This window comes from Stenotrophomonas genospecies 3 (assembly GCF_054473855.1).
In genome coordinates, this window is sequence record NZ_JBTMUR010000003.1 from 1 (window position 1) to 113038 (window position 113038).

A 113038-nucleotide genomic window follows, 5' to 3' on the forward strand; every position below is an offset into this window, starting at 1 on the left:
GGTCTGAGCCCGGTAAAGTACCGGGAGCAGGCCCAATCGGCCGCCTGACCCCGTCCAAGTCTCGGGGGTCACTTCAAGGACGGGTTTACGGCGTCCCCGCAACCCGACACCGCCTCGCCCAACAAACAGAAAAGCCAGAGCCGGCTGTTGCTCCGGCTCTGGCTCTGGCTTTTGCTTCGACGGTTGCCTCTGCGGGTGCCGGGCCGCAGGCCCGGCCGATCAACTCACACCACCGGTTCGCGCAGGGCGGGGTTGTCCCAGCCCGGGCGCGGTGCGAAACGGTCACCATGGCGCTGCTGCAGCGCCTTCAGCCGCTCGACGATCGCATCGGCACCCACCGCGCGGATGTGCTGGATCGGACCACCGCGGAACGGTGCGAAGCCGGTGCCGAAGATCACGCCCGCATCCAGCAGGTCCGCATCGGCCACCACGCCTTCGTGCAGGCAGGCCACCGCCTCGTTCAACAGCGGCAGGATCAGGCGGTCCTCCAGATCGGCCGGGGCCTGGTAATCGCTGGCCACGTCCGGCTTCTTTGGCTTGCCGTTTTCCCAGGTGTAGATGCCCTGGCCATCCTTCTTGCCACGCTTGTCCGGTTCCACCGTCTGCAGCGCGGCCGGAATCTGCAGGCCCAGGAACGGTGCCAGTTCGCGGCCGACACCGGCGGCTACGTCCAGGCCCACGGTATCGATCAGTTCGATCGGGCCCATCGGCATGCCGAACTTCACCGCCGCCCTGTCGATCACCGGGCCCGGGATGCCTTCGGCGTAGGCAGTGGCGGCTTCCAGCATGTACGGGAACAGCACGCGGTTGACCAGGAAGCCCGGGCTGCCGGCCACCGGCACCGGGAACTTGCCCAGTGCCTTGCAGAACGCGGCCAGGCGACGCTCGGTCTCAGGCGCCATGCCGTCGTGGTGGATGATTTCCACCAGCGGCATCTGCGCGACCGGGTTGAAGTAGTGCAGGCCAGCGAACTGTGCCGGGCGCTGGATGTGGTCGCGCAGCTCCACCAGCGGAATCGACGAGGTGTTGGTGGTCAGCAGCGCATCCAGCTTCATCTTCGGTTCCAGCGTCTGGTACAGCGCACGCTTGGCTTCCGGGTTCTCGATGATCGCCTCGATCACCAGGTCGGCCTCGGCCACGCCGCTGCCTTCCAGGTCGGCACGCAGGCGCGCGGCCACCGCGGGACGCTTGCTCTCGTCGCGTACCTTCTTGGCGAACAGCGCCTGCGCGCGCTCCATGGCCGGGTCGATGAAGCGCTGCTCGCGGTCCTGCAGGGTGACCTCGAAGCCCTTGTAGGCGGCCCACGCGGCGATGTCGCCGCCCATCACGCCGGCGCCGACCACGTGCACGTGGCGGATGCCGGAGTCACCGCCGCCGAGGCCCTTCAGGCGCTCGGTCAGGAAGAAAATGCGGATCAGGTTGCGCGCGGTCGGCGTGCTGGCCAGCTTCACCACGGCACGCCGCTCGGCATCCAGGCGCGCCTGGATCGGCTTGCCGCCGCTGTGCTGCCAGGTGCTGATCAGCGCGTAGGGCGCCGGGTACTGGTCCTTCTTGGCCTTGTGCGCGACCTGCTTGACCATCTGCGGTGCCAGCAGGGTGCGGGCCAGCCAGGTGTTGGTGGCCCAGGCCGTCGCGCGCTGCTTGAACGGACGGGTGGTGCCGGACAGCGCCAGCGCGACGGCGGTGTCGAGCACCACTGCCGGTGCCACCACCTTGTCGACCAGGCCGATGCCGCGCGCGGCCGAGGCCGACAGGGTGCGGCCGGTCAGCATCATGTCCATCGCCGCCGGTGCGCCGACCAGCTGAGGCAGGCGCGCGCTGCCACCCCAGCCCGGGAAGATGCCCAGCTGGGTCTCCGGCAGGCCGATGCGGGTGCTGCTGTCATTGGAGGCCACGCGGTAGCGGCAGGCCAGCGCCAGCTCGGTACCGCCACCCAGGCAGTGGCCGTGGATGGCTGCCACGGTCGGGCAGGGCAGTTCAGCCAGCTTCTGGTAGGTGGCCTGGCCGCGACGGATGGCGTCGTTGACGGTGCCGCGGCGGTCGAACTCCTGGAACTCCTTCAGGTCGGCACCGGCAATGAAGCCGGCCTTCTTCAGCGACTGGATCACCACGCCCTTGGGCGGGTCCAGTGCAATGCGCTCGAGCAGGTCGCCCAGTTCCAGCAGCACGTCCTGCGACATGGCGTTGACGCTGCTGTCCTGACGATCCAGGGAGAGAACCACCACGCCGTCGTCGCGGATCTCGGGGTGCCAGTGGCTGAAGCGGAGACCATCGAAGCCTGAGAGCATGGACGTTCCATCCGGTTGTGTATGGAGAAGCGGCTATGATCCAGAGGTTGTTTCCCCCGCGTCAAATCCCAATAGCAGGGGAGTGGCGACCCCGGATCCATGGCCGTGGACCGGGACGCTAACGGAACGGTGGTTAAAAGCTGGTGCGGCGCCAGGTGATCGGCGACTGAACTTTTCCCGGGATTGGCAGTCTCATTGCCCGACGTCGGTTGGGCTGACAGGAGTGCGGCCCCTCATGGCCGATGTTGATACACCTCAGGAGCTGGATCTGGAACTGGTCCGGCGCGTGCAGCACGGCGAGAGCGCCGCGTTCGATGTCCTGGTGCGCAAGTACCAGCATCGCGTGGTGGCCCTGGTCGGTCGCTACATCGCCGACTGGAGCGAATGTCAGGACGTCGCCCAAGACACTTTCATCCGTGCGTACCGCGCGATCGGAAGTTTCCGCGGCGATGCCCAGTTCTCAACCTGGTTGCATCGAATCGCCGTGAATACCGCCAAAAACTACCTGGCTTCACACAATCGCCGGCCGCCGACCGATGACATCGACATCGGTGACGCCGAACAGTTCGACAGCGGGACGCGCCTGCGCGACACCGATACGCCCGAACGCGAGTTGATGCGCCAGGAACTGGAACAGACGGTGATGAAGGCCGTCAATGCGCTGCCGGAAGAACTCCGGTTGGCGATCACCCTGCGCGAGGTGGAAGGCCTGAGTTACGAAGATATCGCGCAGAAAATGGGGTGCCCGATCGGCACCGTGCGTTCACGGATCTTCCGGGCGCGCGAGGCGATCGACACCGAACTCCGGCCGCTGTTGGACATCGGCAGCGCCACCCGTGAGAAGAGCCGCGTATGACCAGTAATCCGTTCAACGAATCGCAGAACCACCAATCGCCCGCCGGGCAGCGCCTGGACCAGCGCCATCGCGAACAGCTGTCGGCCCTGGTCGATGGCGAGCTGGGCGCCGACGAAGCGCGCTTCCTGCTGCGCCGGATGGAGCACGACCCCGAGCTGGCCGGCTGCCAGGAACGCTGGCAGCTGCTGGGTGACGTGATGCGCGGGCAGGCCTCGGCGCTGGCGCCGGCCGGCTTCAGCGCGGCCGTGGCCGCCGCCATCGCTGCCGAACCGGCGCCGCAGGCCGAGCCGCGCCGCGAGGTGCGCCGCAGCGGTTGGCGGGCCTGGGGCGGTGGCGCCGCACTGGCCGCTTCGGTGGCGGCGGTGGCGCTGTTCATGGGCGGCGAGAAGCTGAAGGAAGCCACCCCGGGCGAGCCGCTGGCACCGCAGGTGATCGCCAGCCAGGCCGAACTTGCGCCCGCTCCGGCGCCGACGACGCCGGCTCCGGTAACCGAAGCCTCGGTGGATACCGCCGCAATGGCCGTGGCCGGTGTACCGGCAGTGGCCATGGCCGCGGCCAGCCGACGCCAGGACACCCGTCGCGCCAGCGCTACCCGCAGCCAGCAGGCCGCGCGTGCCGCCCAGCGCGAGGACATGCCGCAACGCGCTGTGGCCGCTGCACAGGCGCCGCTGACCCCGACCGTGCCGGCCAACAATGCCAGCCGCAACATGCCGTTCGGTGAGGTTGGTGGCCTGCAGGCGCGACCGTGGCCGCGCTCCAGCCTGGCGCCCGCTGCCGGTGGCGCGCTCAATGCGAGCTTCCCGGCCCACGCCGGGGGCGCCGCGTTCTACCCGTTCGAGCCGCGCCTGCAGGACGACCTGCCGGTGCCGCCGCGCCCGCGCGACTGAGCCGGGCGCTTTCACGCCCCGCCGTCGGCGGGGCCCGTATTCCTCTTTCCATCCGATCCGGAGGTTGCCGTCCGATGACTCCCCGACTCCGCACGCAGGCCATGGGCCTGCTGGCCCTGACCCTGCCGTTGGTGGCCTGCGCGCAGGCCCCGGCTCCGGCCGCCCAGACCCAGGCCGCGCCGGCCGCCGCGCCGCGGGCCCCGGCCCAGCCGCTGGTCACGGGCCTGCCTGACTTCACCAATCTGGTCGAACAGGTCGGGCCTGGCGTGGTCAACGTCGACACCACCATCGTCCGCAACAACCGCCAGGCCTCGCGGGGCCCGATGGGGGGCGACGATGACATGCCGGAGTTCTTCCGCCGCTTCTTCGGCCCGGATTTCCCGATGCCGGGGCAGGGCCCGGGCGGTCCGGACGGTGGCCCCAGCATCAAGGGCCGCGGCATGGGCTCGGGCTTCATCATCTCGCCCGATGGCTATGTGCTGACCAACTACCACGTGGTGGCCGATGCCAGCGAGGTGAAGGTCAAGCTGGGTGACCGCCGTGAGTTCACCGCGAAAGTGGTGGGCAGCGACCAGCAGTACGACGTGGCACTGCTGAAAATCGACGGCAAGAACCTGCCGACCGTGCGCGTTGGCGACTCCAACTCCCTCAAGCCGGGTCAGTGGGTGGTCGCGATCGGTTCGCCGTTCGGCCTCGACCACTCGGTCACTGCCGGCGTGGTCAGCGCCCTCGGCCGCAGCACAGGTGGTCCGGACCAGCGCTACGTGCCCTTCATCCAGACCGACGTGGCGATCAACCAGGGCAACTCCGGTGGCCCGCTGCTGAACACCCGTGGCGAAGTGGTCGGCATCAACTCGCAGATCTTCTCCGCCTCGGGCGGCTACATGGGCATCAGCTTCGCGATCCCCATCGACCTGGCGATGAGCGCGGTCGAGCAGATCAAGAAGACCGGCAAGGTCACCCGTGGCCAGCTCGGCGCGGTGGTGCAGGAAATCGACGGACTGAAGGCGCAGGCGATGGGCCTGCCGGACAGCCGCGGCGCCCTGGTCAACCAGATCGTGCCGGACTCGGCTGCAGCCCGGGCCGGGGTGAAGATCGGTGATGTGATCCGTTCGGTGAACGGCGCGCCGGTCAACAGCTGGTCCGACCTGCCGCCGCTGATCGGCGCGATGGCACCGGGCAGCCGGGTCACCCTGGGCGTGATCCGTGATGGCAAGCCGCGCGACCTCAGTGCCACCCTGACCGCACTGACCGAAGACGGGCAGGCCGGTTCGCGTGGCCCGGCCACCGGCGACAGCGATGCGGCTCCGCAGGCCGGCGCCAATGCCCTGCTGGGGTTGGACGTCAGTGACCTGACCGCACCGCAGCGCAAGCAGCTGGGCCTGGAATCGGGCGAAGGCGTGCGCATCACCGGGGTCAAGGGCCAGGGCGCGCGTGATGCGGGCCTGTCTCCGGGCATGGTGATCCTGCAGGTGGCCAGCACCCAGGTCGGCAGCGTGGACGCGCTGAACCGTGCGCTTTCCAGCTACAAGAAGGGCGACGTGGTGATGCTGCTGGTGCGCACCGGCAGCGGCAACAGCGCGTTCGTCGCGGTCAAGGCTGGCCAGTAAGGCCTGCCGGGGCCGCTTCGGCGGCCCCTGCTTTTCCCCGAAGCCCCGCCCTGGCGGGGCTTCGGCCATTCCGGTCCCGGTCCGATGAGGCCGTTTTCGCGGGCGGGCGCCGGGCATGCGATAATCGACCGTTACCCTGACGACGCCGCGCGCCGCCGCCACCTATGTCTTCTGATTCGATGCGGAACATCCGCAACTTCTCCATCATCGCCCATGTCGACCACGGCAAGTCCACGCTGGCCGACCGCATCATCCAGCTCTGTGGTGGCCTGCAGGCCCGCGAGATGGAAGCGCAGGTGCTCGACTCCAACCCGATCGAGCGCGAGCGTGGCATCACGATCAAGGCGCAGTCGGTGTCGCTGCCGTACCTGGCCAAGGACGGGCAGACCTACCATCTGAACTTCATCGACACCCCCGGCCACGTCGACTTCTCCTATGAAGTCAGCCGCTCGCTGGCCGCCTGCGAAGGCGCGCTGCTGGTGGTCGATGCGGCCCAGGGCGTGGAAGCGCAGTCGGTGGCCAACTGCTACACCGCCGTGGAGCAGGGCCTGGAAGTGGTGCCGGTGATCAACAAGATCGACCTGCCCACCGCCGACATCGAGCGTGCCAAGGCCGAGATCGAGGCCGTGATCGGCATCGACGCCTCCGACGCCGTGCCGGTCAGTGCCAAGACCGGCCTGAACGTGCAGGACGTGCTGGAAGCGATCGTGCATCGCATCCCGCCGCCGAAGCCGCGCGACACCGACAAGCTGCAGGCGCTGATCATCGACTCCTGGTTCGACAACTACCTGGGTGTGGTCTCGCTGGTGCGCGTGATGCAGGGCGAGATCAAGGCAGGTGACAAGCTGCAGGTGATGTCCACCGGCCGCAACCACCAGGTCGACAACGTCGGCGTGTTCACCCCGAAGCGCAAGGTGCTGCCGGCGCTGCGTGCAGGTGAAGTGGGTTGGGTCACCGCCAGCATCAAGGACGTGCACGGTGCGCCGGTTGGCGACACCCTGACCCTGGCCGGCGACCCGGCACCGAAGCCGCTGCCGGGCTTCCAGGAAATGCAGCCGCGCGTGTTCGCCGGCCTGTTCCCGGTCGATGCCGAGGACTACCCGGACCTGCGCGAAGCGCTGGACAAGCTGCGCCTGAACGATGCCGCGCTGCGTTTCGAGCCGGAAAGCTCCGAGGCGATGGGCTTCGGCTTCCGCTGCGGCTTCCTCGGCATGCTGCACATGGAAATCGTGCAGGAGCGCCTGGAGCGCGAATACAACCTGGACCTGATCAGCACCGCGCCGACGGTGGTGTATGAAGTCCTGAAGACCGATGGCTCGATCATCAACATGGACAACCCGGCCAAGCTGCCGCCGGTGAACCAGGTCGAGGAGATCCGCGAGCCGATCATCCGTGCCAACGTGCTCACCCCCGAGGAGTACATCGGCAACATCATCAAGCTGTGCGAAGAGAAGCGCGGCAGCCAGATCGGCATCAACTACCTGGGCAGCCAGGTGCAGATCAGCTACGAGCTGCCGATGGCCGAGGTGGTGCTGGACTTCTTCGACAAGCTGAAGTCGGTCAGCCGTGGCTATGCCTCGCTGGACTACCACTTCGTGCGCTTCGACGCAGGCCCGTTCGTGCGCGTGGACGTACTGATCAACGGTGACAAGGTCGATGCACTGTCGCTGATCGTGCACCGCAGCCATGCCGACCGTCGCGGCCGCGAGCTGTGCGAAAAGATGAAGGACCTGATCCCGCGCCAGATGTTCGACGTGGCCATCCAGGCCGCCGTCGGCTCGCAGATCATCGCCCGTACCACGGTCAAGGCCATGCGCAAGAACGTGCTGGCCAAGTGCTATGGTGGCGACGTTTCGCGCAAGAAGAAGCTTCTGGAAAAGCAGAAGGAAGGCAAGAAGCGCATGAAGCAGGTCGGCCGCGTGGAGATCCCGCAGGAAGCGTTCCTGGCCGTGCTGCAGATGGACAACAAGTAAGCCCGCACCGGCCCTGCGGGGCCGGTCGTCTGGTGACGTTGCAAAGGACCCTGAATGAAACTGTTTGAGATCCTCCTGGTCGTGCTGACCCTGGCCTCGGGCCTGATCCTGCTCGCGGACAAGCTGTACCTCGCCAAGCGTCGCGCCCAGCGCGCGGGCCTGCTCGATTCCGAGCCGGTGCTGGTGGACTACTCGCGTGCGTTCTTCCCGGTGCTGGCGATCGTGCTGATCGTGCGCAGCTTCATTGCCGAGCCGTACAAGATCCCGTCCAGCTCGATGATGCCGAACCTGCTGATCGGCGATTTCATCCTGGTCAACAAGTTCTCCTACGGCCTGCGCCTGCCGATCAGCAACACCAAGTTCGTGCCGGTGGGCGAGCCCTCGCGTGGTGACGTGGTGGTGTTCCACTTCCCCGGCCATGGCGAGAACGATCCGGCCAAGGGCGAGAACTTCATCAAGCGCGTGATCGGCGTGCCGGGCGACACCGTGGTCTTCGAAGGCGACGGCGTGATCCTCAACGGTGAGCCGCTGAAGTACGACAACAAGGGCATCTACGCCGGCCACAAGGGCCAGGGCGAGGGCGCCAACCTGCTGGTCGAGCACCTGCTGGGCCGCACCCACACGGTGCTGGAGACCGACTATCCGCGTGGCCAGGGCCAGTGGACCGTGCCGGCCGGCAAGTACCTGGTGATGGGCGACAACCGCGACAACAGCGACGATGGCCGTTTCTGGGGCCTGCTGCCGGAAGAGAACCTGCGTGGCAAGGCATTCCTGATCTGGCTGAACTGCCAAGGCTGGTTCTGCAAGGATGGCTTCGAGCCGTCGCGGATCGGCTCGAGCATCAACTGAGCGGGCACCAACTGAGTATTTTCACATCCAACGCGTATCTGGGGAGAACGCAATGAAGACGATGAACACGCAGCGTGGCATGACCCTGACCTCGTTCCTGACGGTCCTGATCGTGGTTGGCTTCTTCCTCTACATCGGCATGAAGCTGTTCCCGATGTACCAGGAGTACTACGCGGTGCGCTCGGCGATGAAGAGCCTGGCCAACGAGCCGGGCGTGGGCAGCATGGAGCCGGCGCGCATCCAGGACCTGTTCTTCAAGCGCCTGTACATCAACTATTCGGACAACGTGAAGCCGGCCAACGTGAAGTTCGACCGTCGCGACAATGGCTGGACCCTCAAGGTCAACTACGAAGTGCGCCGTCAGCTGATCGGCAACCTCGATGTGGTTGGCAAATTCGATTCTTCCCAGGACCTGACACGAAGCGGTGCCCAGTAAATTCATCCAACGTGGCGACCTGATCGGTCATGCCTTCAGCGACCCGGCCCTGCTCAAGCAGGCGCTGACGCATCGCAGTGCCGGTGCGCCGCACAACGAGCGCCTGGAGTTCCTCGGCGACAGCATCGTCAACATGATGGCGGCCGAGGCGTTGTACCGACGCTGGCCCAAGGCTGACGAAGGCGCGATGACCCGTGCCCGTGCCGAGCTGGTGCGTGAAGGCGCGCTGGCGGTGATCGGGCGCACCCTGGAACTGGGCGAACGGCTGACCCTGGGCCCGGGCGAAATGAAGTCCGGCGGTCATCGTCGCGACTCGATTCTGGCCGACGCCGTGGAAGCCGTGGTGGCCGCGATCTACCTGGATGCCGGCTTCGAGGCCTGCCGGGCGGTGGTACTGCCCTGGTTCAGCGCTTCGATCGAGGCACTGCCGGCTTCCGGTCGGCCCGAGAAGGACCCCAAGACCCGCCTGCAGGAATGGCTGCAGGCCCGACAGAAGGCGTTGCCGCAGTATGAACTGGTGTCAGAATCCGGTGACGACCACGCCAAGCACTTCCGGGTACGCTGCAACGTAGCCGACCCGGCCGCCAGCACCGAGGGCGAAGGCGCCTCGCGGCGGCTTGCCGAACAACAGGCGGCTGCAGCCGTCCTAGAACAACTGGATTCCAAGTGAGCGAACAAACTTCCCATCATTGCGGCAGCGTGGCCGTCATCGGCCGCCCGAACGTGGGCAAATCGACCCTGACCAATGCCCTGGTCGGCGCCAAGGTCAGCATCGTTTCCAACCGCCCGCAGACCACGCGCCATCGCCTGCTGGGCATCGCCACCTATCCGGAAGGCCAGCTGGTGCTGGTCGACACCCCCGGCCTGCACAAGGTGCAGAAGCGGGCGATGAACCGGGTGATGAACCGCGCCGCGCGCGGTTCGCTGGAAGGCGTCGATGCCGGCCTGCTGGTGATCGAAGCTGGTCGCTGGGACGAGGAAGACAGCCTGGCCTTCAATGTTCTGCGCGACGCCGGTATCCCGGTGGTGCTGGTGGTCAACAAGATCGACCGGCTAAAGGACAAGGGCGCGCTGTTGCCGTTCCTGCAGGAAGTCACGGCCGGCCGCGATTTCTCGTCGGTGCATCCGATCTCGGCGCAGAAGCGCAACGGCCTGGAAGCACTGGTACGCGACGTACTGGCGTTGCTGCCGGAAGCGCCGCCGATGTTCGGCGAGGACGAGATCACCGACCGCAGCCAGCGCTTCCTGGCCGGCGAACTGGTGCGTGAACAGCTGATGCGCCAGCTCGGCGAAGAGCTGCCGTATGCCACCACCGTGGAAATCGAGCGCTTCACCGAAGATGGCAACCTGCTGCGCATCGGCGCGGTGATCTGGGTCGAGCGCGAGGGCCAGAAGGCGATCGTGATCGGCAAGGGGGGTACCCGCCTGAAGGAGATCGGGGCCAAGTCCCGCCTGCAGATGGAGCGCCTGTTCGGCGCCAAGGTGTTCCTGGAGACCTGGGTGCGCGTGCGTGAAGGCTGGTCCGACGACGAGGCCGCACTGAAGGCCTTCGGTTACGAGTAAGCCGTTGCAGTCGCTTCGATGATGATCGAGGACGACACCGGCTTCGTGCTGCATGCACGGGCCTATCGCGAGACCAGCCTGCTGGTCGAAGTGCTGAGCGCGCAGCATGGCCGGATCGGCCTGCTCGCGCGTGGCGTATCCACCGCCAAGGGACAGGTGCTGCGCGCGGCCCTGCAGCCGCTGCAGTGGATCCGCTTCAGTGCCCAGCAGCGGGGCGAATTGGCCCAGCTGCGGGGTGCCGAGGCACTGGATGCGGCGCCACGCCTGGTCGGCCAGGCGATGCTGGCCGGCTTCTATCTGAGTGAATTGACCCTGCGCCTGGCCCCGCGCCAGGACCCGCTGCCGGAGTTGTACCTGGCCTACGGCGAGGCACGCGCGCGGCTGGCCGTGGGCGCCGGCCTGGCCTGGACCCTGCGCCGGTTTGAGCGCGAGCTGCTGTCTGCGCTAGGCCTGGGTTTCGATCTGGACAGCGCCAGCGACGGCCAGCCGATCGACCCGGCCGCGCGCTACGAACTGGACCCACAGGAAGGCGCGCAGCGCCTGCTCAGCGAGCGCGGTGGGGAACGCCGGGCGGCCGCGACCGGCTCGGCGCTGCTGGCGCTGGCCGCCGACGAAGAGCCCGATGCCGCCGACCTGGCCAGCCTGCGCCTGCCGATGCGGCGGGTGCTGGCCCATCACCTGGGGCCACGAGGACTGAAGTCCTGGGAAATGCTCGAGCAGCTCGCTCCCAGGCGTTGAGGGGTGTTCGGCAGGGCTTGCAGCCCTGCACCTGCCGAGGCCAAGGCACGAGCAACAGCAACAGCAACAGCAACAGCGTGCATTCCGTGGGATGGCAGGGTGGGTCCGGTTGCGGGAGACGCCGTAAACCCGTCCATGGGGGCTTGGCCGCGGCATCCATGCCGCGGACACTCCCGCAACCGGACCCACCCCGCCTTGGACAGTTTCTCGCGAGCTGTCGGAATGGCACTCTGCTCTGGTGGGTGTCGACCTTGGTCGACACAGTAGAGCCACGCCATGCGTGGATGCGTTTCGATTTCAATTCGAAATATTTGATTCCGATTGAGATTCATCCACGCATGGCGTGGATCTACTGGCCACCGGCCAACTGTCGAAGGCGGGGCACTGTGGGTTTGCGGGGTGTGAGCCGCATGGGCCCGAGGCATGCCTCGGGCGGGTTGGGCAGGACGCCCAACCCCGGTCTTGCCGTGTGCGCAGGAACGCGCACACGAGCAAGCGGCGACCAAGGCTACATGGACGTACTTGCGCCGTCCCCGCAAAGCCACAGTGCCCCGCCATCCCACGGAATGCTGCTTTGGCCTTTGACGTTGCCCTGGCTTGAAGGCTTCGGCAGGTGCAGGGCGCAGCCCTGCCGAACAACCCTTAATGCAGCAGGGCAGCCACCGCGTCGCGGAATCCCGCCTGGGCCTGCCCGGACTCCGGCGCATGATGCAACTGGCGCACCGCCCGGCCCAACCGCGCCGCGCCCACGAAGCCACAGCTCGCCTGCAGCCGATGCAACTGGCTGCGCAGCTGGCGCTCGTCATGCTGGTCCACCGCCTGCTCGACCGCATCGCGTACGCCCGGCAGCTCGGCCAGGAACAGCTCGCGCAGCGCGATCAGGTGGTTGCGCTGGCCATTGAGCGCGGCCAGTGCCGCAGTCTCGTCCCAGTCCTGTACCTGCAGCTCGACCGCGGCCGGCGCCTGGGCCATGACGATCCCGGCCGGGCTGTTGACCAGGGCGCGGCGCACCGCCTTCAGCAGCTGGTCGCGGCCCAGCGGCTTGACCAGCGTGTCGCTGAAACCGGCCTCGCGCAGGCGCGCATGGATCGAGGTATCGCCGTCGGCGGTATGCGCCAACGCCGGGGTGTCGGGATGTGAACGGCGCAGTTCGCGCAGCAGCTGCGCGCCATTGCCGTCAGGCAGGTTGACGTCGATCAGCCACAGGTCATGCGCGCCGGGCTCGGCGCTGGCCAGGGCACTGGCCAATGAGTCTGCGGTGTCCACGTCCGCCGGTAACGTTTCCAACGCCGCCTTGAAAAAACCGCGGCTGATGATGTCGTCCTCGACAAGCAGGAAGCGGGGCCGGCTGGCCCGCGGGGTCATCTGCATCAGGGCTGCCTCCATGTCAGCTGTTGCAATCATCAAGCACAGCGGCGGCGGGCGCAAGCGGGTCCGGACCCTGCCGGTCAGGATCTGCGACAATACGCCCCCATTTTTGCCCGCAGCCTGTTGCCACGTGGCCCGATCCCGCTCCCGCATCGACCGTACCCCGTTCCAGACCGAGATCCTCGACCTCAGCCATGATGGTCGCGGTGTCGCCCGCCGTGAAGGCGAGGGCGGCAAGGTCACCTTCGTCAGCGGCGCCCTGCCGGGCGAGGTGGTCATGGCCGAACAGACCGCCCGCAGCCGCCATTTCGACGAAGCGCGTACGGTGGAAGTGCTGCAGGCCTCGCCGCAGCGCGTCACCCCGAAATGCCCGCACTTCGGCACCTGCGCCGGCTGCGTGCTGCAGCACCTGGACGAAGACCAGCAGATTGTCGCCAAGCAGCGCGTGCTGATGGACAACCTGGAGCGCATCGGCCACGTGAAGCCGGGCACCGTGCTGGCGCCGCTGGTCGGCGAGAGCTGGGGCTACCGGCGCAAGGGCCGCTTCTCGGTGCGCCGGGTCGAAAAGAAGGACAAGACCCTGGTCGGCTTCCGTGAACAGGATCCGCGCTTCGTCGCCGACCTCAGCCAGTGCCTGACCGTGATCCCGGAAATCGGCACCAAGGTCGAGGCGCTTTCCAGCTTCATCGAATCGCTCGATGGCAAGCGCGATATCCCGCAGATCGAGTTCATTGCCGGCGACCAGGCCGTGGTCCTGACCGTGCGTCACCTGCAGCCGCTCAGCGACGCCGATCGTGCGGCCTGGGCCGCCTTCGGCCAGCAGCATGGCTTCGTGATCTACCTGCAGTCCGGTGGCGTGGATACCGTGCAGCCGCTGGACGGGCAGGGCGTGCCGCTGTCGTTCCGGCTGGCGCCGTGGGACGTGGAGCTGGCGTTCCGTCCGTTGGACTTCATCCAGGTCAACGCCAAGCTCAATGAGAAGATGATCGCCCACGCCCTGGACCTGCTGGAGCCGGGTGAGGACGAGCGTGTGCTGGACCTGTTCTGCGGCCTGGGCAACTTCACCCTGCCGCTGGCGCGCCGCGTGCGCGAAGTGGTCGGTGTGGAAGGTGATGCTGGCCTCGTCGCGCGGGCCCGTGAGAATGCCGAGCGCAACGGCCTGACCAACGCCCAGTTCTTCAGCGCCGACCTCACCCAGGACCAGCGCAGCACGCCGTGGATGCGCCAGGGCTTCGACAAGCTGCTCTTGGATCCGCCGCGCTCGGGCGCGATCGAAGTGCTGCAGCAGCTGCCGCTGAAGCAGTTCAAGCGCATCGTCTACGTCAGCTGCCACCCGGGTTCGCTGGCACGCGATGCCGGCTATCTGGTCAACGAACAGGGCTTCACCCTGGTCAGTGCCGGTGCCATGGACATGTTCCCGCACACCGCGCACGTGGAAAGCATCGCGGTATTCGAGAAGCGCTGATCGGCTGTCATGCCCATCGCGCATAATGGCGCGATGGGCATCGAAATCGAACGCAAATTCCTCGTCAGCAGTGATGGCTGGCGCACCGCCGCGCACCGGGTGATCCCGATGGCGCAGGGCTACATCAACGACATGGGCGCGCTCGATCGCGGCACCCAGAACGCTTCGGTGCGCGTGCGCATCGAAGGCGACCACGCCGCGCTGAACCTGAAGTCGCGAACCATCGGCCACACCCGCCAGGAGTTCGACTACCCGATCCCGGTGGACGATGCGCGCGCACTGCTGGCGCTGTGCGTGGGCGGCCTGATCGACAAGCGCCGCCATCTGGTCGAACACGCCGGCCTGACCTGGGAGGTGGACGAGTTCCTCGGCGACAACGCCGGCCTGGTCGTGGCTGAGGTTGAGCTGGACAGCGCTGACCAGACCATCGACCTGCCGGACTGGGTGGGTGCCGAAGTCACCGATGATGCCCGCTACTACAACGTTGCCCTGGCCAGTCACCCGTATTCAGAGTGGTGAAACCACCAAAAAGGGGACGGAGGGGATTAAGTCGTCTTTACCCCATCTGTGCGGAAAACGACTTAATCCCCTCCGTCCCCTTTTATCGAGGGTGTCGGCCCCCATGTGGAAAGGATGAGAATCGACATCTACTCCGACGTGGTCTGCCCCTGGTGCTGGATCGGCAAGCATCGTTTCCAGCAGGGCGTGCAGTTGCTGGGCGCCAACGCGCCTGAACTCGATATCCACTGGCAGCCGTTCCAGCTCGACCCGGATGCTGACGCCACCCCGGTGCCGCTGCGCGAGGCCTATGTGCGCAAGTTCGGCGGCGTTGAGCGTACCGAACAGATCCTCGGCCAGACCCAGACCACCGCGCGGGCCGAGGGCCTGCCGATGGACTTCAGCCAGGGCCAGGTGCGGGTGACCACGCTGCCGGCGCACCGGGTGTTGTGGCTGGCGGGCGAGCACGGCGTGCAGGATGCGGTGGGCGAAGCACTGTTCCGCGCCCACTTCGAGCACGGTCAGAACCTGGCGGACCCCTCGGTGCTGATCAAGGCGGGCGCGGCAGGCGGCCTCGACGCGGGTGAAATCACGCAGATGCTGGCCTCCGACCGCGGCTTGGCCGAGGTCGAAGCCAAGCTGGCGCAGGCTCATGCATTGGGCGTTTCTTCGGTGCCGACCTTCGTCATCGATGGGAAGTGGGCCATTTCCGGGGCGCAGCCCCCCGAGGCCTTCGCCAACGCCCTGCGCCAGATCGCCGCCGAGCAGGGCGCGCCTGCGGCCCCGGCTGACGGCGACGAGGCCTGCGGTCCGGACGGCTGCAAGGTCTGACCGGATCCGAAAAGGGGACGGAGGGAATTAAGACGTATCCAGCCCGTAGGGGCCGATTGCGGCTTAATCCCCTCCGTCCCCTTTTTCTGACCACTGCGCCTGTCGGCCGGTTCTGCGACAATGCGGCACTGCGCCATGCGGGCGCGCGTTGTGGAGATCGACCATGCTGCTGATCGGCGTTGCCGGCACCGAACTGACCGCCCAGGAACGCGACTGGCTGCAGCACGATGCCGTGGCCGGGGTGGTGCTGTTCAAGCGCAACTTCGCCTCGCGCCAGCAGGTGACCGATCTGAGCGCGGCGATCCGCGCTGCCGCGCCACGCCCGCAGCTGATCTGCGTGGACCAGGAAGGCGGTCGCGTACAGCGATTCCGCGAGGGTTACAGCGATCTGCCGCCACTGCAGGACATTGGTGCCCTGTATGCCACCGACCCGCAGCAGGCCTTGGCATTGGCCGAACGGCACGCCTGGCTGATGGCCAGCGAGGTACGCGCCAGCGGCCTGGACCTGAGCTTCGCGCCGGTGGTCGATCTTGGCCGTGGCAACCGTGCCATCGGCAACCGCGCCTTCAGTGAAGACCCGCAGGTGGTGGCCGCGTTCACCGCCGCCTACGTGCGTGGCATGCACTCGGTCGGCATGGCCGCCACGCTCAAGCATTTCCCCGGCCACGGCACCGTGCTGGAAGACACCCACGTCGATACCGCGATCGATCCGCGCGCGCTGGACGAGCTGCGCGCGCAGGACCTGGTGCCGTTCCAGGCCGGCATCGCCGCCGGTGCCGATGCGGTGATGATGGCGCACGTGATCTACCCGCAAATTGCGCCTGAACCGGCAGGTTACTCGCCGCGCTGGATCCAGGACATCCTGCGCGGCGAGCTCGGCTTCCGTGGCGTGGTGTTCTCCGACGACATCGGCATGGCCGCCTCGCACAGCGCCGGCGGCGTGCCGGCGCGCGTGCACGCGCATCTGGACGCCGGCTGCGACGTGGTGCTGGTCTGCCACCCGGAGCTGGTCGATGAAGCCCTGCACGCGGTGCAGGGGCGCTCCCTCAATACCGCTGCGCTGCTGGGCCTGATCGGCCGCGGCGCGCTTGGCTGGGATGGCCTGCTGGCCGATGCCCGCCATGGCGACACCCAAACCCGTCTGCTTGAAACCCTTGGAAGAACCGTCTGATGCCCAACCTCACCATTTCCCAGGCCCTGGCCCAGGCTGACCTGCTGGTCGACCGCCCCACCATCGACAAGGCCATCGCTGGTATCGCCGACGCCATCGCGCGCGATTACAAGGGCGAGGTGCCGCTGTTCCTGTCCATCATGCACGGTGCGCTGCCGTTCGCCGGCCAGCTGGCGCTGGAACTGGGCGCGCGCGGCCAGGACGTGCAGTTCGATTACCTGCACGCCACCCGTTACCGCGGTGAAACCACCGGCGGCGACCTGGTCTGGAAGCACAAACCGGCCACCTCGCTGTTCGGTCGCCGCGTGCTGCTGGTCGACGATATCCTCGACGAGGGCTACACCCTGCAGGGCGTGCGCACCTGGTGCCTGGAACAGGGCGCGACCGACGTGCGCATCGCCGCGATGACGGTGAAGAAGCACGACCGCGCGCTGCCGGACGTGACTGCCGACTACGCCGGCATCGAACTGCCGGACCGTTACGTGTTCGGCTTCGGCATGGACGTCAACGAAACCCTGCGCTGCGTGCCGGCCATCTACGCGATGAAGGAATAACGGCGCAGCCGCCCGCGGCGCGTCTTCTTCTGCCGCCGGCATCCTCGGGTGCCGGCGTTCGTCTTTTCATGGAGTGCTTCGAATGCAACAGATCGCCCTGGCCGTGATCGGCGGTACCGGTGTCTATAACCTGGCCAAGCTTGACGACGTGCAGACCCACGAGGTCGACACCCGCTTCGGCCGTCCGTCGGGCCCGGTGCGCGTTGGTACGCTGCTCGGCCATCGCGTGGCGTTCCTGGCGCGGCATGGCGAAGGCCATTCGCTGCCGCCGCACAAGATCAACTACCGCGCCAACCTGGCCGCGCTGCAGCAGCTGGGCGCGCAGCGCGTGCTGGCGTTGAACACGGTGGGAGGCATCACCGAACACTTTGGTCCGCGCGTGCTGGCCTGCCCGGACCAGATCATCGACTACACCTGGGGCCGCATCAGCACGATCTGTGAGGAAGAAGGCACCGACGTGGTCCACGTTGATTTCGGCCACCCGTACACACCAATGCTGCGCAGCAAGATCCTGGCTGCGGCCAAAGTGACCGGCGTCACGGTCCATGACGGTGGCTGCTACGGCGCAACACAGGGCCCGCGCCTGGAAACCATCGCTGAAATCGCCCGTATGCGCCGCGACGGCTGCGATCTGGTGGGCATGACCGGCATGCCGGAAGCCGCGCTGGCACGCGAGCTGGGGCTGGATTACGCCTGCCTGGCGATCATCGCCAACTGGGCTGCCGGCTGTGGTGATGGCGAGGAGATCACGATGGCCGAAGTGCTGGCCAACGTGCAGGCAGCCGGCAACGGACTTCCGGAACTGGTGGGCGAATTGGCACGGGGGTGATTGTCTTCCCCGAGCAAGCTTTGCATACTCAGCTTGTGCGCGGGTTCAGCGTACACCACCCATTCATTGCATAAGGTCTCGCATCACCATGCCGAACGGTACCGTCAAGTGGTTCAACGACGCCAAGGGATTTGGCTTCATCTCGCCGGAGGATGGCAGCGCCGACGTGTTCGCGCACTTCTCCGCCATCAACTCCAAGGGCTTCCGCAGCCTGCAGGAAGGCCAGCGTGTCACCTATGACGTGACCCAGGGCCCGAAGGGTGCCCAGGCTTCGAACATCACGCCGGCCGAGTGATCCACTCGACAGTGCGTTGAAAACCCCGCTTCGGCGGGGTTTTTTTTGCGCGGATTGCCCGCGACCCGCTCGCGATCCAGCCGCCTCGGGCACAATGCAGCCATGACGGAACGACTGCGCATCGCCGTGATCGGCTACGGCACCGCTGGACAGGCAGTGTCCATCCTGCACACCCGTGACGGCCACGAGGTGGAGATCTTCGAACGCGTGCCCACGCCGGGGCCGGTGGGTGCCGGTTTCCTGCTGCAGCCCAGCGGCCTGCAGGTACTGTGGCAGATGGGCCTGCTTGATTCCGTGCGCGCACATGCCGCGCCGGTGCACCGCCTGTATGGCGACACGCCGTGCGAGCGCGCGGTGATGGACATGCGCTACGAGGGACTGGATGCGCGCCTGCACGGCCTGGGCATGCAGCGCGGGGCCTTGTTCTCGCTGTTGGACGAGGCGCGCGCAGGCGAGGGCCAGCTGCATGCCGGTACCACCATTACCGAGGTGGATGCCGAACACGGCCGTCTGCGCGACAGCGACGGGCGCACGCATGGCCCGTTCGACCTGGTAGTGGTCGCCGATGGCGCCGCGTCGACGCTGCGCGGCACGATCGCCGGCGGTGCCGGGCTGGACCGCGTGTATCCGTGGGGGGCGCTGTGGTGCCTGCTGCCGGCCGAGGACTGGCCGCACGTGCAGGAGCTGCGGCAGCGTTACGTGGCCGCGCGCAAGATGATAGGACTGCTGCCGGTCGGCACGCGCCCCGGTGATGACACGCCGCGCCTGAGTTTCTTCTGGAGCCTGCCACGCGCCGACTTCGAACGCTGGCAGGCCGATGGCATGACGCCCTGGCTGGATGAACTGCATGCACTGTGGCCGCAGGCCAGTGCGCGCTTCGCCCATCTGCGTGATGCCGGCCAGTTGGCGCGCGCGGTCTACCGTGATGCGGTGATGACGCGCTGGCACCACGGCCGCATGGTGCTGGCCGGTGATGCCGCGCATGCGATGAGCCCGCAGCTGGGGCAGGGCGTGAACATGGCGCTGTTGGACGCGCTGGCGCTGCGCGATGCGGTGCGCACCTATGGCGGCAGCACGGTCGCGCTGCAGGCCTACCAGGCGCAACGCAGGGCACACGTTGCGGTGTACCAGCGCTGGAGTCGTTGGCTGACGCCGCTGTTCCAGTCCGACCGCGACGCCTGGGCGAAGGCGCGTGACGTGCTGCTGGGCCCGATGGGGCGCCTGCCCGGTGGCCGTGGCCACATGCTGCGCGTGCTCAGTGGCACCCAGCACGGCTGGTTCGGTGCACTTGCACTGGATCCGGCGTTCGTCGACGCACTGGCCACTGCAGCGGAAATGCCTCGTATCAACGCGATTTCGGCCAATGCGTGAAGCGCGTCGTCACCTGAATTAACGGTTGCCTCACCGCCGATATGCGAGAAGTAGGTTGCACGCGATTGCGCGTCGCCCGTTTTCCTTTCCGTGATCAACATCGCGCGTGGCCCGGGCGGCGCTGCCGTTGCGGCCTGTTGCGGCCCGGACGTGCCGCCTGTTGTTGAAGAGGAGGACGCCATGTTGTTCGCGGTCGAGGAGCTGGAATCGGAAATCTGCAAGCTGCGCGGATTGCTGCAGATGCTGCACGAGGACCAGCCCGACGTACTGGAGGACGTGTTCGAGTTCCATGTCGGCAGCCTGATCAGTCATGCATCAGCGGAGCACCACGCGCGCATCCGCACCTGCGCGCAGGAAATGCTGGCGGCGATCCAGGCGTTGCCGCGACGACGTGAGGGCGACACGCCTGATTTCCAGTTGATGCCGCAGCTGGGCATTCGTCCGGCCTGATTCAAGCCACCGGCAGTTGCACCAGGCCGTTTTCCACGCAGGCGACCCTTTGCTCGCCGCGGGCGGGCACGGGCACGATGCCGGCAGTGAACGCGGAGAAGGCCGGCAGCACCGTCATCCGCTCACGCAGCCAGAACGCGGGGAAGCGCCGTCGCAATGGCGGCAAGGCGACCTGCGGATGCAGATGCCCGGCGATCACATGCAGCTCTGCATCGGGCATCGGCTCATGGCGTAGCAGGAACGGCTGCAGCCGTACTTCATCGTGGATCTGTACCTGCAATTGAGCATGCGGCAGCTGGCGGTCGTGATTGCCACGCAGGACATGCACGTCCAGCGAAGCATTGCGTTCGCGCCATGCAAGCCATTGCTGGTACCACGCAGCGCGATGCGCCGGTCCATGCAGGATGTCACCCAGGATCCACAGCTCGCGACAGGCATGCCTGTCCAGCAGCCCCTGCAGGCGTTGCAGGTCTTCGCCGGTGCCGCCGCTGGGCAATGCGATGCCGGCGCGGCGGAATACATCTGCCTTGCCCAGGTGCAGGTCGGCGATCAACAGCGCCTGCCGCGCGGGCCAGTACAGCGCACGCGCGCCAAGCAGAATCAGCGATTCTCCGGCGCGCAGCAGCGGCAGTTCATCGGCCATGGCGGCGCTCCAGCTGCTGGGCCGCGCGTTGCACGCGGGTGCGCCAGTCCTCGTTGCTGAACTGCCCGCGCAGGCGTTCGGCCCACAACGGGAAGCCCAGTGGCGTGAGTGATGTCGGGTGCTGCACGGAGAGGACCTGCATGCCGATCCTTGCCAGGACCTGCTGTAGTCCCGGCAGATCCAGGCTGTCGTGCAGCACTTCGCGTTCGGCCAATGCCAATAGCAGGTGGCCGGGGTCATGCTCGCGCAGTACGTCGTAGAGCAGGCCTGCCGAGGCCTGCAGCTGGCGCAGCGATCGCGGCATGCCGCCGGGCAGGCTGGGGACCAGCAGGCCTGCTACGCGTGCGATGCCACGGAACTGGCGGCGCGCCAGCTCGCCCAGGTTCACCGCGGCACGCAGATCGTCCAGCAGCTGATCGGCGGTGAACAATGCCCGCCATTGCGCCGCATCCAGTTCGATCGCCTGCGCCGGTGCCAGCACCAGGCCATGATCGTTCACCGCGTAGCCGATGCTGTTGCGCTGCCGGCGGGTACAGCGCAGTGCCAGCAAGGCGGCCAGCGCCTCGTGCACGTGACGGCCGGCAAAAGGGTAGACGAACAGGAACTGGCCGTCGCGGCGCCGCACCTCTTCCACCAGCAGATGCTCTGGGCCGGGAAGCGCCGACAACTGCTGCTGCAGTGCCAGCAAGGGGGACAACCAGCGTGATTCGGCACTGTCGTCGGCGCCGGACAGCACCCACTCCAGCTCGCGGCCGAGCGGCATCGACAGCGGCAACTGGCCTCCCTGCCAGCGCGGCACCACACCATCACCGCGCCCTCGTGCCAGCCGCACGAAGGCGGTCATGTCGCGCAGCTGCACCAGTTCCAGCAGGCGCCCGGCGAACTGGAAACGGTCGCCGCGACGCAGGCGGCTGGCGAACTGTTCCTCTACGGCGCCCAGGCTGCCGCCGCGCAGGAACTGCACGCGCACGCTGCCATCGCTGCTGATGGTGCCGATCGACAGCCGATGGCGCAGTACCTGACGGCGATCGTGCATGCGGTAGTGGCCGTCGGCATCACGCACGACCTTGTGGAAATCGGGGTACTGGGCCAGGGCCTGGCCACCCTGCACGATGAACGTCAGAACGGCCTGCCACTGGTCTTCGCCGAGCGACGCAAAGGCATGGGTACGCCGTACCTGCGCCAGCAGCGCATCGCTGTCGAAGCCACCGGCCAGGGCGCGGCTGACCGCATGCTGGGCCAGCACATCCAGCGACAGCGTCGGCGGCCTGCGCGCTTCGACCACGCCTTCGGCCAATGCACGGCGCACCGCGGCGTATTCGGCCAGCTCCAGTGCATGGCTGGGCACGCACAGGATGGAACCGCTGGCGCCCGGGCGGTGACGCGCACGTCCCGCGCGTTGGCGCAGGCGGGCCACGCCCTTCGGGCTGCCCAGCTGCAGTACCTGCTCAACCTCGGGGAAGTCCACGCCGAGGTCGAGGCTGGAGGTGGCAACCACGCAGCGCAGCGCGCCCGCGCGCAGGCCATCCTCGACCTGCTGGCGCAGCGCTGGATCAAGCGAGCCGTGGTGCAGCGCAAGCGTGTCCGGGGCTTCCGGCCAGACCGCGGCCAGCGCCTGATGCCACAGTTCTGCCTGCGCACGGGTGTTGGTGAACAACAGGCTGCTGCGTGCCCGCATCAACGCGTCCAGCACCCGCGGCAGCTGCGCCAGGCCCAGATGCCCGGCCCACGGAAAACGTTCGCCGGGTTCCGGCAGCAGGCTGCGCACGCTGATCGCGCGCGTGCGCACGCCCTGCACGATCGGCGCGTCGGGCTGTCCGGGCAGCAGCACGTCGCGCGCCTCATCCAGGTTGCCCAGCGTGGCCGAAAGCCCCCACAGCTGCACTGCAGGCGCAGCTTCGCGCAACACCGCCAGGTTCAACTGCAGCAGCACACCGCGCTTGTTGCCCAGCAGCTCATGCCATTCGTCCACCACCACGCAGCGCAGCTGGCGCATGCGCGGCAACGTATCCGGATAGCTCAGCAGCAGCGCCAGTGATTCGGGCGTGGTTACCAGTACGTCGATGCGGCCTTCGCGGGCCTGGCGCCGCTCGCGGTTGCTGGCGTCACCGCTGCGCAGGCCGACACGCCATCCCAGTCCCAAGCCGTCGACGACGGCCTGGAGCGCGCGTGCGGTATCACTGGCCAACGCGCGCAAGGGCGTTACCCACAGCACCTGCAATGGGCGCACCGCACTGGCGCGGCGGGGCGAGGGCGGTGGATCGATCAGCGCCTGCAGCAACGGCCCGCCGAACATCGCCAGCGTCTTGCCGCTGCCCGTGGGCGTATGCAGCAGCCCGGATTCGCCGGCCAGGTAGTGGCGCCACATCGCGCGCTGGAAGGGCAGTGAGCGCCAGCCGCGTGCCGCGAACCAGTCTTCCAGCCGGCGCAGTGCCTGGCTGCGGGTCATCGCGCCAGCGCCTGCAGGCTGGCCAGCTGATCGGCCTCGCTGGCAGGCTTGTCGTGGCGCCAGCGCAGGATGCGCGGAAAGCGCACGGCGATCCCCGACTTGTGCCGGCTGCTGCGGTTGACCGCTTCGAAACCCAGCTCGAACACCTGTTCGGCGCGTACGCTGCGCACCGGCCCGAAACGCTCGCGGGTGTTGGCGCGGATCCAGCGGTCAAGCGCGAGGATCTCCTTGTCGTCCAAGCCCGAATACGCCTTGGCCACCGGCACCAGCGTGTCGCCGTCCCAGACGCCGAAGGTGTAGTCGGTGTACAGCGTGCTGCGCCGCCCATGGCCCGCCTGTGCGTACAAGAGCACCGCATCGATGGTGAGCGGATCGACCTTCCATTTCCACCAGTCACCGCGGCGTCGCCCAGCCAGGTAGGGCGAGCCGCGTCGTTTCAGCATCAGCCCTTCCACGCCACGTTCGCGTGCCACATCGCGCATCGCCGCCGCCTGCGCCCAGTCGACGGCGGCAACGTCGGGCGACAGCTGGATCCGCACATCGTCCAGTGCACCGATGACCGCGGCAAGCCGCGTACGCCGTTCCTGCAACGGCAGCTCACGCAGATCCGCGCCATCGTGCTCCAGCAGGTCATAGGCGAGCACGCGTACCGGCGTGTTGCGCAGAGTCGCTGCTCCTGGCTTGCGACGCTGGATGCGGGTCTGCAGGGCGGTGAATGCGCGCGGCAGGTTGGCGGTCTCGTCCCAGGCCAGCAGCTCTCCGTCCAGCACGCAGCCCTCCGGCAACGCCATCGCGGCGTGCTCGATCTCGGGGAAGCGGCCATCCAGTCGTTCCTCGCCACGGGACCACAGCGCGACTTCTCCACGCCGGCGCAGCAGCTGCAGGCGTATGCCATCCCATTTCCATTCCAGCAGCCAGTCGTCGATCGCGCCGAGGCGTTCGGCAGGATCGCCTTCCAGAGGGGAGGCGAGGAAGAAGGGGTAGGGCTGCTGGCGGTCGGACGGCAGCTCGTCCGGTGACAGCAGTTGAGCCAGCAGCCCGGGCGAGGGGACCCACTCGCCGAGCATGCGCTGGGCGATGCGTGCGATGTCCAGGCCGGACCATTCCGCCAGTGCCTGCTGTACCAGTCGCTGCGAAACGCCAACGCGCAGGGCACCGGTCAGCAGCTTGTTGAACACCAGGCGTTCGCTGCTGCACAGCTGCCGCCACCCGGCGACGACCGCAGCGCGGCGTACTGCCTCGGGTTGGTTGGCCACGGCCAGCAGATGCTGTTCGATCCAATCAGCCAACGGGCGGTCGGCGGCTGGCTGCGATGGATCATCCAGCAGCAGGGTCAGCGTTTCGGCCAGGTCACCCACCTGCGCATAGCTGTCTTCCACCAACCACGGGGGCAAGCCGGATTCTTCGGCAATCCAGGCGCGCAGTTCGCCGCTGGCAGCGATCCTGCGGCGTGCGCCGCCCACCTTGCCACCGCTGAGCAGGTACAGCGCCCATGCCGCATCGTGCGCGCGCGCCTGGCGGAAGTAGTCGACCAGTGCGGCACGCTTGTCCAGCGTGGCGGTGCTGCGGTCCAGGCGCTGGTAGAGCGCTGCGAAGGCCTTCATTCCTCGCTCCCGAAATCGGTACGGAAGGCTTCGGCCGCCACGCCGCGCTCACGCAGGAAGGGAATCAACGCATCGGTATTGCCATGGGTGGCGATCACCCGCTGCGCACCGGTCTGTTCAATGGTCTGCAGCAGCGCAGGCCAATCGGCGTGATCGGAAATGACGAAGCCACGATCGACGTTGCGGCGACGCCGGTTGCCGCGCAGCTGCATCCAGCCCGAGGCAAAGCCCAGCTGGTGGCGGCCGAAGCGGCGCATCCACGGTGTGCCGGCGGCCGAGGGTGGTGCGAGGATCAGCTGGCCGGCGGCATCAGGCTGGCGGCCCTGCTCGGCCACGGTGAGCGTCTCCAGCATCGGCACCCCGGCCTGCCGGTACACCGCCACGCCATTGGCGATGGCGCCGTGCAGCCAGGCTGGTCGATCGTCCAGCGGCAGCAGCTCGGCCAGCACCCGCTGTGCCTTGCCCAATGCGTAGCACAGCAGGATCGCGGCTTCGCCACGTTGTTCGCATTCGCGGCGCCACGCCACGATCTCTGCAGCCACCGCCGGCGTGTCCGGCCAGCGGTAGATCGGCAGTGCGAACGTAGCTTCAGTGATGAAGGTATCGCAGGGCACCACTTCGAACGGTGTGCAGGTCGGATCAGGCTGTCGCTTGTAGTCGCCGGAGGCTACCCATACCTGCTGCCCGTCGTCGATGCGTACCTGTGACGAACCGAGCACGTGGCCGGCCGGATGCAGCGATACCTGCACCTGCCCGAGGCGGAACGGCACACCCTCGGCATGCCCCTGCACCGGCACGTCACCCAGACGCCAGCGCAGGATCGGCAGGCTGCCTTCGCTGCAGTGGTACTCCCCCATGCCCGGGCGGGCATGGTCGCCGTGGCCATGGGTGATGACCGCGCGCGCTACCGGTCGCCACGGGTCGATATGGAAATCGCCGGCGGCGCAGTACAGCCCCTCCGGGCGCAGCACCACCAGATCGTCGTTGCCTGCCATGCGGTCACTGTGGCCTGCGTCTCGTGCAGAGGGTGAGAACCGGCCTGAACACGGGCTTGGCAGGCGATGCGGCACAATCGGGCCGCAGACCTCTTGCCGCCAGGATGGACCGGATGAGTGGACCCAGCTTCAGCAGCAACGCACCGTATGAAACCCATGTGGTGTTGAACCAGCCGCCGCCGTTCGCAGGGCGACAGTTGTGGACCGACGACGTGGCGCTGATGGAGGCCGTGCAGCGCGAAGGCGCCGCCAGCTTCGCGCCGCGACTGGGTGTCTATGGTGCACTCGCCGGTGATGAACTGTACCGGCTCGGCTTCGATGCCAACCGTGATCGTCCGCGGCTGCGCACGCATGATGCACAGGGCCATCGCATCGACATCGTGGAGTTCCATCCGGCCTATCACCAGTTGATGGACACGGCAAAATCGCACGGTGTCGCTGGATTGTCCTGGCATGAGCCGCAGCCCGGCGCGCACGTGGCACGTGCGGTGTTGAGCTACCTGCATCACCAGGCCGAGGCGGGCACCAGCTGCCCGTTGACCATGACCCATGCGGCAGTGGCGGTACTGCATTCGCAGCCGCATCTGGCCGAGTGGGCGCGCAAGGCCGCTGCGCCGGTCTATGACCCGCGCGACGTGCCGGTGGCGGACAAGGCCGGCATCACCCTGGGCATGGGCATGACCGAGAAGCAGGGCGGCTCGGATGTCCGTGCCAACAGTACGCGCGCCGAACCGATCGATGGCGAGCGTTACCGTCTGGTCGGCCACAAGTGGTTCTTTTCCGCACCGATGTGCGATGGCTTCCTGGTGCTGGCGCAGGCGCCGGGAGGCCTGACCTGCCTGCTGATGCCGCGCCGGCTGGCCGATGGTGACCGCAATGCGTTCCGGTTGATGCGGCTGAAGGACAAGCTCGGCGATTGGGCCAACGCTTCCAGTGAGGTCGAGTTCTGCGGCGCACAGGCATGGCGCGTGGGCGAAGAGGGGCGCGGCGTAGCCACCATCATCGGCATGGTGATGATGACCCGCCTGGACTGCATGCTGGGTGCAGCGGCGGAGATGCGCATGGCGCTGGCGCAGGCGCTGCACCACGCACGTCATCGACGTACCTTCGGCAAGCTGCTGGTCGAGCACCCGCTGATGACCAACGTGCTGGCTGATCTGGCGCTGGAGTCGGAAGCGGCCACGGTGTTGGCGATGCGGATCGCGCGCGCGGTGGATCGCGCTGGTGTGGATGCCAATGAAGCCGCGATGGCGCGGTTGGGGACGGCGCTGGGCAAGTACTGGCTGTGCAAGCGCGCGCCGGCCTTCGTCAATGAAGCGCAGGAATGCCTGGGCGGTGCGGGCTACGTGGAGGAGTCGATGCTGCCGCGCCTGTACCGGCAGGCACCGTTGAATTCGATCTGGGAGGGCAGCGGCAACATCCAGTGCCTGGATGTGCTGCGTGCGCTGGCGCGTGAACCGGAGGCGATGGCGGCGCTGCGCGGTGAGCTGGCATCGGTGGCTGACCGTGATGGGCGCTATGCAGCGGCATTGCAGCGTTGGGCAGCGGCACCGCCACCGGAGGAAGCGCAGGCGCGGCTGTTCTGCGAGCGCACTGCGCTGCTGCTGCAGGCGGCGCTGTTGCTGCGTGCGCGCAGCCCGATGGCGGAGGCGTTCGTGCGTAGCAGGCTGGAAGGGGAGCACGGGCTGGCGTTCGGGACGCTGCCGGCGGGGGTGGAGCTGACGGCGATGCTGGCGCGCGCGCTGCCGTAGGAGGCGGCCAACGGCGGAGCCCCTCGTGGTGGGCGCTGATACTGATGGGTGGGCCGCGCGGGTAGGTCGCGCAGGGGGCGCTGCAAGTACGTCCATGTAAGCTCGGGCGCGCCATCCATGGCGCTTACGCCCCTGCGCAACCTACCCGCGCGTCCGTGGACACTTTCCGTACGCGTCCACCACGGAATCAACAGAAAGAGCAGAGAGCGAAAAGCAGAAAAGCCGCGGCAGTGCCGCGGCTTTTCCTGTAGCGCCGAGGCCATGCTCGGCTGCCGGTAGGGCTTAGTGCTTGGCTTCTTCCTTGGCGGCGTTGGCCTTGGCGTCATTGGCGACATCGCGAGCCTTGTCGGCGACCTTCTGTGCGGCGTTCGCAGTGGCGTCGCTGGCATGTGCGGCGGCATCGGTTGCGGCGTCCTTGGCCTTGTCGGCGGCGTTGGCGGTGGCGTCTGCAGCCTTGTCCAGCGCCTGCTGGGTATCGGCGGCGGCCTGCTCGGACGCGGCAGCGGTCTTGTCGGCGGCGTCGCGGGTGGCTTCGGCGGCCTTGTCCACGGCGTCACGGGCGGCAGCGCCTGCGCTGTCGGCAGCCTGCTGTGCGTCCTGCTTGGCCTGTTCGGCTTCCGGGCCCTTGCAGGCGGCCAGGGCCAGCAGCAGGGAGGCGGCCAGCAGGGTGGTGGTGATCGGACGAATCTTCATGGCGGTCTCCGGTACTGCAATGGATGGGGACGCCAGCCTATTCATGCCGTTGTGAAGACGGGGTCGCGATGCAGCGGCTCAGTCGCGCGCATTCGAAAAAAGAAAAAGCCGCTGGCGAACCAGCGGCTTTTCCAGAACAGCGTGAAGAAAGAAGTTATTACTTCTTGGCTTCTTCAGCAGCGTCCTTGGCCTTCTCAGCGGTGCCTTCAGCAGCCTTGGCAGCGTCAGCAGCGGCGCCGGCAGCGGCGTCGGTGGCAGCAGCGCCAGCCTGGGCAGCAGCGTCAACCGAAGCGTCAGCAGCGGTGGCGGCGGTGTCAGCGGCCTGCTGGGCAGCGTCGGCGGTCTGGGCGCCAGCAGCGGCGGCCTGGTCGGCAGCAGCCTGGGCTTCGGTGGCGGCTTCGTTGGCCGAAGCAGCGGCGTCCTGGGCAGCTTCCTGCTTCGAGCAGGCGGCCAGGGCCAGAGCCAGGGACATCGCGACCAGCAGCTTGTTGATGCTCATTGTGTGAATCCTCGTCGTTAGAATTAGGCAACGCGCATGCTGCGCGCCGACAACATGATGACAAGCCAAGATTGGGTGTCAAGCGATCCCGCATTCATTTTTGCGAAATCATCGTTAAATCTTTTTAAATCAATTCGATGGCGATAGCCGTTGCTTCGCCACCGCCGATGCACAGGGTGGCAATGCCGCGCTTGCCACCGCACGTGCGCAGGGCGTTGACCAAGGTCACCACCAGGCGTGCACCGGAGGCACCGATCGGATGGCCCAGCGCGCAGGCGCCGCCATTCACGTTGAGCTTGTCGTGCGGAATGCCCAGTTCGCGCATCGGCGCCATCGCCACCACGGCGAAGGCTTCATTGATCTCGAACAGATCGACCTGGTCCAGCGACCAGCCGGTCTTGTCCAGCAGTTTGTGCAGCGCGCCGATCGGGGCGGTGGTGAACCACTCCGGTTCCTGCGAATGGGTCGCGTGGCCGACGATGCGGGCCAGCGGGGTGATGCCGCGAGCGGCTGCATCTTCCTCGGTCAGCAGGACCACTGCAGCAGCGCCGTCGGAGATGCTGGAGGAACTGGCGGCGGTGACGCTGCCGTCCTTCTTGAAGGCCGGGCGCAGGGTCGGGATCTTGGCGATGTCCGAGCGGCCCGGCTGCTCGTCGGTGGCGACCTCGACCTCGCCCTTGCGGGTGGCGACCTTCACCGCGACGATTTCATCGGCGAACGCACCGTTGGCCTGCGCCGCCTGCGCGCGCTTGACCGATTCGATGGCGTAGGCGTCCTGCTCTTCGCGGCTGAACTGGTATTTGTCCACGGCGCATTCGGCGAATTCACCCATCGCCTTGCCGTCGTAAGCGTTGACCAGGCCATCGTGGGCCATGTGATCGACCGCCTGGAAGTTGCCGAAGCGGTTGCCGGTGCGCGAGTTCGGCAGCATGTGCGGCGCGTTGGACATCGATTCCATGCCGCCGGCGACAACGATGCTGGCCGAACCGGCCTTGATCAGGTCATGACCGAGCATGATGGTCTTCATGCCCGAGCCGCACACCTTGTTCAGCGTGGTGGCACCGGTCGACAGCGGGATGCCGGCAGCGATCGCCGCCTGGCGGGCGGGCGCCTGGCCGAGGTTGGCCGGCAGCACGCAGCCCATGAGGACTTCGGAAACGTCGCTGGCCGGGATGCCCGACTGTTCCAGGGCGGCAGCGATGGCGGCCGCGCCGAGGGTCGGGGTCGGCACGCCGTTGAACTGGCCGAGGAAGGAGCCGATGGCGGTGCGCTTGGCGGCGGCGATGACGATGTTGGACATGGCAATCTCGTTGATGCGTAAGCAATGTTCGGAAAGGAGACCGGGGGCCGTTGGATGTGCCCCGGTTTCCCGGCAGACTGCGTGGGGGTCGACCCAAGTATAGAGGGTCGGGGAGGGCCGCCGCTGGGCGCGGCCGCACGCCTGCCGGGATGAAGGCAGGACAACGTTCATGGGAAGGAATCGATGGAACGCACGATGATGGTGAGGTCTGCCCTGGGAACCGCGCTGCTGGTAGCGCTGACGGCCTGTGGTGGAGGTGGCGGGGGCGGCAACGTGCGCATCGATACCCCGCCACCACCGCCGCCACCGACTACCCCGCCACCGACGACGCCGCCCCCGGTCAAACCGCAGGAGCCGGCCTTCGACGCGCATCTGTCAGTCACCAATGCGCGCGCCGCACAGGCTGCCGGCCTGACCGGCCAGAACGTGCGCATCGGCATCGTCGACTCCGGCGTGCAGCGCAATGCGGTGGCGTTGAATGGCCGGGTGCTGGCCAACCTCAACTACATCGATCCGGCCAGGAACAATCTGGGTGTCGATGATGTGGTCGGCCACGGCACCGCCGTGGCCAGCCTCGCCGCCGGCGCGGCAACGGGCTCCTGGCCGGGTGGCGTCGCGCCAAAGGCGCAGATCGTGTCGGCACGGATCATTGCCGACAAGCCGCCGGTCGATGACGGCAGCGGCAAGGGCAATTCCTTCAGCGGCCCGCTGGGCGTGGCCCAGGTCCACCAGGACCTGATCAGCTACAACGTGAAGGTGATGAACAATTCGTGGGGCGGCCTGTACTGGACCGACCTGCCGACCACCGCGCAGGTGGCCGCCGAATATCGCCCCTTCGTGATCAACCATGGCGGGCTGGTGGTGTTCGCCGCGGGCAATGATGGCCGCAGCGAGCCGAGCAGCCTGGCCGCACTGCCCAGCCAGCAGGGCGTGGCCGGCACGCTGCCGGCTGCCGACCTGGAGCGCGGCTGGCTGGTGGCCACCGCCGTGGATCCGTATGCGCCCGGTACGCTGGCCAGCTATGCCAATGCCTGTGGCCAGGCGGCCCGCTACTGCCTGGCGGCGCCCGGCAGCGCGGTCTACCCCGATGCCAACGGTGGCAGCTACTACTGGAACTACGGCACGTCATTCGCGGCGCCCTTGATTTCCGGTGCGGCGGCGCTGGTCTGGGAGCGCTTCCCGTACTTCAGCAACGATCTGGTGCGGCAGACCCTGCTGGGTACCGCCAAGGACATCGGTGCGCCGGGCGTGGATCCGGTGTTCGGCTACGGCCTGCTCGACATCGGTCGTGCGATCAACGGTCCGGGTCGTTTCGACTGGGGTGATGTGGTCGCCAACGTGGATCTGGCATCGACCGGCTCGGCGTGGCGCAACGATATCGTCGGCAGCGGCGGGCTGGTCAAGCAGGGCGGGGGCACCCTGGTGCTGGCCGGCAACAACAGCTACACCGGTGCCACCCGCATCGAACGCGGCGTCCTGTCGCTGCAGAACGGTGGCGTGATCCGTTCCAACGTGACCATCCTCGGCCAGTCCGATCCGGATTCGACCGGCCTGCAGTTCAATGGCGGCACGCCCCGCGTGATCGGCAATGTGGTCAACGGCAGCAGCGTATTCCTCACCACCGGCAACACCACCGGCACCATCGAGGGCAACTACACGCAGCAGGCAGGTGGCCAGCTGATGATCGCGCTCGGTGCCAATGCGCTGCAGGTGACCGGCAATGCCGCCATCGACGGTGGCGTGCGCGTGCATGGCTTCGTTTCCGGCTACGTGCCACAGAACGGCAGCCGGCAGGACCTGATCCATGCGGCAGGCGGACTCAGCGGCACCTTCAGTACGCCGGCTACCTCCAGTGGCCTGCAGGGCCTGTCGTTGCTGCAGAGCAGCTACGGCTATGACAGCAACAACGCGTGGTTGAACCTGACCCAGGTCAGCGTCACCGCAGCGGCCAGCGGGCTGGGGGCGTCCGCCCAGGTGGCAGCACAGCGCCTGGAAGGTGCATTCGCAGCGCTGGACAAAAACACAGGCCTGCAGGGATCGGCCTTTGGTGCAGCGGCCGGTGCCCTGCAGTGGACCGGCGGTGGCCCGCAGGGCCTGGCCGCCAGCCTGCAGAGCCTGTCCGGTCAAGCGCATGCGCGAGCCGAAGCAGCGACCTTCGACAGCATCGACATGTCGCGGCGTGCGATCGCCGAGCGCTTTGATCGTGTACAGGCCGCACCGCGCCTGCGCGGGAGCTGGCAGAGCGCGCTGGGTGAGGCGGGGCAGGGCAGCTTCGCCGGCAACGCTGCCGACAGCCGGGGCTGGATGGCCGGCCAGGATTTGCCACTGGGCAGCAACGGCCTGATGGGCGTGGCGTTTGGCGAGACCCGCAGCACTGGTGGCAGCAGTTTCGGCGGTGATCGTGGGCGTGATCGCCAGGCGCAGGCACAGTTGTATGCCGGCTGGAATCTGGGACGTGGCTACGCGCTGGCCCAGGTGGGGAGCGGACAGTTCACCCGCGCGCTGGATCGTCAGCTGCTGCTCGGTGCGGGTGCCTATGGCGTCTCCGCGCGGTACGGCGGCCGTTTCAGCAGTGCCAGCGTGGAGGGCGGGTACCGGCTGGGGCGTGCGGGCGCATCGATGACGCCCTACGTCGGTGCCAGCACCACGCGTGTGGAGACCGACGCCTTCAATGAACTCGGCGGCTTTGGTTTCGGCCTGCGGGGCGATGCCAACCGCGTGCAGCGCAGCCAGATGCTGGCCGGTATCCGCGGCGAGCGCGGTTGGGGGCGTTGGACGCTGCGTGGGCATGCCGAATGGCAGCAACGGCTTGATGGTGCGGATGCGGACTGGCAGGCCAGCTTCGTCGGCGTCGATGCCTGGGCGCCGTTGGCGGGCTGGAACGCGCCGCGCGGCAGTGCGCTGATCGGCGTGGCGCTGGAATCGTGGTGGGGCCGCAATGGGCGCCTGAGCCTGGGCTTCGACCAGCGCGTTGGTGGCGAAGGTGCGCGGCAGGCCGCCTTGCGCTACAGCACCGGCTTCTGAAGGACGGCTCGCGCCGGGTCATGCCCGGCGCGACATCGGCAGGTTCAACCGCCGCGCAGGTTGCCCAGGCGCGGGGTGCTGCGGCCCAGCGGCATCTTCAGCTTGCCGATCGACAGGATGCGGCTTTCGGCGATGCGGTCGGCGGCACGCTGCGGCGCGATGTTCTCGCGCTGCGACAGTTCGAAGATGCGGGTGAGGTTGTGGTAGATGCTGCGGATCAGGCGCATTGCGCGTTCGCGGTTGTAACCGTCGATCTCCAGCGACACGTTCATCACGCCACCGGCGTTGACTGCATAGTCCGGCGCATACAGGATGCCGCGCGCATGCAGCTCGTCGCCGATTTCCAGGCTCGACAGCTGGTTGTTGGCGGTGCCGCAGATGATCTTCGCCTTGATCCGCGGCAGCGTGTCGGCGTTGATCGCACCTTCCAGCGCGCACGGTGCGAACACGTCGGCGTTCACCTCGTGGATCTCATCCGGCTTGACTGCTTCGGCGCCGAAATCGCTGACCGCGCGATCAACCAGCGCGCTGTCCAGGTCGGTGACGTACAGCTTGGCACCGCGGTCGCGCAGCAGTTTCACCAGTTCCATGCCGATGTGGCCCAGGCCCTGCACGGCGATGCTGGTCTTGCCCACTTCCTCATGGCCGAACTTGAAGCGCATCGACGCCATCAGTGCCTGCAGCGCACCGTAGGCGGTGAACGGGGCGGGATCGCCGGAGCCACCATGGACCTGGTGCACGCCGGTCACGAACTGGCTTTCCAGGTAGATGTTCTCCATGTCGTTGACGTCGGTTCCGACGTCCTCGGCGGTGATGTAGCGCCCGCCCAGCGAATCGACATAGCGGCCGAAGGCACGGAACAGCACCTCGGTCTTGTCCACTTTGGGGTCGCCGATGATCACCGCCTTGCCGCCACCCACGTTGAGGCCGGCCAGTGCATTCTTGTAGGTCATCGTCCGGCTTAGCCGCAGCGCATCGGCCAGCGCCTCGTCGGTGCTGGCGTAGGGGCGCATGCGCACGCCGCCCAGGGCCGGGCCGAGGGTGGTGTTGTGGATGGCGATGATCGCCTTCAGGCCGGCGTCGTGGTTGTGGCAGAACACCACCTGTTCGTGGCCGGTGGTGGCGAGGGTTTCGAATAGCATGGCGTCTCCGATGGCGCGATCAGCGGCGAACTGCAGCGAACGGCCAGTGAACGGTAGGGTCCCAAAACAAAAAAAGCGACGTCGTCGGTGCAGGGGGACGGGTCGCGCGGCGCCATTCTAGTCCATTCCCCCGGCCGGTGCCGTCGACATCGGTGGCCTTCCGGTTAAAGAAGATGAAAGTTCGGCCGATGCTGCGACGACGGCGGGTGGCCGGATTCGCGTGAAGAGGCAGGGCGGTCAGTGACGGCAAGGGCACCACAACGACAGGGCGGGCGGCGATGACGCCGGCCTGGTGGCGATCATTGCGTGGCTGGCTGGCGCGCTCGACCGGGACGGCACCGTCCCGGTTGGCGGCGGCGTCGCGGCAGGTGGTGGCGGCGGCGGCGGCCAGCCTGCAGGGCGAGGCTCTGCCCTCGGCCGAGATCGCTGCACATCTGCAGCGTGGCCTGCATGCACTGGCCCTGTACCCGCGCCTGGCCGGTGAATCCACGGCGGTGCAGGCCGCGGGGTTGGGCGAGGCGGTGGCGCGCGCGCTGCAGGACCGGGACTGGGCGGCCCGTCAGCTGCCGCGCCGCCCGCAACTGCTGCCGCAGCTGATCCAGACGGTCAACGACGATGCTGCGTCGGCGCGGGTGATGGCGGCGATCATCGGCCAGGACCCGGTGCTGACCGGCAACCTGCTGCGCATCGCCAACAGCCCGGCCTACAAGGTGCACGAGCGCCCGGTGGAAAGCCTGCAGCGGGCGGTGACGCTGGTCGGTACCGAAGGCGTGCGACAGATCATCAGCGCAGTTCTGGTGCAGCCGGTGATGCAGGTGCAGTGCGAGGTGTTTCCGCAGTTCAGCACGATCATCTGGGAGCACGCACTGCTGGCTTCGCGCGCAGCCGCTGACCACGCGCGCACGGTCACTTTCGGCGATGCCTTCGCCGCCCAGTGGCTGGGCCTGGTACAGGGGCTGGGGGCCGCGCTGGTGATGCGCCAGCTGCTGCAGGAAGCGCAGGCACGCGATGAAACGGTGGAGCCGGCGCTGGCGCTGCAGCTGCTCCAGCAGTGGTCACTGCCGTTGGCGCAACGCGTGGCTGCGGCCTGGGAGCTGCCAGAGCCGGTGCACCAGGCGCTGGCGCCCGAGGCGGATGGCCCGCTGGCCGACAGCCTGCGCCTGGCCAGCGCGGCCGCAGCGGCCAGCCTGCTGTGCCGGCACGGACATGCCAGCCAGAGCCGCATGCTGGCCCTGCTTGAACAGTTGCCTTCGGCGCCGCCGCATGCGCTGCGCTGGATCTGGCGGCGCCTGCATGGGCGCAGCGTGGAAACACGGGATGACGCCGGACAGGAAGAGGCGGGTCCTGCGCCCTGAGCGCTACAGCTGCGATTCCACCGGCAGCCAGCTGATCACCCGCGCGGTCCAGCGCTTGCCCAGGCTGGCACCGGGTTCGGCCTCCACCCAGTGCGGCGGTGGCTGCCGCTCCAGCCAGCGCAGGTCATCATCGCGCCCCAGCGCCAGCCACCAGCTGTGCTCCGGGCCGGCCAGGCGCAGGTACTCGTCGCGCAGCTGTGCACCGAGCGCCGGGTCATCGAACAGCACGCCCATTTCGGTATTGAGGTAGGCCGAACGCGGGTCGAGGTTGAACGAACCGACGAAACCGCGGCGGTCATCGACCACGAATGCCTTGGTGTGCAGGCTGGCGCCGCTGCTGCCGAACAGGCTGGCATCCAGCTGGCCGTGTGCCTTCAGTTCGTAAAGGTGGACGCCGGCTTCAAGCAACGGCACGCGGTAGCCCATGTAGCCACCATGTACGGCGGCGACGTCATTGGCGGCCAGTGAGTTGGTGACCACGCCGACCTGCACGCCCCGCCCGGACATGGCCGAAAAGCCATCCAGGCCCTCGTTGCCGGGAACGAAGTAGGGCGAGATCAACAGGGCCTTGTGCCTGGCGGCCTGCAGCTCGCTGATCAGGGTCGACACCAGCCAGGCAGCGCGATCGTCCTTGCGGTGCTTCATGGGCGGGTCGGACACGATGCGCACTGCACCGCTCCAGCGCAGCGGCTCGGGGCTCGGGCGCTGGCGCTTGCGCGATTCGGCCACGCGCGCCAGGTACGGCAGGGCCACGTCCCGCTGCGCCTCATGGTCCGATTCGCGCACCAGCAGGCGCAGTTGTGCGTCGGTATGGAAGGCAAGCGCGGATACCGGAATGGCGGTTTCGCTGTTCCAGTAGTCGTCGAAGATGCGGTTGGCCTGCTCCACGGCGGGGCCGGCGACCAGCAGGTCCAGATCCTGGAAGTTCACATCGGTGCGCGCGCTGAAATACTCCTCGCCGATGTTGCGGCCACCGACGATCGCGACGCGGCCATCGGCGATCCAGCTCTTGTTGTGCATGCGGTGGTTCACGCTGAAGAAGCGCTGCACCATCTCCACCATGCGCAGGATGCCGGTCCGGTTGCGGAACGGGTTGTACAGGCGGATCTCGATGTTCGGATGCGCATCGAGTGCCATCATCAACGCGTCCTTGTCCTTGGCGTTCATGTCGTCAAGCAGGATGCGCACGCGCACGCCGCGCTCGGCGGCGTCGTACAGCGCCTTGGCCATCAGATGGCCGATCAGGTCGTCGTGCCAGATGTAGTACTGCAGGTCCAGGCTGCGGCCTGCGTGCGCGGTGATCATCGCGCGCGCGGCGAAGGCATCCATGCCATCACTGAGGAACGCCACGCCGGACTGCCCGGGGTGTGCGTCCTGCAGCGGCACGATCTGCTGGTCGATGCGGGTCTGCGCCGGCTGCAGTGGCAGCACATGCGAGGGTGCGCCCTGTGCCTGCGGGGTGAGGTGGTCGGCCAGCAGCAGCCCGGACAGGACCAGCAGCAACAGCGCGGCGAGGATGATCGCAGCGACGCGCGGCAGGCGTCGCCACAGCGGCTTGGGCAGGCTCATGCCCCGATGGTAGATCCACGCCGCGTGTGGATGAAAGCCAACAGACCTATCGCTGTAGATCCACGCCATGCGTGGATGGCAGGGACTTCGCGTTCAGAACCGCTCGTCGCTGCCCAGGTAACGCCACTGCCCCGCAGGCAGTGGTCCCAGTGCCACGCGGCCAATCCGCAGCCGACGCACGGCCGCGACCTGCAGGCCGGCAGCGGTGACCGCCACGCGCAGGCCCTTGGCCGTCAGGCCCTTGCCGGCGAAGCGCAGGCGCTGCTCGCTCTGCCAGCTGACCTTGGCGCCGCCCGATTCCTGCTGCAGCCGCGCCATCAGCCACGGGCCGCGCTCGGGACCGCCTTCGGCCACTTCGATCAGGTATTCCTGTTCGGTGCGGCCCAGATTGCGCTGCAGATGGGCCAGCGTGGCCGGGTCCTGGCTGACCACCACCAGGCCGCCGTCGCTGGCCGGAAGCGAGGCGGCCAGCTGCAGGCCGTGGAAGTGACGCTGAAGCGGACGGATGTCGCTGGCATCAAGTTCGCTGCGGCTGTCACTGCTGACCAGCGCACACAGGGTTTCAGCGGCAACACCTGCCGGCTTGTGCAGCAGCATGCTGACCCGCTCGGCCTTTTCATCGCTGGCCTGCTCGGCCACGACGATCACCGCGCTGTCATCGACCGGGCGCTGCGGCTGCTCGACCACCTCGCCATTGACGCTGACCCAGCCGCCTTCGATGTAGCGCCGCGCTTCACCGCGCGGGATGCCGAGCAGGGCGGACAGGCGTTTGTCGAGGCGGATCGGTTCCATGGCGGAAAGGTCAGGCAGGGGGCGCGCAGTGTAGCCGCTGCGGCCGGTCAGCGCTGGCCGCGGTTGGCCAGCTCGGTCAGGTACAGGCGGGTATCGAACTCCAGCTGCAGGTACTCCGGCTCCATGTGCTGGCACAGCTGGTAGAAGGCCTTGTTGTGATCGGCTTCCTTCAGGTGGGCCAGTTCATGCACCACGATCATGCGCAGGAACGCCGCTGGTGCCTGGCGGAACACGGTGGCGATGCGGATCTCGCGGCTGGCCTTGAGGCGGCCGCCGTGCACGCGGGAGATGGCGGTATGGGTGCCCAGCGCGTGCTTGATCACTTCCAGCGTGTTGTCGTAGCAGACCTTGTTGAGCGGCACCGACTTGCGCAGGTAGCGGTCCTTCAGCTCCTGCGTGTAGTCGTACAGCTGGCGGTCGCTGCGCACCTCGTGCGGATCGGGATAGCGCTGCTGCAGCCAGGGGCCGAGCTTGCCCTGCGCCAGTAGTTCACTGACCTGGGCGACCAGGGGTTCGGGATAGCCGGTGAGGTACTTCAGGACTGCCATGCAGGGGCGGCGGGGCGTCGGTAGAATGGGGCATCCAAGATTACACGCGGTACGCATCGACCATGGCAAAGCCCAACGCGCTGCAGGAACAATTGCTCAAGGCCGGCCTGGCCAAGAAGTCGCAGGCCAGCGCTGCCGCGAGCGCGCAGGCCAAGGCCCGGCAGGGCAAGGCCGAATCGACCTCGGCCGATGTCCAGCGCGAGGCTGAACGGGCCCGCGCCGAGAAGGTCGAGCGCGACCGCGCACTGGCCGCCGAGCGCAATGCCCAGGCCAGGCAGGCTGAACAGAAGGCCCAGGCCCGGCAGATCATCACGGTCCATGCCGTGCCTCACAAGGGCGACGACGAGTACCGCTTCAGCGATGGCGCGGCGATCCGCACCCTGCTGATCGACCCCAAGCTGCGCAAGGCGCTGTCGGTGGGCGTGCTGGTCATCGTTGCCCTCGGCGACGGTTACGCCCTGCTGCCGCGTGCCGCTGCCGAAAAAGTGCGTGAACGCGCCCCGGAGGCGATCATCGTCGACCACGGCCAGCCGGGCTCGACCGCCGAGATCTCCACCGGCAATGCCGAGGACGACGCCTACTACGCGCAGTTCCAGGTGCCGGACGACCTGGTCTGGTAAGCCAAAAAGGGGACGGAGGGGATTAAGCCGCAAATGGCTTGCTCCGGCCCTTCTGCCTTCTGCTCAGCTTGCTGAAGGCCCGCCGGTCATGGTTCGGCGCTACCGTTTACTGCGCGGTGTATCGTCCCCATATCAGGCGACACACCTGCGGAGGATGCCCATGGCCACCGGTTGGGCGGGAGACGGCGCGGTCCAGGACCAGATCGACGCCACCGTCGACGATGCGATCGCCCGCGCGAGGCGCCAGCTGCGCGAGGGTCCTGGTCTGGAACATTGTGAGGAATGCGACGCGCCGATCCCGTTGGCGCGGCGCCAGGCTGTGCCCGGGGTACGGCTGTGCGTGGCGTGCCAGCAGGCGCATGACGACGAAGCGCAGGCGCATGCCGGCTACAACCGGCGTGGCAGCAAGGACAGCCAGTTGAGGTAAATGTTGTTCGGCAGGGCTTGCAGCCCTGCACCTGCCGAAGCCTTCAAGCCAAGGCAACTTCAACGTCAAAAGCGGGCATTCCGCAGGTAGGCGGGACGGTGTGGGTAGGCAGGACACGCCGTAAACCCTTCCATGGGGGCTCGATGGCGCCATCCATGGCGCCAACGGTCCTGCCTACCCACACCGTCCCGCCTCTGACAGATTTCCGCGGCTGTTGGTAGGTGTCGGCCTGGGTCGACACATCCGTCAGATATCGAATGATTCATCCACGCATGGCGTGGATCTACCGTGTCGACCCACCCCGCCATCCCGCAGGAAGCCAGCTTTTGCTGTTGCTTCGGCTGTTGCTGGTGCTGTTGCTCCCGCTCGTAGCGGGTGCAGGGCGCAGCCCTGCCGAAACCCCCATTCTCAGCCGTCGCCCTGGATGCCGCCGGGGGCCTGCGTCGGGTCGCGCCAGCGGCGCACCGTGCGCTGGAAGAACAGGTTGTTCGGCAGCTGCAGCACCGTGCCCTCGTGGCCGTCGCCGGTCTCCTGCAGCGTGGTGTAGATCAGGTTCACGTCGATCACCCGGCCCTTCAGGCCCGGCTTCTCGCCGTTTTCCAGCACCTCGATGTAGTCGTGCAGGCGGAACGGGCGGGTGGTGAAGATCAGCAGCGTGCAGAAGATGTTGGACAGCACGCTCCACGCCGCGAAGAAGGCCACGGCGCCTACGGCTGCGAAGCCGGTGAACGCGGTCCACAGCACCGACGGCTTCGCGCCGAGCAGGCTGAGGATGTACAGCAGGGCACTGAAATAGACCACGAAACTGGTGATCCGGCGCGCGCCCATCACCATTTCCGGCGGCAGCGTGTAGTGCTCGGCGAAGCGGCGGATCAGGCGACGGGCGAGCACGCGCAGGAGCCATGCGACCAGCAGCACCAGTACGATCTGCAGCGCCACGCCGGCGTAGTTCAACCACGGGTGGGTCCAGGCGGGCAGGTGATCCTTCAGCGACAACATCATGGGGCGAAAACAGGCGGCGGGAACGGCCCCTGATGTTACCCGGCGCGTGCGGGGGATTCGACCGCCGGGTTCCAGGCCACGCACAACAGCTCCTGGCGGTGCTGCTGCAGGCAAGCGCGGCCATTGTCGGGACGCAGCTGCAGTGACAGGCCCAGCGCCTGCAGCAGGACACAGGCGGTGATCACCAGCAGGGCGGCGCAGGATGGGCTGGACATGGCAGGACTCCTGGACGGCAATTTCGCGAAGGACCTTTCATGGATGCAGCAGCCACCCAGAAGGTTGCATGCCATCGATCATCGATCGGCTCTAAACCTTTTCCCGGGTCGCCGCATCCAAGCGATATGCTCGACACCACCATGCCCGCGCCGCCTGCCGCCAACGACGCCGTCGATGAACCCGCCCTGGTGCGGGCGGCGGCCGCCGGTGATACCGCTGCCTATGAACTGCTGTACCGGCGCCACGCGCCCCGTGTATTCGCTGTGCTGTGGCGGCTGTGTGGCGGCCAGCAGGCACGCGCCGAGGACGCGCTGCAGGAAGCGTTCCTGCAGGCTTGGAAGGCGCTGCCGGGCTTCCGTTTCGAAAGCAGCCTGTCGACCTGGCTGCACCGGCTGGGCGTCAACGCGGCACTGATGGAGCTGCGCGGACGTGCGGGCGGGCAGGATCACGACAGCCTCGACGAAGTGGACGGAGGGTTGCAGGAGCTGGCAGTGCACGATCGTTGCGCCGGCACCGAACGCGACCTCGAACGGGCACTGTCGACACTGCCGCCACGGGCACGTGCGGTACTGGTACTGCACGACATCGAAGGCTGGAAACACCAGGAAATCGCCGAACAGCTGCAGATGGCCGTCGGCAGTTCCAAGGCACAGTTGCATCGTGCGCGCGGCCTGTTGCGCGCACGGCTGGGAGACATGACATGAGTACACACGACCACGATTCCGACCACGATCTGCTGGCCCGGCTGCGCGCGCTGCCGACCGAACGCGGCGTACCCACCGATGGCTGGGCACGCCTGTCGGCGCAGCTGCCGCCGCGTGAACCGCAGGCGGCACCTGCGCCGGGCGACAACGTGGTGGCCCTGCCAGCGCGCTCGCGGCGTCGCTGGTGGCTGCCGGTCGGTGCGGCATTGGCGGCCAGCCTGGCGCTCTACGCGGTGGCACCGTGGCGGCATGCGCAGCCGGAGGTGCCGGTACCTTCAGCGCTGCAGCTGCAGGCGGCGGCGATGACCGAGCAGTACCAGCAGGCCGTCGCTTCGCTGCCCGATGGACGGGCGCCGGAATGGCAGCCGGCGCTGCACGAACTGGATGAAAGCGCAGCGCAGATCCGTGCCGCCTTGGCGCAGGACCCGCGTGCGCCGCACCTGCTTGGCCAGCTCAAGCGCACCTACGCGCTGCGGCTGGAACTGACCCGGCAGGCGGCCTATGCCGCCGAGTCCGGCTTGACGACCTGAGGAGACCCCCATGACCCGAACCCTGATTTCCTGCTGTGTCGCGCTGCTGCTGGCCCCTGCCGTGGCGCTGGCCGACACCCGCATCGACGTGCGCCACACCCTGGCCGCGGGCGGTCGCATCGAGCTGAGCAATGTGGCCGGCAAGGTGACCGTGCGTGGCTGGGACCGCAATGACGTGCAGCTCACCGGCACGCTCAGCGACGGCCTGCAGCTGCGTCAGGAGAAAAGTGCCAACCGTGTGCGCTGGGAGATCGAATACCCGCGCCGCAGCAGCAATGGTGGCGCGACGCTGGTACTGAACGTGCCGCGCTCGGTGGAGCTGCTGCTGAGCACGGTCAGCGCCAGCCAGGACATCAGTGGCATCGATGTGCGACGGCTGCAGGCCGACACGGTCAGCGGCAGCCTGAGCGCGGCTGGCCGCAGTGGCGACAGCAAGCTCAACACGGTCAGTGGCAGCGTCAGCGCACGCCTGCAGACGCCGAAGCTGGACGTGAACACGGTCAGTGGCCGGATCGAGGCCGGCGGCGGCGTGTCCGGTGATATCGGTGCGCAGACGGTGTCCGGCCGGGTCGAGGTGGACGCCGGGCGCGTGCAGCGGCTGGCGGTGGAGACCGTCTCGGGCAGCATCGATCTGGCAGCGGCCGGGTTGGCTCCCGGCGGCCGCATCAACGTCGAATCGGTCAGTGCCTCGGTCACGCTGAGCCTGCCGCGCACGGTGTCGGCACAGCTGTCGGTGAACAGCTTCAGTGGTTCGATCAACAGTGACGCCGGGCAGGTGGAGCGGCCGCGCTATGGGCCGGGCAGCCACCTCGATACGCGTCTGGGCGGCGGTGATGGTGACATCCGCATCCAGTCGCATTCGGGCAGTGTGCGGGTACGCCTGGACCGCTGAACGCGATCCGGCAGGCCGCGGCGGCAGCGCCGCCGCGGTCGGTACTGGGTCAGCTGGCTTTCTTCAGCGCCCAGGTGGTGCCGAGGACTTCGATCTTGCCACCGGCCTTGCGGAACGCTGCCAGGTCCGAAGCGATCGAATCGCTGCTGACCACAGTGCTGGCGGCCGCGCCCTTGCGTTCGCTGCGGATGCTGTTGCTGGCCTTCGCGGGGGTCTTTGCCTTGCGGGGCATGGTTGCTCCTGTCAGGTGGAAGGGGAGGAAAGCGCCCAGGCATCGGCCTGGCGCAGGTAGTCCTGCCGCTCGCGGCGGCAGTCATCGCCGCCCATCGAAAACTGGCGGCAGATCGCCGGGCGCTGCGAATAGATCGTGCAGCGCAGGTGATAGGGATCGATCGCCGCGCACCAGCCTTCCTCGTTGCGCGCCATCACGGCACGGCCGTGGGTGTCGCGTGACAGAAACTGGCCGGGCACGTGGTCGCCGGGCTGCAGCAGCACGGGCAGCCGGCAACAGACCGCGTCACAACGGCGGCAGTCGATGGGTGCAGGTGCTGCGTCAGGTTGTAAGGCCACAGGGGCCTGGCGGGTGCCCAAAGCGGGTCTCGATGGCGGCTCAGGTGCTGCGCGGACCATGAACGAGCCAGGAAGGCATGGCCGCTAGGCCCGCGGGGCGGGCCAGGCTGCACTGTGGACACACACCGGCGTGGCCGGCGGAAGGTGCAGCGTGGTTCTAGCCGACCAAGAGTAACTTAGACCGCGTAACGTTTTGTTAATCCTGGCTGGCTGCCGCCAGCGCAAGGCCCTGGACCACGCCCAGCGAGGGCTCGCCGTGGACCATGCGGGCCCCCGGGAAGGCCTCGGCCACGGCCTGGCGCAGGTAGCCGGCACGGGACATGCCACCGGTCAGGAACACCGCGTCCGGGTCGCCGCCGATGTCGCTGCGGACCTGGGCCAGCAGCTCGCGGATCTGCTCCAGGTAGCCATGGGCGGCGGCGGCCAGGCCGTCGGCGCTGCTGTCGGCATGCAGGTCGCGGGCGATGTAGTCCAGCGTGCTGCGGTGCTCGCTGGCGGCGCTGAGGGCAATCTTGGCGCGTTCGACATCGCGGTACAGGCGGGCGGTATTGCCGGTGTCCTGCAGGGCCTGCAGGCGCGCGCCCCACGGGTCGTCGACGTGATCGTATTTGTGCTGGCGGAAGTCGCGCTGGCGCGTCATGTCCTGCACGGTGGCGGCTTCCACGTAGTGGTGGGCGGGCACGCGGGTGATGCCGCGGCCGAACAGCGGCATGTAGCTGGACAGGCTCAGCGCCAGATCGATGTCGGTACCGCCACGGGCGATACCCCAGGCGCGGTGGATGCGCGGCGCAGCATCGCCACCAACCTCGGCGTGGGCGATATCGGTGGTACCGCCGCCGATGTCAACGATCACCGCCTGGTGCCGCTCGCGGCTTTCGGCGTGGTAATGCATGGCCGCCGCGGCCGGTTCCTCGAGGAAATCGATCTGGTCGAAACCGGCCTGGGTGGCGGCTTCGCGCAGGATGTCCAGTGCCTGATCGTTGCCGGCCGCGCCGATCGAGCTGCGGAACTGCACCGGGCGGCCGAGCAGGGCGGCACGCAGCGGCTGGCCAAGCTGGGCGCTGGCGGTCAGGCGGATGTGCTCGAGGATGTGCGCGGCGATGCCGGTGATGGTCTGCTTCGCGCGCGGGTGCAGGTTGTAGCCCAGCATCGACTTCGGGCTCTGCACCAGGTTGCCTTCGTGTTCCTCGAAATAGGCTTCCAGCGCGTCGTCGCCGTAGACCGCGTTCTGCAGCAGGTCGCTGGCGCTGCGCTCCTTGCCGGCGCGGGCTTCCATCCATTCCCGGCGCAGTGCGCGCAGGGCTTCGCGGCGCAGCGCCTGCGGCGTGCGTTCCTGGCCGGCGGCACGGGCCGCGCGCGCGGCGCTGTCGATCATCTGCTGCAGCTCGTGTTCCTGGCCGGCGTCGAGCTGGAAGTCGTCCGGGTCGGGCACCACGCCAGGGAAGTACACGCTGGTACGGAACTGCTCGGCGTCGCCGAAGCGGATCGGCAGCAGTTTCCCCTCATGCACGATGGCGGCGGCGGAGTTGCTGGTACCGAAGTCGATGCCGAGGCGCATGGGGAGTTCCGGGGGCGATCAGGGGCCGCGCACTCTGCTGCAGTTCGTCGCCGACTGCAAGTTCCCGTCGCTTGCCGGTGTGGAACGAGTCAAGGAGTTTCCCGGGCACCACCCCCGAAAAGAGGGGGGAAGGGCTGGGCGGTTACAATGGCGGCTGTTGATTCACTTTGAGGTACTTGCTGATGTCTTCTGCCCCCGCCTGCCCGCAGTGCACCCTGGAAAACACCTACGCCGATGGTGCGCTGTGGATCTGCGCCGACTGCGGTTTCGAATGGACCGCCGAGGAAAGCGCCGGTTCCACCCTGGTCGTGCGTGACAGCAACGGCAACACCCTGCAGGCCGGCGACACCGTCACCGTGATCAAGGACCTGAAGGTCAAGGGCTCCTCGATCCCGCTCAAGCAGGGCACCGTGATCCGCAACATCCGCCTGGTCGAGGATGACGCCGAGCACATCGAAGGCAACTCGGACAAGATCAAGGGCCTGGTCCTGAAGACCTGCTTCCTCAAGAAGGCCTGATCGCCTTCAGCGCTTGGCCTGCTGCTGCGCGCGCCAGCGGGCCAGGCTGTCCAGCTTGGCCTGGTAGCGCGCCTGCTCCGGCGCGCCCCCCAGTTCCTGTGCACGCAGCAGTTCGCGATCGGCGCGCTTGAGCTGGCCAGCCAGGAAATAGACGCGTGCCAGCCCGAAGTGGAACTGATGCGCGGTGTCATACAGGCGCACGGCCTGCCGGTAATAGCGGATCGCCTGGTCCAGCTGGCCGGCACGTTCGGCCTTGGCGCCGAACATGTACTGCGCGAACGGGTCTTCGCGCTGCACCGACTTCAACCGGCGCTCAAGTGACTGCGCCTGCGCGGTCAAGCCCAGGCTGCGGAACAGCGCGGAGGCATTGGTCAGTGCGGCATCCTGGCGGCCTTCCAGCTGCAGCGATCGGTCCAGCGCCTGCCGCGCCGCCTCGTTGTTGCCTTCGCGGTGGTCGAGCACGCCGAGGTTGTTCCACACCGGAGCGAACCCGCTGTCCTGAGCCAGGGACGCGTCGAAGAATGCACGCGCGCCGACGAAATCACCGTCGGCGAGGCGCTCCGCACCCCGGTTGTTGTAGAAATGCGCCAACGCCCGCGCACGGCTGACGGGAACCGGCCCGCGGCGGTCATAGAGCACATTGCGGTCCAGATCGACGGTACCGAAGCGCCCACCGACGTCGACGCCGGCGTTGACATGGCCGACGCTGTAGACCACGCCCGCATCCTGGTCCTGGTACCAGGACACCACCTGCCCGACTTCCTGCACGCGGGCCTGGATGCCAGCCTCCCGCGCAAGCGTCACGAACAGCAGGGTGAAGGCCAGGCAGTTGGCGCGGCGGTGTTGCCAGATATCGCTGACGGTGTAGGTCGCATTGGCGTCGTACTGCAGGTCCAGCCCGTGCTGGTCGAAGATCATCTCCACGAGCGCCTGCAGCCGCTGGTCGCGGGAGTAGCTGCGCTGGATCACCTGCTTCTGGAGCATCGCGCGCAGGTCCGCGGGAATGGCGAACACTTCTTCCGGGGTCGGCACACGTGCGGCCGACACGGTGATGGTCGGGGTCGTCACCACATAGGCGGGCGGTGCCTGGCCTGCGCCGAAGGCAGGAGCACAGAAGGCCAGCAGCGAAAGAGTGAGGCAATGGGCGGCAGAACGGTACATGACGGTTCCCGGCAGCGGCGGGCGCTCCCGCCTGTGGCGAGTGTATGCCCATGGATGTCCGGCTGCAGCGACCGTTGGTCGGCGCCGCGTTCATCCACAACCGGTGTGGACCAGCGCTCGACAAAGCTGTGGACAACTGGCTCCGGGCCCCGCCCGGCAAGCGTTGTGAGTGCGTGGTGAAAAAACCGCCAGCTTGCCCGGCGCCGGCACAGGCGGGATGATCAGGTCATGGACTTCTCACCGCTGACGCTTGCCCCGGCGCAGTGGCAGGCGCTGCAGGACAGCTATGCAACGCCGCCACGGGCCTACCACCACTTCGGCCATGTGCGCGCGGTGCTGCAGCACTGCCAGGAGGTCGCCGATGGCCCCGGCTGGAAGCAGCCGGCCGAGATCTATCTGGCCGTGCTCTATCACGATGCGATCTACCAGGCGGGGCGCAAGGACAACGAGGCGCGTTCGGCGCAGCTGGCTCTGCAGGCGATCGCACAGGCGCCAGAGCTTGCCACTGTCGACGCCGCTCGCGTGGAGCAATTGATCCTGCTGACCGCCCGCCACGGCGCGCTTGGTCCAGAGGATGTGGATGCCGAGGCGGCGCTGTTCCTGGACTGCGACATGGCCATCCTGGCCGCGCCGGAGCCGGTGTTCGCTGCCTATGACCGTGGCGTGGCCGAAGAATACAAAGGGGTGGTGCCGGGCTTCCTGTACCGTGCCGGCCGTCGCCGCTTCCTGCAGGGCCTGCTGCGCGCTCCGCGGATCTTCCTCAGCGGGTTCTTCCACCAGCGCCTGGACGCGGCCGCCCGTGACAACCTGCGACGTCAGTTGGGCGTTTGAGCCGGCCCGGTACACTGGTGACCTGTTTCCAATGATTGCCGTTTCCGACCGTGTCCGTCCCTGATCCCGATCCCCGCCCGCTGCCACCGGAAGAACCCGGCCCCAACGAATGCTGCGGCAGTGGTTGCCCGCTGTGTGTGCTGGACCTGTATTCCGATGAGCTGCAGCGCTACCGCAAGGCGCTGGCCGAGTGGAAGACGCGGCATCCAGAGGCCGCACCATGAGCCGTGCACGCCCGGCGGCGGTGCTGGCGCTGGTGGCACTGGTGCTGTTCGTGGCCACCGCGCTGTGGACCCAGGTTGCGCGCAGTGATCTGGACTGGGTGCGGGCGACCTTGAGCCTGTACCTGCACGGGCCGTGGGGGCTGGCATTGCGCGCTGCCTACTGCCTGCTGGCGCTGGCCATTGCGGCGCTTGGCATTGCGCTGTATCGCGGCAGCATCGGCCCGCGGCGCAGTGCGGCCGCACCATTGCTGTTCACGGTTTCCGCGCTGGGCCTGGCGACGGTCGCCATCGGCGACAGCTGGCTGCCTGAAGCAACACCGCTGCTGGCACCGTTCATCCATGGGCTGGCAGCCAACACGGCGTTCCTGTGTGCCAGCGTCGGCATGCTGCTGCAGGCCTGGTATCTGCGCCGCGAACCGGGTTGGCAGTCCGCTGCGGGCCTGCTCTGGGGCTGGGCATGGCTGGCCTTTGTGCTGCTGTGGCTGCATGTGCTGTGGCGTGGTGGTCCACCGCGTGGGCTGGGACAGAAAGTGGTGATCGCGGTGATCGTTGGCTGGCTGCTGTATCTGGCGATGGCGCTGTACCGTCGCAGCCGTCGGGCCGCGGCCCACTGAATCCCCAACGGCCTGCGCCGGTACGTGCCGTGCACGCGGCGGCGGCGTATCGTGTGCGCATTCCATCGGGGATGCGATATGAAGCGTGCAGGGCTGGGCAGGGCAATGGGTGTGGTACTGGCGCTGGCCGCGCTGCCGGCAACGGCGGCCGTGACCCCGCAGCAGTTCAGCCATGGGCGGTTCGAGCAGATTCCGGTGCACATGCCATCCGGCACGCCGCAACGGGTGGTGATCTGGTTCCACGAACCCACGGCCGGTGGTGACACCAGCCGCCTGCCGATCGAGGCCCTGCGTGCCGATGGCGCGCTGGTCGCGGCAGTGGACATTGCGCACCTGCGCGGTGTGCTCAAGCGCGAGGGGGACCCGACCTGTTCGTTCGGTTCCGGTGACGTCGAGAATTTCTCACGTTGGCTGCAGGCCTCGCTGCATCTGCCCGGCTACCACCTGCCGCTGGTCGGCGGTGATGGCGAAGGTGCCGAGATGGCCTATTCGCTGGCAGCGCAGGCCGATACCCAAGTGTTTGCCGGTGTACTGACTACCGGCTTCTGCCCGGACCACAACCACCAGCGCATGGTCTGCGGCGATGGTGTGAAGCACGACAGGCTGCAGCCGGCCGAACTGAATTTTCCGTGGTTGAGCGCGGCCGGTGACCGCGGCTGCAAGGTCGGCCAGGCCAGCGCGTTCGTGCAGCAGGTCGCGATGGCACGCGAGTTCAAGCGCACCGCGCGCGGTGATGCGTCACCGGGCCTGGTGGCTGCGGCACGGGTGATCGGCGCGCAGGCCGGCGTCAGCCTGGCACCGCCGCCTGCTGCACTGAAGGGCCTGCCCGTGGTGGAAATGCCGGCGACCGGCAGCGGCGATACGCTGGCGGTGTTCGTCTCCGGTGACGGTGGCTGGGCTGGCCTGGACAAGAACGTGGCGTCGTCACTCAACGAGCATGGCGTGGCGGTCGTCGGCATCGATTCGCTGCGCTACTTCTGGAGCGAGCGCACACCGAAGGGCTTTGCGGGCGACCTGCAGAAGATCATCGACCACTACCGCCAGCAATGGCGCCGCGACAAGGTGATGTTGATCGGTTTCTCGCAGGGCGCCGACGTGCTGCCGGCCACCATAAACCAGCTCGACGTCGGCACCCGTGAGGCGCTGGAGCGCATCGTGCTGCTGTCGGTGGGCAGGAAGGCCGACTTCGAATTCCATGTCAGCAACTGGCTGGGCGGTGGCGGCGACGGCCTGCCGATCGCACCGGAAGTGGCCAGGCTGCCGGCGGAAAAAACGCTGTGCGTGTACGGCGACAAGGATGAGGACGCGCTGTGCCCGGATCTGCCGGCCAATGACGGCGTGAGGAAGGTGAAGCTGCCGGGCGATCACCATTTCGGTGGCGATTACGACCGCCTCGCCGAAGTGATCCTGAAGGGCGGGGTGTAGCGTTTGGTAGACGCCGATCTTGGTCGGCGCTGGGGCTGAAGGCGCCGCGGGCTGAGCGTGTCGACCAGGGTCGACACCTACCAGGCGCATGTAGCGTCGAGCCACGCCCGACGGCTGTTGGTAGACGCCGACCTTGGTCGGCGCTGGGGCTGAAGGCGCTGCGGGATGAGCGTGTCGACCAAGGTCGACACCTACCAGGCGCATGTAGCGTCGAGCCACGCCCGACGGCTGTAGGTAGACGCCGACCTTGGTCGGCGCCGGGGCTGAAGGCACCGCGGGATGAGCGTGTCGACCAAGGTCGACACCTACCGGGCGCATGTAGCGTCGAGCCACGCTCGACGGCTGCTGGTAGACGCCGACCTTGGTCGGCGCTGGGGCTGAAGGTGCCGTGGAATGAGCGTGTCCACCAAGGTCGACACCTACCAGGCGCATGTAGCGTCGAGCCACGCTCGACGGCTGTTGGTAGACGCCGACCTTGGTCGGCGCCGGGGCTGAAGGCACCGCGGGATGAGCGTGTCGACCAAGGTCGACACCTACCAGGCGCATGTAGCGTCGAGCCAGGCTCGACGTCTGTTGGTAGACGCCGATCTTGGTCGGCGCTGGGGCTGAAGGCGCCGCGGGATGAGCGTGTCGACCAAGGTCGACACCTACCAGGCGCATGTAGCGTCGAGCCACGCCCGACGTCTGTTGGTAGACGCCGACCTTGGTCGGCGCTGGGGCTGAAGGCGCTGCGGAATGAGCGTGTCGACCAAGGTCGACACCTACCGGGTGCAGGTAGCGCCGGGTCATGCTCGGCGGATCGCGGCTTCAATTCCGCCGCGGATCCAGCGAGATCAGGCGCGTGGCATCCAGCAACGCGGCCGGCAGGTGCATGCCGCCGGGTGCGGCCAGATAGCGCGGTCGCCACTGCGGGTCGAACTTCGACTTGAAGCGGCGCAGGCCACTGAAGCCATAGAAGCGTTCGCCATGCCGCGCCAGCAGGCCGGCCAGTCGGTTCCAGCGCCCAGCAAGGCGATGCTGGGCCAGTCCGGACAGCGGCGCCATGCCCAGCGAGAAGCGCGCATAGCCCTGAGCGCGGCCCCACAGGAACAGCTCGATGAACAGGAAGTCCATCGTGCCCTTCGGTGCTTCGTTGACGTGGCGCATCAGGTCGACCGACAGCTCGGCGCCGGCCGGTGCCTGCCACAGGTTGGCGAACGCCACGATCTGGCCCTCGGCCTCAACCAGCGCCACCGGGAAGCGCACCAGGTAATCCGGGTCGTAGCTGCCCAGCGAGAAGCCCTTCTCATCGCCGGCCTTGTCTTCCAGCCATGCGTTGGAAATTGCGTGCAGGCGCGGCAGCAGGCTGGGAATTTCCTCCACCGGTGCCACGCGGAAGGTCAGGCCACCGCGCTTGCCCCGGTTCCAGGCTTGGCGCAGATCGGCGCGTTCGCGGCCTTCCAGGCCGAAGTCATGCAGCGGCACCATCGCTTCCTCGCCCAGCTTGACCAGGCCCAGGCCCAGGTCGAGGTAGGTCTGCCAGTAGGTCTCGCCCACCTGGTAGAACACCGGGCGCAGGCCCAGCCGGTCGGCTTCCTCGCGGAAGCGCCAGATCAACGCGCGCGCCACGTCAGGCGGGCCGACCGGATCGCCCATCGCGATCAGCGAACCGCCGTAGCGCTGCATCATCACGAAGCCCTGTTTCGCGTCATCGCGCAGCACCGCCTTGTCGGCGGTCAGTACCAGGCAGGCCTGGGTATCGGTGGCACCGGCCAATACCGGCGCCAGCGACTGCAGCGTGGCTTCGTCGGCGGGTTGCAGCGGGCTGCGCGTGCTGTGCAGCAGCCGCGCCAGGCCGAACATCACCAGCGCGATGGCGACCACCAGCAACGCACGCAGTGCGCGCGGTGCATTGCCCGACACCGCGAACTGCCACCACAGCTCGTTCTGGTATTCGACATGACTGTAGGTGAAGAACAGCAGCCAGGTGACCGCAACCAGCACCAGGCCGAGATTGCGCAGCCACGGCCACGACCAGGCTTCGTCCAGCAGGGTACCCTGGCGGTAGAACTCGCGGCGTGCGGCCCACAGTGCCATCGCCACCAGCACTGCCGAGACCGCGATCAACAGCTGGCCACCACGCAGCCACAGCGGCAGCGGGGTGATCACGCACACTGCCATCGCCAGCATCCACGCCGCATGGCTGCGCCGGGCCAGGCCCTGGCCGATCAGCAGCAGTGCAACGCCGCTGAGGCTGCCAATCAGATGGGATGTCTCCAGGATCGGCAGCGAGGCATTGACCAGGTGACGGCGAGGCGTCGGCAGCGTGCCGTCGATGACCAGCGCGGCGCCGATGCTGAACACCGCCAGCGCGATGATCTGCGGCAGCCACGGGCGCAGCGCGTTCCAGCCGGCGCGGGTTGCGCCGGCACTGGCCTGCAGCGGCTGACGCAGTGCCGGCGCGAGCGCGAGGAGCGTGGCCAGCACCAGCGGCAGTACGTAGTAGGTGACGCGGTAGATCAGTGCAGCCGCCAGCACCGCAGCCGGTGCCACCTGTGGCAACAGCTTCAACAGGCTCCATTCGAATACGCCCAGGCCCGCGGGAACCGTCGAGACCAAGCCGGCCAGCACTGCCACCAGGTACAGGCCGACGAAGCCCGGCAGGCCGGTCGGCGTGGAGTCCGGCAGCAGCACGTAGAACGCGGCACTGGCCAGCACCAGCTCGATCACGCTGAGCACGGTGACGCCGATCATGGTGCGGCGGTCGGGCAGCCACAACGCGTGGCCGAACACGCTGAACTGCCGTCCATCGCGGCCGACCAGCAGCACCGTGGCGAGGTAGGCGAGCAACGCGACGATGCCGACGATACGTACCGCATTGGGATCCAGCGGCAGCGCCAAGGCTGCGGCAGCCGGTTCCATGCACAGCGCCACACTGATCAGCAGCCATGCACCGAACACGAAGCCGAGCGTGCTCATCAGCACCACCTGGCCGATCTGCGCCAGGTCCAGGCCGGCGCTGCGGTAGCCACGCAGGCGCACCGCGCCGCCGGTCAACGCGGCAAAACCCACGGTCTGGCCCAGCGTGTGCGCAAGGAATGCAGTGATGCCGACGCGCGCGGGGTGCACGCGGATGCCGCTGCGACGCAGGCCGATGGCATCGAAACCGATCAGGCAGGCGTAACTGGCCAGGCCGAGTAGCACGGTGAGCGCGATCTGCGTGCCGCTGAGCTGCCGGAACGCCTGGCGGATGGCGCGATAGCCGTGCTCGTCGAACTCGTTGGCCAGGCCGTGCAGGGCCAGGGCGAGGATCAGCAGGGGGATGACGATGGTGGCAACCCGCTTCCAGGTTGGCGTGGAAGAGGCGGTGGTGGAGTCGACGGGGGCGGTCATCGGCGCAAGGGTGCGGCAGGAGGGGCGAGGGCGGTGTCAACGCGGGCGTGGCGCATCGTGCGCCTGTCATCGTCATTTGACCAGTGGGACCGTCCGAGTCCGGTAGTGACGTGTCGCGGAGGATGCCCGTGCACCCACCGTCGACCGGTTTGGAGGACAATGCAGGCCTGATCAACCGCAGGAGCCACGCCCATGATGGAGCGTTACGACGTCGGACCGCGCATGTCCGAAATGACCGTATACAACAAGGTCGCCTATCTCTCCGGCCAGATTCCGGAAGACACCAGCCAGGACATCACCGGCCAGACCCGGCAGGTGCTGGCGGAAATCGACAAGCTGCTGGCGTTGGTCGCCAGTGACCGCCAGCACGTGCTGCGCGCCGAGGTGTTCCTGGCCGACATGGCCGACTTCGACGGCATGAACAAGGCGTGGGATGAGTGGGTGGTCGAGGGTGCGACCCCGGCGCGTGCCACGGTCGAGGCCAAGCTGGCCCACGCTGACTGGAAGGTCGAGATCGTAGTGACGGCGGCGGTACCGTAACGGCAGGCAAGGTCAGGTCCCACCAGCGGAGGGTAGAGTCGACGGTTAGTCGACTATCGCGCGCAGCGCGGGGTTTTTCGCCGCCGGAACGAAGAGCAGTCGACCAACAGTCGACTCTACCCCGCCGCTCCACTGCCGGTTGGTCTGGTGGCTACGTTGGCACCAGCTCGATGCAGTCCACCGGGCACGGTGGAATGCACAGCTCGCAACCGGTGCACAGATCGGCAATGACCGTGTGCATGTACTTGGCGCCACCGACGATGGCATCCACCGGGCAGGCCTGGATGCACTTGGTGCAGCCGATGCAGTCGGCTTCCACGATCAATGCCACCTGCGGCGCCTTGTGCTCGCCGCGCGAACGATCAAACGGAATGGCGGGTACGTCCAGTACCTGCGCCAGTGCGCGCGCGCCAGCGTCGCCGCCCGGCGGGCAGCGGTCCACGCCTGCCTCGCCGCGCGCCATGGCCTGCGCGTACGGGCGGCAGCCGTCGTAGCCGCATTGCCCGCATTGGGTCTGCGGCAGCAGGCGGTCGAGGCGTTCGGTCAGGGGAGGAATCAGGCTCATGCGTGGCGAAGGCTGCGCGTTGGGGTTACTTCAAGGGTTTGCCACGGAACCAGCGCTCGTGGGCCAGCGCCAGCATCGGCTTGTCCTCGGAACTGTCACCGTAGGCATGGATGCGCACGTAGCGTGACAGATCGAACTGGCGGCGGATGTGCTCGACCTTGCGCGGGCCACAGTCGCCACCGGCATAGCGACCTGTGAGACGGCCGTCCTGGCTCTCCAGCCGGTTGCAGATCAACTGCAGGCCCAGCTGTTCGCACCACGGCCGCAGGTACAGGTCCAGCGAGCCGGACACGATCACCACGGTGTGCTGCTGTTCCTTGTGCCAGCGGATCTGCTCCAGCATTTCCGGGCGCACCACGTCGGGCAGGAACTCACGCGAGAAGCCGGCGGCCAGCGTGGCGATGTCATCGCTGTGGCGGTCGCTGAAGGTCAAACGGGTGACGTGCGCGCGGATGCGCTCGGCCGAGATCAGTTTCAGCTTGTATGCGGCCAGCCACGGGCCGACTTTCCACCACGCCTGCGCCAGCTGTTCGGCCGTGGCCACGCGGCGCAGGAATCGGCCATAGGTATCGCAGGTGGTCACGGTGTGGTCGAAGTCGAACAGCGCCAGTTCCATTCCGTTGCCTCCCATCGCGTTGCCCCGAGGCCGGTGCTGCCGGCGGGCGTGGCCGCAACCACGCCCGCTGCGGGCATCAGCGGACCGGCATGCCCGGCTGCGCGCCGCCGTCGGCGTCCAGCAGCGCCAGCGCGCCGCCGTCGAAACCGGCCGACAGGATCATGCCTTCGCTCAGGCCGAAGCGCATCTTGCGCGGGGCCAGGTTGGCGATGAACACCACACTGCGGCCGACCAGCTTCTCCGGCTCGCCGTAGCTGGCGCGGATGCCGGAGAAGATCTGGCGCTTGCCCAGCTCGCCGGCGTCCAGTTCGAAGCGCAGCAGCTTGTCAGAACCTTCCACGAACTCGCAGACCAGCACCTTGCCGATGCGCAGGTCGAGCTTGGCGAAATCGTCGATGCCGATGTAGGCCGGAGCATCGGTACCCTTGGCTTCGTCCTTGGCCGGTGCCGGTGCCAGTGCGGCCGGCTTGGCGGCGCCGGTCTTGGCGGCGGGGGCGGCAGCGGCGGCCGGCTGCAGGGTGTCCTTGGAGGCGTCGATCATGGCGTCAATCTTCTTCGGGTCGATACGGGTGAACAGCGGGGTGTACTCGGTGATGCGATGGCCCAGCAGCGGCTGCGCCAGTTCGGTCCAGTCGGTCACCGGCGCGGCCAGGAAGGCCTCGGCCTGCGCAGCGGTGGCCGGCAGCACCGGCTTCAAGGCGGTGACCAGCACGCGGAACAGGTTCAGGCCCTGGCTGCACACGGCCTGCAGCTGCGCGTCGGCGCCATCCTGCTTGGCGATCACCCACGGCTTGACGTCGTCGATGTAGCGGTTGGCTTCGTCGGCCAGGGTCATGGTCAGGCGGATCGCCGCGGCCGGATCGTTGCGCTCGTAGGCTTCACGGATCGGCGCCAGGCCGTCGACGAAGCGCTGGTACTGCGCCGCATCGGGCAGCTGTGCGGCCAACTGGCCGTCGAAACGCTTGCTGATGAAGCCGGCGCAGCGGCTGGCCAGGTTGACGAACTTGCCGACCAGGTCGGCGTTGACGCGGGCGATGAAGTCACCCAGGTTCAGGTCGAGATCGTCGACGCCACCGCCGGACTTGGCGGCGTAGTAGTAGCGCAGCGCTTCCGGCTCCAGGCCGGCGTCGAGGAAGGTACGCGCCATCACGAAGGTGCCGCGCGATTTGCTCATCTTGGCGCCGTCTACGGTCAGGTAGCCGTTGACGTGCAGGCGGGTTGGCGCGCGGTGGCCGGTGCCATGCAGCACCGCCGGCCAGAACAGGCCGTGGAAGTTGACGATGTCCTTGCCGATGAAGTGGTGCAGCTCGGTGGCGGTGCCGGCGCGCAGATGCGCTTCGAAGTCTTCGCCGAGCTTGCCGCACAGGGTCTGGAAGCTGGACAGGTAGCCGATCGGCGCATCCAGCCAGACGTAGAAGTACTTGCCCGGCTGGCCCGGAATCTGGAAACCGAAGTACGGTGCGTCGCGCGAGATGTCCCACGCGCGCAGGCCACCTTCGGCATTGAGCCACTCACCCAGCTTGGCCTTCACGCCCGGCAGGGCGACATCGCCGGCCAGCCATTCGCGCAGGAATGCATCGAAGTGGCCCACCTCGAAGAAGAAGTGCTCCGAATCGCGCATTTCCGGCGTGGCACCGGAGATGACCGAACGCGGCTCCTTCAGGTCGGTCGGCGCATAGGTGGCGCCGCAGACTTCGCAGTTGTCGCCGTACTGGTCGGGGCTGCCGCAGTTCGGGCAGATGCCCTTGACGTAGCGGTCGGGCAGGAACATGCCCTTGGCCGGGTCGTAGAACTGCGCCACCGAGCGGCGGCTGATGTGGCCGGCCGCTTCCAGCTTCAGGTAGAACTGCTCGGTCAGCGCCTTGTTGGCCGCCGAATTGGTCGAGTCGTAGTGATCGAAGGCCACGCCGAAGGCGGCGAAGTCACGTTCGTGACTGGCCTGGATGTTGGCGATGAAGGTTTCCGGGGTGACCCCGGCCTTCTCTGCGGCCAGCATGATCGGCGTGCCGTGGGTGTCGTCGGCGCAGACGAACCAGGCCTTGCCGCCACTCATTCGCCGCGCACGCACCCAGATGTCGGCCTGGATGTAGCCGACCAGGTGGCCCAGATGCAGCGGGCCGTTGGCGTAGGGCAGGGCGGTGGTGACGAGCGCGGTACGGGTCATGGTCGCGGGGTGAAGCCGAGGGGAACCGCAGAGTATCGCATGCCCGCAACGACGTGACCCGGCCGAAGCCGGGTCACGGGGATGAAGCGGGGCCTGGGGGCTTATTCGCGCTGCCAGGTCTGCGCGCGGCAGATGAAGGCAATGCAGCCGGACACGTCCAGCTTGGTGCCGCCGGGCTGCAGTTCCATCTTCGACTTGTAGGTCTTGCCGTTGGCCGGGTCGAGGATGGTGCCGCCGGACCACTTGTTGGCGCCGTCGGCCTTCAGGTTCCAGAGAATGGTCATGCCCTTCACCGGCTTGTTCTTGTTGGCGCCTTCACAGCCGTCGCAGACCGGGTTCGGGCCCTTGTCCGAGTGCAGGATGTCGACCACCTTGCCGGTCAGCGTGCCGTTGGCGGCCTGGCTGATCTCGACGATCGACTTCACCTTGCCGGTTTTGTCGTCGATGGTCTTCCAGCGGCCGGCGGCGCCGTCGGCGGCCTGTGCCGACAGGGCGGCCAGGCACAGCGGCAGTGCCAGCAGCAGGGTCTTGAAGGTCTTGCGCATGGTCCCCTCCCAGGGTTCATTCCGGCACGATGCCGGTACGGGTCGACTGTATACCCATTCGGCGGGGTATGGGGAAGGGGGGGGCTTTGCAGGGCTGCGCCCTGCACCTGCGGGGGCAACAGCAACTGCAACAGCAACAGCAACTGCAACAGCAACAGCGGGCTATCCGTGGGATGGCGGGGTGGGTCCGGTTGCGGGGGGCGCTGCAAGTCCCCCTCCGGGGCCCGGCCCAGCCGCTGGCGGCTGTGCGTTCGGGCGCTTGCGAAGCAATGCTTCGCAAGCAAAGCGCCCTCACCCATGTAAGCTCGGTCGCCGCATCCATGCGGCTCACGCCCCCGCAACCGGACCCACCCCGCCTTCGACAGGTCTCCGCGATCTGTTGGAATGCCACGGCCTGCTCTTGGTGGGTGTCGACCTTGGTCGACACGTAGATCCACGCCATGCGTGGATGGGCCTCCGCGATTGAAAATCGCTCACGCGATCTCGTACAACTCCAGTGGAAGGTCGTCGGGGTCGGCGAAGAAGGTGAAGCGTCGGCCGGTGTATTCGTCCACGCGGATCGGTTCGCAGGCGACACCATGCGCGGCCAGGCGCTGGATGAAGGGTTCCAGTGCAGCCACCCGGAACGCGAGGTGGCGCAGACCCTGGGCCTCCGGGCGGCTGGGACGGGGCGGCGGCGAGGGGAAGGAGAACAGTTCCAGCTGGCCGCCGTCGGGCAGGGCCAGATCGAGCTTCCAGGAATCGCGTGCGGCGCGGTGGTTCTCGGCCAGCACGCGCAGGCCGAGGATGCGCACGTAGAAGTCCTTCGAGCGTGCGTAGTCGCTGCAGATCAGTGCGGCGTGGTGGATGCCCAGCAGGGCGTCGGAACCGGGGGTCATTGCAGGGTGTCCAGCCAGCGCTGGGCGATCTTCTGCGCCAGCGGATAGGGTTCGGGGTCGTTGCGGTTGGTCAGCACGATCACGGTCAGGTGCTTCTCCGGGTGGCGCACGATCACGATGCGGAAGCCGATGCTCTCGCCGCTGTGCCATTGCACCGGACCATTCAGCCGCCAGCCGAAGCCGTAGTGCGGCACATCCGGTTCGGGCGTCGATGTCGCGGGGCTGAACATCGCCCGGCGCGAGGCCTTCGACAGCAGGCGGTCGTCGTACAGCGCGGCATCCCAGCGGGCGAGATTGTCCAGCGAGGAGTAGATCCCGCCGTCTCCCAGTACTGCGCTGGTAGTGCTCTGGTCGGTGCGCTGCCAGCGGCCATCGATCCGGCTGTAGCCATAGGCGCGTGCGGCGACCGTGTCCACGCCGTCCTGGTGGGCCACGGTATGCGTCATGCCCAGCGGGCGGAAGATGCGTTGTTGCAGGAAGGCGGCGAAATCCTGGCCGGATGCGCGGCCCACGATCAGTGCCAGCAGTGCATAGCCGCTGTTGCTGTAGCGGTACTGCGTGCCCGGCGCGAAGTTCAGCCGGTCCTGGCGCGACAGCAGGGCCAGCACATCGGCATCGTGTACCTGCCGCGTGTCTGCCGGGTCCATCAGGTCTTCGTAGTCGAGCAGGCCGCTGGTATGCGAGAGCAGGTGGCGGAGGGTGATGCCCGCTGCAGCCGGTGGCAGCTCGGGCAGCCACTGCCGGGCCGGCTGGTCCAGCCCGAGCCGGCCGTCTTCCACCAGCAGCAGCACCGCCGCAGCGGTGAACTGCTTGCTGACCGAGGCCAGCCGGAAATTGCTGGCGGCTGTGACCGGGGTGCCGTCTTCGACCACCGCAAGGCCGTAGCCACGGCGGAACACCGGCTGCCCGTCATGCAGCACCAGCACTGCGGCGCCGGGCACCTGGCCATCGTAGGCCTGCATCAGGCCGTCGATACCGGCATCCGGTGGGGTCAGCACCGGTGCGGCGGCGGCCGCCAGAGGCAGCAGGCCCAGCACGGCGGCGAACAGGGCGACGGCAGGGCGCATGGTGGCTCCGGAAGCGTCAGGGCGAAGGTGTGGGCGCAGCGCTGGCCGGCTGTGCCATCCAGCGCTCCATCTTGCGGTCCAGCACGTCCAGAGGCATCGAGCCGTCTCTCAGCAGTTCTGCATGGAAGCGGCGCAGATCGAAGGCTGCGCCCTGGCGTGCCTTGGCCTTGTCGCGCAGGGCAACGATGGTGGTCAGGCCGGCGACGTTCGACAGTGCCTGGCCGGGCTGGGCCATGATCCGCTCGACTTCGGCGTTGGCATCATCGCTGCTCATGTCCACCGTCTTCTGCAGGTAGGCCACGGCCTGCTGCTTGCTCCAGCCCTGTGCATTGACGCCGGTGTCGGCGACGACGCGCGCGGCGCGCAGCAGGCGTGAGTACAGGTAGCCGATACGGTCGTAGGGATCGGTGTAGACGCCGAGGTCTTCACCCAGCGTTTCGGCGTACAGGCCCCAGCCTTCGACGAACGCAAGATCGCCACCGAGGCGACGGAAGCGTGGCAGCTTGGCCAGTTCCTGCTGCAGGCCCAGTTGCACGTGGTGGCCGGGGATCGCTTCATGCAGGTACTGCACCGGCACGTTCCAGCGCTTGCGGCTGGGCAGGTCGCGGGTATTCACGTACAGCACGCCCGGTTGCCCGGCCGGTGACGGCTGATAGGCCGCTGCTGGGGCGGTCAGCGCACGTTCCGGTTCCACCGCGCGCACTTCGAGAGTGGACTTGGGCAGGGTATCGAGCACCTGCGGCAGGCGTGCGTTGACCTGCTGCTGCACCTGGCGATAGCGGTTGATCAACGCATTGGCGTCGCCGTACTGGAACTGGCGGTCGTTACGCATGCTGCGCAGCAGCTTGGCCGGCGTGCCGCGCAGCTTGGCGTCCTTCATCACCGTGGCGATCTGCGCCTGCAGTTCCTGCACGCGCTGTTCGCCCAGCGCGTGCAGCTGCGCGGCGGTCTGGTCGCTGGCCGTGGTCTGCACGATCAGGTTGGCGTACCAGGCCTGGCCATCGGGCAGTGCGCCCAGGCCGCTGCTGGTGCGCGAGGCGGGCAGGTATTCGGTGGCGATGAAACCGCGCAGGGCGCGATAGGCCGGCATGATGCGCAGTTCGATCATGCGCTTGTATTCGGCGCTGATGCGGGCCTTGTCCTCGGCCGCGATGGTGTTCGGCATGGTGCGGATCGGCGACCAGAAGATGCTCTCTTCGGCGGTCGGCTTGATCACTGCATCCAGCTGCGGCAGCACTTTTTCCATCAGGTCGCGTGGCTGCACCACGCCGGCCTTCATGCCCTGGCGCATGTTGTCGATGGCCTGGTCGAACAGCTCGGGAATGCCGAGCGAACGGCGCGACCAGGTGTCGTAGTCCTGCACTGTGTTGAACGGCTGCGCGCCGGCACCTGCACCGAGGATCGCCATGATGCTGCCGACGTTGTAGTACTGGCTGATCGGCATCATCCAGCTCGGGTAGCGCTCGGCGGCCAGCGAAGCGCGCGCGTCGCGCACGAAGATCTCGTAGCTGAGCAGGTCCTGGCCCTGCAGGCCGTCGCTGCCGAGTTTCTCGACCTTGCCCAGCCACTCGGTGGTGAAGTCGTGCGATTGCTGGCGCCACGCGGCGGACAGGATGTTGGGCAGCTGGTCGTTGTAGCGGGCCTCGCCCTGGAAGGTTGCCTGCAGCGGATTCAACCGCATCGAGGCATCCCAGTATTCGTCATACAGGCGCTCCAGCTGCACCTGCTTGGGTACGGCGCGGGCCGGTGCGACCGGACGCGGCGTGGCGCGGCGCGCCGAACTGCCACGGGCCGGCGCGGTAGCGCGGGCAGGCCGGGCCTTGGGCTTGGCGGCCTGGCGGGTCTGCGCGGCGGCAGGGCGGCTGGCCTTCTTTTTCGCTGCTTCGGCCGACGGCACGGCGCTGAACAGGAACAACGCGGCGATGGCGGCGGCCAGGGCGCGGGTGGGATGCGGCATCAGGAGCTTCCGTGGAACACAGACCGTGGAGCTTGCACGATCCGGCCGCGTACGGCCAGCGTGAAGGCGCAGTCAGCTTTTTGCTGCTGGGGCTTCAGTCAGCCGCAGCGGCGGCGCGCAACGATGCGGCTCGCTCGGCACCCAGATAGCGGGTGATGGCACGCCGCATCAGGTACAGCAACGGAATCAGGGCGATCGCAAAGCCCATCTTGTAGATGTAGTTGACGCTGCTGACGGCCAGGAACAGCGAGGTCGGCCAGTGCTGCGGTCCGAGCACGAAGGCGATCCAGATCACCACGAAGCTGTCCACCACCTGCGAGATCGCGGTGGACCCGGTCGCACGCAGCCACACGTGGCGCTCGCCGGTGGCCTGGCGGATGCGATGGAACACCGCCACGTCGATCAGCTGGCCGAGCAGGAAGGCCACCAGCGAGCCGGCGATGGTCCACATGCCCTGGCCGAACACCGCTGCGAATGCCGCCTGGTAGTCGGGCACGCCGTGGCCATCCATCGACGTGACCCACCAGCTGGCCGGCGCCAGCGAAATGGCCGCGAAGGCGAACAGGAAGCCGTAGCCGATCAGCACCACCGCCAGCCACGAGATGAAGCGCACGCCGCGCTTGCCGAAGAACTCGTTGATGGTGTCGGTCATGATGAACACGACCGGCCACAACAGGGTGCCGGCGGTGAAGCTGAGCGAGCCGGTCTGGCCGAACAGGTTCCAGTTCAGCGGAGCGATGCCCAGGGTGTCTTCCAGCGCGAAGATCTTCACCCCGATCAGCTCGGCCAGCACCGCATTGCCGCAGAAGAACGCGGCCAGCACGATGAACAGCAGGACCGCGCGGTCCTGCAGCGGGCGCTCGATCGGCGCCGGGGTCATTCGGTGCGTTCGCCGGTGCGATCGCCGGCACGGGTGAACGGCACGCTGGACGGCGCCACGGCACCGCCGGAAATGATGAAGCTCATGGCCTGGTCGACGGTCCAGTCGGTCGGCGTCAGCAGTTCCACCGGCACGATTTCCAGATAGCCCGAGGTCGGGTTCGGCGTGGTTGGCACATACACCGCGGCCAGCTCACGGTCGGTGCCGTGTTCCTTGATCACACGGGTGACCAGGCCGACCGACTTCATGTCGCGGTGCGGGAAGTCGATCAGCACCACGCGCTGGGTGCTGCCCGGCTCGGTCTGCAGCATGTCCAGCAGCTTCTTGGCGCTGTCGTAGATGATGCTGGCCAGCGGAATGCGCTTGATGACCGCGCCCACCCAGCGCAGCAGGCGCTGGCCGAGCACGCGGCGGCTGGCCACGCCCACCGCCAGGATCACCAGCAGGGTGGCCAGCAGGGCGATGGTGTCCTGGATCCATTCGGCGCGGACCCAGCCGAGGTAGTGCGGGAAGCTTGTCGCGATCTGCTCGGACAGCGGTACCACCAAGGGGCTGGAAATGCCCGACAGCAGCACGAACACGAACTTGACCACGACCCAGGTCAGCCAGATCGGCAGCAGGGTGAGCAGGCCGGTCAGGAACAGGCGCTGCAGGGAGGGGCGGGGGACCAGGGCGGGGGCTTCTAGCGACATGCGCGCATTGTAGCGGCCACTGCCTGTCGATTACGCTGGGGAATCGACTGCGGCGACGGCACATGGAAGGGAAGCTGTGTTGAAGATTCTGCGCGGACTGGGCTGGACCCTGGCAGGCCTGCTGGTGCTGGCCATCGTGGTGTGGTGCGCCTCGCGCATGTGGCCGGTGCCCGAATCGCGGCTGCAGGCGCAGCAGCGACTGGAAGCACGCCTGCCGGCGACCGGCCACAATGGTTATGCGCTGCTGTGGACGTTGCCGTTCGACGATCTGGATGCCCGCCAGCGCGAGCAGGCGTTGGCCGAGGACGTGCGTCGTTGGGAGGCCGATCTGCGGGGCAGCAGCGGCGGCCAGACACACCTGGTGGCCAACCATGCCGAGCTGCGCTCGCGGCCCGGTGCCAGTTGCGGGCCGGCCGCCAGCGGCTGCCTCGCCCAGGTCCGCGCGGACCCGCAACGCTTCGTGGAGGCCCACGCCGGCCACCAGCAGTTGCATGCGCGGCTGGATCAGCTGGCCGAAGCGGACTACTTCATGTCGCCGTTCCCGCCGAAGGGCGAGGGCATTCTGGTTCCATTGCCGACCTATGGCGTGGTGATGGACGCCACCAGTGCACGCGCGCTGGCGTACGTGCAGGGCGATATCGACGGTGCCCTGCGAGGTGCCTGCCGTGGCTTGCAACTGGGCCGGCGGCAGTTGCCCGGCAGCAGCTATCTGGTCGAGAGCATCATCGGTGCCAGCCTGGTGCAGGCCAATGCCCAGCTGCTGGCCGACATGCTGGTCGAACTGCCGGCCGACCACCCCTTGCCGGCGGAGTGCGAACAGGCCATGCAGCCGCTGCGGGCCGAGGAACAGAGCCTGTGCCGTGCCATGCAGGGTGAGTACGCGATGAGCCGGGCGGCGATCGAGACATCGGCGCGGGAGTTCGGCGGCGTGCTGGTGCTGGATCGCAGCAGCACCCTGGCCCGCGCGGCCGGCAATCTTGGCTGGGCCTGTGGCGCGGCAGCCACATCGGCGCTGGAAGCGGATCGCCCGTTGCCAGTGCCGGCGCCACCGCAGCATGACTTCGGCTGCCTGTCGAACGTCATGGGCTGCGTGCTGACCGATATCGCCGCGCCGATCTATCCTGCCTATTCGTCACGGCCACAGGATGCCGCGGCGATGGTGCGGCTGCTGGGGGCGCAGCGTTGGCTGCGGCAGCAGACGGATGATCCGGTGGACGCACTGCAGCGGCTGCCGGTGCAGTTCCGCTCGCCGGTGCGGGCGCCGCAGCTGTCGGCCGACGGCCGCCACCTGCAGGTGCCGCGTCGCTCTCCAGCGCGCAGCGCTGAAGAGAACCCGTGGCTGTCGGTGCCGTTGCAGAAGGAATCGGCTTCGACTGCTGCGGGACGCGACTGAAGCGCGCTCAGCGTGCGTGTGGCTTCAACCGCAGGTAGACCTGCTTGCGCACCTGGGCGACCACCTCGCCGCTTTCATCGACGACATCATTGCTGAACCATCTCAGCACTTTGTCACCAGCGGCGGCTTCGGCGCGCAGTTCGTCCAGCAGTGCGTCATCGATGCGGAACGACGTACGCACGGTGCCTCTGCCGGGCTTGAGGAAATCGATGGCACCGGCACGGTCCCACACGTAGTAGTCGCGGCCGAGGATGTGCAGCAGGCCAAGCATCCAGAACGGATCGGTCATCGCGAACAGGCTGCCGCCGAAATGCGTGCCGACGTAGTTGCGGTTCCAGGGCCGCATGCGCAGTTCGACGTCGATCTGCCGGTAGTCCGGCGAGACCCGGGTGACGTGGATGCCGGTGAACAGGAACGGCGGCCAGAGATTGATACCGAAGCGGAACAGGCGGGCGTTCATGCGGGTCCGGGGGCGCAGGGCGAGGCGCCCAGTCTAACCATTCGCATGCGTATGTTGCACCCCGGGCGAGCGTCCGCACAATTCGGGCGTGGTCCGGCGAATTGTAGAGTCGAGCTTGCTCGACTGCTTTCAGGGGCAGCAGCGAATACGCTCGACGCCATCCGATAGCTATCTCAGGGTTTTCCCGATGGGTATGGCTCGGTCCCCGGTCCATGCTGTTTACATGCCCAGCCCTGCCTTGTTGCGCGGTCGATTTTCCGCAATCGGATGCTTCTACGTAGTCACCACTGTCACTGCGGGTCGTCGACGCATCTTTGCAGATACGCGACACGCGGCGACCCTGATGGACGGCCTTCGTGACAGTGACCGCCGTGGACTCACGCGATCATTTGCCTGGGTGGCAATGCCCGATCATCTGCACTGGGTCATGCAGCTGCGTCAAGGAACCCTGGGACGATGCATGCAGTCACTGAAGTCCAGAGTGGCCATTGCAGTCAATGCGCACTCCGATGAAGAACTGCCGGTGTGGCAGCGGGGCTACTACGATCATCTGATCCGGAATGAGGAGGATGTTCGGCAACAGTCACTGTATGTACTGGCCAACCCCGTGCGCGCGGGCCTGACATCGCGGCTGGGAGACTATCCGCTTGCGTGGTGTCGCTGGCCGCTGGAATGAGGCGGAGGCAGTCGAGCAAGCTCGACTCTACAGGTGGTGTGCATGTCCTGCTTCATGCGCCGTCGATGACATACCCGTCACGGCCATTGGCCTTGGCCTGGTACAACGCGGTGTCGGCGCCTTCGACGAAATGGTGTGGTTGCAGCGTGCCGTCGGGTACGCGGGTGAACACGCCGATGGTGAGGGTGACGCCTGCTTCGCTGCCGTCACCGGGCGCCGGCAGTGCACGCACGCAGGCGATCAGGTCCTCGATGACCTGGCGCGCGCCCTCGGCCGGGGTATCGGGCAGCACCAGTGCGAACTCGTCGCCACCGTAGCGCGCGGCCATGTCGCGTGGGCGTCGCGCATGCGCACCGATCAGGCGTGCAACATCGCGCAGCACGCGGTCGCCGACCTGATGGCCGTGGCGGTCGTTGTGGCGCTTGAAATGGTCGACGTCGATCAGCGCCAGGCTCAACGGCTTGCCACTGCGCCGGGCGGCATCGCATTCCTGCTGCAGCGACTGCTCGAAGCGCAGGCGGTTGCCAAGACCGGTCAGCGCGTCGCGGTTGGCCTGGCGGTGCCAGGCCGAGATCCGCCAGATCGCCCAGGCCAGCAACACCAGCAGAACGCCCAGCATGGCGGTAGCCGGCGCCCACCACAGGTCGCTTGCGCGCAGCAGCACCCAGCTCAGCAACGGCGCCGCCGGCAGTGATGCCAGCGCGGCCAGCCACGGCAGGCGCAGGCCGAGCAGGAGCACGCACAGCGCAACCACCACACCACTGATGGCGTGCTGCCAGAGGCGCGGCAGCAGGTCGATCTGCTTGTGCTGCAGCAGCATCGAAGCGATGTTGGCCTGGTACTCGCTGCCGCTCATCCAGAACTCGCGGGTGGTCGGGGTCAGCAGCCGCGGTGCGATGCCGCTGGCGGTCATGCCCACCACGATGCGGCGGCCGTGCAGCATCGCCATGTCCACGTGACCATCCAGCACATCGGCATAGGACACCTGCGGCAGGCGTTCGGGCGGTCCGGCATAACGCACCCGCACGTAGTCGTTGCGCCGCCATTGATAGGGCGAACCGATCTCCGGGTCGGGGTCGGGCAGGCCGTGCACCGCGCCCGCGGGCAGGTCGGCCAGCGCCAGGCCCAGTGCTGGCCAGTGGGCCTGGCCGATGCCGGCACGCAGGTACACGCCGCGCGCGACACCATCGCCATCCACTTCCACATCGGTGTGGCCGATCGCTGCGGCACTGGCCGCGATCTGCGGAATCGGCAGCATTTCCTCGGCCATGCGGTCGCCGGCGGCCGGTGCCGCGAGTACCGGCAGCACCACCCGGCCGTTCCGGCGTATCGCGGCGGCCAGTTCATCGTCCTGGTGGCTGTCGCGACGATCAGGTTCGGACAGCATCAGGTCCAGTGCGACGCGCTCGGCACCGGCATCGGTCAGCCGGTCGAGCAGGCGGGCATGGATCGAGCGGGGCCAGGGCCATTGGCCGATGCGCTGCAGGCTGCCCTCGTCGATGGCCACAATCAGCACGCTGGGGTCGGGGCGGTAGTCCCAGTTGCCGACCATGGCGTCGTAGGCCGCTTCGTCCTGTCGCCACAGCCACTGGCCCTGGCTGGCGATCACCGTCAGCACCCCGGCCAGCAGTGCCAGCAGGATCCGCTTCGGCCACGGCAGCGGCGAGCGCCTCATAACAACAGCAACAGCAGCAGGGCGCCACCACCGGCGCCGTAGCACAGGCGGCAGGGCAGCTTGATCTGCTGGGCCGGTGAGTACTCACCCGCATGACCATCGTCGTCGATGTACTGCACACGCACATGCAGGGTGCCGCTCCACGGCCGCTTGAAGCTGACCTGCGGCTCGCTCACGGTCTGGTCGACCAGGGGCGCCCTGAAGTCGCCACGACGGTCCACCTGCACCCGGTACTGCTGGCCTTCGCTGCCGGCCTGCCAGCGCAGGGTCAGTTCGCCATGCGCGGCTTCCGGCGGCTGCAGCGCCGGATCAACCGGTTCATTGCTCAGCTGCAGCGGCAGCGCCTGGCCGTAGCGGCCCTGGTGGCCGTTGCCATCGCGCGAGGCCACGCGCCAGAAGTACTGGCCCGGCGGCAGTGGCTGCGCCAGGCGCAGGTCGGTGCCTGGGGTGCTCTGTTCCTGCAGTGGCTGCACGAAGCTCGGCTCGGCGGCGATCTGCAGCACGCTGCTGCGCGCGCCGGGCGCCTGGCTCCAACGGAAGCGCGGGCGGTCGCTGTTGACGGTCTGCCCATGCAGGGGGGCCACGGTGAGCGGCGGCGGGGGCTGGTCGCTGAGTTCGAAATCGGCGCTGGCGTCGAGGCCTTCCACGCCCTGCGCATCCACCGCGCGCAACAGGATGCGCAACTGGCCGGGGGGCAGGTCACCGATCGCCAGCCGGGTGTCGGCAGTGGTGGCGGCAAACAGCAGGATTTCCGGCGTCGCTGCCTGTACCACTTCCACGCGGTAGCGCGCGGCGCCGTCGACGGGGTCCCAGGCAAGCAGGGTCGGCAGGGGCGCCAGGCGCACCTCGTCGCTACGCAGCTGCGGCGCTGGAAGAAGGGCGGAGACAGCGTCCGGTGCGGCATCGGCGCTGCTGCTGCGGCTGGCCTGTCCAGGCTGGACCAGGCGCTTGCCGTGGGTGTTGCCGACCTGCACCTTGCCCTGTAGTACTTCGGTGGCAGCCACCTGGCCGGTGTCACCGGCGCTGACCCGGAAGACGGTGCCGCGCACGCTGCTGGTCGCCGTAGGTGCATCGATGATGTAGCGCGAGGCCGGGCCACGGGCAGGTGTCACCCGATTGCTGGCGCGGCCCTGCTGCAGGCGCAGGCGGGTATCGACCATGCCGGTGTGGCCGTAGCGGCTGAGCTGGTCCAGGCGCAGCCGGGAGTACTCGCGCAGCTGCAGGCGCGAGGCGTCAGCGAATTCAAGCGTGACGCTGGAGTCGCCTTCGGTCTGCACGGTGTCACCGATGCGAAGTTGTTCCCCGGCGAGTATCGCGCGCGAGGCGCTGCCATCGGCACCTGACAGTTCGACCTTGCCGCGCACCGACAGCACGCGGGCAGGTGCCGGTTCGATGCGCAGCCAGCTGATCGGGAAGCGCAGCAGCTGCCCCGGCGGCAGCTGGTAGGGGTTGTCGATGCGGTTGTGCTGTTGCAGCTGCTGCCAGCGCACCGAGGGCTTGAGGTACAGGCCTCCCAGATCCCACAGGGTATCGCCGGGACGGACCCGGTAGTTCCAGTCCTGGGCGGCGGCCATGGCCGGCAGGAAGAGAAGAGCGCAGAGCAGCGCGCCCTGGAAGCGCATGGCGAACGACAGCGAGCGGACGAAGGTCACAGTTTGCAATCCCGGCAATGCGGGGGCGCAGCTGCAAGACCCCATGGCCCCGACCTCATCCCCCCGAACGGATCGTGGCGACCGTACGGCCGCCATCCCGCGCATTATTGCCCGCGTTCAGTGCAGGGATTCTGAACGAAGTGGGTTCCCGTTCAGAACAGCAGGGAGGCCATCCGGCGGCGGTACTGGCCGACCAGGTCCTCGTCGGAGATCACATTGAAGGCGTCGATCAGGGCCTTGCGCGGCAGTCCGTCCTCGAACGTGCGGTCGATCCGCAGCATTTCCAGGAACTGGGCCAGCGCGGCTTCGTCGTGGCCACCGAGCAGCAGCTGTACGCCACGCAGGTGGCGTGCCTTGAGGTCCTTGCCATCGGCGGCGATGCGCGCGTCCAGCACTTCGGCGGCCGGGGCGTCCTTCAGGGCCGAGGCGAAGGCCAGCCGGGCGCGTGCACGCACGGCACGGTCGTCGGTGGCCAGATTGGCGGGCAGGCCATCGATCAGCAGACCGGCTTCATCCACGCCACCGATCTGCAGCAGGGCCAGCGCCAGGTCGAGCTTCAGCTCGTCCTTGTCCGGCTCGGCGGCGATCTGCGCGCGCAGCACGTCCACCTGCGCCTGCGGGTCCAGCGGCGCTTCGTCTTCGGCGACGGCGTCGCCGATGTCGGCCGGCACGATGCCGTGCTGGGCCAGGAATTCACGCAGCTGGCCTTCCGGGATGGCCCCCGGGAAGCCGTCCACCAGCTGGCCGCCCTTCACCAGGAACACGGTCGGCACCGAGCGGATCTGGAAGGCGGCGGCGATCTGCTGTTCCTTGTCGACGTCGACCTTGGCCAGTTCGAAGGCGCCGTTGTACTCGGCAGCCAGCTTTTCCAGCATCGGCCCGAGGGTCTTGCACGGCCCGCACCAGGTGGCCCAGAAGTCGACCAGCACCGGCGTCTGCAGCGACTTCTGCAGGACTTCGGCCTCGAAGGTCGCAGTGGTGGCGTCGAATACGTAGGTCGTCTCGGTCATGGGGGAAAGCATCGTCTGGCGTCTGGAGACTGATTCTATGGTGACGATCGATGCCGGTCTCAACCCGGGTTGTAGTAAATGCCTGACAATGCCGCCTTCCTGTCGCCGTCCTTTCCGGAGCCTGCATGTCGTCCCTGTCCCCGTTGCTGCGCCTGTCCGGTCTGGTCGCCGCACTGCTGTTCGTGCTGGCGGTGCTCGGTTTCGGCGCCGGCCTGGAAGGCTACGCACAGGCTCGCCACCCGGTGGCGCTGCTGGGAGCACAGGGGGTGCCGCATGCGCTGGCCTTCAATCTGCTGGGTTTCGTGCTGCCGGGCCTGCTGGCGGTGGTTGTGGCCGAGTGCCTGCGCCGTGGGCTGTCGGCAACCGCCGGCTGGGCGCCGCGGGTGGGCAGCCAGATGCTGCTGCTGGCCGGGTTGGCGTTCGCCGCGATGGGGCTGCTGCCGCTGGATGTGGATGACCTGCACGGGCCGGCCAGCCAGCTGCATGCCAGCGCCTGGATGATCTGGGTGCTGGGTTTCGTTGCCGGGACCCTGTTGCTGGGCACGTCGCAGTTGCGCCAGGCGCATGGCCGCGCGCTGGGCGCAGTGGCGCTCGCCTGTGGCGTACTGGCCGCGCTGGCGGCGTTTGCCCTGCAGGGCGTGTTGGCGGCGCCGCTGGCACAACGGCTTGCGTTCGCCTGCTGGACGGCCTGGCTGGCCCTGGCCCTGCCGTTGTCGCGGCCGCGCTGAGACCGGCCTCGGGCGCTCGCGGAGCCGGCCTTCAGCGGGCGGGATTGGAGACGTTTGCCGCACTGCGGTACGCTGTACCGCTTTGCCGCCGCATCCGCGTGTTCCATGACCAGCGCTGAAACCAACGCCTACGACCCGCAGCAGGTTGAATCCGCCGCCCAGCAGTACTGGGACGCCACCCGTGCCTTCGAAGTCGACGAGACTTCGGACAAGCCGAAGTACTACTGCCTGTCGATGCTTCCGTACCCGTCCGGTGCGCTGCACATGGGCCACGTGCGCAATTACACGATCGGCGACGTGATCAGCCGCTACAAGCGCATGACCGGCCACAACGTGCTGCAGCCGATGGGCTGGGACGCGTTCGGCCTGCCGGCGGAAAACGCCGCGATCAAGAACAAGACCGCACCGGCGGCCTGGACCTACAAGAACATCGAGCACATGCGTGGCCAGTTCAAGGCCATGGGCTATGCCGTTGACTGGTCGCGCGAGTTCGCCACCTGCCGCCCGGACTACTACGTCCACGAGCAGCGCATGTTCACCCGCCTGATGCGCAAGGGCCTGGCCTACCGCCGCAATGCGGTGGTGAACTGGGACCCGGTCGACCAGACCGTGCTGGCCAACGAGCAGGTGATTGACGGCCGCGGCTGGCGCTCCGGCGCCCTGGTCGAGAAGCGCGAGATCCCGCAGTGGTTCCTGCGCATCACCGATTACGCCCAGGAACTGCTGGACGGCCTGGACGAGCTGGACGGCTGGCCGGATTCGGTCAAGACCATGCAGCGCAACTGGATCGGCCGCTCCGAGGGCCTGGAAATCCAGTTCGATGTACGTGACGTTGACGGCGGAGTGCTGGATCCGCTGCGCGTGTTCACCACCCGTCCGGATACCGTGATGGGCGTGACCTTCGTGTCGATCGCCGCCGAACATCCGCTGGCGCTGCATGCGGCGAAGAACAACCCGGAACTGGCCGCGATGCTGGCCGACCTGAAGCAGGGTGGCGTGTCCGAGGCGGAACTGGAAACCCAGGAAAAGCGCGGCATGGACACCGGCCTGCGTGCGCTGCATCCGGTCACCGGCGAGCCGGTGCCGGTGTGGGTCGCCAACTTCGTGCTGATGGGCTACGGCACCGGCGCGGTGATGGCCGTGCCGGGTCATGACCAGCGCGACAACGAAGTGGCCAACAAGTACGGCCTGCCGATCAAGCAGGTGATCGCGCTGAAGGATGCGCGCACCGAAGAAGAGCGCACCTGGGATGGCAGCCGCTGGCAGGACTGGTACAGCGACAAGAGCCGTGCCTTCGAGCTGGTCAACTCGGCCGAGTTCGATGGCCTGGATTTCCAGGGTGCCTTCGAAGCCCTGGCCGAACGATTCGAGCGCAAGGCCCAGGGCCAGCGCCGCGTCAACTACCGCCTGCGCGACTGGGGCGTGAGCCGCCAGCGCTACTGGGGCTGCCCGATTCCGGTGATCTACTGCGCCAAGTGCGGTGCGGTGCCGGTGCCGGAAGAACAGCTGCCGGTGGTGCTGCCGGAGGACGTGGCATTCTCGGGTACCGGTTCGCCGATCAAGACCGATCCGGAATGGCGCAAGACCACCTGCCCGGAATGTGGCGGTGCGGCCGAGCGCGAGACCGACACCTTCGACACTTTCATGGAGTCGAGCTGGTACTACGCCCGCTACACCTCGCCGGGTGCCCGTGATGCCGTCGACAAGCGCGGCAACTACTGGCTGCCGGTGGACCAGTACATCGGTGGCATCGAGCACGCGATCCTGCACCTGATGTATTTCCGCTTCTATCACAAGCTGCTGCGCGACGCGCGGATGGTGGACAGCAACGAACCGGCGCGCAATCTGCTGTGCCAGGGCATGGTGATTGCCGAGACCTACTACCGTCCGAACCCGGATGGCTCGAAGGACTGGATCAACCCGGCCGATGTGGAAGTGCAGCGTGACGAGCGCGGCCGCATCACCGGCGCGACCCTGATCGCCGACGGCCAGCCGGTGGTGGTCGGTGGCACCGAGAAGATGTCCAAGTCGAAGAACAACGGCGTGGACCCGCAGGCGATGGTCGACAAGTACGGCGCCGACACCGTGCGCCTGTTCTCGATGTTCGCCGCGCCGCCGGAACAGTCGCTGGAGTGGAACGAAGCCGGTGTGGATGGCATGGCCCGCTTCCTGCGCCGCCTGTGGGCCCAGGTGCAGAAGCATGCTGCCGATGGCGCCGCTCCGGCGCTGGATGTTGCAGCACTGGATGCCAACCAGAAGGCACTGCGCCGCAAGACCCACGAGACCATCGGCAAGGTCGGTGACGACTATGGCCGCCGCCACAGCTTCAACACCGCCATTGCCGCGGTGATGGAACTGATGAACGCGCTGGCCAAGTTCGAGGACGGCAGTGCGCAGGGGCGCGCCGTGCGCCAGGAAGCGCTGCAGGCCATCGTGCTGCTGCTCAACCCGATCACCCCGCACGCCAGCCATGCCCTGTGGCAGGTGCTGGGCCATGGCGAGACCCTGCTGGAAGACCAGCCGTTCCCGCAGGCCGATGCCGGTGCGCTGGTGCGCGACGCGCTGACCCTGGCCGTGCAGGTCAACGGCAAGCTGCGTGGCACCATCGACGTGGCGGCCGACGCCGCGCGCGAGCAGGTCGAGGCACTGGCCCTGGCCGAGCCCAACGCGGCCAAGTTCATGGAAGGCCTGACGGTGCGCAAGATCATCATCGTGCCGGGCAAGATCGTGAACATCGTCGCCGCCTGATGTACTCCGTACCGGCCACCCGCGTGGTGGCCGGTACCATTCCGGTGCAGGGCCCGGCGTTTGATGGCCCTGCATTCACGCGGCTTCGGGCACGCTGTGTGTTGCCGTGATCGCCCGGCTCCGCCAGACTGTCTCCATGACCCGAATCCTGCTTGCCCTCGTTCTTGTCCTCGGCCTTGCCGGCTGCGGTTTCCATCTGCGCAACAAGCTGATGCTGCCGACCGACACAGCACCGGTGAAGGTGGTTTCCACTGCGCCGTACAGCGAACTGGTCAAGCTGCTCAACCGCAGCCTGCTGGCCTCCGGCGCCAGGCTGGCCGATGAGGACAGCAAGGAGCCCAGCGCCCAGCTGCAGGTACTGTCCGAGCGCTGGGGCGACCTGCCGATCGCCATCGACTCGCAGGGCCGTGCGCAGGAATACAGCCTGCGCTACGCGGTGATCTTCATCTTCCGTCGCGAAGACGGCAGCGAACTGGTGCCGCAGCAGGTGATCGAGCTGTCGCGCGACTACGTGTCGCCGCCGACCGACGCCACCGGTACCACCACCGAACGTGAAATCCTAGCCAATGAACTGCGCCGGGAAATGTCCGCCTCGATCATCCGCCGCATCGACAGCGTGGTGCGTGCCGAGATCGAGAAGGGCGGCAGCCTGTCGGCGCCGAAGGACAAGCCGATCGAAGGCGCGGTACCGGCCGAGCCGGTCCCCGCAGCCAAGCACTGAGCCGCGCGCATGGAACTGCGTCCGGAGCAGCTGGCCAGCCAGGGCGCTGATACCGCGCTGGCGCCGGTCTACCTGATTGCCGGCCCGGAAACCCTGCGCGTGCTGGAGGCGGCCGACGCCATCCGCGCACGTGCGCGCGCCTCGGGCATTGGCGAACGTGAAGTGTTCGACGCCGATGGGCGTGATTTCGACTGGAACCAGCTCGACGCCAGTTTCAATGCCCCCAGCCTGTTCAGCGCCCGTCGCCTGGTCGAGGTGCGCCTGCCCAGCGGCAAGCCGGGCAAGGACGGTGCCGAGGTGATCAGCCAGTTCTGCGCCAATCCGGCGCCGGACGTGGTGTTGATGATCACCGCCAACGAATGGAGCAAGGCGCACCAGGGCAAGTGGGCCGAAGCGGTCAACCGCATCGGCGTGCTGTCGGTGGCGTGGGCGATCAAGCCGCATGAACTGCCGGACTGGATCGAGCGCCGCCTGCGTGGCAAGGGCCTGCGCGCGGACCCGGCCGCCGTGCAGCGCCTGGCCGAGCGGGTGGAAGGCAACCTGCTGGCTGCCGCCCAGGAAATCGACAAGCTGGCGCTGTTGGCCGATGGCCAGCCGCTGGATGTGGAGCGCATGGAGTCGCTGGTGGCCGACGCCGCCCGCTATGACGTGTTCCGGCTGGTGGAGGCGACATTCTCCGGGCAACCGCCGGCGGTGCTGCGCATGCTGGCCGGCCTGCGAGGCGAGGGTGAGGCGGTGGCTGCGTTGATGCCGATGGTGATCCGCGAGCTGCTGGCCGGTGCTGGCCTGGCCCGGGTGCAGGCCCGGGGTGGCAACCTGGCCGCCGAAATGAAATCGCGCGGCATCTGGGAATCGCGGCAGGCGCCGTACAAGCGCGCGCTGCAGCGGCATCCGGAAAGCAAGCGCTGGGAGCGCTTCGTGGCTGAAGCGGGACTGGTCGACCGTATCGCCAAGGGGCGCGCCGACGGCGATGCCTGGCTGGCGCTGGAGCGCCTGCTGGTGGCTGTGGCCGAACCGCGTGCCGTGCGCCTGCTGGCGCGGGCCTGAGCAATGAGCCTGCGGATCTACTACGGGGGCACCTTTGATCCGGTGCACCTCGGGCACCTGGCGATCGCGCGGGCTGCCCGTGACGAACTGCAGGTTGCCGTGCGCATGCTGCCGGCGGCCGATCCGCCGCACCGTGCCGTGCCCGGCGCCACGGCCGAGCAGCGCTGCACCATGCTGTCGCTGGCCATCGGCGACGAACCGGGCCTGCTGCTGGACCGGCGCGAGCTGGATCGCGCGGCACGTTTCCCCGGTCGGCCGTCCTACACCGTGGACACCCTGCGCGAGCTGCGCGGCGAGCTGGGGCCGAGCCGGCCGCTGGCCTGGCTGGTCGGCGCCGACAGCCTGCTTGGCCTGTCCCGCTGGCACGAATGGGAGGCGTTGTTCGGGCTGGCTCATTTCGTGGTGGCGGAGCGCCCGGGTAGTCCGTTGCAGGCCGCGGTGGATGGCGAGCTGGGCCGGGCGCTGGAAGGGCGTTGGGCCGACACCGAGCAGGCCCTGTTCGCCAGCCCGGCCGGGCGCATCCTGCGCCTGCACCACCCGCTGCGCGAGGAATCGGCCAGCGCGGTGCGCTCGCAGATCGCCGCCGGCGGCCCCTGGCGCGCCCTGCTGCCACCCGGCGTGGCGGACTATGTGGCTGCACACGGGCTGTACCGCCCGGCCAGGCCGTGAATGGCGCAGCGGCGCCATCCCCGTATAATCGCCCCCACGTTTATCGAGTCGATCCACTTTGAGCAACCAGACCCAGCCCCAGACCATCAAGGTCGATCTGCCCAGCCCGCCGCCGTCCGTGCCGGAACTGCTGGCCAGCGTCCGCCAAGCCACCGAAGACCTGAAGGCCAAGGACCTGGTCGAGATCGACGTGCGCGGCCGGTCCAGCGTTGCCGACTACATGATCGTCGTTTCGGGCACCTCGACCCGCCACGTCAAGTCGATTGCCGACGAAGTCGTGCGCTTCGCCAAGAACATCGACGTGATGCCGCTGGGCGTGGAAGGCGAGCGCGAAGCCGAGTGGGTGCTGGTCGATCTGGGCGACGTGATCGTCCATGTGATGCTGCCGCGCGTGCGTGAGTTCTACGCCCTCGAGCGCCTGTGGACCGTCGGCGACCAGCCGCCGTCCAGCGACGACGAAGTGGCCTGAGCCACACGTTGATGCATCCCTTCGACGGCGCCGATGGCGCCGTCGACGTTTTGGAGGACCGTTGATGAAAGCCCGCCTGATCGCCACCGGTGAACGCGCCCCCAGCTGGGTGGCGCAGGGCTTCGCCGAGTACCAGAAGCGGCTGTCGCACTGGCTGCCGTTCGAGCTGGTGGAAATCGAGCCCGGCCTGCGCGGCAAGGGGCGTGATCCGCGCCGCGCCACTGAAGACGAAGGCAAGCGGGTGATCGCTGCGCTGCCGAAGAATGCCTATGTGGTGGCGCTGGACGTGCCGGGCCGCCAGCTCAGTTCCGAACAGCTGGCGCAGCGCCTGGAACACTGGCGCGGGCAGGGAAGGGACCTGGCGTTCCTGATCGGTGGCCCGGAAGGGCATTCGCCGGAGGTGTCCGCGCTGGCCGATGAGAAGTGGTCGATCGGCCCGCTGACGCTGCCGCATATGCTGGTGCGCCTGGTGGTGGCCGAGCAGCTGTATCGGGCTGCCGCAATGATTGCCAATCACCCCTACCATCGCGCGTGAAGAGTGGTTATACTAGTCGTCTGCCCGAATAGCTCAGCCGGTTAGAGCACTTGACTGTTAATCAGGGGGTCGTTGGTTCGAGTCCAACTTCGGGCGCCACCTTGTTGAAAAACCTGCATCGCGAGATGCAGGTTTTTTTTTGCGTCTTTGTAGCGTCGAGGTTGCGCGACTGCTGTTGTGGAGCCGAGCCATGCTCGGCTGCTGCGGATGAACCAGCCGAGCGTGGGCTCGGGTCTACAGCGCGAGATTGCCTCGCCAGAACGCCACCAGCGTGGCGATCGCCACGATCAGGATCGCAGCGAACAGCACCCCCTCCCAACGCGCGAATACCTGTTCGCCGCGTTGGCGCCTGGTCAGCGCGAACAGCACCACACCGGGCACGTACAGCAGCACCGACAGCAGCAGGTTGTCCAGGCCGCCGGCATACACCAGCCACAGCGCATAGGCGCTGGCCAGCAGTGCGACCACGAAATCGCGCCAGCGTACGCCTGGTTCACCGGCATAGGCCTGCCCACGCCAGGCCAGCTGCACACCGAACGCGGTGGACAGGAAGTAGGGCACCAGGCTCATCGACGCGGCCAGCAGCACCAGCCCGGTATAGCTGCCGGAATTGACCAGCACCAGCAGCAGGAACAACTGGATCAGCCCGTTGCTCAACCACAGTGCATTGGCCGGCACGCCGCGCGCGTTCTCACGCCCCAGGAAGGCCGGCATGGTGCCGTCACCTGCGGCGGCATAGAGCACTTCGGCGCACAGCAGCACCCAGGCCAGCAATGCACCGAGAACGGAGATGATCGAACCGATGATGATCACCGTCGCGCCCCATTCGCCGACAATGGCGCGCAGCACATAGGCCATCGACGGATTAGGCAGTCCGGCCAGTTCCGCCTGCGACAGCACGCCCATCGACAACAGGCTGACCAGCACCAGCAGCAGCCACACGCCGAGGAAGCCGATCACCGTGGCGCGACCCACGTCGGCACGGCGTGCGGCGCGCCGCGAGTAGATGCTGGCGCCCTCGATGCCAATGAACACCCACACGGTCACCAGCATCATGCCGCGCAGCTGCTGGCCGAGGTCGCCGAGTGCAGGCGCGCCGAGGAAATCGGCGCGGAACACGTCCATGCGGAACGCGCCGGCGGCCAGGACCAGGAACAGGGCGATCGGCAGCAGCTTGGCCACGGTCACCAGGCCGTTGACGATGGCTGCAGTGCGCAGGCCACGCAGCACCAACAGGTGTACGGTCCACAACAGCAATGACGATGCGGCCACGGCGGCCGGGGTATTGCCTTCGCCGAACACGGGCATGAAGTGGCCCAAGCCACTGAAGATCAGCACGAAGAAGCTGGCGTTGCCGAGCACCGAGGCGACCCAGTAGCCCCACGCAGCGGAGAAGCCGATGTAGTTGCCGAAGCCTTCGCGCGCATATGCGTAGATGCCGGTATCGAGATCAGGCCGGCGGTTGGCCAGGGCCTGGAACACGAAGGCCAGCATCAGCATGCCCGCGCCGCTCAGGGCCCAGCCGATCAGCGCCGCGGCCGGGCCGGCGCTGCGCGCCACGTTCTGCGGCAATGAAAAGATGCCGGCGCCGACCATCGAGCCGACCACCAGTGCAGTCAACGCGGGCAGGCCCAGGCGTTGCGAAGTTGCGGCCATGCAGATCCCCTGCGGCGGTGATGCCGCGTGCACACGGTAGCCATGTGCCCGTGAACATGCCTGCAAGGGGCGGAACGACGAAGGCCCGGGCAGCTGCCCGGGCCTTCGAAGTTGCTGCGTTGAAGGGTGTTGCCTGTATTACTTGAAGGTGTACTTGGCACCGACGGTGAAGTAGCGACCGATGGCACCACTGAAGTGCAGCGGGTTGTAGTTGACACCGCCGTAGGTGGACGGATCCAGCGGCGCGATGCGATCGAACACGTTCTGCACCGAGGCGTTCAACTCGAAGGCTTCAGTGATGTTCCAGCGGCCCGACAGGTCGAAGGTGGTGAACGAGGAGATCTTCTTGACGTCCGTTCCGTCTGCATACGCGAACAGATAGGAGCCGTTCGGACCACGGAAGTCCTTGTTGTCCATCTTCGAGATGTAGTTGGCAACGCCGCTGACGCTCCACGGACCCTGCCTCCAGGTGGTGCCGAAGTTGATGCGGTCCTTCGGGGTGCCGATGCAGTTGGTCACGTCGCAGTTGCCGTGAGTACCCGCGTAGTCAACCGTCACGTCGGCATCGGTGCGCTCGAACTTGAGCACATGGCTCCACTGCAGGTCCATCTCCAGCTGGCCCGGGCCGATGTCGAAGGTCTGGCGGATATCGGTATCGATACCCCGGACCCGGGTCGATGCGGCATTGATGTACTGCGTGTTGACGGCCAGGATGCTGCCGGTGCCGGGCACGCCGTTGAGCAGGTTGCTGTCACGCAGTACGTTGCCGGCGGCAATGGCTTCGGAGGTGCTGCCCTGGGCGATTTCGTTGGTGCGCTTGATCTGCCAGGCATCGATGGTCAGCGAAGTCGTGGACGTCGGCTGCAGGACGATACCCACCGAGTAGCTCTTGGATTCTTCCGGCTTCAGGTCCTTGTTCGGGCGGGTGATGATGGCGACCGGCAGGGCGCCACAGTCGTCGTCGTTCGCACCTGGTGCGGGGTTGCCGCCTGGGCAACGTACCGGATCGGACGCGTTGGAGAAGGCGGCCAGGCCACCATCTCCGTTCTCGGCCGGGTTCGGTGCACGGAAGCCTTCGGCGTAGCTGCCACGCAGTGCGATCCAGTCGGCCGGGGTCCACTTGATGCCGATCTTCGGTGTCGCCTTGCCTTCACCGCTCTCGTACTTGTCGTAGCGAACCGCACCGGACAGTTCCAGGGTTTCCAGCACGGGCGCAGACAGCTCAACGTAGCCGGCGTACACGTTCTGGGTGCCGTCGTAGGCCGAGTAGCCCAGACCGATGATCTGGCCTTGGTCGGTATAGGTCTGCGGGGTCAGGCTGTTGCTGGTCTTGCGCCATTCGGTACCCAGTGCCAGGCCCAGCGGGCCACCCTTCAGGTCCATCAGGCTGCGCGACACGGTGAAGTCGAACATGTCCAGGCTGGACTTGGCGCGGGCGCTGATATCCGGCGAGATGAAGTCGTACAACGCCTGCGAGTTCATGCCCGCGTTGTCACCGATGCGCCAAACACCACCGGCGCAGTTCGGGTTGGCCAATGCGCAACGTACGTTGTCGTAGTTGAGGAAGCCGGTGCGCTTGTTGACCAGATCAGTGCCCGAGTGCAGATAGGCGGTGTCGTAACTCCAGTCGCCCCAGTTGCCCTTGACGCCGACCAGGAAGCGGGTGAACTCATTGGTGTTGTTGGTCACGCGGGGACCGACATCCCACGCCGAATAACGCAGGCGCGAGGCCTGGCCGGGAATGGGATTGTCAGGATGATTCGGGCCCAGCACCACTGCGCCCGGGCCACTGTTGCCGTTGACCGGGCCTTCGGGGAAGCCCCAGCTGCCGGATACGCCGGACGGGGTGTTGCTGAAGGTGGTCTCTTTCTTCGAGTAGCCGATTTCGGTGTAGATCTCGCCACCTTCACCAAATGCGAAGCTGGCACGGCCAAACACGTTGACGTACTTCTCTTCCGGGGTCAGATCGCGATACAGCTGGTTCGGATCCCACAGGCAGCCCTGCGCCTGTGCAGTAGCCTCGGTCTGGCCGGGAATGGTGGTCAGGCCAGCACAGCCCGGCAATGCGACCAGGAAGGCAGGATTGTCCTTGGTCACATTGCGATCGTCATACACCGAACCGTTCGGACCAACACCGCCGCGGGTCTTGCCGCTGAGGAAGGCGCCGCCGAGGAACTGGGCGTTGTTGCCATAGCCCCACGGGCGGGTATCGCCGGTACCGATCCACTTGCGGTTCTTGCGATCACTGATCTTGATCGCGTCGGTCTTTGCCACATCCAGGCTGAAGAAGGCATTCCAGCCGTCGGTGGCCAGATCGCCGGTACCGGCGGTCAGGGTCGCCTTCTTCGCGTCGCCATCGCTGTCGCCGGACAGGCCGTAAGAGGCGCGAAGGATCGCGCCCTGGAAATCGCTGCGCAGGATGATGTTGACCACGCCGGCGATGGCGTCGGAGCCATAGATCGCCGAGGCGCCGTCCTTCAGCACTTCCACGCGTTCGACGGCGTCGAGCGGGATGGTGCTCAGGTCGGTGAAGACCTTCTGGCCGTCATCGGCCAGGCCGTAGGTGGCCATGCGGCGGCCATTCAACAGGACAAGGGTCGAACCCGCGCCCAAGCCGCGCAGCGAGATGCCGGCACCACCGCCGGCAAAGCCGTTGCCGAAGGTCTTGGGAATGGAGCCGGAACCGTCGGCGGTCAGTGTCTGCAGGTACTCGGCAACCGTGGTCTTGCCCGTACGGTCGATTTCCTGGCGGGTCACCACCTGCACCGGGGACGGTGTTTCAGTGTTGGTGCGCGGGATGTTCGAACCGGTGACCGTGATGCGGTCCAGGTTGGTGGCCTTTTCCTGCGCGAACGCGGAGGTGGAAGCCACGGCGCCAACCAGCAGCAGCGTGCCGCCGGTAAGGATATGGGTGATGGACGATGCCAGGGTGGTGCGGCGGCGGCTGGCGGGCCGTTGGATCAGGTGTTTCACAGCTTCTCTCCTAACTGGAAAACCGTAGCGTTGAGGGCTGTCTCCGGAAGATTCCGGGACGGACCAATCTAGGTTTCCGGCAGGTGACGAAGTCGTGAATTTTTGCTTAATCAATAACAGTTGATCCTGTTCCGTCCGTACCCGCCCGGACGGAAGCGCCGGCCCGGCAAGCAGCCGGGCCGGCGATCACCTCAGTCCGGCAGCGAGAACTGCACCGGCACCATGCCGATGGCCGGCACGGCCACGCCATCACGCTGGGCCGGCTCGAAGCGCCAGTGCCTGAGCACCTGTTGGCGTGCGGCCTGGTCCAGGCTGCGCGAGCCACTGCTGCGCTCGATGCTGACCACCGCCGGCTGCCCGTGGGAGTCCACCTCTACCCGCAACAGCACCGTCCCCTGCTCGCGGTTGCGCAGTGCCGCCAGCGGGTAGGCCGGCGGCGGGGCGCTGCGGTACTGCAGCTGGGCGCCGGCCAGAGGCGTGGAGGTATCGATGCTCGGTGCCAGCTGGGGCGGGGCCGGTTCGGCGGCCGGCAGTGCGATGCCCTGGGTCTCCTCCACGGTCGCGGTGGGTGCAGGCAGTGGCGGTGCTACCGGCTGCGTCCGGGGTTTCGGCACCACCTGGACGATCTCTTTCGGCGGGATCGGAACCGGCGGCGTGGGCGGTGGCGGGATCTTCTCGATCAGCCTGACCGCAGTCTTGTCACGCGGAACCTGCACGGCCTGGTAGGTCGCCGGGATCAGCAGCAACAGGAAGGCCAGCAGATGCAGGGCGATGGCCGCGCTCCAGGCGGCAACGCGGGCGGGGTCGAAGTGCGGGGATGCAACGGGATACGTACGAACCATGGTCCACCTCCATGCCAGTGACGAAGTCCTCAACGCACCAGGGCCCGTGGCGGGGTTGCCGCACGCGGCTGGCAGTCCATCAGTAGCGCGACAGGGCAGCCACTGCCTAGAGGCAGGGGGGCGATCGTTGGGCTGGCCTTCAGCCAACGCCGGCTACGGGCATGAAAAAGGCGGATCCCCTGCGGGATCCGCCTTTGTCGGCAATGGCGAACGGGATCAGCGACCCAGTTCGAACACCACGTCCAGGTTGACCGAGACGGTCGATTCACCCGGTGCGACCGGGGTGGCCTTGTCCATCGCCGCGCCGGCCGACATGGCCCGCATCATCGGCATCGGGCGGTAGCCGCCGCCAGCGTTCTCGGAAATGCTGACGATGCGGCGCACCTGCAAGCCCAGCGACTTCGCATAGGTCTGGGCGCGGGCCTGGGCCTTCTTCAGTGCAGCCAGGCGCGCTTCGTCGTAGACCGGTTCCGGCTGGTCGATCTCGAAGCTGGGGCCGTTGATCTGGTTGGCGCCCTGCGCAGCCAGTGCGTCCAGCACCTTGCCCAGCTTGGCGATGTCGCGCACCTTCAGGCTGACCGTGTTGCTGGCCTGGTAGCCGGTGATCTTCGGTGCTTCGTTGTCGGCATAGCGGTACTGCGGGTTGAGGCTGACGCCACTGGTCTGCACGTCGCGCTCGGCGATGCCGGCGGCCTTGATCGCGGCCAGTACCTTGTCCATCTGCTGGGCGTTCTGGCGCATGGCGCTGTTGCCATCGGCGGCCTGGGTGACCACACCGGCCGACAGGGTGGCCACGTCCGGCACGCGGGTCGCCTCGGCATTGGCCGAGATGTTCAGCAGGGTGCCTTCGGCCGGGGCGGCGATCGACGGCGACGACGGGGCAGCATGGGCGGTCATCGAGGTTCCAAGGGCGAGGGACAGGGCGAGCAGCAGCGGGGTGGCGGTCAGGCGCATGGAGAACTCCTTGTTGTGCCGTTGAGGGTGGTGTCGTAGCGATGAACGCGCTGTGAGCCCGTTCGGGGTTGCGCACGTTCCGGGACGGGTTGCCGACGATTCAGGTGGCGGCCTCAGGTTATGCTGTGCCGATGCTCTATCTTGCTTCCCGCTCCCCCCGACGCAACCAGCTGCTGGCCCGACTCGGACGCCCCTTCCAGGCCCTGGACCTGGAGGTCGTCGAGCAGCGCGCGCCCGCTGAAAGCGCCGAACAGTATGTCTGCCGGGTCGCCGCCGACAAGGCGCGCGCCGGGCTGGCCCGGGTGCTGGCCGATGACCCGCAGGCGCGCGTGCTCGGCTCGGACACCGAGGTGGTGCTGGATGGTGACGTGTTCGGAAAGCCCACTGACGCCGCCGATGCGCGGGCGATGCTGGCGCGCCTTGCCGGGCGTACCCATCAGGTGATGACCGCCGTGGTGGTGGTCGGCGCGGACGGGCTGGACAGCGAACTGGTCATTTCCGAAGTGACCTTCGCCCCGATCGACGCTGCCGACATCGCCGCCTACGTGGCCACCGGCGAGCCGTTGGACAAGGCCGGGGCCTACGCCATCCAGGGCGGGGCCGAGCGCTGGATCGAACATCTTTCCGGCAGCTACTCCGGCGTCATGGGGCTGCCATTGCTGCATACCGATCGTCTGCTGGCGCGCTGCGGCGTGCCGGCCACAACTGCCGATGCCGCCAGGGAGGCTGCCGATGTCTGAGGAAATCCTGGTCAATGTGACCCCGCGCGAAACCCGGGTCGCGGTGATCGAGAACGGCATGCTGCAGGAACTGCACATCGAGCGCGGTTGGCGCCGGGGTGTGGTCGGCAACATCTACAAGGGCAAGGTGCAGCGGGTGATGCCCGGCATGCAGGCCGCCTTCGTCGAAGTCGGGTTGGAGCGTGCCGCGTTCCTGCATGCCAACGACGTGGTGCGGCCGGCGCCGGTGGCCAGTGCCGATACCGAGAACACCACGCTGCCGCCGCCATCCAGCGTGCCGATCGTCGAGCTGCTGCGCGACGGCCAAGACATCGTGGTGCAGGTGGTGAAGGACCCGATCGGGACCAAGGGCGCACGCCTGACCACCCAGATCAGCATTCCCTCGCGCTACATGGTGCTGCTGCCGCAATCCAAGGTCGTGGGCGTTTCCGCACGCATCGAGGATGAAACCGAGCGCGCCCGCCTGAAGGCGCTGGTGACCGAACTGTCGGCGCAGCACGGAGGCTACGGCTACATCGTGCGTACCAATGCCGAGGGCCAGCCGGCAGAGGCCATCGCCGAGGACATCGCCTACCTGTCGCGCGTTTGGAACGTGGTCGAGCGTCGTGGCCGCGAAGCGGCCTCGTGCAGCAACATCTATGAAGACCTGAGCCTGCCGCTGCGATCGGTACGCGACCTGATCCGCAAGGACGTTGACAAGGTGAAGGTGGACTCCAAGGAGACCTTCGCGCAGTTGCAGGCCTTTGTTGCCAAGTACATGCCGGTGCTGGCCGAGAAGATCGAGCTGTACAGCGGTGATCGCCCGATCTTCGACATGTTCGGGGTGGAGGACGAGATCGGCCGCGCGCTGGACAAGCAGGTGCCGCTGAAATCCGGTGGCTACCTGGTGATCGACCAGACCGAGGCGATGACCACCATCGACGTCAACACCGGTTCGTTCCTCGGCCAGCGCAACCTGGAAGAGACGGTGTTCCGCACCAACCTGGAAGCGGCACAGGCGGTGGCACGGCAGCTGCGGCTGCGCAACCTGGGCGGCATCATCATCATCGATTTCATCGACATGGACGATGCCGAGCATCGCCGCCAGGTGCTGCGCACCCTGGAAAAGGCGCTGGCCCGCGACCATGCCAAGACCACGGTGTACGACTTCTCGCCGCTGGGCCTGGTGGAGATGACCCGCAAGCGCACGGTGGAAAGCCTGGAGCGCCAGCTGTCGGAGACCTGCCCGCAGTGCAGCGGCCGCGGCAGCATCAAGACCACCGAGACGGTGACCTACGAGATCTTCCGCGAGATCACCCGTGCCGTGCGCCAGTTCGATGCCGCGCGCCTGCTGGTGATCGCGTCGACCAAGGTGGTCGCGCGCATCACCGACGAGGAATCCGCGGCGGTGGCCGAGCTGGAGGAATTCCTCGGCAAGAGCATCCGCTTCCAGGCGGACGAGCAGTACCTGCAGGAGCAATTCGATGTCGTTCTGCTCTGATCCTCGCCGGCCGCAGGCCGGCGGTGGCCGATGAGCGCGCCGCCGCGCCTGCGACTGCGAAGGATCCGCCGTCATTTCATTGCCGCCTGCGCGGTGGGCCTGGTCGGGCTTGCACTGCTGGTGGGCACCCTCAGCCAGCTGCTGCCGCTGGCCGAGCGCCATCCCGACAGGATTGCCGCCTGGCTGAGTGAACGCGCTGGCCAGCCGGTGCGTTTCGACCAGCTGCAGACCGCCTGGACCCGGCGCGGCCCGCTGCTGCAGCTCAAGGGCCTGCGCATCGGCGCCGGCCAGGGCCTGGCGATCGGCGAGGCCGAGGTGCTGGTATCGATGTACAGCGGCCTGTTGCCTGGCCGGTCGCTGACCGAGCTGCGCCTGCGTGGCCTGGCGCTCGACCTGCAGCAGGGCGAGGACGGTCGCTGGTCGGTACGCGGCCTGCCGCAGGCCGCCAATGGCGGGGACCCGCTGGATGCGCTGCGCCGGCTGGGCGAACTGCAGGTGATCGGAGGCCGCCTGGGCGTGCATGCGCCGGGGCTGGGAATCGACACCACGCTGCCACGCATCGACGTGCGCCTGAGGGTCAATGGCGACCGCCTGCGTGTAGGCGTGCGTGCCTGGGCCCAGACCGAAGCGCTGCCGTTGACGGCGGTGCTGGACGTGGACCGCGTGCGCGGCAATGGCCAGGCCTGGCTGGGCGCCGATCCGGTCGACTTCCATGCCTGGTCGCCGCTGCTGGCGGCCGGCGGTGTGCGCCTGCGCGAAGGCAAGGGCGAACTCAACCTGTGGCTGACCCTGCGCGATTTCGCGCCGGTGGCGGTGACCACCGATTCGGACCTGCGTGATGTCCGCATCGATGGCGCACCGATGCCCTCGATGGCGGCCCCGCAGCTGCAGCTGCAGCGGTTGCAGGCACGCCTGCGCTGGCAGCGCCAGGCTGATGGCTGGGCGTTGCAGGTGCCGCGCCTGCGCCTGAAAACCGAAGAGGGCGAGCAGCAGCTCGATGGCCTGCAGCTGCAGCTTGGCAAGCAGCTGCGGGTCCGTTCTGGCGAAGTGCAGGCCGGCACCGCGCTGCGTGCGCTGGCCCTGAGCGATCGTCTCGAACCGGGCCTGCGTCGCTGGCTGTTCCTGTCCAGGCCGCAGCTGGACGTGCGCGAGTTGCAGCTGGCGGGCGATCGCGATGGCCCGCTGTGGGCGCAGGGCGAACTGCAGTCGCTGGGCTTCGCCAGCGTGGGCAATTCGCCCGGCCTGCGCGGCCTGGGCGGGCGCTTCGAAGGCGACGCGGATGGCTTCAGCCTGCAGTTGCAGCCGCAACGGCAGCTGCAGTTCGATTGGCCGACCGGCTTTGGTGTGCGTCATGACCTGCATCTGGCGGGACAGGTGGTGGGCTGGCGCGACGAGGGCGGTGGTTGGCGTATCGGTACTGCGGCGATGCGCGTGGAAGGCACCGACTATGCGGCCGACGTGCGCGGCGGGGTCTGGTTCCAGGGCGACGGTACGCGGCCGTGGCTGCAGCTGGCGGCCAAGCTGGACGACGTGCCGATGACTGCGGCCAAGCGCTTCTGGATCCACTCCAAGATGAGCAAGGGCGCCACCGACTGGCTGGACATGGCGCTGGCCGGCGGCCAGGTGCGCAATGGCATCGGCCTGGTCAGTGGCGACCTGGACGACTGGCCGTTCGACAACAACGATGGCCGCTTCGAGGCCACCGGCCATATCACCAACGGTGACATCCGTTTCCAGCACGATTGGCCGTTGATGAGCCAGGTCGACGCCGATATCGCCTTCATCGGCCCCGGCTTCGACATGCATGGGCGCGGCGATCTGGCCGGTGTGGCAGTGCAGAAGTTCGAGGCGGGCATTCCGGATTTCGGGCAGCAGCCGCTGTATGTGCGCGCCGATGCGCAGAGCGAGGCGGGCAAGCTGCTGGCGATGCTGCGGCAGAGCCCGCTGCACAAGGATTATGGCGACACCCTGGACAACCTCACTGCTGCCGGCCCGGCGCATGTGACCTTCGATCTGCTGCAGCCACTCCACCACGATGAAGGTGGCGGCCACCTGCAGGGGACGGTCGATCTGGCCGGCGTGAAGCTGGTCGACAAGCGCTTCCAGCTCGCCTTCGACAACATGCAGGGGCAGGCGCGCTACAGCAATGGCGGTTTCGATGCCGAGGCGCTGTCGGTGCGCCACCTCGGCCAGGACGGTCGCCTGAGCCTGCGTGCCGGTGGCTACGTGCACGACAGCAGACTGGCCTTCGAATCGCAGCTGTCGGCCACGCTGGATGCTGGCGTGCTGATCGACCGCGCCCCGGAGATGGCCTGGCTCAAGCCCTACATCACCGGAACCTCGCCGTGGACCATCGCGGTCAGCCTGCCCAAGGTTGCTCCAGGGGCGCCTGCGCCGCCCAGCGAGCTGCGGTTGAGCTCCGATCTGGTCGGGACCCGGCTGGACCTGCCGGCGCCGCTGGACAAACCGGCTGCCGAGCCGTTGGCGACCACCGTGGCTGCACAGCTGCCGATGGGGGCCGGCCGCATCGACGTTGCGTTCGGTCAGCGCCTGGCGCTGGCCGCACGCAGCCACAACAACCAGACCGGTGTGCAGGTGACGCTGGGCAGCGACCATGTCGACCGCGAGCCGCCGCCGAGCGGATTGACCGTCAATGGCCGCAGTCCGACCCTGGACGCTCTGGAGTGGATCAGTCTGGCGCGGGGTGGCAGTGATGACGACGCCATGCCGCTGCGTGCGGTGGACGTGCAGGTCGGCCAGTTGAAGCTGATCGGTGGCGTGTTCGAGCAGACCCGGTTGCAGCTGCGCCCGGGCGCGCAGGCACTGGATGTGCGCCTGGACGGCCCGTCGCTGGCCGGGCGCCTGACCGTCCCCAATGCAGACGGCGGCACCATCAGTGGCCAGCTCGACCGCGTGCACTGGCAATCCCTGCCGGCGGCTCCGGGTGCATCGGCCGCACCGGCACGGGTACAGGCCGGCGCCAACGACATGGACCCGGCCAAGCTGCCGCCGTTCGCGCTGGACATCGCCGACCTGAAGTTCGGCAAGGTGGTGCTGGGCCAGGCGGTACTGCGTACGCGGCCGCTGGCCAATGGCCTGAACGTGGACGAGCTGCGCTTCCGTGCGCCCGACCAGGAGATCGACATCAGCGGTCGCTGGCTGGGCCGCACCGGTGGTGCCCGCACCGAGCTGACCGCACAGGTGCGCAGCGAGGACCTGGGCGGACTGATGCAGAACCTCGACTACGGCGGCCAGCTGCGTGGCGGTTCCGGCCAGGCGCAGCTGCAGGCCACGTGGAGTGGGGGGCCGTCGGACTTCCAGCTGGGCAACCTGCAGGGCCGCCTGGACCTGCACGCGCGCAACGGCCAGCTGCTGGAGCTGGAACCGGGCGCTGGCCGGGTGCTGGGCCTGCTCAGTGTCACCCAGCTGCCGCGGCGCCTGATGTTCGACTTCCGCGACTTCTTCTCCAAGGGCTTCGCGTTCAACCAGATCGACGGCAGCATGCAGTTCGGCCAGGGCATGGCACGCACCGACAAGGTGCTGATCGAAGGCCCGGCAGCCAACATCACCATCCGCGGCCAGGCCGACCTGCGCAACCAGCAGTTCGACCAGACCATCGACGTCAACCCGCGTGCAGGCAATCTGCTGACCGTGGTGGGTGCGGTCGCCGGTGGCCCGGTGGGGGCGGCGCTGGGCGCGGCCACCAATGCGGTATTGTCCAAGCCATTGGGCGAGATTGGCGCCCGTACCTACAAGGTGACCGGTCCATGGAAGGAACCGAAGGTGGAAGTGATCGAGCGCAGCCGCGACAAGGCTCCGCCACCCGTACCGGCACCGGCGCCGGCCATTCCGCCGACCATCACCGGCCTGCCGCGCTCGCGTTGAGCGCGGCTTTCCTGTTCACGGGGCTTGCCTGAGCGCCCCCGCATCCCCAGATCGAGAACCATGACTGATATCGCCCTGACGCTTGCCCAAGACCGCCTGCTGCGCCCCGGCGGCCTGGATACCGCTGGCCTGGAGCGCACCTTCGGCCAGCTGCTCGGCCCCGGTGTGGACTTCGGCGACCTTTATTTCCAGCATGCCCGCCGCGAGAGCTGGAGCGTGGAAGATGGCATCGTCAAGGACGGCGCCCATTCCATCGAGCAGGGCGTGGGCGTGCGGGCGATTTCCGGCGAGAAGACCGGCTTCGCCTACTCCGACGACATCCATGCCGATGCGCTGCTGACGGCGGCGCAGTCGGCGCGTGCGATCTCGCGTGAAGGTGGCGCCCAGTCCGGGCGGTCGCTGCTGCGCGGCAACGCGCGCGCGCTGTACCCGGCGCTGGACCCGATCGATGGCATCGGCAACGAGGCCAAGGTCGAGGTGCTCAAGCGCCTGGATGGCTACCTGCGCGCCGCCGACCCGCGCGTGAAGCAGGTGATGGTGAGCCTGTCCGGCGGCGTCGATACGGTACTTATCGCCCGCAGCGACGGTGTGCTGGGCGCTGACGTGCGCCCGCTGGTGCGCCTGAACGTGCAGGTGATCGTCGAGCACAACGGCCGCCGCGAGTCCGGCTATGCCGGCGGTGGTGGCCGCTACGGGTATGAGGAGCTGTTCGCCGACGGCCGCCCCGAGGCCTTTGCCCGCGAGGCGCTGCGCCAGGCGCTGGTGAACCTGGACGCCGTTCCGGCACCGGCCGGGGTGATGCCGGTGGTGCTTGGTCCGGGCTGGCCCGGCGTGCTGCTGCATGAAGCGGTCGGCCATGGCCTGGAAGGCGACTTCAACCGCAAGGGCACCAGCGTCTACGCGGGCCGCATCGGCGAGCGCGTTGCCGCCCCGGGCGTGACCATCGTCGATGACGGCACGCTGGACGGACGCCGTGGTTCGTTGAACATCGACGATGAGGGCCACCCGAGCCAGTGCACCACCCTGATCGAGGACGGCATCCTGGTCGGCTACATGCAGGACAGCCTCAACGCACGGCTGATGGGCATGGCGCCGACCGGCAACGGCCGCCGTGAATCATTCGCGCACCTGACCATGCCGCGCATGACCAACACCTACATGCGCGCCGGCCAGCACGACCCACAGGAAATGATCCGTTCGGTGAAGAAGGGCCTGTACGCAGTCAACTTCGGTGGCGGTCAGGTCGACATCACCAGCGGCAAGTACGTGTTCTCGGCCACTGAGGCCTACCTGATCGAGGATGGCCGCATCACCACGCCGGTGAAGGGTGCGACGCTGATCGGCAACGGTCCGGAAACCATGCAGAAGGTGCGCATGGTCGGCAACGATCTGGCCCTGGACGAGGGCGTGGGCATCTGTGGCAAGGACGGGCAGAGCGTGCCCGTGGGTGTCGGCCAGCCCTCGCTGCTGATCGAGGGCATCACGGTCGGCGGTACCCAGGCCTGAGCCGGGCGATGGCCAGCGCCACCGCCCAGGCCGGCGCGGACTCAGTCCTCGTCGGCTTCGTCGCTGTCGACGGGGTCGGCGTCTTCGGCGCTGGCCTTCAGGCCCAGTGCGGCCGGCAGCATCAGCGCGCGCAGCACCTGGAAGATTTCGCGGTAGGCGCGTGGCGGCTTGTTCCTGGCCTTTTCGGCCTGGGCATTGCGCACCAGCGTGCGCAGCTGCTGGCGGTCGGCCTGCGGGTAGTCGTCCAGCAGTGCAGCCAGCGCCTTGTCACCCTCGGCCAGCAGGCGCTCGCGCCAGTCTTCCGCGCGGTGCATCATCGCCACTTCGCGGCGGCCGGTTTCGCTGTTGGCGTCCAGCGCATCGCGGATCGCATCCAGCGTGGCGTCTTCTTCGCGGCGCATGTGCTTGGCCAGGAACGCCAGCTGGCGCTTGTGGGCGATGTGGGCGGTGATGCGCTTGCACTCGGCGATATGCGGCAGCAGGTCTTCCGGGATCGGCAGGCGTGCCAGCTGCGCCGGGGTCAACGACACCAGCTTCTCGCCCAGGGCCAGGACGTCGAGCGCGTCGCGCCGGTTCTGGCTGCGGCTCTTGTCGTGGAATTCACCGGTTTCTTCGTCGCGTCCGCGCATCGTTCCTACCTGATCTCAAAAAAAGTCGCCCGGCGTGATGCCGGGCCCAACCCGTACAGGATAAAGCATTGAACGTGATCGCCCCTGAAGTCGCTGTCGGCGACGACAGCCTGGCCCGGCTGGAACGGCTGGCCGACCTCTCCCAGCAGCTGCTCGACCGCGCCCGTGCGCTGGGCGCCAGCCAGGCCGAGGTCAGCTGCAGCGAGGATCGTGGCCTGGAGGTCAATGTCCGCCTTGGCGAGGTGGAGACCGTGCAGTCCACCCGTGACCGCGGTATCGCCGTCACCGTCTATTTCGGCCAACGCAAGGGCAGCGCCAGCACCGGCGACCTGAACGAGGCCAGCCTTGCCGCCACGGTCGAGCAGGCCTGTGCAATCGCCCGGCACACCGAAGATGACCCGGCTGCCGGCCTGGCCGAGGCCGCACTGATGGCCACCGATTTCCCGGATCTGGATGCCTGGCACCCCTGGGCGCTGCAGGCCGACGAGGCGGTGGACCTGGCCCTGGCCTGCGAGAACGCAGGCCGTGAGGCCGATGCGCAGATCCGTAATTCCGACGGCGCCTCGGTTTCGAGCATGCAGAGCCTGTCGGTGTACGCCAATTCGCATGGCTTTTTCGGCCGTGAGCGTGGCACCCATCATTCGGTGGGCTGTGCGCTGATCGCCGGCCAGGGCGATGGCATGCAGCGCGATGGCTGGTACACCAGCGCGCTGGCCCGCGAGGATCTGGAAGACGTGGGCCTGGTCGGTCGTCGTGCTGCCGAGCGCACCGTCGCCCGCCTGCAGCCTCGCTCGATGGCCACCGGCACCATGCCGGTGCTGTTCGCCCCGGAAGTAGCGCGCAGCCTGGTTGGCCACCTGCTGTCGGCGGTGTCCGGCGGTGCGCTGTACCGCCAGGCCAGCTTCCTGCTGGACAGCGTTGGCCAGCAGCTGTTCCCGGACTGGATGCAGATCGAGGAACTGCCCCACCTGCGCCGTGGCCTGCGCTCGGCCGCCTTCGACGGTGACGGCGTGGCCACGCGTGCTTCGGCCCTGGTCCGTGACGGCGTGCTGCAGCGCTATGTGCTGGGCAGCTACTCGGCACGCAAGCTGGGCCTGCAGACCACCGCCAATGCCGGTGGCGTGCACAACCTGCAGCTGGCCGCCAACGCGGGTTCCCTGCAGGACATCGCCCGGCAGATGGGCGATGGCCTGCTGGTGACCGAACTGATGGGGCAGGGCGTGAACGGGGTGACCGGCGACTACTCGCGCGGTGCCGGCGGCTTCCGCGTCGAGAATGGTGAGATCCAGTACCCGGTGGATGGCGTCACCATCGCCGGCAACCTGCGCGAGATGTTCAGCAGCATCGAAGCGGTCGGCAGCGACGTCGACCCGCGCTCGCACGTCCGGACCGGTTCGATCCTGCTGGGGCGGATGACCATCGCCGGTAATGATTGATGGCGTCGATGGCGTAAGCTATGCCCGCCTGACGCAACCAGCTTGGTGCTGGTGGGTCAAGACCACCCAATGAAAAGGAGTTTTGTCGTGAGCGAATTCGATAACGTCCCGCCGCCGCCGGCCACCACCGACGTGCCGGCCGACCAGCGCACCATGGCCCTGGCCGCGCACCTGCTGGGCATTTTCACCTGGTTCATCGGTCCGCTGATCATCTGGTTGATCAACAAGGACGACGCCAGCAAGGCTTTCGTGACCGACCAGGCCAAGGAAGCGCTGAACTTCCAGATCACCATCACCATCGCGATGCTGATCTGCATCGTGCTGACCATCGTGATCATCGGCGGCATCCTGGCCCCGATCGTCGGCATCCTGAACCTGGTGTTCTGCATCATTGCAGCGGTCAAGGCCAACAACGGTGAAGCGTACCGCTACCCGTTCGCGCTGCGCCTGGTCAAGTAAAACCAGCTGCATGCGGAACTGAAAACGCCCGGCATTGCCGGGCGTTTTTGCTTGACGGTAGCGCCGGGCCATGCCCGGCGAGCGCGCAGCGCGGCAGCATCACCACCAGCGATCAATGATCGCGTTCGACCGCCAGCGTCGCCAGCGCACGCAGTGCATCGGCCTCTTCGCCGTACCCGGCCAGGATCGCCTGCATGCGTGCCGCGAGTTCGTGCAGCTGGGCCTTCGCCCCGTCCAGGCCGAGCAGGGCGGGGAAGGTGCTCTTGTCCTGCGCCTGGTCCTTGCCGGCGGTCTTGCCCAGCTGCTCGGAACTGGCCTCGACATCGAGGATGTCATCGCGTACCTGGAAGGCCAGGCCGAGTGCGTCGGCGAAGCTGTCCAGCTGGGCCAGCTGAGGTTCGTGGGCCTGGCCGCACAGCGCGCCCATGCGCACCGCCGCACGGATCAGCGCGCCGGTCTTCAGGGCATGCATGCGGGTCAATGCCGCCAGCGTCTGCTGCTGGCCGGTGGCATCGATATCCAGCGCCTGGCCGCCGCACATGCCAGCGGCGCCGGACGCGTGGGCCAGGGTCTGCAGGCAGGCCACGCGCAGCGTGGCCGGCAGCGGTGCATCGGCCAGCAGGCCGAAGGCACGGGTCTGAAGCGCGTCGCCTGCCAGAATCGCGGTGGCTTCATCGAAGGCGATGTGGGTGGTCGGCTTGCCGCGACGCAGCGCGTCGTCATCCATCGCCGGCAGGTCGTCATGCACCAGCGAGTAGGCGTGGATGAGTTCGACGGACATGGCGGCCGCATCCAGGCTTTCCGGCTGCGCACCGAACAGGTGGCCACTGGCGTAGACCAGCAGCGGGCGCATGCGTTTGCCACCGCCCAGCACCGAATAGCGCATGGCCTGGTGCAGGCGCTGCGGCGCTTCGGCAGGCGAGGGCAGCGCGGCGTCGAGCTGGCTTTCGATACGGTCGCGCCAGCGCGCGAACAGAACCTCAGCCGTCATGGCTGGGCGGATCGAAAGGCTCGGATGCTTCCGGCTGCGCCGGATCGCTGAGCAGGCGCACGCGCAGCTCGGCCTGCTCCAGCGCCTGCTGGCACTGGCGATACAGACCGACGCCACGTTCGTAAGCACTGAGCGAAGCTTCCAGGCTCAGCTCGCCGGTTTCCATCTGCTCCACCAGCTGCTCCAGCGATTCGAGCGACTGCTCGAACTGGGCGACCGGGGAGGCGTTTTCGGGGGACTTCTTGGCCATGCGGCAAGTGTGGACGGGCCGCGCGCGGGGGTCAATTCACCAGCCGCCCGGGCGCCACTGCAACTGTGCGCCATGCGCCTGCAACCAGGCCTGCAGCGGTGCGGCGATGACCACGTCGGCGGCGGCCAGCAACTGCGGGCCATCAAAGATCAGCGGCAGCTGCGCGCGTCGCCAGGGGGCGAGGTGTTCGCGTTGCAGGCAGTCCTTCAACGCGTGCGAATGCTGGCGACCGGGCAGCAGAATGCGCTCACCGCCCACGCGTGCACGGACCTGCAGCGGGCGTTCGAAGGCCGGGGTGCCCTGCAGGCGCAGCTGTCCGCCATCGGGCAGTGCCAGCGGTGCGCGTCCATCCCATTCGGCCTGCCACTCGGGGGGAAGCGCAGGCAGCCGGGCCGGCAGCAGATAAGCGTGGTCGCGCCATTGCTGGATCGCGTGATCGTGCCAACTCACCCGGGCCTTGCGATCGTTGTCGGCCGGCAGCAGTTCGTCCAGCGCCTGCTGCAGCACCGTGGCCGGCAGCGGTGCCGCATCGTGGCCCACCACCCAGGCACGCAGCACGCGTGCGGCGCGACCCGGTGAGACCTGGCGCAGCAGCTGTAGCGACAGCACACGTGGAGCGACTTCCAGGTGCGCGATCAGCTCGGCGTCTTCCTCGTCAAGCAGTTCGCGGGTCTGCCCGCAGTGCGTTGCGCTGCCCGCCATCGCCGCAGCGGCATGCGGCCAGCGCTGGCGCAACAGTGGCAGTACCTGCAGGCGCAGGAAGTTGCGATCGGCGTGGTCGTCGGCGTTGCTGGGGTCTTCGATCCAGTGCAGTGCATGCTGGCGGGCGTAGTCGAGGAGTGCACTGCGTGGCACTGCCAGCAGCGGTCGCCATAGAGGCTTTTCGCCAAGGCGGCTGTGCGTGGACATCGCCGCCAGGCCATCGACGCCGGAAGCGCGCAGGGCGCGCAACAGGAAGGTCTCGGCCTGGTCGTCCTGGTGCTGTGCCAGCGCCAGGGTTTCGCCGTCGCGCAGTTCGGCCGCGAACGCGGCGCGTCGTGCCAGTCGCGCGGCACCCTCGGTGCCCAGGCCTGTGCCGTTCTCGACCTGCACGCGGTGCACGGCCAGTTCGATGCCCCAGGCGTCGCATTGCTGCTGGCAGTGCGGCACCCAGTCATCTGCATCGGGCTGCAGCCCGTGGTGCACGTGCACCGCGCGCAGCGCCGTGCCGGAAGCTTGCGCGCAGCACCACAGCCAATGCAGCAGCACGGTGGAGTCGACACCACCGCTGTAGCCCACCAGCAGCGGCGCATCCAGCGGAACGAGGGCAGGGAAGGCAGTCACGGTGGCAAGTATAGGGTTGCTCGGCAGGGCTGCGCCCTGCACCCGCAGACGCGCAAGCAACGGCAACGGCCGAAGCAACAGCAGAAGCGGGTTTCCTGAGGGTTGGCGGGGTGGGCCCGGTTGCGGGGGCCGCTGCAAGTCCCCCTCCGGGGCCCGGCCCAGCCGCTGGCGGCTGTGCGTTCGGGCGCTTGCGAAGCCGTGCTTCGCAAGCAAAGCGCCCTCACCCATGTAAGCTCGGTCGCCGCTTGCTCGTGTGCGCAGTCCTGCGCACACGGCAAGACCGGGGTTGGGCATCCTGCCCAACCCGCCCGAGGCATGCCTCGGGCCCATGCGGCTCACGCCCCCGCAACCGGACCCACCCCGCCTTCGACAGAATGCCGCGATCTGCCAGAACGGCGTCGTGCACCGCTTTGGTAGGTGTCGACCTTGGTCGACACAGTAGATCCACGCCATGCGTGGATGACTCATTCGATATCTGACAGATGTGTCGACCAAGGTCGACACCTACCAACAGCCGCGGAGATCTGTCAGAGGCGGGGCACTGTGGGTTTGCGGGGTGTGAGCCGCATGGATGCGGCGATCAAGGCTACATGGACGTACTTGCGCCGTCCCCGCAAACCCACAGTGCCCCGCCATCCCACGGAATGCACGCTGTTGCTTCGGCCGTTGCCGTTGCGTCTGCAGGTGCAGGGCGCAGCCCTGCCGAAAACCCTACTTTACCCGACGACCCGAACGGTCGATGCGGAACCGCTCTCCGCCTTCCATCGGCGTGTGGCCATCGGCATCCGGCGTGCCGCGCCGGCAGCCATTGCAGACTTCGGCCACGCCATCCTGGAACGGCCAACCGAAATCGAACGTGCCGGGCACCACCTGGCGGAACTTCAGATCGAAGTAGGCCACGCGGTTGCCTACGCGGGCGCGCAGCAGGCCTTCCTGCGGCGTTTCCGGGCCGTTGTCCCAGGTCAGCACCGGCAGGCTGCGGCCCTTGCGGTTGACGTAGTGGAAACCCTGATCGGCGTACACCACGGCCAGGCCATGGTCGTCGTAGTTCAGGTCCTTCAACGTGTCGGCACTGATCTTCGGCCGGTGATCGACCACCTCGCAGTTGGGCAGCGGCCACAACCCGTGTTCGTCGGTCAGCAGCTTGCACGCCGGTGCCTGTGCCGCTGCATTGGCACTGACCAGCACGCCAAGCAGGACCAGCGACCGCGCGAAGCGGCCGCTGGCAGGGGCAGGGTGGGCCTGCCTCACGATCACTTGGCCTCGGCCTTGCGCTCGAATGCGGTCGGCGCCGGCAGCTGTACCGGCACGCCCTTGTCATCGCAGGTGCCGGCCTGGCACAGGCGCTCGCGCAGGGCCGGGGTGGCCTGCACGATCATGTGGTAGATCGCGTTCTGTTCCAGCGTGCCGCGGATCGCCTTGCTGCCCGGGCCGCGTGCCCAGATACCGACGTCTTCGCCGCCGTGCGACTCGGACTTCATCGGCACCAGTGCTTCCTGCATGTAGTCCGGATGCTCGGTGTCGACCTCGCGCAGGTTCGGGCGGCCGTTGGCCGGTTCGAAGCTGCTCGGGTTGTGCGGGTAACGCTTCGGACCGGCCGGCTGCTGGTTGCTGCTGCCGGTATGGCCCGGGCCATTGGCGTAGCTCAGGGTGGTGTACGGCTGGCCGGTGCCGTCCAGCGCGTAGTCGAGCTTGCCGGCGCCATCTTCGCCGCCCTTGTCCTTCACCTTGCCCAGGATCGGGTTGCCGCGCGCCGGGTAGCCGACGAAGTTCAGGGTGTGCGAGTGGTCGGCGGTGACAATGATCAGGGTGTCATCGGCCGAAGTCAGTTCGTTGGCCACGCGCACCGCGTCGGACAGGGCCACGGTCTCGGTCAGAGCCCGGTAGGCGTTGCCGCTGTGGTTGGCGTGGTCGATGCGCGCGCCTTCGATCATCAGCACGTAGCCTTCCTGGTGCTTGGCCAGGTTCTTGATGGCTGCCGCCGTCAGTTCGGCCAGGCTCGGCTCACCGCCCGGATCCTGCGGGCGCTCGTACTCGTAGCGCATGTGGTCCGGCTCGAACAGGCCAAGAATGGCCGGAGCGTTGGCGGCGGCGGCCAGCTGCTTGCTGTTCCACACGTAGGCACCCTGCGGGTGCGCCTGCTGCCATTCCTGCACCAGGCTGCGGCCATCCAGGCGCTGGCCGACCTTGTCGTCGTATTCCGGATCGCGTTCTTCCACGGTGGTGAATTCACCGCGACCGCCGCCGAGGGCGACCAGCGGGCCACGGCCATAGCGCGAGGTGGACAACAGCTGCTGGGCGATGTCCTTGCAGCCGGCGGCCTTCGCGGCTTCGGTCAGGTCGGTGTCGTTTTCCCAGTTGCGCTCGGGCGAGTGCGCGTAGGTGGCGGCCGGAGTGGCATGGGTCAGGCGTGCGGTGGACACCACACCGGTGGCCAGGCCGGCGCTGTCGGCCAGCTGCAGCCAGGTCAGCAGGCCCTTGGACAGGCTGTCGGCGCAGTCGGTGCGGCTGCCGGCGCTGACGCCGATCGCGCCCATGTGGGTCTTCACGCCGGTGGTGATGGCGGTCATGGTGCCGGCCGAATCCGGGGTCTGCGAATCGGTGTTGTAGGTCTTGCTGAACGCCGTGGCCGGGAAGCGCTCCCAGGACAGCAGGTTCTCTTCACCCGAGCCGCCCTTCTGCTGGCCTTCGTAGATGCGCGAGGCGGCCACCGTGGTCAGGCTCATGCCGTCGCCGAGGAACAGGATGACGTTCTTGGCCTTGCCGGACATCGCGCCGTTGGCGGCGGCCTGGGCGGCGCCGCTGCGGTACCACCACTGCGGGGTCTCGCCGGCCGGATGGGCAACGGGGTCGACGGCGACCTTCAGGCCGGCCGGGGCGGACGCGGGGGTGGTGCTGGCGCAGGCGCCCAGCAGCAGGGTGGTGGCGCAGGCGGCCAACAGGGAGACGGAACGGCGCATGGACGCTGGGATCTCACAAACTGTAACGGGACGTTCATTATGCCCGCCCTCGCAAGGCACGCCGATGACACACTGATTTGCCGGCCGGGCGGTCGTTCCGCGGGCCGCCTTGGGCTATCGTGCCAGCATCCCTTCCTTCCCCTCTGGATTGCCTATGAAGCTGGTCTCTGCCTGGCTGCGGATTCCATTCTGGCAGCGCGTGGTCGGTGGCTTCGTGCTCGGCGCGCTGGCCGGCTGGGCGCTCGGCCCGGCCGCGGAAACGTGGTTCGGCCCGCTCGGCGAGCTGTACGTCACCCTGATCAAGATGATCGCCGTGCCGCTGGTGTTCTTCGCGGTCATCAACGCAATCTCGTCGCTGCACGGCCAGAAGTCGGTCGCCGCGCTCAGTGGCCGCACCTTCCTGTGGTTCGTGATCACCGCCGCGTTGGCGGTGTGCGTCGGCCTGGGCGTGGGTACCGTGCTGCAGCCCGGCGCCGGTGGCCTGCAGCTGTCGATGGCCAGCAACTACGTGCCGCGCGAAGTGCCCAGCGTGGTGCAGGTGCTGCTGGACGTGGTGCCGGCCAATGTCTTCTACGCGCTGTCCGGCATCGGCACCAAGGTCAATGCGGCCGGTGAAACCGTGCTGGCTGCCGGTCGCGGCTCGATCCTGCCAGTGATCTTCTTCGCTGGCCTGGTGGGCTTTGCCATCGTCAAGCTGGGCGAGAAGGTGACCGAGGCGCGCAAGCTGGTCGGGCAGATGAGCGACATCATGATCCAGGTGACCCGCTTCGTGCTGGAAGTCACCCCGATCGGCACCTTCGGCCTGATTGCTGGCCTGGTCGGCAGCTACGGTTTCGAGAAGCTGCTGCCGCTGGGCCACTTCGTGCTGGCGCTGTACGTGGCCTGCGCACTGCACATCGTGGTGGTCTACAGCGCACTGCTGCTGGCGCACGGCCTGAACCCGCTGAAGTTCTTCCGTGGCGCGGCGCCGGGCATGCAGGTCGCCTTCGTCAGTTCGTCCAGCTTCGCAGCGATGCCGGTGGCGCTGCGCTCGATCACCCACAACCTGGGCGTGAACAAGGACTACGGTTCGTTCGCGGTGCCGCTGGGTGCCAGCATCAAGATGGATGGCTGCGGCGCGATCTACCCGGCGCTGTGCGCGGTGTTCATCGCGCAGTACAGCGGTGTGCCGCTGACCCCGGAGCAGTACGTGGTGGTGCTGATTGCCTCGGTGCTGGGCAGCTTCGGTACCGCCGGCGTGCCGGGTACTGCTGTGATCATGGCCACGGTGGTGCTGAGCGCAGCCAACCTGCCGCTGGAAACCATCGGCTACCTGTATGCCATTGACCGCATCCTGGACATGATGCGCACGATGACGAATGTGACGGGCCAGATGCTGGTGCCGGTGATCGTGGCCAAGGAAACCGGCCTGCTTGACCAGGCGGTGTATGACAATCCGTCCAGCAACGTGGGCGTGGACGATCCGGACCCGACACCGCCACGCGGCTGAGGTTGCGTGGAGATGAAAGGCCCGCCCTGACCGGCGGGCTTTTTGTTTTGGAGCTGACTGGCGCGGTGCCGATCAGGGTAGGTCCCCGGTAGATCCACGCCATGCGTGGATGGCCGCAGTGCCGACCAACGGTCGGCACCCACTGGGGCAGGTGGCGCAGTGCCGGCCAAGGTCGGCACCCAGTGGGGGCGCAAACAAAAAAGCCGCTGCAGGGCAGCGGCTTTCTCGTGTCAGGCGGCGCAGTGGCGCCAGCGGGTCAGAGATCGACCCGGCGGGCCTGCATGAACTTGTTGCCCCAGTAGCCGCTGAGCAGGGTGTCCACGCGGACGTCCTTGCCGGAGCTCGGTGCGTGCAGGAAGCGGCCATCGCCAACATAGATGCCGACGTGGTCGACGCGGCCCTTGCGGCCGAAGAACACCAGGTCACCGGCAGCCAGTGCGGTGCGATCATTGATCAGTTCGGCGTTGTCGTCGTGTGCCATCTCGCGCGACACGCGCGGCAGCTCGATGCCCAGGGCCGAGCGGAACACGTAACCGACCAGGCCGCTGCAGTCGAAACCGCTGTCCGGGTTGCTGCCACCCCAACGGTACGGGGTGCCCAGCAGGGTCATCGCGCGGCGCAGCAGCGATTGCACCTTGCCGTTGTCGGCGGCGGTGCCGACAACGCTGCCATTGGCGGCGCTGCTGGTGTCGTAGTTGGCGAGCAGGCGGCTGAGATCACCGGCTACCACGGCCGAGCGGTCCATCAGCGGAATGGTGTCATTGGCGGCCAGGTGCGGCAGCAGGGCGGCCAGCGTGGCGCTGGCGGCGGCATCGACGCGGCTGCGCTGCGGAGCGGCAGCCTCGGCCTTGGCGGCCGGTCGGGCGGTGCTCTCGGCCACCGGGGCCGGGGTCACATCGGAACGGTTCGGAGCAGTCTGCGACCAGGCCGGAAGGCTGGTCAGACACAGTGCCAGGCCAAGCAACAGCGGGCGGGCACTACGTGAAGATACGGAAGTCTGGCCTTCGCTTTTCAGGTCGTCAGTCGTCACGCGTCGGTCACAGGAAAAAAACGATGGGGCATCATGCCCTGTAAAAGCGGCAATAAGTTAAAAATTCCGTTAGTAAATCGTTAGTTGCGCAGTGATATGCGTCACAATTTTGAACATATCGCCTGTTCATCTTAGCGAAGGACGCGTTTCGCCCCGGTGTAGTGGTCCTTCCAGTACGGACCGCTGAGCGAGTCCAGCCGGACCGTGCCACCGGTGCTCGGCGCGTGCACGAAGCGCCCTTCACCCACATAAATGCCGACATGGGTGACGCTGCCGCGGCTGCCGAAGAACACCAGGTCGCCGGTGGCCAGGCGCTGCGGGTCGATCTTCGGGCCCTGTACCGCCGCCAGGTCGCGCGAGGTGCGCGGCAGTTTCAGGTCCAGCATCTCGCGGTAGACGTAGGCCACCAGGCCGCTGCAGTCGAAGCCGGAGTCGGGGGTATTGCCGCCATAGCGATAGGGGGTGCCGACCAGGCTGATGGCGCGCATCAGCACCGAGTTGGCCGCCTCGGGATTGTCCGGCACGGTCTTCGGCCAGTTCGCGGTCGGCGGGGGCGGCGCGGGTCGGGTGGCCTTGCCGCCGCCGCAGGCGGTCATCAGCACGGGCAGGGCCAGCAGCAGGGCCGGGGCGAGGAGCCGGCGCAGGCCGGACGAAACTGGCGTGATGTGCATGATCTCCGGATAATGCGCCACCTTAGGATTGGCCGTCATGATGGCGGCGTCCCCGCCGGGCGACAACCCGCCCCAACCCGCCTGCCTCCGGCAGATCCAGACAGAGTTGCGCATGAAGATCGAAAAAGACCGCGTTGTCCGCTTCCACTACACCGTTTCCGAAGTCGGCCAGGAGCCGATCGAATCGTCCAAGGACCGCGGCGAGCCGCTGGCGATCCTGATCGGCCACGGCAACATCATCCCGGGCCTGGAAAACGCCATGATGGACAAGGAAGCCGGCGCGACCTTCAGCGTCGACGTCAACGCAGCCGATGCCTACGGCGAGCGCCGCGAGGGCCTGTCCCAGCGCGTACCGAAGAAGCACTTCGGCAACACCAAGCTGGCTCCGGGCCAGCAGGTCGTGCTGCAGACCAACTTCGGCCCGCGTGCGGTGACCGTGCAGAAGGTCGGCATGAGCGTCGTCGACGTCGACCTGAACCATCCGATGGCCGGCAAGGACCTGCACTTCGACGTGGAAATCGTCGATGTGCGCGAAGCCGGCAAGGAAGAAATCGACCACGGCCACGTCCACGGCGACGGCGGTCACCAGCACTGATCGCAGCGCGATCGTGATGGCAGCAACGGCCCGCTTCGGCGGGCCGTTGCTTTTGTGGAACACGGCGCGGCCATCCATGGCGCGCAGGCCGGCGGCATAATGGCGGACCTGCCCGACGGACGCCCTGTGAACGCCGCTTCTCCTTCCCTGCAGCCGGTGGCTTCCGGCGAACGCATCGCCGTGCTTGACGTGCTGCGCGGTGCTGCGCTGCTGGGCATCCTGCTGATGAACATCGAGGCCTTCAGCGGGCCGCTGGACCTGGCGTTCACCGGCATCGACGTGCATTGGCAGGGCGTCGACTACTGGGCCGATGCCTTTGTCTACGTGTTCGTGCAGGGCAAGTTCTTCACCCTGTTCTCGTTGCTGTTCGGTGCCGGCTTCGCGGTGATGGCGCAGCGCGCTGAGGCCGCCGGGCGCGACTTCACCCCGTTCTACCTGCGCCGCAGCGCTGGCTTGCTGCTGATCGGTCTGTGCCATGCACTGCTGGTCTGGTCCGGCGACATTCTGGTGATGTATGCACTGATCTCGTTGCCGCTGCTGGCGTGCCGCGAGGCGCCACGCAGCTGGCTGTCGTGGATGGGGTTGATGGTCTACCTCGGCGGTGTGGCGATGATGCTGCTGGTCGGCGCGATGGTGTCGATGGCTTCGACCGAAGATGTGCAGGGCATGCTTGCTGAGGCGCAGCGGAGCATCGAGCTGCAACGGCAGGTGTACGGGCAGGGCAGCTGGGCGCAGGCCAATGTGCAGCGCCTGAGTGAGTTCGGTACGTCCATGGGGGCGCTGCTGATCACCGGCCCGGAAGTGCTGGGCATGTTCCTGATCGGCAGCTGGTTCGCCGGCAGTGGCGCGCTGGCGAAGCCGGAGCGCTTCCCGCGCCTGTACGCGTCGCTGCGCTGGATCGCACTGCCGCTGGGCCTGCTGGTCACGCTGCTGGGGGTTGCCTGGAAACCCTACCTGGCACCCGGTGCGTACAACCTGCCGGTGACGGCGGCGATGGCCATGGTCACGGTTGGCGGGCTGCCGATGTGCCTGGGCTACCTGGCGTGGATCGTGCACTGGCGCATGCGATTGGCCTGGCTGGCGCCGGTGGGGCGCATGGCGCTGACCCATTACCTGGCGCAGTCGCTGGTCTGCACGCTGCTTTTCTATCACTACGGACTGGGATGGTTCGAGGTGATGCCGCGCAGCGTGCAGCTGCTGTTCGCACTACTGCTGTTCGCTGTGCAGGTGGGCATTTCGCACGCGTGGTTGCGCCGCTTCCGTTTTGGGCCGATGGAATGGCTGTGGCGTGCGATGACCTACCGGCAGTGGCCGCCGATGCGGCGCGGGGCCGGGCAGGGCTGATCGATGCAGGGCGCGCGCGAGGATGTGATCGTGGTCGGCGCCGGTGCCATTGGACTGGCCGTCGCGCTCGCGCTGCGCGCACAGGGCCGGCAGGTACGCGTGATCGACCGTGGGCGTGTCGGCGGCGCGACCTCGCATGGCAACTGCGGCACCATCACCCCCAGCCACGCGCCGCCGCTGCCAGCGCCTGGTGTACCGCTGCGCGCGCTGCGCTGGATGCTCGATCCGCGTGCACCGTTGTACGTACGTACGCGCCTGGACCCTGCATTGTGGCGCTGGCTGCTGCAGTTCGGCGCGCGCTGTAACGCACGTGACTGGCTGCACGCCACGCGGGCACGCGGCGCACTGTTGAATGATTCACGGCTGCGCCTGGCCCACTGGGTGCAGACGCATGCGCTGGACTGCGAATTCGATACCCGCGGTCTGGACTACGTGTTTGGCGATGCCCGCAATTTCGATCACCACGCCGCTGAGTGTGAGGCACTGAACGCGCAGGGCATCGCCACGGCGCGCATCGACGGCGCCGACTATGCGCGCGACAATCCAGCTTTCCATGATCGCATTGCCGGCGCGATCCACTTCCCCGGCGATGCGCAGCTGCGTCCGGACCGCTACACCGCCGAACTGGCGCGCGTGCTGCGTGCACAGGGCGTGGTGATCGAAGAGCACTCGGACGTGCAGGATTTCAGCGCCCACGCGCAGGGTGTGCGCGTGCACGTCAGCGAACGCACGCTGCACGCACGCGAGCTGGTGCTGGCCACCGGGCCGTGGTCGCCGCGCTGGGCACGGCAGCTGGATCTGCGCGTACCGATCCAGCCCGGCAAAGGTTACTCGCTGACCTGGTCGCGACCGTTGCAGGTGCCGCAGCGCCCGGTGGTGCTGAAGGACCATTCCGTGTTCGTGATTGCTTGGCGCGAGGCGTTGCGACTGGGCGGCACCATGGAATTCGCCGGTGCCGAACCGCAGCTGCGCACGGCCCGCCTGCAGGCCCTGCAGCAGGCCGCCGACCACTACCTGCGCGCGCCACGCGGTGCGCAGCTGCAGGAGCAGTGGTGCGGGTGGCGCCCCATGAGCGTGGACGACGTGCCGTTGATCGGCCGCGCGCCTGCGCATCCTCACGTCTGGCTTGCAGCGGGGCATGGCATGCTCGGCATCAGCATGAGCGCCGGCACCGGCCAGCTGATCGCCGATCTCGTCTGCGGCCGCACGCCAGCGATCGATCCTGCCCCTTACCGACCCGAGCGATTCCGATGAGCACTGCATCCTTTGATTACGACCTGATCGTCCTTGGCGGCGGCTCCGCCGGCCTGGCCGGCGCGATCCGCGCCGCGCAGCATGGCAAGCGCGTGGCAATGCTGGAGCCCGGTGAGCTGGGCGGGACCTGCGTCAATGTCGGCTGCGTGCCGAAGAAGGCGATGTGGCTGGCGGCCGACCTGCACGAGCGTATCGGTCTGGCCAGTGCGATGGGCTTCGATGTAAAAGCGCGCCCGGCGCTTTCCTGGAAGGAACTGGTGATCCATCGCCAGGCCTACATCAGCAACATCCACACCAGCTACCACAAACGCCTGGATGAGACCGGCGTGGTGCGTATTCCGGCGCGTGGCCATCTGCTGGATGCGCACACCGTGGCCTGCAGCGATGGTGTGCGCTACAGCGCCGAGCACATCCTGATCGCAACCGGTGCGCACCCATTGCGGCCCGACATTCCCGGCGCCGAACTGGGCCTGGTCTCCGACGATTTCTTCGATCTGCGCGCGGCGCCTGCCGAAGTCGCGATCATCGGGGGTGGTTACATCGCGGTGGAACTGGCCGGCCTGCTGCAGGCGCTGGGCAGCAAGGTGAGCCTGCTGGTGCGTGGCCAACGGCTGCTGGATCGCTTCGATTACGAGCTGACTGATCAGCTGGCCGAGAACCTGAAGCAGCAGGGTGTGCGCATCCATTTCGGCTATCGCCTGCGCGAACTGCAGCGCGATGGCGAACGGGTGCGTGCATTCGGCCATGACGGCCCGCTCGACAGTGTGTTCGACGCGGTGTTCTTTGCTACCGGGCGTCGCGGCAACAGCCGTGATCTGGGCCTGGAAGCGCTCGGCATCTGCATCGGCGAGCACCAGCAGGTGCAGGTGGACGAATGGCAGACCACCAGCGTGCCGAGCGTGCACGCGGTGGGTGATATCGCCGGCAAGGTTGGCCTGACCCCGGTGGCGGTGGCTGCTTCGCGACGGTTGATGGATCGCCTGTTCGGTGGTCGCCCGCAGTCGAAGATGGATTACGAGAACGTGGCCAGCGTGGTGTTCTCGCACCCGCCGCTGGGTGCGGTGGGCATGAGCGAGGAAGAAGCGCGCGCGCGTTTCGACCAGGTGAGCGTTTACCACAGCCGTTTCCGACCGATGCTGCAGGCGCTGGCCAACGGTACACAGCGCAGCCTGTTCAAGATGGTCTGCGCCGGCCCGGAAGAACGCGTGGTAGGTATCCACCTGCTGGGCGAAGCGGCCGACGAGATCCTGCAGGGTTTTGCGGTGGCGGTGAAGATGGGCGCGACCAAGGCCCAGTTCGATGACACCGTGGCGATCCACCCGACCTCGGCCGAGGAAGTGGTGCTGATGCGCTGACCTGCGGTTGCTGCAGAGCCGAGCCCATGCTCGGCCGTCGCTCTTTGTAGAGTCGAGCCATGCTCGACTGCGGTGGAAAGACAGTCGAGCATGGCTCGACTCTACAAGGCGGGCACCGGACGCCCCCGTGCGACAATGGGCGCCCCCACGCTTTCCCGGGCCGCTCCGAGCGGCCCGCCGTCGTCCTGATGTCCAATCCCGCTTCCCGTATCGCCACCGCCTCCCCACGCATTGCGCTGGGGGGTATCGGCCTGGCCGCGATCGGCGCCATCGCTGCTTCCGGCAAGGCGATCATTGTCAAGCTCGGCCTGCGTCACGGCGTGGATGCCACCACGCTGCTTGCCCTGCGCATGCTGATGGCGCTGCCGCTGTTCGTTTTGATGGCGCTGTGGGCCGCGCGTCGGGCCGAACCACTGTCCTGGGCCGACCGAGCTCGTGTGCTGTGGCTGGGTTTCACCGGCTACTACCTGTCCAGCCTGCTCGACTTCAAGGGCCTGCAGTACATCAGCGTGACCCTGGAACGATTGATCCTGTACTTGAATCCGACCCTGGTGCTGCTGATCAACGTGCTGCTGGCGCGCCAGCGGCCGGGCCGATGGCAGATCGGCGCGCTGGTGCTGAGTTATCTGGGCGTGCTGCTGGCGTTCGGCCATGACCTGCAGCGCGAGGGTGGGCAGATCATCGTTGGCAGCCTGCTGGTGCTGGGCAGTGCGCTCAGCTATGCGCTGTACCTGTTCGGCAGCGGGCAGGTGGTCGCGCGTATCGGAGCGGTGCGGCTGACCGCTTACGCCAGCTGCGTGGCCAGCGTGCTGGTGCTGCTGCATTTCGCGGTGACCCATCCGCTGCCGTTGTTGTGGCAGGCACCGGCGCCGGTGCAGTGGTTGTCGCTGGTCAATGCCACCGTGTGCACGGTGCTGCCAGTGCTGGCGATCATGCTGGCGGTGCAGCGCGTGGGTTCGTCGCTGGCCGCGCAGGTCGGTATGCTGGGCCCTGTTTCCACCATCGTGATGAGCCTATGGCTGCTCGACGAACCGATGGGGCCGGCGCAGATCGCCGGCACCGTGCTGGTGCTGATCGGCGTTCTGCTGGTAACCCGCCTGCGGCGCTGACGCCTGAGCAGGCGCGCGCGCGCATCCTGGCGGTGATCCGCGCGATCCCGGCGGGGCAGGTGATGGGCTATGGGCAGGTGGCGCTGCGCGCGGGCCTGCCCGGGCGTGCGCGCCTGACCGCGCGCATCCTGGGCCAGAACGACGACCCGGACCTGCCTTGGCACCGCGTGTTGCGCTCGGATGGGCGCATTGCCATGGAAGAAGGGTCGGCCGGCTGGCGCGAGCAGTCACAGCGGTTGCGCGCCGAGGGCGTGCGGGTGGAGAACGGCCGGGTGCGGATGCCGGCGGCTGATCCGGCGGCGGCACTGGATGCCGCTGTGTGGGGGCCCGGCTGAGCACCGCTGGCGACTGAACAGGCCGCGCCTGCCGGTCGCCAACAAGACACGGTGCTGCGGCTATGATGGAGGCCGTTCCATGCCGGTGCTCCCATGTTCCCGCGACTGCCTACCGTCACCAAGGCCCTGCTGATCGCCAATGCGATCCTGTTCCTGCTGCAGCAGCCGTTCCTGCTCGGCATGCAGACCTTCGAGCCCTTCATGCTGCAACCCCTTCAGCAGGGCTTCGACGCATTCTCGCCGGGCGGCAACTTCCAGCCCTGGCAGCTGCTGACCTACGGCTTCCTGCATGGCAGCTTCGGCCATCTGTTCTTCAACATGCTGGCGGTCTTCATGTTCGGCGCGCCGCTGGAGCAGACCTGGGGCGAGAAGCGCTTCCTGCTGTATTACCTGGTGTGCGTGGCCGGTGCCGGTGTCTGCCAGCTGCTGGTGGGTACGCTGCTGGAAAACCCGGCCACGGTGCTGGGTGCTTCCGGTGGCGTGTTCGGCCTGCTGCTGGCCTACGGCATGCTGTTCCCCAACCAGCGGGTGATGCTGCTGTTCCCGCCGATCCCGATGAAGGCGCGCACCTTCGTGATCCTGTTCGGCGTGGGCGAGCTGGTGCTGGGCATGACCGGCTGGCAGCCGGGCGTGGCCCACTTCGCACACCTCGGCGGCATGCTGTTCGGCTGGTTGCTGATCCGCTACTGGCGCGGACAATCGCCGTTCAACAAGCGCCGCCCGCCCGGCCCACCGAAGCGCCCGAACCATCTGCGCAGCGTGAAGTGAGGCGCGATGCGCCTCGCTTCACGCGGGTAGGTGCCAACCTTGGTTGGCACGCTTTGAATGGGATCATTTGACGCTGTAGGTGCCGACCGTTGGTCGGCACACCTTCTCCCACGCGGGTAGGTGCCAACCTTGGTTGGCGCGCTTTGAACGGGATCATTTGACGCTGTAGGTGCCGACCGTTGGTCGGCACGCTTTGCTGCCTCGTGCCAACCAAGGTTGGCACCTACCAACAGCAGATGATGCAGGCGACGGGGTACACGCGCCTCCACGATGGCGAGGCTCTACAGATCCTGCAACACCACCTGCGCGGCATTGTGCCCGGGCGCACCGGTCACACCGCCACCGGGATGGGTACCCGACCCACACAGATACAACCCCGGAAGGGCACCGCGATAGCCGGCCTGGCCGACCATCGGCCGTGCCGAGAACAACTGGTTGGCACTGAGCGCACCGTGGAAAATGTCGCCGCCGACCAGGCCGAAGGTGCGTTCCAGATCCAGCGGCGACAGCACCTGCCGACCGAGCACGCTGCCGGCAAAGCCGGGCGCATACCGTTCGACGGTGGCAATCATCAGGTCCGCCACAGTCTCGCGGTGATCATCCCAATTACGCCCGTCGGGCAGTACCGGCGCCACGTGCTGGCAGAACAGGCTGGCCACATGCTGCCCGCGCGGCGCCAGTGAATCATCCAGCGTGCTCGGAATCAGCATCTCTACGATCGGTTCGCGCGACCAGCCTTCGCGGCGCGCATCCAGCCAGGCGCGGTCCATGTAGTCCAGGCTGGGGGCCATGATGATGCCGGCGCTGAGGTGATCGCCGGGGCCGGGCAGGGCACGGAAGTCCGGCAACCGCGACAGCGCCACGTTCATCCGGAAGGTGCCGGAACCGCAGCGCCAGTTCGTCATGCGTTCGCGCGTGGCAGCGGGTACCTGCGTCGGCTCCAGCAGCTGTTCGTACAGCAGCTTCGGATTGACGTTGGCCACCACCGCGCGTGCACGCAGGGTTTCGCCGTTGACCAGTTCCACCCCCACGGCGCGGCCTTGTTCGGTCAGTACCTGTTGCACACCGGCATCCACGCGCAGTTCGGCCCCGGCCTCGCGCGCCGCACTGGCGATGGCCTGGCTGATCGCGCCCATGCCGCCGATCGCGTGGCCCCACGCACCTTTTACGCCATTGCACTGGCCGAATACGTGATGCAGCAACACGTAGGCGCTGCCCGGTGTGTATGGACTGGCATAGTTGCCGACGATGCCATCGAAGCCGAACAGCGCCTTGATCGGCTCGCTCTCGAACCAGCGGTCCAGGTATTCCGCCGCCGACAGCGTGAACAGGTCCAGAAGCTCCTGCCGCAGCGGCGCATCCAGTGCCGCCAGTTCGCGGCCGAGCTTCCCCATCTGCCACAGTGCGGGCAGCGCACGCCAACCGCCTGCTACACCCAGGTCGGGCGGCGCGCGCAGGGCCCATGCGCGCAGTACGTCGGCGAAGATTTCCAGGCGTGCCTCGTACGCGGGCAAGCGCTGCGCATCCCGCTCGGAGAACTTCGCCACCTCGGCCTGAGTGCGGCCAGGTGCCGACAACAGATAGCGGTCGTCGGGCAATGGCAGGAAGTTGTTGGCCGGGCGCGCGACGATGCGCAGCCCATGCGCATGCAGCTGCAGGTCGTCGATCACCTTCGGCTGCAGCAGCGAGACCGTGTACGAGGCGACTGAATTGCGGAAGCCGGGATGGAATTCCTCGGTGACCGCAGCGCCGCCAAGAACGCCGCGACGTTCCAGCACCAGCACCTTCTTTCCGGCACGTGCCAGATAGGCCGCGCAGACCAGGCCGTTGTGGCCACCACCAACGATGATCGCATCCCAGGTCATCTGCACCTCGGAAAAAGGGGACGGAGGGGATTAAGTCGCAATTCGCATGGGGTCACCGGCAATGGGGAAAAAACGACTTAATCCCCTCCGTCCCCTTTTCTGATCGCTGCTTCGATGGTGGCGATGTCGATCTTCTTCATCGGCATCATCGCGTTGAATGCGCGCTTGGCCAGTGCCTTGTCCTGGCTGGTCACCGCTTCGATGAGCATGCGCGGGCTGATCTGCCAGGAAATGCCCCAGCGGTCCTTGCACCAGCCGCATTGGCTCTCCTGGCCACCGTTGCCGACGATCGCATTCCACAGGCGGTCGGTCTCGGCCTGGTCCTCGGTCTGGATCTGGAAGGAAAACGCTTCGCTGTGCTTGAACGCGGTGCCGCCGTTGAGGCCGACGCAGGGGATGCCGCAGACCGTGAATTCAACGGTCAGTACGTTGCCTTCCTTGCCGTCCGGATAGTCACCGGGGGCGTGATGCACGGCGGTCACCGCGCTGTCGGGCAGGATACTGGCGTAGAAGGTGGCGGCCTCGAGTGCGCCGTTGTCATACCAGACACAGATCGTGTTCTTGTGTGCCATGTCGGGGTTCCACGTTGGACGAAGCCGCAGCGATAGCATGCGCGGTGTTAATCCGGGATCGTGCTGCACCTGCAAAAAAGGAGGGCGCCCGAAGGCGCCCTCTGCGTTACCCGTGTGGCAGCTGGATCAGCGCCAGACCTTGATCTGCTCGGCTTCACTGCGCTGCATCGGCTGGCCGGCCTTGCAGCTGAAGGTGGCGCCGAAGGCCGGCAGGTTGGCCAGCGTGCCGTTGCTGCGCCACAGGCCCGGTGCACGGATGTCGGCGGTCAGGCGGCGTACGGCCTCGTTCGGCGCCAGCTGCTGCGCCCACAGCGCAGACCAGGCGCGGAAGAAGCCCTGCTGCTGGGCCTGCTTGGCCTTCGGCTCCTGCGCGACATACGCCGCCCAGGCCAGTTCCAGACCGGCGATGTCGGCCAGGTTCTCCTCCTGGGTGAGCGTGCCGTTGACCTTGGCACCCTTCACGCCCGGGAAGTCGTAGGCGCTGTACTGCGCGGCCACGCGGTTACCGAGCAGGGTCCAGGCGGTCTTGTCGGCCGGGGTCCACCAGCTGCGCAGCTCGCCCTTGGCGTCGACCAGCGCGCCCTTGGCATCGATCGCGCGGGTCAGCTCATGGCCGACCAGGCCACCGAAGCTGCCGAATTTGTCGGCAGCGTCGGCCTTGGCGTTGAACACCGGGCCCTGCAGGATCGCGGCGGTGACGATCAGGCGGTTCTGGGCCAGATCGTAGGCCAGCGACGGCTGCTGCGGCAGCACGTCCCAGCGACGGTCGGCGTTGCCCTTGCCGATGCGCTTCATTTCCTCGCGATGGCGCCAGGTCGAAGCAATCAGCATGTTGCCACCGAACGAACCGCGGCCCATCGGCTGCACGCTGTAGTCGAGGTCGCGCAGCGGGGTGCCGATCTCGATCTTCAGCGCAGCCAGCTTGGCCTGCGCTTCGGCCTTGGCTTCGGTGCTCATCCAGCTGCTGTTCTTGACCGCTTCGATCTGCACTTCGCGCACCTTGTCGACGATCCACGCCGCCTGGCGACGATCTTCGGCGGACAGGTAACGGGCAGCGTATTCGCGACCGACCATCGGGCCAGCGGCTACGTTGATCGCCTCCAGCACGTCTTCCCAGCGCTGCGGCGGCAGGGTTTCGCCACGCAGCACGCGGCCGCGGAATTCGAACTCGGCATCGCGGTAGGCCTTGGACAGGTACGGTGCCATCGAGTCGCCCACGCGCCAGCGCAGGTAGGCCTTCCACTGGTCCGGCTTGAGCTTGGTGACCATGCCGTCGAGCTGCTTGAACAGGCCCGGGTCGGCCAGCGAGACCAGGTCGTCATCCACGCCCTGTGCCTTCAGGAAGGCATCCAGCTGCAGGTTGCGGTAGCGGCTGTTGAGCTCCTTGGTGGAGATCGGCGCGTAGTTGTTGAACGGGTTGTTGATGCCGGCCAGCGACTGCGCATTGCGTGCCAGCTCGGTTTCCAGCGCGATCACCGCCTGCGACTCGGCATCCAGCTTGGCCGCCGGGGTGCCGGTCAGTGCCAGGATCTGCTTGACGTAGTTGCGGTAGCGGCCCATCAGCGCCACGGTGTCGGCGTCGGTACGGGTATAGAACGCCGGATCCGGCAGGCCCATGCCGCCCTGCATGAAGTAGCCGATGTGACGGTCCAGTGCTTTCAGATCGACGTCGGGGCCGAAGTTGAATGCCACCGGGATGCCGACCTGGTGCAGTGCGGCGATCGAGGCCGGCACATCCTTGGCCTTCTTGATGGCGTTGATGCGGGTCAGCAGCGGGGCGATCGGGTTGGAGCCGTCTGCTTCCACGGCCGCTTCGTCCA

The 113038-nt window shown here is 67.5% G+C and carries 103 protein-coding genes and 1 tRNA gene (1 of these 104 cut by a window edge); 56 read left to right on the plus strand and 48 right to left on the minus strand.

What is annotated here, in order from left to right; translation table 11 throughout:
* Positions 1-224: 224 nt before the first annotated feature.
* Positions 225-2288 carry a 3-hydroxyacyl-CoA dehydrogenase NAD-binding domain-containing protein gene (locus ACX9OT_RS04850; RefSeq protein WP_459001225.1) on the minus strand — a complete coding sequence of 688 codons (2064 nt, stop codon included), beginning with the start codon at positions 2286-2288 and terminating at the stop codon, positions 225-227.
* Between the two features lie 235 nt (positions 2289-2523).
* On the opposite strand from ACX9OT_RS04850, the gene rpoE reads away from it, so the two are divergent.
* From rpoE to recO, 9 genes are all read left to right on the plus strand, one after another.
* Positions 2524-3144: an RNA polymerase sigma factor RpoE gene (gene rpoE / locus ACX9OT_RS04855; protein WP_010482816.1), complete on the plus strand. Its 621-nt coding sequence runs from the start codon at positions 2524-2526 to the stop codon at positions 3142-3144.
* The gene (locus ACX9OT_RS04860; RefSeq protein ID WP_201117049.1) at positions 3141-4031 is read left to right on the plus strand and encodes a sigma-E factor negative regulatory protein; all 891 of its coding nucleotides are present in this window, start codon (positions 3141-3143) and stop codon (positions 4029-4031) included. Before rpoE ends, ACX9OT_RS04860 begins: the two co-directional genes overlap by 4 nt.
* 74 nt (positions 4032-4105) lie before the next feature.
* Positions 4106-5641, plus strand: coding sequence for a DegQ family serine endoprotease (locus ACX9OT_RS04865; RefSeq protein WP_032129850.1), 1536 nt, complete (start codon positions 4106-4108; stop codon positions 5639-5641).
* A gap of 179 nt (positions 5642-5820) precedes the next feature.
* Complete coding sequence (gene lepA / locus ACX9OT_RS04870) at positions 5821-7614, plus strand: translation elongation factor 4 (protein ID WP_032129849.1); 1794 nt, start codon at positions 5821-5823, stop codon at positions 7612-7614.
* A gap of 54 nt (positions 7615-7668) precedes the next feature.
* Positions 7669-8463, plus strand: a complete 795-nt coding sequence (lepB, locus tag ACX9OT_RS04875) for a signal peptidase I (protein ID WP_459001229.1) — start codon at positions 7669-7671, stop codon at positions 8461-8463.
* A 52-nt stretch (positions 8464-8515) separates the two neighbouring features.
* Positions 8516-8899, plus strand: a complete 384-nt coding sequence (locus tag ACX9OT_RS04880) for a DUF4845 domain-containing protein (protein WP_010482821.1) — start codon at positions 8516-8518, stop codon at positions 8897-8899.
* The gene (gene rnc / locus ACX9OT_RS04885; protein WP_032129847.1) at positions 8889-9569 is read left to right on the plus strand and encodes a ribonuclease III; all 681 of its coding nucleotides are present in this window, start codon (positions 8889-8891) and stop codon (positions 9567-9569) included. Before ACX9OT_RS04880 ends, rnc begins: the two co-directional genes overlap by 11 nt.
* Positions 9566-10462, plus strand: a complete 897-nt coding sequence (gene era, locus ACX9OT_RS04890; RefSeq protein ID WP_010482823.1) for a GTPase Era — start codon at positions 9566-9568, stop codon at positions 10460-10462. Before rnc ends, era begins: the two co-directional genes overlap by 4 nt.
* 18 nt (positions 10463-10480) lie before the next feature.
* Entirely contained in the window at positions 10481-11200 is a 720-nt protein-coding gene (gene recO / locus ACX9OT_RS04895) for a DNA repair protein RecO (RefSeq protein ID WP_032129846.1), read from the plus strand.
* Positions 11201-11842: 642 nt separating this feature from the next.
* Here recO and ACX9OT_RS04900 read toward each other — a convergent pair.
* Positions 11843-12571 (minus strand): response regulator, encoded by a 729-nt coding sequence (locus ACX9OT_RS04900; RefSeq protein WP_032129364.1) that lies wholly within the window; start codon positions 12569-12571, stop codon positions 11843-11845.
* Positions 12572-12698: 127 nt separating this feature from the next.
* Here ACX9OT_RS04900 and rlmD point away from each other — a divergent pair, with 127 nt between their 5' ends.
* From rlmD to ACX9OT_RS04945, 9 genes are all read left to right on the plus strand, one after another.
* The gene (gene rlmD / locus ACX9OT_RS04905; RefSeq protein WP_071229417.1) at positions 12699-14033 is read left to right on the plus strand and encodes a 23S rRNA (uracil(1939)-C(5))-methyltransferase RlmD; all 1335 of its coding nucleotides are present in this window, start codon (positions 12699-12701) and stop codon (positions 14031-14033) included.
* 33 nt (positions 14034-14066) lie between these two features.
* Positions 14067-14552 carry a CYTH domain-containing protein gene (locus ACX9OT_RS04910; protein WP_071229427.1) on the plus strand — a complete coding sequence of 162 codons (486 nt, stop codon included), beginning with the start codon at positions 14067-14069 and terminating at the stop codon, positions 14550-14552.
* A 114-nt stretch (positions 14553-14666) separates the two neighbouring features.
* Entirely contained in the window at positions 14667-15362 is a 696-nt protein-coding gene (locus ACX9OT_RS04915) for a DsbA family oxidoreductase (protein WP_049398295.1), read from the plus strand.
* A 163-nt stretch (positions 15363-15525) separates the two neighbouring features.
* Entirely contained in the window at positions 15526-16533 is a 1008-nt protein-coding gene (nagZ, locus tag ACX9OT_RS04920) for a beta-N-acetylhexosaminidase (protein ID WP_005414204.1), read from the plus strand.
* On the plus strand, positions 16533-17087 hold the full coding sequence (locus ACX9OT_RS04925) for a hypoxanthine-guanine phosphoribosyltransferase (RefSeq protein WP_005410592.1): 555 nt from the start codon (positions 16533-16535) through the stop codon (positions 17085-17087). Before nagZ ends, ACX9OT_RS04925 begins: the two co-directional genes overlap by 1 nt.
* 82 nt (positions 17088-17169) lie before the next feature.
* Positions 17170-17916, plus strand: coding sequence for an S-methyl-5'-thioinosine phosphorylase (locus ACX9OT_RS04930; RefSeq protein ID WP_010482830.1), 747 nt, complete (start codon positions 17170-17172; stop codon positions 17914-17916).
* An 88-nt stretch (positions 17917-18004) separates the two neighbouring features.
* Positions 18005-18211, plus strand: a complete 207-nt coding sequence (locus ACX9OT_RS04935) for a cold-shock protein (RefSeq protein WP_005410590.1) — start codon at positions 18005-18007, stop codon at positions 18209-18211.
* Between the two features lie 102 nt (positions 18212-18313).
* Positions 18314-19582 (plus strand): FAD-dependent oxidoreductase, encoded by a 1269-nt coding sequence (locus ACX9OT_RS04940; RefSeq protein ID WP_071229418.1) that lies wholly within the window; start codon positions 18314-18316, stop codon positions 19580-19582.
* Positions 19583-19762: 180 nt separating this feature from the next.
* A complete protein-coding gene (locus ACX9OT_RS04945) occupies positions 19763-20032 on the plus strand; it encodes a hypothetical protein (RefSeq protein WP_032129345.1) in 270 nt (89 codons plus the stop codon).
* A 1-nt stretch (position 20033) separates the two neighbouring features.
* On the opposite strand, the gene pdeM is transcribed toward ACX9OT_RS04945, so the two are convergent.
* Genes pdeM through ACX9OT_RS04965 form a run of 4 tightly spaced genes read right to left on the minus strand, consistent with a single transcriptional unit; the run spans position 20034 to position 25723 of the window.
* Positions 20034-20675 carry a ligase-associated DNA damage response endonuclease PdeM gene (gene pdeM, locus ACX9OT_RS04950; protein WP_032129346.1) on the minus strand — a complete coding sequence of 214 codons (642 nt, stop codon included), beginning with the start codon at positions 20673-20675 and terminating at the stop codon, positions 20034-20036.
* Positions 20665-23124: a ligase-associated DNA damage response DEXH box helicase gene (locus ACX9OT_RS04955; protein ID WP_459001237.1), complete on the minus strand. Its 2460-nt coding sequence runs from the start codon at positions 23122-23124 to the stop codon at positions 20665-20667. Before ACX9OT_RS04955 ends, pdeM begins: the two co-directional genes overlap by 11 nt.
* A complete protein-coding gene (locus ACX9OT_RS04960) occupies positions 23121-24728 on the minus strand; it encodes an ATP-dependent DNA ligase (protein ID WP_459001239.1) in 1608 nt (535 codons plus the stop codon). Before ACX9OT_RS04960 ends, ACX9OT_RS04955 begins: the two co-directional genes overlap by 4 nt.
* On the minus strand, positions 24725-25723 hold the full coding sequence (locus tag ACX9OT_RS04965; RefSeq protein WP_107431489.1) for a ligase-associated DNA damage response exonuclease: 999 nt from the start codon (positions 25721-25723) through the stop codon (positions 24725-24727). Before ACX9OT_RS04965 ends, ACX9OT_RS04960 begins: the two co-directional genes overlap by 4 nt.
* A gap of 113 nt (positions 25724-25836) precedes the next feature.
* Here ACX9OT_RS04965 and ACX9OT_RS04970 point away from each other — a divergent pair, with 113 nt between their 5' ends.
* Positions 25837-27474, plus strand: coding sequence for an acyl-CoA dehydrogenase family protein (locus tag ACX9OT_RS04970; RefSeq protein WP_277778998.1), 1638 nt, complete (start codon positions 25837-25839; stop codon positions 27472-27474).
* 282 nt (positions 27475-27756) lie between these two features.
* On the opposite strand, the gene ACX9OT_RS04975 is transcribed toward ACX9OT_RS04970, so the two are convergent.
* The 3 genes from ACX9OT_RS04975 to ACX9OT_RS04985 form a co-directional block, all read right to left on the minus strand.
* Complete coding sequence (locus ACX9OT_RS04975) at positions 27757-28167, minus strand: hypothetical protein (protein WP_014647982.1); 411 nt, start codon at positions 28165-28167, stop codon at positions 27757-27759.
* Between the two features lie 157 nt (positions 28168-28324).
* On the minus strand, positions 28325-28666 hold the full coding sequence (locus ACX9OT_RS04980) for a hypothetical protein (protein ID WP_004153024.1): 342 nt from the start codon (positions 28664-28666) through the stop codon (positions 28325-28327).
* A 124-nt stretch (positions 28667-28790) separates the two neighbouring features.
* Positions 28791-29966: a thiolase family protein gene (locus ACX9OT_RS04985; RefSeq protein ID WP_459001243.1), complete on the minus strand. Its 1176-nt coding sequence runs from the start codon at positions 29964-29966 to the stop codon at positions 28791-28793.
* A gap of 183 nt (positions 29967-30149) precedes the next feature.
* On the opposite strand from ACX9OT_RS04985, the gene ACX9OT_RS04990 reads away from it, so the two are divergent.
* Complete coding sequence (locus ACX9OT_RS04990; protein WP_459001245.1) at positions 30150-32990, plus strand: S8 family serine peptidase; 2841 nt, start codon at positions 30150-30152, stop codon at positions 32988-32990.
* A 44-nt stretch (positions 32991-33034) separates the two neighbouring features.
* Here ACX9OT_RS04990 and ACX9OT_RS04995 read toward each other — a convergent pair whose 3' ends face one another.
* Positions 33035-34132: a Glu/Leu/Phe/Val dehydrogenase dimerization domain-containing protein gene (locus ACX9OT_RS04995; RefSeq protein ID WP_010482852.1), complete on the minus strand. Its 1098-nt coding sequence runs from the start codon at positions 34130-34132 to the stop codon at positions 33035-33037.
* A 278-nt stretch (positions 34133-34410) separates the two neighbouring features.
* On the opposite strand from ACX9OT_RS04995, the gene ACX9OT_RS05000 reads away from it, so the two are divergent.
* Complete coding sequence (locus ACX9OT_RS05000) at positions 34411-35487, plus strand: HDOD domain-containing protein (RefSeq protein WP_459001247.1); 1077 nt, start codon at positions 34411-34413, stop codon at positions 35485-35487.
* 3 nt (positions 35488-35490) lie between these two features.
* Here the strand turns inward: ACX9OT_RS05000 and ACX9OT_RS05005 are convergent, their stop codons facing one another.
* The 3 genes from ACX9OT_RS05005 to ACX9OT_RS05015 form a co-directional block, all read right to left on the minus strand.
* Positions 35491-37056 carry a phospholipase D family protein gene (locus ACX9OT_RS05005; RefSeq protein WP_459001249.1) on the minus strand — a complete coding sequence of 522 codons (1566 nt, stop codon included), beginning with the start codon at positions 37054-37056 and terminating at the stop codon, positions 35491-35493.
* 93 nt (positions 37057-37149) lie between these two features.
* On the minus strand, positions 37150-37848 hold the full coding sequence (locus ACX9OT_RS05010) for an RNA pseudouridine synthase (protein ID WP_459001251.1): 699 nt from the start codon (positions 37846-37848) through the stop codon (positions 37150-37152).
* A 47-nt stretch (positions 37849-37895) separates the two neighbouring features.
* Complete coding sequence (locus ACX9OT_RS05015; RefSeq protein WP_005414217.1) at positions 37896-38396, minus strand: M48 metallopeptidase family protein; 501 nt, start codon at positions 38394-38396, stop codon at positions 37896-37898.
* Between the two features lie 62 nt (positions 38397-38458).
* Here ACX9OT_RS05015 and ACX9OT_RS05020 point away from each other — a divergent pair, with 62 nt between their 5' ends.
* Both ACX9OT_RS05020 and ACX9OT_RS05025 read left to right on the plus strand, forming a co-directional pair.
* The gene (locus ACX9OT_RS05020) at positions 38459-39016 is read left to right on the plus strand and encodes a DUF2058 domain-containing protein (RefSeq protein ID WP_459001254.1); all 558 of its coding nucleotides are present in this window, start codon (positions 38459-38461) and stop codon (positions 39014-39016) included.
* A 160-nt stretch (positions 39017-39176) separates the two neighbouring features.
* Positions 39177-39443: a DksA/TraR family C4-type zinc finger protein gene (locus tag ACX9OT_RS05025; protein ID WP_032129365.1), complete on the plus strand. Its 267-nt coding sequence runs from the start codon at positions 39177-39179 to the stop codon at positions 39441-39443.
* 408 nt (positions 39444-39851) lie between these two features.
* Here the strand turns inward: ACX9OT_RS05025 and ACX9OT_RS05030 are convergent, their stop codons facing one another.
* Both ACX9OT_RS05030 and ACX9OT_RS05035 read right to left on the minus strand, forming a co-directional pair.
* Entirely contained in the window at positions 39852-40445 is a 594-nt protein-coding gene (locus ACX9OT_RS05030; protein ID WP_081352322.1) for a mechanosensitive ion channel domain-containing protein, read from the minus strand.
* Between the two features lie 35 nt (positions 40446-40480).
* Positions 40481-40660 (minus strand): hypothetical protein, encoded by a 180-nt coding sequence (locus tag ACX9OT_RS05035; RefSeq protein ID WP_189720790.1) that lies wholly within the window; start codon positions 40658-40660, stop codon positions 40481-40483.
* A 126-nt stretch (positions 40661-40786) separates the two neighbouring features.
* On the opposite strand from ACX9OT_RS05035, the gene ACX9OT_RS05040 reads away from it, so the two are divergent.
* From ACX9OT_RS05040 to ACX9OT_RS05050, 3 genes are read left to right on the plus strand one after another with little or no spacing between them, the layout of a single operon-like run.
* Positions 40787-41365: an RNA polymerase sigma factor gene (locus tag ACX9OT_RS05040; protein ID WP_032129359.1), complete on the plus strand. Its 579-nt coding sequence runs from the start codon at positions 40787-40789 to the stop codon at positions 41363-41365.
* Complete coding sequence (locus ACX9OT_RS05045) at positions 41362-41895, plus strand: hypothetical protein (RefSeq protein WP_032129360.1); 534 nt, start codon at positions 41362-41364, stop codon at positions 41893-41895. The genes ACX9OT_RS05040 and ACX9OT_RS05045 overlap by 4 nt, the downstream gene beginning before the upstream one ends.
* A gap of 10 nt (positions 41896-41905) precedes the next feature.
* The gene (locus ACX9OT_RS05050) at positions 41906-42787 is read left to right on the plus strand and encodes a DUF4097 family beta strand repeat-containing protein (RefSeq protein WP_459001257.1); all 882 of its coding nucleotides are present in this window, start codon (positions 41906-41908) and stop codon (positions 42785-42787) included.
* A 49-nt stretch (positions 42788-42836) separates the two neighbouring features.
* On the opposite strand, the gene ACX9OT_RS05055 is transcribed toward ACX9OT_RS05050, so the two are convergent.
* The 3 genes from ACX9OT_RS05055 to ACX9OT_RS05065 form a co-directional block, all read right to left on the minus strand.
* Positions 42837-43019: a hypothetical protein gene (locus ACX9OT_RS05055; protein ID WP_005410566.1), complete on the minus strand. Its 183-nt coding sequence runs from the start codon at positions 43017-43019 to the stop codon at positions 42837-42839.
* 11 nt (positions 43020-43030) lie between these two features.
* On the minus strand, positions 43031-43324 hold the full coding sequence (locus ACX9OT_RS05060; protein WP_053462562.1) for a YkgJ family cysteine cluster protein: 294 nt from the start codon (positions 43322-43324) through the stop codon (positions 43031-43033).
* A 229-nt stretch (positions 43325-43553) separates the two neighbouring features.
* Positions 43554-44915 (minus strand): Hsp70 family protein, encoded by a 1362-nt coding sequence (locus ACX9OT_RS05065; RefSeq protein WP_071228695.1) that lies wholly within the window; start codon positions 44913-44915, stop codon positions 43554-43556.
* A gap of 182 nt (positions 44916-45097) precedes the next feature.
* Here ACX9OT_RS05065 and ACX9OT_RS05070 point away from each other — a divergent pair, with 182 nt between their 5' ends.
* Positions 45098-45433, plus strand: a complete 336-nt coding sequence (locus ACX9OT_RS05070) for a zinc ribbon domain-containing protein YjdM (RefSeq protein WP_010482882.1) — start codon at positions 45098-45100, stop codon at positions 45431-45433.
* 6 nt (positions 45434-45439) lie between these two features.
* On the opposite strand, the gene ACX9OT_RS05075 is transcribed toward ACX9OT_RS05070, so the two are convergent.
* On the minus strand, positions 45440-46594 hold the full coding sequence (locus tag ACX9OT_RS05075; protein ID WP_071228697.1) for a tetratricopeptide repeat protein: 1155 nt from the start codon (positions 46592-46594) through the stop codon (positions 45440-45442).
* 228 nt (positions 46595-46822) lie between these two features.
* Between ACX9OT_RS05075 and ACX9OT_RS05080 the strand changes: the two genes are divergently transcribed.
* From ACX9OT_RS05080 to ACX9OT_RS05095, 4 genes are all read left to right on the plus strand, one after another.
* Complete coding sequence (locus ACX9OT_RS05080; RefSeq protein WP_071228698.1) at positions 46823-47425, plus strand: HD domain-containing protein; 603 nt, start codon at positions 46823-46825, stop codon at positions 47423-47425.
* Between the two features lie 50 nt (positions 47426-47475).
* The gene (locus ACX9OT_RS05085) at positions 47476-47649 is read left to right on the plus strand and encodes an oxidoreductase-like domain-containing protein (RefSeq protein ID WP_049398321.1); all 174 of its coding nucleotides are present in this window, start codon (positions 47476-47478) and stop codon (positions 47647-47649) included.
* Entirely contained in the window at positions 47646-48263 is a 618-nt protein-coding gene (locus ACX9OT_RS05090) for a DUF998 domain-containing protein (protein ID WP_032130397.1), read from the plus strand. The genes ACX9OT_RS05085 and ACX9OT_RS05090 overlap by 4 nt, the downstream gene beginning before the upstream one ends.
* Positions 48264-48341: 78 nt before the next feature.
* Entirely contained in the window at positions 48342-49688 is a 1347-nt protein-coding gene (locus tag ACX9OT_RS05095) for a virulence factor family protein (RefSeq protein ID WP_071228699.1), read from the plus strand.
* Positions 49689-50495: 807 nt separating this feature from the next.
* Here the strand turns inward: ACX9OT_RS05095 and mprF are convergent.
* Positions 50496-53060, minus strand: coding sequence for a bifunctional lysylphosphatidylglycerol flippase/synthetase MprF (gene mprF, locus ACX9OT_RS05100; protein ID WP_459001263.1), 2565 nt, complete (start codon positions 53058-53060; stop codon positions 50496-50498).
* Positions 53061-53252: 192 nt separating this feature from the next.
* On the opposite strand from mprF, the gene ACX9OT_RS05105 reads away from it, so the two are divergent.
* Positions 53253-53600 (plus strand): RidA family protein, encoded by a 348-nt coding sequence (locus ACX9OT_RS05105; protein ID WP_005410556.1) that lies wholly within the window; start codon positions 53253-53255, stop codon positions 53598-53600.
* A gap of 151 nt (positions 53601-53751) precedes the next feature.
* Here ACX9OT_RS05105 and rnfB read toward each other — a convergent pair whose 3' ends face one another.
* The 9 genes from rnfB to ACX9OT_RS05150 all read right to left on the minus strand — a co-directional run bounded on the left by rnfB (position 53752) and on the right by ACX9OT_RS05150 (position 62964).
* The gene (gene rnfB / locus ACX9OT_RS05110) at positions 53752-54165 is read right to left on the minus strand and encodes an Rnf electron transport complex subunit RnfB (RefSeq protein ID WP_080291848.1); all 414 of its coding nucleotides are present in this window, start codon (positions 54163-54165) and stop codon (positions 53752-53754) included.
* Between the two features lie 25 nt (positions 54166-54190).
* A complete protein-coding gene (locus tag ACX9OT_RS05115; protein WP_329811059.1) occupies positions 54191-54781 on the minus strand; it encodes an HAD family hydrolase in 591 nt (196 codons plus the stop codon).
* A 76-nt stretch (positions 54782-54857) separates the two neighbouring features.
* On the minus strand, positions 54858-56945 hold the full coding sequence (metG, locus tag ACX9OT_RS05120) for a methionine--tRNA ligase (RefSeq protein ID WP_459001266.1): 2088 nt from the start codon (positions 56943-56945) through the stop codon (positions 54858-54860).
* Positions 56946-57046: 101 nt separating this feature from the next.
* A complete protein-coding gene (locus ACX9OT_RS05125; protein ID WP_071228702.1) occupies positions 57047-57490 on the minus strand; it encodes a DUF2147 domain-containing protein in 444 nt (147 codons plus the stop codon).
* A gap of 473 nt (positions 57491-57963) precedes the next feature.
* Entirely contained in the window at positions 57964-58368 is a 405-nt protein-coding gene (gloA2, locus tag ACX9OT_RS05130; RefSeq protein WP_005410551.1) for an SMU1112c/YaeR family gloxylase I-like metalloprotein, read from the minus strand.
* Positions 58365-59435: a serine hydrolase domain-containing protein gene (locus ACX9OT_RS05135; protein ID WP_459001269.1), complete on the minus strand. Its 1071-nt coding sequence runs from the start codon at positions 59433-59435 to the stop codon at positions 58365-58367. Before ACX9OT_RS05135 ends, gloA2 begins: the two co-directional genes overlap by 4 nt.
* 16 nt (positions 59436-59451) lie before the next feature.
* Entirely contained in the window at positions 59452-61392 is a 1941-nt protein-coding gene (locus ACX9OT_RS05140) for a DUF885 domain-containing protein (protein WP_459001271.1), read from the minus strand.
* A gap of 94 nt (positions 61393-61486) precedes the next feature.
* Positions 61487-62272 carry a queuosine precursor transporter gene (locus tag ACX9OT_RS05145; protein ID WP_049437362.1) on the minus strand — a complete coding sequence of 262 codons (786 nt, stop codon included), beginning with the start codon at positions 62270-62272 and terminating at the stop codon, positions 61487-61489.
* Entirely contained in the window at positions 62269-62964 is a 696-nt protein-coding gene (locus tag ACX9OT_RS05150) for a DUF502 domain-containing protein (protein WP_049463210.1), read from the minus strand. Before ACX9OT_RS05150 ends, ACX9OT_RS05145 begins: the two co-directional genes overlap by 4 nt.
* Positions 62965-63040: 76 nt before the next feature.
* Here ACX9OT_RS05150 and ACX9OT_RS05155 point away from each other — a divergent pair, with 76 nt between their 5' ends.
* Positions 63041-64357 carry a hypothetical protein gene (locus ACX9OT_RS05155; protein ID WP_459001274.1) on the plus strand — a complete coding sequence of 439 codons (1317 nt, stop codon included), beginning with the start codon at positions 63041-63043 and terminating at the stop codon, positions 64355-64357.
* A 7-nt stretch (positions 64358-64364) separates the two neighbouring features.
* On the opposite strand, the gene ACX9OT_RS05160 is transcribed toward ACX9OT_RS05155, so the two are convergent.
* A complete protein-coding gene (locus ACX9OT_RS05160) occupies positions 64365-64817 on the minus strand; it encodes a DUF4442 domain-containing protein (protein WP_032128978.1) in 453 nt (150 codons plus the stop codon).
* Positions 64818-65040: 223 nt separating this feature from the next.
* Here ACX9OT_RS05160 and ACX9OT_RS05165 point away from each other — a divergent pair, with 223 nt between their 5' ends.
* Positions 65041-65493, plus strand: a complete 453-nt coding sequence (locus ACX9OT_RS05165; RefSeq protein ID WP_049421051.1) for an REP-associated tyrosine transposase — start codon at positions 65041-65043, stop codon at positions 65491-65493.
* Between the two features lie 52 nt (positions 65494-65545).
* On the opposite strand, the gene ACX9OT_RS05170 is transcribed toward ACX9OT_RS05165, so the two are convergent.
* From ACX9OT_RS05170 to trxA, 3 genes are all read right to left on the minus strand, one after another.
* The gene (locus ACX9OT_RS05170) at positions 65546-67168 is read right to left on the minus strand and encodes a CHASE2 domain-containing protein (RefSeq protein WP_459001277.1); all 1623 of its coding nucleotides are present in this window, start codon (positions 67166-67168) and stop codon (positions 65546-65548) included.
* Positions 67165-68865, minus strand: a complete 1701-nt coding sequence (locus ACX9OT_RS05175) for a FecR family protein (RefSeq protein WP_180844941.1) — start codon at positions 68863-68865, stop codon at positions 67165-67167. Before ACX9OT_RS05175 ends, ACX9OT_RS05170 begins: the two co-directional genes overlap by 4 nt.
* A gap of 107 nt (positions 68866-68972) precedes the next feature.
* Positions 68973-69830, minus strand: coding sequence for a thioredoxin (gene trxA, locus ACX9OT_RS05180; RefSeq protein WP_049463215.1), 858 nt, complete (start codon positions 69828-69830; stop codon positions 68973-68975).
* Between the two features lie 125 nt (positions 69831-69955).
* Here trxA and ACX9OT_RS05185 point away from each other — a divergent pair, with 125 nt between their 5' ends.
* The 8 genes from ACX9OT_RS05185 to ACX9OT_RS05220 all read left to right on the plus strand — a co-directional run bounded on the left by ACX9OT_RS05185 (position 69956) and on the right by ACX9OT_RS05220 (position 76846).
* Positions 69956-70558, plus strand: a complete 603-nt coding sequence (locus ACX9OT_RS05185) for a DUF998 domain-containing protein (protein ID WP_049421055.1) — start codon at positions 69956-69958, stop codon at positions 70556-70558.
* 105 nt (positions 70559-70663) lie between these two features.
* Complete coding sequence (gene leuS / locus ACX9OT_RS05190; protein WP_121504589.1) at positions 70664-73306, plus strand: leucine--tRNA ligase; 2643 nt, start codon at positions 70664-70666, stop codon at positions 73304-73306.
* Positions 73307-73442: 136 nt separating this feature from the next.
* Positions 73443-74027 (plus strand): LPS-assembly lipoprotein LptE, encoded by a 585-nt coding sequence (locus ACX9OT_RS05195; RefSeq protein WP_032128984.1) that lies wholly within the window; start codon positions 73443-73445, stop codon positions 74025-74027.
* A 9-nt stretch (positions 74028-74036) separates the two neighbouring features.
* Entirely contained in the window at positions 74037-75074 is a 1038-nt protein-coding gene (holA, locus tag ACX9OT_RS05200) for a DNA polymerase III subunit delta (RefSeq protein WP_032128985.1), read from the plus strand.
* 3 nt (positions 75075-75077) lie between these two features.
* On the plus strand, positions 75078-75743 hold the full coding sequence (nadD, locus tag ACX9OT_RS05205; protein ID WP_071228712.1) for a nicotinate-nucleotide adenylyltransferase: 666 nt from the start codon (positions 75078-75080) through the stop codon (positions 75741-75743).
* Between the two features lie 58 nt (positions 75744-75801).
* The gene (gene rsfS, locus ACX9OT_RS05210) at positions 75802-76212 is read left to right on the plus strand and encodes a ribosome silencing factor (protein WP_005418109.1); all 411 of its coding nucleotides are present in this window, start codon (positions 75802-75804) and stop codon (positions 76210-76212) included.
* A gap of 64 nt (positions 76213-76276) precedes the next feature.
* Positions 76277-76747, plus strand: a complete 471-nt coding sequence (gene rlmH, locus ACX9OT_RS05215; protein ID WP_005418108.1) for a 23S rRNA (pseudouridine(1915)-N(3))-methyltransferase RlmH — start codon at positions 76277-76279, stop codon at positions 76745-76747.
* A 22-nt stretch (positions 76748-76769) separates the two neighbouring features.
* A tRNA-Asn gene (locus ACX9OT_RS05220) sits at positions 76770-76846 on the plus strand.
* 135 nt (positions 76847-76981) lie between these two features.
* Here the strand turns inward: ACX9OT_RS05220 and ACX9OT_RS05225 are convergent.
* The 4 genes from ACX9OT_RS05225 to ACX9OT_RS05240 all read right to left on the minus strand — a co-directional run bounded on the left by ACX9OT_RS05225 (position 76982) and on the right by ACX9OT_RS05240 (position 83172).
* The gene (locus ACX9OT_RS05225; RefSeq protein WP_459001283.1) at positions 76982-78403 is read right to left on the minus strand and encodes a basic amino acid/polyamine antiporter; all 1422 of its coding nucleotides are present in this window, start codon (positions 78401-78403) and stop codon (positions 76982-76984) included.
* Positions 78404-78541: 138 nt separating this feature from the next.
* The gene (locus ACX9OT_RS05230) at positions 78542-81376 is read right to left on the minus strand and encodes a TonB-dependent receptor (protein ID WP_459001285.1); all 2835 of its coding nucleotides are present in this window, start codon (positions 81374-81376) and stop codon (positions 78542-78544) included.
* Between the two features lie 191 nt (positions 81377-81567).
* Complete coding sequence (locus ACX9OT_RS05235; RefSeq protein WP_071228714.1) at positions 81568-82218, minus strand: energy transducer TonB; 651 nt, start codon at positions 82216-82218, stop codon at positions 81568-81570.
* 216 nt (positions 82219-82434) lie between these two features.
* A complete protein-coding gene (locus ACX9OT_RS05240; protein ID WP_006382138.1) occupies positions 82435-83172 on the minus strand; it encodes an SIMPL domain-containing protein in 738 nt (245 codons plus the stop codon).
* A 131-nt stretch (positions 83173-83303) separates the two neighbouring features.
* Here ACX9OT_RS05240 and ACX9OT_RS05245 point away from each other — a divergent pair, with 131 nt between their 5' ends.
* Genes ACX9OT_RS05245 through tldD form a run of 4 tightly spaced genes read left to right on the plus strand, consistent with a single transcriptional unit; the run spans position 83304 to position 90783 of the window.
* Positions 83304-83912 carry a Maf family nucleotide pyrophosphatase gene (locus ACX9OT_RS05245; RefSeq protein WP_032128990.1) on the plus strand — a complete coding sequence of 203 codons (609 nt, stop codon included), beginning with the start codon at positions 83304-83306 and terminating at the stop codon, positions 83910-83912.
* On the plus strand, positions 83905-85392 hold the full coding sequence (gene rng / locus ACX9OT_RS05250) for a ribonuclease G (protein ID WP_010482960.1): 1488 nt from the start codon (positions 83905-83907) through the stop codon (positions 85390-85392). Before ACX9OT_RS05245 ends, rng begins: the two co-directional genes overlap by 8 nt.
* Positions 85393-85422: 30 nt before the next feature.
* The gene (locus tag ACX9OT_RS05255) at positions 85423-89277 is read left to right on the plus strand and encodes a YhdP family protein (RefSeq protein WP_459001288.1); all 3855 of its coding nucleotides are present in this window, start codon (positions 85423-85425) and stop codon (positions 89275-89277) included.
* Between the two features lie 60 nt (positions 89278-89337).
* A complete protein-coding gene (tldD, locus tag ACX9OT_RS05260; protein WP_049398683.1) occupies positions 89338-90783 on the plus strand; it encodes a metalloprotease TldD in 1446 nt (481 codons plus the stop codon).
* Positions 90784-90824: 41 nt separating this feature from the next.
* Here tldD and yjgA read toward each other — a convergent pair whose 3' ends face one another.
* Positions 90825-91412, minus strand: coding sequence for a ribosome biogenesis factor YjgA (gene yjgA, locus ACX9OT_RS05265; protein ID WP_049398682.1), 588 nt, complete (start codon positions 91410-91412; stop codon positions 90825-90827).
* 68 nt (positions 91413-91480) lie between these two features.
* On the opposite strand from yjgA, the gene pmbA reads away from it, so the two are divergent.
* Both pmbA and ACX9OT_RS05275 read left to right on the plus strand, forming a co-directional pair.
* A complete protein-coding gene (gene pmbA / locus ACX9OT_RS05270; RefSeq protein ID WP_201117027.1) occupies positions 91481-92848 on the plus strand; it encodes a metalloprotease PmbA in 1368 nt (455 codons plus the stop codon).
* An 87-nt stretch (positions 92849-92935) separates the two neighbouring features.
* A complete protein-coding gene (locus tag ACX9OT_RS05275; protein ID WP_071228717.1) occupies positions 92936-93307 on the plus strand; it encodes a DUF4870 domain-containing protein in 372 nt (123 codons plus the stop codon).
* Positions 93308-93419: 112 nt separating this feature from the next.
* On the opposite strand, the gene ACX9OT_RS05280 is transcribed toward ACX9OT_RS05275, so the two are convergent.
* The 5 genes from ACX9OT_RS05280 to ACX9OT_RS05300 form a co-directional block, all read right to left on the minus strand.
* Positions 93420-94298, minus strand: coding sequence for a polyprenyl synthetase family protein (locus ACX9OT_RS05280; RefSeq protein ID WP_049462723.1), 879 nt, complete (start codon positions 94296-94298; stop codon positions 93420-93422).
* On the minus strand, positions 94288-94548 hold the full coding sequence (locus ACX9OT_RS05285; protein ID WP_005410522.1) for an exodeoxyribonuclease VII small subunit: 261 nt from the start codon (positions 94546-94548) through the stop codon (positions 94288-94290). The genes ACX9OT_RS05280 and ACX9OT_RS05285 overlap by 11 nt, the downstream gene beginning before the upstream one ends.
* A gap of 36 nt (positions 94549-94584) precedes the next feature.
* The gene (tilS, locus tag ACX9OT_RS05290; protein ID WP_459001292.1) at positions 94585-95871 is read right to left on the minus strand and encodes a tRNA lysidine(34) synthetase TilS; all 1287 of its coding nucleotides are present in this window, start codon (positions 95869-95871) and stop codon (positions 94585-94587) included.
* A gap of 711 nt (positions 95872-96582) precedes the next feature.
* Positions 96583-97128, minus strand: a complete 546-nt coding sequence (locus ACX9OT_RS05295; protein WP_032128996.1) for a WG repeat-containing protein — start codon at positions 97126-97128, stop codon at positions 96583-96585.
* Positions 97125-98831 carry an alkaline phosphatase gene (locus tag ACX9OT_RS05300; protein ID WP_032128997.1) on the minus strand — a complete coding sequence of 569 codons (1707 nt, stop codon included), beginning with the start codon at positions 98829-98831 and terminating at the stop codon, positions 97125-97127. Before ACX9OT_RS05300 ends, ACX9OT_RS05295 begins: the two co-directional genes overlap by 4 nt.
* Positions 98832-98985: 154 nt before the next feature.
* Here ACX9OT_RS05300 and ACX9OT_RS05305 point away from each other — a divergent pair, with 154 nt between their 5' ends.
* Positions 98986-100320: a dicarboxylate/amino acid:cation symporter gene (locus tag ACX9OT_RS05305; protein ID WP_046988032.1), complete on the plus strand. Its 1335-nt coding sequence runs from the start codon at positions 98986-98988 to the stop codon at positions 100318-100320.
* A 256-nt stretch (positions 100321-100576) separates the two neighbouring features.
* Here ACX9OT_RS05305 and ACX9OT_RS05310 read toward each other — a convergent pair whose 3' ends face one another.
* Both ACX9OT_RS05310 and ACX9OT_RS05315 read right to left on the minus strand, forming a co-directional pair.
* Positions 100577-101350 carry a C40 family peptidase gene (locus tag ACX9OT_RS05310; protein WP_005414115.1) on the minus strand — a complete coding sequence of 258 codons (774 nt, stop codon included), beginning with the start codon at positions 101348-101350 and terminating at the stop codon, positions 100577-100579.
* A 131-nt stretch (positions 101351-101481) separates the two neighbouring features.
* Positions 101482-102060, minus strand: coding sequence for a C40 family peptidase (locus ACX9OT_RS05315; RefSeq protein WP_065428014.1), 579 nt, complete (start codon positions 102058-102060; stop codon positions 101482-101484).
* 73 nt (positions 102061-102133) lie between these two features.
* Here ACX9OT_RS05315 and ACX9OT_RS05320 point away from each other — a divergent pair, with 73 nt between their 5' ends.
* The 7 genes from ACX9OT_RS05320 (at position 102134) to ACX9OT_RS05350 (ending at position 108781) form a co-directional block, all read left to right on the plus strand.
* Entirely contained in the window at positions 102134-102616 is a 483-nt protein-coding gene (locus tag ACX9OT_RS05320) for an FKBP-type peptidyl-prolyl cis-trans isomerase (RefSeq protein WP_049398704.1), read from the plus strand.
* Between the two features lie 99 nt (positions 102617-102715).
* Positions 102716-103960, plus strand: a complete 1245-nt coding sequence (locus tag ACX9OT_RS05325) for a DUF418 domain-containing protein (RefSeq protein WP_459001296.1) — start codon at positions 102716-102718, stop codon at positions 103958-103960.
* A gap of 3 nt (positions 103961-103963) precedes the next feature.
* Positions 103964-105214: an NAD(P)/FAD-dependent oxidoreductase gene (locus tag ACX9OT_RS05330; protein ID WP_459001298.1), complete on the plus strand. Its 1251-nt coding sequence runs from the start codon at positions 103964-103966 to the stop codon at positions 105212-105214.
* Positions 105211-106569, plus strand: coding sequence for a glutathione-disulfide reductase (gene gorA / locus ACX9OT_RS05335; RefSeq protein WP_459001299.1), 1359 nt, complete (start codon positions 105211-105213; stop codon positions 106567-106569). Before ACX9OT_RS05330 ends, gorA begins: the two co-directional genes overlap by 4 nt.
* 188 nt (positions 106570-106757) lie before the next feature.
* On the plus strand, positions 106758-107678 hold the full coding sequence (locus ACX9OT_RS05340; RefSeq protein ID WP_201117010.1) for a DMT family transporter: 921 nt from the start codon (positions 106758-106760) through the stop codon (positions 107676-107678).
* Positions 107585-108013, plus strand: a complete 429-nt coding sequence (locus ACX9OT_RS05345; RefSeq protein WP_423173770.1) for an MGMT family protein — start codon at positions 107585-107587, stop codon at positions 108011-108013. Before ACX9OT_RS05340 ends, ACX9OT_RS05345 begins: the two co-directional genes overlap by 94 nt.
* Before the next feature lie 93 nt (positions 108014-108106).
* Positions 108107-108781: a rhomboid family intramembrane serine protease gene (locus tag ACX9OT_RS05350; protein WP_032128229.1), complete on the plus strand. Its 675-nt coding sequence runs from the start codon at positions 108107-108109 to the stop codon at positions 108779-108781.
* A 281-nt stretch (positions 108782-109062) separates the two neighbouring features.
* On the opposite strand, the gene ACX9OT_RS05355 is transcribed toward ACX9OT_RS05350, so the two are convergent.
* The 3 genes from ACX9OT_RS05355 to ACX9OT_RS05365 all read right to left on the minus strand — a co-directional run.
* Positions 109063-110646, minus strand: coding sequence for a phytoene desaturase family protein (locus ACX9OT_RS05355; RefSeq protein WP_459001302.1), 1584 nt, complete (start codon positions 110644-110646; stop codon positions 109063-109065).
* Positions 110647-110723: 77 nt separating this feature from the next.
* Positions 110724-111218 (minus strand): VOC family protein, encoded by a 495-nt coding sequence (locus ACX9OT_RS05360; RefSeq protein ID WP_423163324.1) that lies wholly within the window; start codon positions 111216-111218, stop codon positions 110724-110726.
* Between the two features lie 126 nt (positions 111219-111344).
* On the minus strand, positions 111345-113038 hold the 3' portion of the coding sequence (locus ACX9OT_RS05365) for a M13 family metallopeptidase (protein ID WP_049460715.1). Its footprint extends 313 nt past the window's final position; 1694 of the gene's 2007 nt are visible here — the last part of the coding sequence; its start codon lies off the right edge, out of view — the gene reads right to left on this strand; the stop codon is at positions 111345-111347.

Bases quoted from the DNA above. Each gene is read 5' to 3' on its own strand.
- ACX9OT_RS04850 (WP_459001225.1), bottom strand. From the start codon at position 2,288: ATGCTCTCAGGCTTCGATGGTCTCCGCTTCAGCCACTGGCACCCCGAG.
- rpoE (WP_010482816.1), top strand. From the start codon at position 2,524: ATGGCCGATGTTGATACACCTCAGGAGCTGGATCTGGAACTGGTCCGG.
- ACX9OT_RS04860 (WP_201117049.1), top strand. From the start codon at position 3,141: ATGACCAGTAATCCGTTCAACGAATCGCAGAACCACCAATCGCCCGCC.
- ACX9OT_RS04865 (WP_032129850.1), top strand. From the start codon at position 4,106: ATGACTCCCCGACTCCGCACGCAGGCCATGGGCCTGCTGGCCCTGACC.
- lepA (WP_032129849.1), top strand. From the start codon at position 5,821: ATGCGGAACATCCGCAACTTCTCCATCATCGCCCATGTCGACCACGGC.
- lepB (WP_459001229.1), top strand. From the start codon at position 7,669: ATGAAACTGTTTGAGATCCTCCTGGTCGTGCTGACCCTGGCCTCGGGC.
- ACX9OT_RS04880 (WP_010482821.1), top strand. From the start codon at position 8,516: ATGAAGACGATGAACACGCAGCGTGGCATGACCCTGACCTCGTTCCTG.
- recO (WP_032129846.1), top strand. From the start codon at position 10,481: ATGATGATCGAGGACGACACCGGCTTCGTGCTGCATGCACGGGCCTAT.
- ACX9OT_RS04900 (WP_032129364.1), bottom strand. From the start codon at position 12,571: ATGCAGATGACCCCGCGGGCCAGCCGGCCCCGCTTCCTGCTTGTCGAG.
- ACX9OT_RS04910 (WP_071229427.1), top strand. From the start codon at position 14,067: ATGGGCATCGAAATCGAACGCAAATTCCTCGTCAGCAGTGATGGCTGG.
- ACX9OT_RS04915 (WP_049398295.1), top strand. From the start codon at position 14,667: ATGAGAATCGACATCTACTCCGACGTGGTCTGCCCCTGGTGCTGGATC.
- nagZ (WP_005414204.1), top strand. From the start codon at position 15,526: ATGCTGCTGATCGGCGTTGCCGGCACCGAACTGACCGCCCAGGAACGC.
- ACX9OT_RS04925 (WP_005410592.1), top strand. From the start codon at position 16,533: ATGCCCAACCTCACCATTTCCCAGGCCCTGGCCCAGGCTGACCTGCTG.
- ACX9OT_RS04930 (WP_010482830.1), top strand. From the start codon at position 17,170: ATGCAACAGATCGCCCTGGCCGTGATCGGCGGTACCGGTGTCTATAAC.
- ACX9OT_RS04935 (WP_005410590.1), top strand. From the start codon at position 18,005: ATGCCGAACGGTACCGTCAAGTGGTTCAACGACGCCAAGGGATTTGGC.
- ACX9OT_RS04940 (WP_071229418.1), top strand. From the start codon at position 18,314: ATGACGGAACGACTGCGCATCGCCGTGATCGGCTACGGCACCGCTGGA.
- ACX9OT_RS04945 (WP_032129345.1), top strand. From the start codon at position 19,763: ATGTTGTTCGCGGTCGAGGAGCTGGAATCGGAAATCTGCAAGCTGCGC.
- pdeM (WP_032129346.1), bottom strand. From the start codon at position 20,675: ATGGCCGATGAACTGCCGCTGCTGCGCGCCGGAGAATCGCTGATTCTG.
- ACX9OT_RS04955 (WP_459001237.1), bottom strand. From the start codon at position 23,124: ATGACCCGCAGCCAGGCACTGCGCCGGCTGGAAGACTGGTTCGCGGCA.
- ACX9OT_RS04960 (WP_459001239.1), bottom strand. From the start codon at position 24,728: ATGAAGGCCTTCGCAGCGCTCTACCAGCGCCTGGACCGCAGCACCGCC.
- ACX9OT_RS04965 (WP_107431489.1), bottom strand. From the start codon at position 25,723: ATGGCAGGCAACGACGATCTGGTGGTGCTGCGCCCGGAGGGGCTGTAC.
- ACX9OT_RS04970 (WP_277778998.1), top strand. From the start codon at position 25,837: ATGAGTGGACCCAGCTTCAGCAGCAACGCACCGTATGAAACCCATGTG.
- ACX9OT_RS04975 (WP_014647982.1), bottom strand. From the start codon at position 28,167: ATGAAGATTCGTCCGATCACCACCACCCTGCTGGCCGCCTCCCTGCTG.
- ACX9OT_RS04980 (WP_004153024.1), bottom strand. From the start codon at position 28,666: ATGAGCATCAACAAGCTGCTGGTCGCGATGTCCCTGGCTCTGGCCCTG.
- ACX9OT_RS04985 (WP_459001243.1), bottom strand. From the start codon at position 29,966: ATGTCCAACATCGTCATCGCCGCCGCCAAGCGCACCGCCATCGGCTCC.
- ACX9OT_RS04990 (WP_459001245.1), top strand. From the start codon at position 30,150: ATGGAACGCACGATGATGGTGAGGTCTGCCCTGGGAACCGCGCTGCTG.
- ACX9OT_RS04995 (WP_010482852.1), bottom strand. From the start codon at position 34,132: ATGCTATTCGAAACCCTCGCCACCACCGGCCACGAACAGGTGGTGTTC.
- ACX9OT_RS05000 (WP_459001247.1), top strand. From the start codon at position 34,411: ATGACGCCGGCCTGGTGGCGATCATTGCGTGGCTGGCTGGCGCGCTCG.
- ACX9OT_RS05005 (WP_459001249.1), bottom strand. From the start codon at position 37,056: ATGAGCCTGCCCAAGCCGCTGTGGCGACGCCTGCCGCGCGTCGCTGCG.
- ACX9OT_RS05010 (WP_459001251.1), bottom strand. From the start codon at position 37,848: ATGGAACCGATCCGCCTCGACAAACGCCTGTCCGCCCTGCTCGGCATC.
- ACX9OT_RS05015 (WP_005414217.1), bottom strand. From the start codon at position 38,396: ATGGCAGTCCTGAAGTACCTCACCGGCTATCCCGAACCCCTGGTCGCC.
- ACX9OT_RS05020 (WP_459001254.1), top strand. From the start codon at position 38,459: ATGGCAAAGCCCAACGCGCTGCAGGAACAATTGCTCAAGGCCGGCCTG.
- ACX9OT_RS05025 (WP_032129365.1), top strand. From the start codon at position 39,177: ATGGCCACCGGTTGGGCGGGAGACGGCGCGGTCCAGGACCAGATCGAC.
- ACX9OT_RS05030 (WP_081352322.1), bottom strand. From the start codon at position 40,445: ATGATGTTGTCGCTGAAGGATCACCTGCCCGCCTGGACCCACCCGTGG.
- ACX9OT_RS05035 (WP_189720790.1), bottom strand. From the start codon at position 40,660: ATGTCCAGCCCATCCTGCGCCGCCCTGCTGGTGATCACCGCCTGTGTC.
- ACX9OT_RS05040 (WP_032129359.1), top strand. From the start codon at position 40,787: ATGCTCGACACCACCATGCCCGCGCCGCCTGCCGCCAACGACGCCGTC.
- ACX9OT_RS05045 (WP_032129360.1), top strand. From the start codon at position 41,362: ATGAGTACACACGACCACGATTCCGACCACGATCTGCTGGCCCGGCTG.
- ACX9OT_RS05050 (WP_459001257.1), top strand. From the start codon at position 41,906: ATGACCCGAACCCTGATTTCCTGCTGTGTCGCGCTGCTGCTGGCCCCT.
- ACX9OT_RS05055 (WP_005410566.1), bottom strand. From the start codon at position 43,019: ATGCCCCGCAAGGCAAAGACCCCCGCGAAGGCCAGCAACAGCATCCGC.
- ACX9OT_RS05065 (WP_071228695.1), bottom strand. From the start codon at position 44,915: ATGCGCCTCGGCATCGACTTCGGTACCAGCAACTCCGCCGCCGCCATC.
- ACX9OT_RS05070 (WP_010482882.1), top strand. From the start codon at position 45,098: ATGTCTTCTGCCCCCGCCTGCCCGCAGTGCACCCTGGAAAACACCTAC.
- ACX9OT_RS05075 (WP_071228697.1), bottom strand. From the start codon at position 46,594: ATGTACCGTTCTGCCGCCCATTGCCTCACTCTTTCGCTGCTGGCCTTC.
- ACX9OT_RS05080 (WP_071228698.1), top strand. From the start codon at position 46,823: ATGGACTTCTCACCGCTGACGCTTGCCCCGGCGCAGTGGCAGGCGCTG.
- ACX9OT_RS05090 (WP_032130397.1), top strand. From the start codon at position 47,646: ATGAGCCGTGCACGCCCGGCGGCGGTGCTGGCGCTGGTGGCACTGGTG.
- ACX9OT_RS05095 (WP_071228699.1), top strand. From the start codon at position 48,342: ATGAAGCGTGCAGGGCTGGGCAGGGCAATGGGTGTGGTACTGGCGCTG.
- mprF (WP_459001263.1), bottom strand. From the start codon at position 53,060: ATGACCGCCCCCGTCGACTCCACCACCGCCTCTTCCACGCCAACCTGG.
- ACX9OT_RS05105 (WP_005410556.1), top strand. From the start codon at position 53,253: ATGATGGAGCGTTACGACGTCGGACCGCGCATGTCCGAAATGACCGTA.
- rnfB (WP_080291848.1), bottom strand. From the start codon at position 54,165: ATGAGCCTGATTCCTCCCCTGACCGAACGCCTCGACCGCCTGCTGCCG.
- ACX9OT_RS05115 (WP_329811059.1), bottom strand. From the start codon at position 54,781: ATGGAACTGGCGCTGTTCGACTTCGACCACACCGTGACCACCTGCGAT.
- metG (WP_459001266.1), bottom strand. From the start codon at position 56,945: ATGACCCGTACCGCGCTCGTCACCACCGCCCTGCCCTACGCCAACGGC.
- ACX9OT_RS05125 (WP_071228702.1), bottom strand. From the start codon at position 57,490: ATGCGCAAGACCTTCAAGACCCTGCTGCTGGCACTGCCGCTGTGCCTG.
- gloA2 (WP_005410551.1), bottom strand. From the start codon at position 58,368: ATGACCCCCGGTTCCGACGCCCTGCTGGGCATCCACCACGCCGCACTG.
- ACX9OT_RS05135 (WP_459001269.1), bottom strand. From the start codon at position 59,435: ATGCGCCCTGCCGTCGCCCTGTTCGCCGCCGTGCTGGGCCTGCTGCCT.
- ACX9OT_RS05140 (WP_459001271.1), bottom strand. From the start codon at position 61,392: ATGCCGCATCCCACCCGCGCCCTGGCCGCCGCCATCGCCGCGTTGTTC.
- ACX9OT_RS05145 (WP_049437362.1), bottom strand. From the start codon at position 62,272: ATGACCCCGGCGCCGATCGAGCGCCCGCTGCAGGACCGCGCGGTCCTG.
- ACX9OT_RS05150 (WP_049463210.1), bottom strand. From the start codon at position 62,964: ATGTCGCTAGAAGCCCCCGCCCTGGTCCCCCGCCCCTCCCTGCAGCGC.
- ACX9OT_RS05160 (WP_032128978.1), bottom strand. From the start codon at position 64,817: ATGAACGCCCGCCTGTTCCGCTTCGGTATCAATCTCTGGCCGCCGTTC.
- ACX9OT_RS05165 (WP_049421051.1), top strand. From the start codon at position 65,041: ATGCCCAGCCCTGCCTTGTTGCGCGGTCGATTTTCCGCAATCGGATGC.
- ACX9OT_RS05170 (WP_459001277.1), bottom strand. From the start codon at position 67,168: ATGAGGCGCTCGCCGCTGCCGTGGCCGAAGCGGATCCTGCTGGCACTG.
- ACX9OT_RS05175 (WP_180844941.1), bottom strand. From the start codon at position 68,865: ATGGGGTCTTGCAGCTGCGCCCCCGCATTGCCGGGATTGCAAACTGTG.
- trxA (WP_049463215.1), bottom strand. From the start codon at position 69,830: ATGACCGAGACGACCTACGTATTCGACGCCACCACTGCGACCTTCGAG.
- ACX9OT_RS05185 (WP_049421055.1), top strand. From the start codon at position 69,956: ATGTCGTCCCTGTCCCCGTTGCTGCGCCTGTCCGGTCTGGTCGCCGCA.
- leuS (WP_121504589.1), top strand. From the start codon at position 70,664: ATGACCAGCGCTGAAACCAACGCCTACGACCCGCAGCAGGTTGAATCC.
- ACX9OT_RS05195 (WP_032128984.1), top strand. From the start codon at position 73,443: ATGACCCGAATCCTGCTTGCCCTCGTTCTTGTCCTCGGCCTTGCCGGC.
- holA (WP_032128985.1), top strand. From the start codon at position 74,037: ATGGAACTGCGTCCGGAGCAGCTGGCCAGCCAGGGCGCTGATACCGCG.
- nadD (WP_071228712.1), top strand. From the start codon at position 75,078: ATGAGCCTGCGGATCTACTACGGGGGCACCTTTGATCCGGTGCACCTC.
- rlmH (WP_005418108.1), top strand. From the start codon at position 76,277: ATGAAAGCCCGCCTGATCGCCACCGGTGAACGCGCCCCCAGCTGGGTG.
- ACX9OT_RS05225 (WP_459001283.1), bottom strand. From the start codon at position 78,403: ATGGCCGCAACTTCGCAACGCCTGGGCCTGCCCGCGTTGACTGCACTG.
- ACX9OT_RS05235 (WP_071228714.1), bottom strand. From the start codon at position 82,218: ATGGTTCGTACGTATCCCGTTGCATCCCCGCACTTCGACCCCGCCCGC.
- ACX9OT_RS05240 (WP_006382138.1), bottom strand. From the start codon at position 83,172: ATGCGCCTGACCGCCACCCCGCTGCTGCTCGCCCTGTCCCTCGCCCTT.
- ACX9OT_RS05245 (WP_032128990.1), top strand. From the start codon at position 83,304: ATGCTCTATCTTGCTTCCCGCTCCCCCCGACGCAACCAGCTGCTGGCC.
- rng (WP_010482960.1), top strand. From the start codon at position 83,905: ATGTCTGAGGAAATCCTGGTCAATGTGACCCCGCGCGAAACCCGGGTC.
- ACX9OT_RS05255 (WP_459001288.1), top strand. From the start codon at position 85,423: ATGAGCGCGCCGCCGCGCCTGCGACTGCGAAGGATCCGCCGTCATTTC.
- tldD (WP_049398683.1), top strand. From the start codon at position 89,338: ATGACTGATATCGCCCTGACGCTTGCCCAAGACCGCCTGCTGCGCCCC.
- yjgA (WP_049398682.1), bottom strand. From the start codon at position 91,412: ATGCGCGGACGCGACGAAGAAACCGGTGAATTCCACGACAAGAGCCGC.
- ACX9OT_RS05280 (WP_049462723.1), bottom strand. From the start codon at position 94,298: ATGACGGCTGAGGTTCTGTTCGCGCGCTGGCGCGACCGTATCGAAAGC.
- ACX9OT_RS05285 (WP_005410522.1), bottom strand. From the start codon at position 94,548: ATGGCCAAGAAGTCCCCCGAAAACGCCTCCCCGGTCGCCCAGTTCGAG.
- ACX9OT_RS05300 (WP_032128997.1), bottom strand. From the start codon at position 98,831: ATGCGCCGTTCCGTCTCCCTGTTGGCCGCCTGCGCCACCACCCTGCTG.
- ACX9OT_RS05305 (WP_046988032.1), top strand. From the start codon at position 98,986: ATGAAGCTGGTCTCTGCCTGGCTGCGGATTCCATTCTGGCAGCGCGTG.
- ACX9OT_RS05315 (WP_065428014.1), bottom strand. From the start codon at position 102,060: ATGACGGCCAATCCTAAGGTGGCGCATTATCCGGAGATCATGCACATC.
- ACX9OT_RS05320 (WP_049398704.1), top strand. From the start codon at position 102,134: ATGAAGATCGAAAAAGACCGCGTTGTCCGCTTCCACTACACCGTTTCC.
- ACX9OT_RS05325 (WP_459001296.1), top strand. From the start codon at position 102,716: ATGGCGGACCTGCCCGACGGACGCCCTGTGAACGCCGCTTCTCCTTCC.
- ACX9OT_RS05330 (WP_459001298.1), top strand. From the start codon at position 103,964: ATGCAGGGCGCGCGCGAGGATGTGATCGTGGTCGGCGCCGGTGCCATT.
- gorA (WP_459001299.1), top strand. From the start codon at position 105,211: ATGAGCACTGCATCCTTTGATTACGACCTGATCGTCCTTGGCGGCGGC.
- ACX9OT_RS05340 (WP_201117010.1), top strand. From the start codon at position 106,758: ATGTCCAATCCCGCTTCCCGTATCGCCACCGCCTCCCCACGCATTGCG.
- ACX9OT_RS05345 (WP_423173770.1), top strand. From the start codon at position 107,585: ATGGCTGCTCGACGAACCGATGGGGCCGGCGCAGATCGCCGGCACCGT.
- ACX9OT_RS05350 (WP_032128229.1), top strand. From the start codon at position 108,107: ATGTTCCCGCGACTGCCTACCGTCACCAAGGCCCTGCTGATCGCCAAT.
- ACX9OT_RS05355 (WP_459001302.1), bottom strand. From the start codon at position 110,646: ATGACCTGGGATGCGATCATCGTTGGTGGTGGCCACAACGGCCTGGTC.
- ACX9OT_RS05360 (WP_423163324.1), bottom strand. From the start codon at position 111,218: ATGGCACACAAGAACACGATCTGTGTCTGGTATGACAACGGCGCACTC.